At 68.6% G+C, this 115343-nt stretch carries 100 protein-coding genes and 1 pseudogene (2 of these 101 cut by a window edge); 43 read left to right on the top strand and 58 right to left on the bottom strand.

Annotated features, from left to right (window positions below):
• The 10 genes from AC0685_RS19855 to AC0685_RS19810 all read right to left on the bottom strand — a co-directional run.
• On the bottom strand, positions 1-559 hold the 5' end (the start) of the coding sequence (locus tag AC0685_RS19855; protein WP_478226866.1) for an EboA domain-containing protein. It extends 854 nt beyond the left edge of the window; only the first 559 of its 1413 coding nucleotides appear in the window; it begins with the start codon at positions 557-559; its stop codon lies off the left edge, out of view.
• The gene (locus tag AC0685_RS19850) at positions 556-1404 is read right to left on the bottom strand and encodes an SCO3242 family prenyltransferase (RefSeq protein WP_478226865.1); all 849 of its coding nucleotides are present in this window, start codon (positions 1402-1404) and stop codon (positions 556-558) included. The genes AC0685_RS19855 and AC0685_RS19850 overlap by 4 nt, the downstream gene beginning before the upstream one ends.
• Positions 1401-2558: an inositol-3-phosphate synthase gene (locus AC0685_RS19845; RefSeq protein ID WP_478226864.1), complete on the bottom strand. Its 1158-nt coding sequence runs from the start codon at positions 2556-2558 to the stop codon at positions 1401-1403. Before AC0685_RS19845 ends, AC0685_RS19850 begins: the two co-directional genes overlap by 4 nt.
• A gap of 109 nt (positions 2559-2667) precedes the next feature.
• The gene (locus AC0685_RS19840) at positions 2668-3837 is read right to left on the bottom strand and encodes a Gfo/Idh/MocA family protein (RefSeq protein WP_478226863.1); all 1170 of its coding nucleotides are present in this window, start codon (positions 3835-3837) and stop codon (positions 2668-2670) included.
• Between the two features lie 42 nt (positions 3838-3879).
• Positions 3880-4899 (bottom strand): substrate-binding domain-containing protein, encoded by a 1020-nt coding sequence (locus tag AC0685_RS19835; RefSeq protein ID WP_478226913.1) that lies wholly within the window; start codon positions 4897-4899, stop codon positions 3880-3882.
• A gap of 122 nt (positions 4900-5021) precedes the next feature.
• On the bottom strand, positions 5022-6035 hold the full coding sequence (locus AC0685_RS19830; RefSeq protein ID WP_478226862.1) for an ABC transporter permease: 1014 nt from the start codon (positions 6033-6035) through the stop codon (positions 5022-5024).
• On the bottom strand, positions 6032-7534 hold the full coding sequence (locus AC0685_RS19825) for a sugar ABC transporter ATP-binding protein (protein WP_478226861.1): 1503 nt from the start codon (positions 7532-7534) through the stop codon (positions 6032-6034). The genes AC0685_RS19830 and AC0685_RS19825 overlap by 4 nt, the downstream gene beginning before the upstream one ends.
• Entirely contained in the window at positions 7531-8754 is a 1224-nt protein-coding gene (locus AC0685_RS19820) for an ROK family protein (protein WP_478226860.1), read from the bottom strand. The genes AC0685_RS19825 and AC0685_RS19820 overlap by 4 nt, the downstream gene beginning before the upstream one ends.
• Positions 8755-9046: 292 nt before the next feature.
• A complete protein-coding gene (locus AC0685_RS19815; RefSeq protein WP_340685814.1) occupies positions 9047-10249 on the bottom strand; it encodes an ROK family transcriptional regulator in 1203 nt (400 codons plus the stop codon).
• A gap of 92 nt (positions 10250-10341) precedes the next feature.
• Positions 10342-11706 carry a DHA2 family efflux MFS transporter permease subunit gene (locus AC0685_RS19810; protein WP_478226859.1) on the bottom strand — a complete coding sequence of 455 codons (1365 nt, stop codon included), beginning with the start codon at positions 11704-11706 and terminating at the stop codon, positions 10342-10344.
• Between the two features lie 92 nt (positions 11707-11798).
• Here AC0685_RS19810 and AC0685_RS19805 point away from each other — a divergent pair, with 92 nt between their 5' ends.
• The gene (locus tag AC0685_RS19805; protein WP_340685812.1) at positions 11799-12365 is read left to right on the top strand and encodes a TetR/AcrR family transcriptional regulator C-terminal domain-containing protein; all 567 of its coding nucleotides are present in this window, start codon (positions 11799-11801) and stop codon (positions 12363-12365) included.
• 30 nt (positions 12366-12395) lie between these two features.
• On the opposite strand, the gene AC0685_RS19800 is transcribed toward AC0685_RS19805, so the two are convergent.
• Both AC0685_RS19800 and AC0685_RS19795 read right to left on the bottom strand, forming a co-directional pair.
• Complete coding sequence (locus tag AC0685_RS19800; RefSeq protein ID WP_478226858.1) at positions 12396-13058, bottom strand: response regulator; 663 nt, start codon at positions 13056-13058, stop codon at positions 12396-12398.
• The gene (locus AC0685_RS19795; protein ID WP_478226857.1) at positions 13055-14602 is read right to left on the bottom strand and encodes a sensor histidine kinase; all 1548 of its coding nucleotides are present in this window, start codon (positions 14600-14602) and stop codon (positions 13055-13057) included. Before AC0685_RS19795 ends, AC0685_RS19800 begins: the two co-directional genes overlap by 4 nt.
• A gap of 132 nt (positions 14603-14734) precedes the next feature.
• Between AC0685_RS19795 and AC0685_RS19790 the strand changes: the two genes are divergently transcribed.
• From AC0685_RS19790 to AC0685_RS19770, 5 genes are all read left to right on the top strand, one after another.
• On the top strand, positions 14735-15703 hold the full coding sequence (locus tag AC0685_RS19790; protein WP_478226912.1) for a Bug family tripartite tricarboxylate transporter substrate binding protein: 969 nt from the start codon (positions 14735-14737) through the stop codon (positions 15701-15703).
• A complete protein-coding gene (locus AC0685_RS19785; protein WP_378440887.1) occupies positions 15700-16197 on the top strand; it encodes a tripartite tricarboxylate transporter TctB family protein in 498 nt (165 codons plus the stop codon). Before AC0685_RS19790 ends, AC0685_RS19785 begins: the two co-directional genes overlap by 4 nt.
• A complete protein-coding gene (locus AC0685_RS19780) occupies positions 16197-17714 on the top strand; it encodes a tripartite tricarboxylate transporter permease (protein WP_478226856.1) in 1518 nt (505 codons plus the stop codon). Before AC0685_RS19785 ends, AC0685_RS19780 begins: the two co-directional genes overlap by 1 nt.
• Positions 17715-17834: 120 nt before the next feature.
• Positions 17835-18389, top strand: a complete 555-nt coding sequence (locus tag AC0685_RS19775) for a hypothetical protein (protein ID WP_478226855.1) — start codon at positions 17835-17837, stop codon at positions 18387-18389.
• A gap of 167 nt (positions 18390-18556) precedes the next feature.
• Positions 18557-20002, top strand: a complete 1446-nt coding sequence (locus AC0685_RS19770; RefSeq protein WP_478226854.1) for a DUF1996 domain-containing protein — start codon at positions 18557-18559, stop codon at positions 20000-20002.
• Between the two features lie 213 nt (positions 20003-20215).
• On the opposite strand, the gene AC0685_RS19765 is transcribed toward AC0685_RS19770, so the two are convergent.
• The 6 genes from AC0685_RS19765 to AC0685_RS19740 form a co-directional block, all read right to left on the bottom strand.
• Complete coding sequence (locus tag AC0685_RS19765; RefSeq protein WP_340684177.1) at positions 20216-20905, bottom strand: hypothetical protein; 690 nt, start codon at positions 20903-20905, stop codon at positions 20216-20218.
• Positions 20906-21026: 121 nt separating this feature from the next.
• Entirely contained in the window at positions 21027-21728 is a 702-nt protein-coding gene (locus AC0685_RS19760; protein WP_125680634.1) for a Crp/Fnr family transcriptional regulator, read from the bottom strand.
• A 29-nt stretch (positions 21729-21757) separates the two neighbouring features.
• Positions 21758-22123: a hypothetical protein gene (locus AC0685_RS19755; protein WP_478226853.1), complete on the bottom strand. Its 366-nt coding sequence runs from the start codon at positions 22121-22123 to the stop codon at positions 21758-21760.
• 50 nt (positions 22124-22173) lie between these two features.
• Positions 22174-22686 carry a hypothetical protein gene (locus AC0685_RS19750; protein ID WP_478226852.1) on the bottom strand — a complete coding sequence of 171 codons (513 nt, stop codon included), beginning with the start codon at positions 22684-22686 and terminating at the stop codon, positions 22174-22176.
• A gap of 1 nt (position 22687) precedes the next feature.
• The gene (locus AC0685_RS19745) at positions 22688-24442 is read right to left on the bottom strand and encodes a substrate-binding and vWA domain-containing protein (protein WP_478226851.1); all 1755 of its coding nucleotides are present in this window, start codon (positions 24440-24442) and stop codon (positions 22688-22690) included.
• A gap of 36 nt (positions 24443-24478) precedes the next feature.
• Positions 24479-27100: a P-loop NTPase fold protein gene (locus AC0685_RS19740; RefSeq protein WP_478226850.1), complete on the bottom strand. Its 2622-nt coding sequence runs from the start codon at positions 27098-27100 to the stop codon at positions 24479-24481.
• Between the two features lie 137 nt (positions 27101-27237).
• Here AC0685_RS19740 and AC0685_RS19735 point away from each other — a divergent pair, with 137 nt between their 5' ends.
• Complete coding sequence (locus AC0685_RS19735; RefSeq protein ID WP_478226849.1) at positions 27238-27789, top strand: snapalysin family zinc-dependent metalloprotease; 552 nt, start codon at positions 27238-27240, stop codon at positions 27787-27789.
• Between the two features lie 40 nt (positions 27790-27829).
• On the opposite strand, the gene AC0685_RS19730 is transcribed toward AC0685_RS19735, so the two are convergent.
• Entirely contained in the window at positions 27830-28009 is a 180-nt protein-coding gene (locus tag AC0685_RS19730) for a ferredoxin (RefSeq protein WP_340684182.1), read from the bottom strand.
• Positions 28010-28014: 5 nt separating this feature from the next.
• Positions 28015-29217, bottom strand: a complete 1203-nt coding sequence (locus AC0685_RS19725) for a cytochrome P450 (protein ID WP_478226848.1) — start codon at positions 29215-29217, stop codon at positions 28015-28017.
• 183 nt (positions 29218-29400) lie between these two features.
• On the opposite strand from AC0685_RS19725, the gene AC0685_RS19720 reads away from it, so the two are divergent.
• Complete coding sequence (locus AC0685_RS19720; protein ID WP_478226911.1) at positions 29401-30321, top strand: helix-turn-helix domain-containing protein; 921 nt, start codon at positions 29401-29403, stop codon at positions 30319-30321.
• 365 nt (positions 30322-30686) lie between these two features.
• On the opposite strand, the gene AC0685_RS19715 is transcribed toward AC0685_RS19720, so the two are convergent.
• From AC0685_RS19715 to AC0685_RS19700, 4 genes are all read right to left on the bottom strand, one after another.
• A complete protein-coding gene (locus AC0685_RS19715) occupies positions 30687-31919 on the bottom strand; it encodes an HNH endonuclease signature motif containing protein (RefSeq protein WP_478226910.1) in 1233 nt (410 codons plus the stop codon).
• A 377-nt stretch (positions 31920-32296) separates the two neighbouring features.
• Complete coding sequence (locus AC0685_RS19710) at positions 32297-37180, bottom strand: DNA repair ATPase (RefSeq protein WP_478226847.1); 4884 nt, start codon at positions 37178-37180, stop codon at positions 32297-32299.
• Positions 37177-39186 (bottom strand): flotillin family protein, encoded by a 2010-nt coding sequence (locus AC0685_RS19705; protein ID WP_478226846.1) that lies wholly within the window; start codon positions 39184-39186, stop codon positions 37177-37179. The genes AC0685_RS19710 and AC0685_RS19705 overlap by 4 nt, the downstream gene beginning before the upstream one ends.
• A 17-nt stretch (positions 39187-39203) precedes the next feature.
• Positions 39204-39788: a hypothetical protein gene (locus AC0685_RS19700; protein ID WP_478226845.1), complete on the bottom strand. Its 585-nt coding sequence runs from the start codon at positions 39786-39788 to the stop codon at positions 39204-39206.
• A 359-nt stretch (positions 39789-40147) separates the two neighbouring features.
• Here AC0685_RS19700 and AC0685_RS19695 point away from each other — a divergent pair, with 359 nt between their 5' ends.
• The 8 genes from AC0685_RS19695 (at position 40148) to AC0685_RS19660 (ending at position 49390) form a co-directional block, all read left to right on the top strand.
• On the top strand, positions 40148-40585 hold the full coding sequence (locus tag AC0685_RS19695; RefSeq protein ID WP_478226844.1) for a hypothetical protein: 438 nt from the start codon (positions 40148-40150) through the stop codon (positions 40583-40585).
• A 23-nt stretch (positions 40586-40608) separates the two neighbouring features.
• A complete protein-coding gene (locus AC0685_RS19690) occupies positions 40609-42708 on the top strand; it encodes a heterodisulfide reductase-related iron-sulfur binding cluster (RefSeq protein WP_478226843.1) in 2100 nt (699 codons plus the stop codon).
• A gap of 224 nt (positions 42709-42932) precedes the next feature.
• Positions 42933-43862, top strand: a complete 930-nt coding sequence (locus tag AC0685_RS19685; RefSeq protein WP_478226842.1) for a metal ABC transporter substrate-binding protein — start codon at positions 42933-42935, stop codon at positions 43860-43862.
• Complete coding sequence (locus AC0685_RS19680; protein WP_125796300.1) at positions 43859-44602, top strand: metal ABC transporter ATP-binding protein; 744 nt, start codon at positions 43859-43861, stop codon at positions 44600-44602. The genes AC0685_RS19685 and AC0685_RS19680 overlap by 4 nt, the downstream gene beginning before the upstream one ends.
• Positions 44599-45468, top strand: coding sequence for a metal ABC transporter permease (locus AC0685_RS19675; RefSeq protein WP_478226841.1), 870 nt, complete (start codon positions 44599-44601; stop codon positions 45466-45468). The genes AC0685_RS19680 and AC0685_RS19675 overlap by 4 nt, the downstream gene beginning before the upstream one ends.
• A gap of 72 nt (positions 45469-45540) precedes the next feature.
• Positions 45541-46356, top strand: coding sequence for an ABC transporter ATP-binding protein (locus tag AC0685_RS19670; protein ID WP_034317853.1), 816 nt, complete (start codon positions 45541-45543; stop codon positions 46354-46356).
• Between the two features lie 17 nt (positions 46357-46373).
• Positions 46374-47351, top strand: a complete 978-nt coding sequence (locus AC0685_RS19665; RefSeq protein WP_478226840.1) for an ABC transporter substrate-binding protein — start codon at positions 46374-46376, stop codon at positions 47349-47351.
• Positions 47351-49390, top strand: coding sequence for an iron ABC transporter permease (locus tag AC0685_RS19660; RefSeq protein WP_478226839.1), 2040 nt, complete (start codon positions 47351-47353; stop codon positions 49388-49390). The genes AC0685_RS19665 and AC0685_RS19660 overlap by 1 nt, the downstream gene beginning before the upstream one ends.
• 57 nt (positions 49391-49447) lie before the next feature.
• Here AC0685_RS19660 and htpG read toward each other — a convergent pair whose 3' ends face one another.
• The 4 genes from htpG to AC0685_RS19640 are packed head-to-tail and all read right to left on the bottom strand — an operon-like array spanning position 49448 to position 54816.
• Positions 49448-51313, bottom strand: coding sequence for a molecular chaperone HtpG (gene htpG / locus AC0685_RS19655; protein WP_478226838.1), 1866 nt, complete (start codon positions 51311-51313; stop codon positions 49448-49450).
• A 29-nt stretch (positions 51314-51342) separates the two neighbouring features.
• A complete protein-coding gene (locus AC0685_RS19650; protein WP_478226837.1) occupies positions 51343-52929 on the bottom strand; it encodes an alkaline phosphatase D family protein in 1587 nt (528 codons plus the stop codon).
• 49 nt (positions 52930-52978) lie between these two features.
• Entirely contained in the window at positions 52979-53596 is a 618-nt protein-coding gene (locus AC0685_RS19645; protein ID WP_478226836.1) for a hypothetical protein, read from the bottom strand.
• Positions 53593-54816, bottom strand: coding sequence for a YncE family protein (locus tag AC0685_RS19640; protein ID WP_478226835.1), 1224 nt, complete (start codon positions 54814-54816; stop codon positions 53593-53595). The genes AC0685_RS19645 and AC0685_RS19640 overlap by 4 nt, the downstream gene beginning before the upstream one ends.
• Before the next feature lie 144 nt (positions 54817-54960).
• Between AC0685_RS19640 and AC0685_RS19635 the strand changes: the two genes are divergently transcribed.
• Both AC0685_RS19635 and AC0685_RS19630 read left to right on the top strand, forming a co-directional pair.
• Positions 54961-56100 carry an RsbRD N-terminal domain-containing protein gene (locus tag AC0685_RS19635; protein WP_478226834.1) on the top strand — a complete coding sequence of 380 codons (1140 nt, stop codon included), beginning with the start codon at positions 54961-54963 and terminating at the stop codon, positions 56098-56100.
• Between the two features lie 62 nt (positions 56101-56162).
• The gene (locus AC0685_RS19630) at positions 56163-57824 is read left to right on the top strand and encodes an LTA synthase family protein (protein ID WP_478226833.1); all 1662 of its coding nucleotides are present in this window, start codon (positions 56163-56165) and stop codon (positions 57822-57824) included.
• A gap of 18 nt (positions 57825-57842) precedes the next feature.
• Here AC0685_RS19630 and AC0685_RS19625 read toward each other — a convergent pair whose 3' ends face one another.
• Complete coding sequence (locus AC0685_RS19625) at positions 57843-58802, bottom strand: helix-turn-helix transcriptional regulator (protein ID WP_478226832.1); 960 nt, start codon at positions 58800-58802, stop codon at positions 57843-57845.
• A 61-nt stretch (positions 58803-58863) separates the two neighbouring features.
• On the opposite strand from AC0685_RS19625, the gene AC0685_RS19620 reads away from it, so the two are divergent.
• The gene (locus tag AC0685_RS19620; RefSeq protein WP_478226831.1) at positions 58864-60021 is read left to right on the top strand and encodes an epoxide hydrolase family protein; all 1158 of its coding nucleotides are present in this window, start codon (positions 58864-58866) and stop codon (positions 60019-60021) included.
• 49 nt (positions 60022-60070) lie between these two features.
• On the opposite strand, the gene AC0685_RS19615 is transcribed toward AC0685_RS19620, so the two are convergent.
• Complete coding sequence (locus tag AC0685_RS19615) at positions 60071-60613, bottom strand: ArsR/SmtB family transcription factor (protein ID WP_478226830.1); 543 nt, start codon at positions 60611-60613, stop codon at positions 60071-60073.
• Between the two features lie 77 nt (positions 60614-60690).
• On the opposite strand from AC0685_RS19615, the gene AC0685_RS19610 reads away from it, so the two are divergent.
• Positions 60691-61872, top strand: a complete 1182-nt coding sequence (locus AC0685_RS19610) for an MFS transporter (protein WP_478226829.1) — start codon at positions 60691-60693, stop codon at positions 61870-61872.
• Between the two features lie 36 nt (positions 61873-61908).
• Here the strand turns inward: AC0685_RS19610 and AC0685_RS19605 are convergent, their stop codons facing one another.
• Positions 61909-62268, bottom strand: coding sequence for an arsenate reductase family protein (locus tag AC0685_RS19605; protein ID WP_478226828.1), 360 nt, complete (start codon positions 62266-62268; stop codon positions 61909-61911).
• Between the two features lie 90 nt (positions 62269-62358).
• Here AC0685_RS19605 and AC0685_RS19600 point away from each other — a divergent pair, with 90 nt between their 5' ends.
• On the top strand, positions 62359-62928 hold the full coding sequence (locus tag AC0685_RS19600; protein ID WP_478226827.1) for a YdeI/OmpD-associated family protein: 570 nt from the start codon (positions 62359-62361) through the stop codon (positions 62926-62928).
• Between the two features lies 1 nt (position 62929).
• Here the strand turns inward: AC0685_RS19600 and AC0685_RS19595 are convergent, their stop codons facing one another.
• Together AC0685_RS19595 and AC0685_RS19590 are read right to left on the bottom strand one after the other, a co-directional pair.
• Positions 62930-64135 carry a PP2C family protein-serine/threonine phosphatase gene (locus tag AC0685_RS19595; RefSeq protein WP_478226826.1) on the bottom strand — a complete coding sequence of 402 codons (1206 nt, stop codon included), beginning with the start codon at positions 64133-64135 and terminating at the stop codon, positions 62930-62932.
• A 9-nt stretch (positions 64136-64144) separates the two neighbouring features.
• A complete protein-coding gene (locus AC0685_RS19590; RefSeq protein WP_478226825.1) occupies positions 64145-64840 on the bottom strand; it encodes a TetR/AcrR family transcriptional regulator in 696 nt (231 codons plus the stop codon).
• Positions 64841-64898: 58 nt separating this feature from the next.
• Between AC0685_RS19590 and AC0685_RS19585 the strand changes: the two genes are divergently transcribed.
• The 9 genes from AC0685_RS19585 (at position 64899) to AC0685_RS19545 (ending at position 76420) form a co-directional block, all read left to right on the top strand.
• Entirely contained in the window at positions 64899-65696 is a 798-nt protein-coding gene (locus tag AC0685_RS19585; protein ID WP_478226824.1) for a thioesterase family protein, read from the top strand.
• A 78-nt stretch (positions 65697-65774) separates the two neighbouring features.
• Positions 65775-67814, top strand: a complete 2040-nt coding sequence (locus AC0685_RS19580) for a hypothetical protein (protein ID WP_478226823.1) — start codon at positions 65775-65777, stop codon at positions 67812-67814.
• Positions 67815-67949: 135 nt separating this feature from the next.
• Positions 67950-68372 carry a DoxX family protein gene (locus tag AC0685_RS19575; protein ID WP_478226822.1) on the top strand — a complete coding sequence of 141 codons (423 nt, stop codon included), beginning with the start codon at positions 67950-67952 and terminating at the stop codon, positions 68370-68372.
• Positions 68373-68755: 383 nt separating this feature from the next.
• Complete coding sequence (locus tag AC0685_RS19570; RefSeq protein ID WP_478226821.1) at positions 68756-70048, top strand: extracellular solute-binding protein; 1293 nt, start codon at positions 68756-68758, stop codon at positions 70046-70048.
• Positions 70045-71031 (top strand): carbohydrate ABC transporter permease, encoded by a 987-nt coding sequence (locus tag AC0685_RS19565; RefSeq protein ID WP_126733995.1) that lies wholly within the window; start codon positions 70045-70047, stop codon positions 71029-71031. Before AC0685_RS19570 ends, AC0685_RS19565 begins: the two co-directional genes overlap by 4 nt.
• Positions 71028-71858 (top strand): carbohydrate ABC transporter permease, encoded by an 831-nt coding sequence (locus AC0685_RS19560; protein ID WP_478226820.1) that lies wholly within the window; start codon positions 71028-71030, stop codon positions 71856-71858. The genes AC0685_RS19565 and AC0685_RS19560 overlap by 4 nt, the downstream gene beginning before the upstream one ends.
• A 3-nt stretch (positions 71859-71861) precedes the next feature.
• Positions 71862-73304, top strand: a complete 1443-nt coding sequence (locus AC0685_RS19555; protein ID WP_478226819.1) for a glycoside hydrolase family 3 protein — start codon at positions 71862-71864, stop codon at positions 73302-73304.
• Between the two features lie 215 nt (positions 73305-73519).
• Positions 73520-75439 (top strand): GTP-binding protein, encoded by a 1920-nt coding sequence (locus AC0685_RS19550; protein WP_478226818.1) that lies wholly within the window; start codon positions 73520-73522, stop codon positions 75437-75439.
• Between the two features lie 15 nt (positions 75440-75454).
• Positions 75455-76420 (top strand): LLM class flavin-dependent oxidoreductase, encoded by a 966-nt coding sequence (locus AC0685_RS19545; RefSeq protein ID WP_478226817.1) that lies wholly within the window; start codon positions 75455-75457, stop codon positions 76418-76420.
• Between the two features lie 357 nt (positions 76421-76777).
• On the opposite strand, the gene AC0685_RS19540 is transcribed toward AC0685_RS19545, so the two are convergent.
• From AC0685_RS19540 to AC0685_RS19525, 4 genes are all read right to left on the bottom strand, one after another.
• Positions 76778-77662 carry an NAD(P)-dependent oxidoreductase gene (locus AC0685_RS19540; RefSeq protein WP_478226816.1) on the bottom strand — a complete coding sequence of 295 codons (885 nt, stop codon included), beginning with the start codon at positions 77660-77662 and terminating at the stop codon, positions 76778-76780.
• A 198-nt stretch (positions 77663-77860) separates the two neighbouring features.
• On the bottom strand, positions 77861-78598 hold the full coding sequence (locus tag AC0685_RS19535; RefSeq protein ID WP_478226815.1) for a GNAT family N-acetyltransferase: 738 nt from the start codon (positions 78596-78598) through the stop codon (positions 77861-77863).
• A 78-nt stretch (positions 78599-78676) separates the two neighbouring features.
• Positions 78677-79747: a glycosyltransferase family 4 protein gene (locus AC0685_RS19530; protein WP_478226814.1), complete on the bottom strand. Its 1071-nt coding sequence runs from the start codon at positions 79745-79747 to the stop codon at positions 78677-78679.
• A gap of 79 nt (positions 79748-79826) precedes the next feature.
• Entirely contained in the window at positions 79827-80615 is a 789-nt protein-coding gene (locus AC0685_RS19525; RefSeq protein ID WP_478226813.1) for an inositol monophosphatase family protein, read from the bottom strand.
• Between the two features lie 18 nt (positions 80616-80633).
• Between AC0685_RS19525 and AC0685_RS19520 the strand changes: the two genes are divergently transcribed.
• The gene (locus tag AC0685_RS19520) at positions 80634-81329 is read left to right on the top strand and encodes a creatininase family protein (protein ID WP_478226812.1); all 696 of its coding nucleotides are present in this window, start codon (positions 80634-80636) and stop codon (positions 81327-81329) included.
• Here the strand turns inward: AC0685_RS19520 and ribA are convergent.
• Genes ribA through AC0685_RS19495 form a run of 5 tightly spaced genes read right to left on the bottom strand, consistent with a single transcriptional unit; the run spans position 81285 to position 86154 of the window.
• Positions 81285-82877: a GTP cyclohydrolase II gene (gene ribA / locus AC0685_RS19515; RefSeq protein WP_478226811.1), complete on the bottom strand. Its 1593-nt coding sequence runs from the start codon at positions 82875-82877 to the stop codon at positions 81285-81287. The two genes, AC0685_RS19520 and ribA, sit on opposite strands and share 45 nt — an antisense overlap.
• Positions 82874-83692 carry an SAM-dependent methyltransferase gene (locus AC0685_RS19510; protein WP_478226810.1) on the bottom strand — a complete coding sequence of 273 codons (819 nt, stop codon included), beginning with the start codon at positions 83690-83692 and terminating at the stop codon, positions 82874-82876. The genes ribA and AC0685_RS19510 overlap by 4 nt, the downstream gene beginning before the upstream one ends.
• Positions 83689-84756, bottom strand: a complete 1068-nt coding sequence (locus tag AC0685_RS19505) for a glycosyltransferase family 4 protein (protein ID WP_478226809.1) — start codon at positions 84754-84756, stop codon at positions 83689-83691. The genes AC0685_RS19510 and AC0685_RS19505 overlap by 4 nt, the downstream gene beginning before the upstream one ends.
• Positions 84753-85151 carry a 6-pyruvoyl trahydropterin synthase family protein gene (locus AC0685_RS19500; RefSeq protein WP_125680543.1) on the bottom strand — a complete coding sequence of 133 codons (399 nt, stop codon included), beginning with the start codon at positions 85149-85151 and terminating at the stop codon, positions 84753-84755. The genes AC0685_RS19505 and AC0685_RS19500 overlap by 4 nt, the downstream gene beginning before the upstream one ends.
• Positions 85152-85173: 22 nt before the next feature.
• On the bottom strand, positions 85174-86154 hold the full coding sequence (locus AC0685_RS19495) for a zinc-dependent alcohol dehydrogenase (RefSeq protein ID WP_478226808.1): 981 nt from the start codon (positions 86152-86154) through the stop codon (positions 85174-85176).
• A 61-nt stretch (positions 86155-86215) separates the two neighbouring features.
• Here AC0685_RS19495 and AC0685_RS19490 point away from each other — a divergent pair, with 61 nt between their 5' ends.
• Positions 86216-86911 (top strand): CDP-alcohol phosphatidyltransferase family protein, encoded by a 696-nt coding sequence (locus AC0685_RS19490; protein WP_478226807.1) that lies wholly within the window; start codon positions 86216-86218, stop codon positions 86909-86911.
• Here AC0685_RS19490 and AC0685_RS19485 read toward each other — a convergent pair whose 3' ends face one another.
• From AC0685_RS19485 to AC0685_RS19470, 4 genes are all read right to left on the bottom strand, one after another.
• Positions 86912-87274 carry a tautomerase family protein gene (locus AC0685_RS19485; protein ID WP_478226806.1) on the bottom strand — a complete coding sequence of 121 codons (363 nt, stop codon included), beginning with the start codon at positions 87272-87274 and terminating at the stop codon, positions 86912-86914.
• Position 87275: 1 nt separating this feature from the next.
• Positions 87276-87839 (bottom strand): TetR/AcrR family transcriptional regulator, encoded by a 564-nt coding sequence (locus AC0685_RS19480; protein WP_478226805.1) that lies wholly within the window; start codon positions 87837-87839, stop codon positions 87276-87278.
• 344 nt (positions 87840-88183) lie between these two features.
• Complete coding sequence (locus AC0685_RS19475; protein WP_478226804.1) at positions 88184-88765, bottom strand: Rv1733c family protein; 582 nt, start codon at positions 88763-88765, stop codon at positions 88184-88186.
• A gap of 119 nt (positions 88766-88884) precedes the next feature.
• Positions 88885-91461 carry a sensor domain-containing protein gene (locus AC0685_RS19470; RefSeq protein ID WP_478226803.1) on the bottom strand — a complete coding sequence of 859 codons (2577 nt, stop codon included), beginning with the start codon at positions 91459-91461 and terminating at the stop codon, positions 88885-88887.
• 134 nt (positions 91462-91595) lie between these two features.
• On the opposite strand from AC0685_RS19470, the gene AC0685_RS19465 reads away from it, so the two are divergent.
• The 3 genes and pseudogenes from AC0685_RS19465 to AC0685_RS19455 all read left to right on the top strand — a co-directional run bounded on the left by AC0685_RS19465 (position 91596) and on the right by AC0685_RS19455 (position 94203).
• Positions 91596-92747, top strand: a complete 1152-nt coding sequence (locus AC0685_RS19465) for a beta-ketoacyl synthase N-terminal-like domain-containing protein (RefSeq protein ID WP_478226802.1) — start codon at positions 91596-91598, stop codon at positions 92745-92747.
• 109 nt (positions 92748-92856) lie between these two features.
• On the top strand, positions 92857-93522 hold the full coding sequence (locus AC0685_RS19460) for a DUF998 domain-containing protein (protein WP_478226801.1): 666 nt from the start codon (positions 92857-92859) through the stop codon (positions 93520-93522).
• A gap of 55 nt (positions 93523-93577) precedes the next feature.
• Positions 93578-94203, top strand: a pseudogene (locus AC0685_RS19455) (AAA family ATPase).
• A 148-nt stretch (positions 94204-94351) separates the two neighbouring features.
• Here AC0685_RS19455 and AC0685_RS19450 read toward each other — a convergent pair.
• From AC0685_RS19450 to AC0685_RS19430, 5 genes are all read right to left on the bottom strand, one after another.
• On the bottom strand, positions 94352-95506 hold the full coding sequence (locus AC0685_RS19450) for a 4-hydroxybenzoate 3-monooxygenase (RefSeq protein WP_478226800.1): 1155 nt from the start codon (positions 95504-95506) through the stop codon (positions 94352-94354).
• A 72-nt stretch (positions 95507-95578) separates the two neighbouring features.
• Complete coding sequence (locus AC0685_RS19445; RefSeq protein WP_340684234.1) at positions 95579-96526, bottom strand: DNA polymerase domain-containing protein; 948 nt, start codon at positions 96524-96526, stop codon at positions 95579-95581.
• 71 nt (positions 96527-96597) lie between these two features.
• The gene (locus AC0685_RS19440; protein ID WP_340684235.1) at positions 96598-97113 is read right to left on the bottom strand and encodes a lytic polysaccharide monooxygenase auxiliary activity family 9 protein; all 516 of its coding nucleotides are present in this window, start codon (positions 97111-97113) and stop codon (positions 96598-96600) included.
• A gap of 211 nt (positions 97114-97324) precedes the next feature.
• Positions 97325-99937, bottom strand: a complete 2613-nt coding sequence (locus AC0685_RS19435; RefSeq protein WP_478226799.1) for a CHAT domain-containing protein — start codon at positions 99935-99937, stop codon at positions 97325-97327.
• Between the two features lie 91 nt (positions 99938-100028).
• Positions 100029-100202: a hypothetical protein gene (locus tag AC0685_RS19430; protein WP_478226798.1), complete on the bottom strand. Its 174-nt coding sequence runs from the start codon at positions 100200-100202 to the stop codon at positions 100029-100031.
• A 367-nt stretch (positions 100203-100569) separates the two neighbouring features.
• On the opposite strand from AC0685_RS19430, the gene AC0685_RS19425 reads away from it, so the two are divergent.
• Complete coding sequence (locus AC0685_RS19425) at positions 100570-101202, top strand: hypothetical protein (RefSeq protein ID WP_478226797.1); 633 nt, start codon at positions 100570-100572, stop codon at positions 101200-101202.
• 10 nt (positions 101203-101212) lie between these two features.
• Positions 101213-101533: a hypothetical protein gene (locus AC0685_RS19420; protein WP_478226796.1), complete on the top strand. Its 321-nt coding sequence runs from the start codon at positions 101213-101215 to the stop codon at positions 101531-101533.
• A gap of 59 nt (positions 101534-101592) precedes the next feature.
• Here the strand turns inward: AC0685_RS19420 and AC0685_RS19415 are convergent, their stop codons facing one another.
• Positions 101593-102051, bottom strand: coding sequence for a hypothetical protein (locus AC0685_RS19415; protein ID WP_478226795.1), 459 nt, complete (start codon positions 102049-102051; stop codon positions 101593-101595).
• Between the two features lie 155 nt (positions 102052-102206).
• Here AC0685_RS19415 and AC0685_RS19410 point away from each other — a divergent pair, with 155 nt between their 5' ends.
• On the top strand, positions 102207-103103 hold the full coding sequence (locus tag AC0685_RS19410) for an ABC transporter ATP-binding protein (RefSeq protein WP_478226794.1): 897 nt from the start codon (positions 102207-102209) through the stop codon (positions 103101-103103).
• The gene (locus AC0685_RS19405) at positions 103093-103917 is read left to right on the top strand and encodes an ABC transporter permease (protein WP_478226793.1); all 825 of its coding nucleotides are present in this window, start codon (positions 103093-103095) and stop codon (positions 103915-103917) included. The genes AC0685_RS19410 and AC0685_RS19405 overlap by 11 nt, the downstream gene beginning before the upstream one ends.
• Before the next feature lie 56 nt (positions 103918-103973).
• Here the strand turns inward: AC0685_RS19405 and AC0685_RS19400 are convergent, their stop codons facing one another.
• From AC0685_RS19400 to AC0685_RS19390, 3 genes are all read right to left on the bottom strand, one after another.
• Positions 103974-104834: an oxidoreductase gene (locus tag AC0685_RS19400; RefSeq protein WP_478226792.1), complete on the bottom strand. Its 861-nt coding sequence runs from the start codon at positions 104832-104834 to the stop codon at positions 103974-103976.
• A gap of 86 nt (positions 104835-104920) precedes the next feature.
• Positions 104921-105595, bottom strand: coding sequence for a TetR/AcrR family transcriptional regulator (locus tag AC0685_RS19395; protein WP_478226791.1), 675 nt, complete (start codon positions 105593-105595; stop codon positions 104921-104923).
• 29 nt (positions 105596-105624) lie between these two features.
• Positions 105625-106038 (bottom strand): PGPGW domain-containing protein, encoded by a 414-nt coding sequence (locus tag AC0685_RS19390; protein ID WP_340684245.1) that lies wholly within the window; start codon positions 106036-106038, stop codon positions 105625-105627.
• 139 nt (positions 106039-106177) lie between these two features.
• On the opposite strand from AC0685_RS19390, the gene AC0685_RS19385 reads away from it, so the two are divergent.
• Positions 106178-106519: a YciI family protein gene (locus AC0685_RS19385; RefSeq protein WP_478226790.1), complete on the top strand. Its 342-nt coding sequence runs from the start codon at positions 106178-106180 to the stop codon at positions 106517-106519.
• 132 nt (positions 106520-106651) lie between these two features.
• Here the strand turns inward: AC0685_RS19385 and AC0685_RS19380 are convergent, their stop codons facing one another.
• Both AC0685_RS19380 and AC0685_RS19375 read right to left on the bottom strand, forming a co-directional pair.
• Positions 106652-107236: an FMN reductase gene (locus tag AC0685_RS19380; RefSeq protein ID WP_478226789.1), complete on the bottom strand. Its 585-nt coding sequence runs from the start codon at positions 107234-107236 to the stop codon at positions 106652-106654.
• A complete protein-coding gene (locus tag AC0685_RS19375) occupies positions 107233-108309 on the bottom strand; it encodes an LLM class flavin-dependent oxidoreductase (RefSeq protein ID WP_340684248.1) in 1077 nt (358 codons plus the stop codon). The genes AC0685_RS19380 and AC0685_RS19375 overlap by 4 nt, the downstream gene beginning before the upstream one ends.
• A gap of 135 nt (positions 108310-108444) precedes the next feature.
• On the opposite strand from AC0685_RS19375, the gene AC0685_RS19370 reads away from it, so the two are divergent.
• Positions 108445-109869: a glycoside hydrolase family 76 protein gene (locus AC0685_RS19370; protein ID WP_478226788.1), complete on the top strand. Its 1425-nt coding sequence runs from the start codon at positions 108445-108447 to the stop codon at positions 109867-109869.
• Here the strand turns inward: AC0685_RS19370 and AC0685_RS19365 are convergent.
• Positions 109853-110473 (bottom strand): hypothetical protein, encoded by a 621-nt coding sequence (locus tag AC0685_RS19365; RefSeq protein ID WP_478226787.1) that lies wholly within the window; start codon positions 110471-110473, stop codon positions 109853-109855. The two genes, AC0685_RS19370 and AC0685_RS19365, sit on opposite strands and share 17 nt — an antisense overlap.
• Positions 110474-110788: 315 nt before the next feature.
• Between AC0685_RS19365 and AC0685_RS19360 the strand changes: the two genes are divergently transcribed.
• Both AC0685_RS19360 and AC0685_RS19355 read left to right on the top strand, forming a co-directional pair.
• Positions 110789-112840 carry a DNA gyrase/topoisomerase IV subunit B gene (locus AC0685_RS19360; protein WP_478226786.1) on the top strand — a complete coding sequence of 684 codons (2052 nt, stop codon included), beginning with the start codon at positions 110789-110791 and terminating at the stop codon, positions 112838-112840.
• 29 nt (positions 112841-112869) lie between these two features.
• Positions 112870-115343, top strand: partial view of a DNA gyrase/topoisomerase IV subunit A gene (locus AC0685_RS19355; protein ID WP_478226785.1) — the 5' portion only. It continues 13 nt past the right edge of the window; only the first 2474 of its 2487 coding nucleotides appear in the window; its start codon is at positions 112870-112872; its stop codon lies beyond the right edge, outside the window.

Below are 115343 nucleotides of genomic sequence, written 5' to 3'. Positions count from 1 at the left end.
GCCCGACGTCGAGCGTGACGCCGAACAGCTCCGGCTCGCCGAGCTCCTTGCGCAGGTCCAGGACCTGGCCCAGATGCTGCACGAGATGCCCGGGCTCGGGTTCCATCGCCAGCCGCACGTTCAGCCGCGCGGCGTGCTCCAGGACCGCCGCGACTCCCTCGCGCAATCGAGACCAGGCGATCTCCGTGTCCACAGTGGACACGCCGGACCAGAACGAAACGCAGTCGGCACCGAGATCCCCGGCGATCCGCAAAGCCCGTTCCAGGAAGTCGATCCGAAGCGCGGGCTCGTCCGAAAGCAGCGTCGGCGAGTGCTTGCGCCACGGGTCGAGCAGATAGCGCGCGCCGGTTTCGACGACGACGCGGTTCAGGCCGAGCGCCGAAAGCCGGGACGCCACATGGTCGACCTGCCGCGCCAGATTGTCGGCGAACGGGTCGAGGTGGTCGTGGTCCAGGGTCAGCGCCACCCCGGTGTAGCCGAGGTCGGCGATGATCGCGAGCGCGTCGTCGAGGCGGTGGTTGGAGAAGCCGTTGGTGCCGTATCCCAGAGAAAACGTCATGTGGGACTCACCTTCCGCGACAGCTTGCGGGCGATCGGCAGCGCGGCCGCGACCAGCACGGCCCCCAGTACCGAGCCCTTGGCCGTGACCGCCGCCTGCAGCGGGACCATGCCGTGGATGCCGGACTTCGTCGCCGAGCGCACGGACTTCGCCGACGGGTCGCGGACGGCGTCCGCCTGAGCCCTGCCGACCAGGCCCGCGTAGCCGGAACCGGCCGCCATCGAGGCCGCGCGATGCCAGCCGCCCCGCGCCGATCCGGTCAATGCCAACGTTGTCGCCGCGCAGCTGGTGGCCAGTGCGGCGCGGGCCGTGCCTGGTTTCGCGCCGTGCACTTCCCCGGTGGACAACGCCGTGACGCCGAGTGTGTGCACACCCACCGCCGCCGCGGCGGTGGCCGCCTTCTTCGGAGAGTCGCCCGCGCCCAGCAGGACGTCGAGCGTGCGGCAGGCCGCCATCGCCACCGGCCCGGCCGGGGTCGGCTTGAGCACGGTGTCGTAAGCCCATACCGACGCCGCGAGCGGGACCGCGACACGCATCGCCCGGCGGCCGCCACCGAGCGCTGCCAGGCCAAGTCCGGCAGCGGTCAGCGCGGTCCCGGTGGTGAGCGCCGCGCCGGCACTCACCCGCCCGGACGGGATCGGCCGCTCGGGACGCTCCACGGCGTCGAGCTTCCGGTCCGCCCAGTCGTTGAGGGCCATCCCGGCCCAGTAGAAGGCGACCGAAGACAGCGGCAGCAGCAGCCGTCGCCCGGTCATCTTGAGCCCCGCCGCGGCGGATCCGGCGACCGTGTCGCCGAGCACCGTCAGCGCGGCGGGCGCCCGCACGAGTTCCACGTAAGCCTTCACAGGGTTCCCGCCCAGGTGATCAGGCGGGCGGTCTGCTCGGCGAACCGGTGTTCGTCGCTGCCCAGCGGATCCTTGAAGAAGAACCCGAGTTCGGTCAGCGCGCCGCTCTGGCCGCCGGCGTGCGCCGCGGTCACCAGCCTCGCGAGGTCGAGGATCAGCGGCGCCGCGAGCGCGGAGTCGTAACCGGTCCAGGTGAACTGCAGGCTCATGCGCGCGCCGAGGAAACCCTCGAACGACACGTGGTCCCACGCGGTCTTGATCTCGCCGAGGTCGGGCACGTTGTCGATGTGCAGCGGCGCGGTGACGTCCTCGCCGAGGAGCGCCGCGAGCCCGCGGGCCTTGGATTCCAGCTTGCTGTTCGCCGTCACCGGGTCGGCCAGGGTCTCGCCGTCGCCGCCGCCCAGCAGGTTGGTGCCCGCCCAGGAGCGGACCTTCAACGCCCGCGCGCTGAACATCGGCGCGAGGACCGTGCGCAGCAGCGTCTCACCGGTCTTGCCGTCACAACCCGCGTACGGCAGGCCTTCCCGCTCGGCCAGCTCCCGCAGCGCGGGCAGGGTGATCCCGGCGGACGGCGTGAACTCGACGTACGGGCTTCCCGCCTTCAGCGCCGCGTAAGCCGACAGGGAACTCGACGGGAGCACTGCCCGCGCCGGGTCGGCGAGCGCCACTTCCAGCGCGGCGAGGTCGTCGTGTTCGGGCAGGTGGGGACACGGGGCCTCGGTGGAGGACACGTTGACCACGACGACCCGCGCGAGGTCGTGCCGGTCGGCGAAAGCTCGGATGTCCGCCGTGAGCCGGGCGGCCGCGTCGGCCTGGGCACCAGTGTGGGACGCCGGGTGGTAGCCGTCGCGGATCTCGGCGTCCACCTCGGCCAGCCCGGACCGGACCGCGGCGAACACCGCGTGCCCGAACACACCGGCGTGCGCCAGCTGCTCGGCCCGCTTCTCCAGCGGCGTATGCGCGATGTCGTGCCCGCCGAGGACCAGATCGTCCCAGCCCGGCAACGGAACCCCGGCGAACGCGGGCAGCTCGGTGACGCAGCCGCCACCGCCCGTCACCCCCGCGCGCAGCGCGAGGAGCCCCACCGCGGCCGTGGTGGCCACCGACCCCCTCGCCCCGATCAACCAGATGCCCGTACGCTCGTGAGCAGGCATTTCCTCCACCTTTCCCAGCCCGAGAACACCAACCTCCGATGGTCGGATGTTTCGGATCGAACCAAGTCGCAGTGATAGCCGTCATGCGACTTTCGGCTGGATCTACTCCTCAGTTACTCCCCTTCGTGGTGACGCCGGGCACAGTGGTCCATCGCGCCTCGTCGGACGCGCTGCGCTCGACCGCGGCCAAGACCTGCTGAACCCTCAACCCGTCCTCGAAGGACGGTGCGGGATCCGTGCCGCCGCCGATCGCGGTGAGCAGATCGGCGACCTCGTTGGTGAAGGTGTGCTCGTAGCCGAGGAGATGCCCCGGCGGCCACCACACCCCGACGTACGGGTGCTCGGGTTCGGTGACCAGGATCCGGCGGAACCCCGCCTCCGTGGCGGGCTGGCCGCCGTCGAAGAAGGACAGTTCGTTCATCGACTCGAAGTCGAACGCGAGGCTCGCCTTCGACCCGTTGATCTCCAGCCGCATCGCGTTCTTGCGGCCCAGCGCGAACCGGGTCGCCTCGAAACTCGCCACCGCGCCGCCGGTGAACCGGCCGAGGAACAGCGCGGTGTCGTCGACCGTGACCTGTCCGGTGCCGCCGTCGCCGTCCGGCCGCTCCTTGACGAAGGTGTTGGTCAGCGCGGAAACCCCGGTGATCGTCTCGCCGGTGACGAACTGGGCGGCGTCGACGATGTGCGCGCCGAGGTCGCCCAGCGCGCCGGAACCCGCCTTGTCCTTGTGCAGCCGCCAAGTCATCGGCGCCCGCGCGTCGGACAGCCAATCCTGCAGGTAGACCGACCGCACGTGGCGGATCTCGCCGAGCGCCCCGCTCGCGACCAGCTTCCTGGCGTGCGCGAGCGCGGGCACCCGGCGGTAGTTGAACGCCACCATCGACCGGATGCCGCCGGCCCGCGCCTTCGCCGCCGCCTCGGCCATCGCTTCGGCCTCGGCGAGGGTGTTGGCCAGCGGCTTCTCGCACAGCACGTGCTTGCCCGCTTCGAGCGCGGCGATCGCGATCTCGGCGTGGCTGTCGCCCGGCGTGCAGATGTCGACCAGGTCGACGTCGTCACGGGCGATCAGCGCGCGCCAGTCCGTCTCGACGTCTTCCCAGCCGAACCGTTCCGCCGCGGCCTTCGTCCGCACCTCGTCACGGCCGCCGAGCACGGCGAGTCTCGGGATCAGCGGTGGGCTGAAGAACCGGTGCACACTGCGCCACGCGTGCGAATGCACCGCACCCATGAACGCGTGGCCGACCATGCCGATCCCGATCGTTTCCTTTGCCGTGCTCATGCCCCTCCTATGTCTCCGCTTGCGTGTGTCGGGTACGCGGGTTTACGAGTCGAAGCCGACGTCCATGTACTTGTCGACGTTCTCCTTGGTGACCACCGCGGAGTACGTGGTGATCTCGGCGGGGATCTCGTGCTCGGCGAAGTCGCCGGCCCCCTTGCCCTGACCGAGAAGCCGCGCGAGCGAGATCGCCGAAGACGCCATCGACGGGCTGTAGAGCACGGTCGCCTTCAGCGGCTCGGCGTCGGACTTGATCAGGTTCATCGCGTTCTTCGAGCCCGCGCCGCCGACCATCAGGAAGTTCTTGCGGTTGGCATTGTTGATCGCCGCGATGACGCCGACACCCTGGTCGTCGTCGTGGTTCCATAGAGCGTCCAATTTGGACGCCGACTGGAGCAGGTTCGAGGTCTGCTGCTCGCCGGACTCCGGCGTGAACTGTGCCGAGACCCGCGGTCCCACCTGGAAACCCTGACGCGCCAAGGCGTCCTTGAAACCCTTGCTGCGCTCCTGGGTCAGCGGCAGCGAGTCGATACCCGCGACCTCGCCGATCACCGGGCTGGCGATGTTCTTCGCCTTCATCTGCTGGGCGATGTAGTTCCCGGCGTTGACGCCCATGCGGTAGTTGTCGCCGCCGATCCAGGTGCGGTACGCGAGCGGGGTGTCGAAGACGCGGTCCAGGTTGATCACCTGGATACCGGCGTCCATCGCCTGCTGGCCGACCGCGGTCAGCGCCTTGCCGTCGAACGGCAGGATCACCAGCACGTTGACCTTGGCGTTGATCAAGGTCTCCACCTGGGAGATCTGCTGGTTGACGTCGTTGGTGCCCTCGGTCGCGTTGAGCGTGACCTCACTGAACTTCTGCGCCTGCGCGCGGGCGTTCTTCGTGATGGCCGCCATCCAGCCGTGGTCCGCGGCAGGCGCCGAGAACCCGATGGTGACCGGGGTGCCGGGCTGCGAGTTCGCCCCGGCGTTGGCCACGTTGGCCGCGTTGTTCTGCGCCGGCGCCTCGTTCGAGGTGCACGCGGTCAGCAGCGCACCCGCTCCGACGGCCGCGCCTCCCAGCAGGAAGCGGCGGCGGGGGGGGGGTTGTTCGGGAAGGAACCCCCCCCCCCAGGGGGGGGGGGGGGGGGGGGGGGGGTGGGGGGGGGTTTTTGGGTTCCCACCCAAAACCCCCCCCCACGACCCCGCTAAGTACTCGTCTTTGTCTTTTTCACGGAGCGGAACTGCAGTAGCGCGGCCAGGACGATGATCACGCCCTTGGCGATGTTCTGGATGTCGGTGTCCAGGTTGTTGAGCGTGAAGATGTTGGACAGCACGGTGAAGATCAGCACGCCGATCAGGGTGCCGATGAGCGAGCCGCGGCCACCGGTGAGCAGCGTGCCGCCGATGACGACCGCCGCGATGGCGTCGAGTTCGTAGAGCATGCCGTTGGTCGAGGCGCCCGCGGTGGTGCGGGCGACGACCATCAGCGCCGCGATACCGCAGCACAGCCCGGCGACGCCGTAGACGAGCGCGGTGTGCCGCTTGACGTTGATACCCGCCAGCCGCGAAGCCTCGGCGTTGCCGCCGACGGCGAAGGTGCGGCGGCCGAACGTGGTGCGGTTCAGCACCACCCAGCCGATCGCGAACACCAGCGCGAACATCCAGATCAGCACCGGGACGCCGAGCAGGTCACCGCGGAAGAAGTCGAGGAAACCCGCCTCCGACACCACCTGCGTGCGGCGGCCACTGATGCGTTCCGCGAGCCCGCGGGCCGAGACGTACATCGCCAGTGTCGCGATGAACGGCACGATCTTCCCGTAGGAGACCAGGATCCCGTTGATCAGCCCGCAGCCGAGGCCGACCAGGAGTCCACAAAGGATCATCACCCACGGGCCGTAGGACTGGGTGGCCAGGGTGGTCAGCCAGACACTGGAGAGCGCCACGATCGACCCGACCGAGAGGTCGATGCCGCCGGCGATGATCACGAACGTCATCCCGACGCTGACCACCCCGATGGCCGCGGCGAGCCGCAGGATCGTCGAGATGTTGCCGTCGGTGAAGAACTGGTCGGGCCTCGTGATCTGGCCGACTATGCACAGGATGACCAGTACCCCGGCCAGCCCGAGCAGCCGGGTGTCGAGCGAGAAGTTCCGCTTTTCTTTGGGTGGTACAGGTTCCACGGCGGGTTCCGTACGCACCGATTCGGCTTGGTCGGTCACGCCGCACTCCCCTCGAGAATCACGTCGAGCACATCCGCCTCTGTCAGCTCCGCAGACGGCTTTTCAGCCAGGACACGTCCTTCACGCAGCACCAGCACCCGGTCGGACAAGCCGAGTACTTCGGGGATCTCGCTGCTGACCAGCACGATCGCGACGCCGGTCGCGGCCAGTTCCTCGATCAGCCGGTACAGCTCCGCCCGCGCGCCGACGTCGACCCCGCGCGTCGGCTCGTCCAGCAGCAGGACCCGGCAGCCGCGGACCAGCCAGCGGGCGAGCACCGCCTTCTGCTGGTTGCCGCCGGACAGCGTGCGGATGATGCGGTGCGGATCGGCGGGCCGCAGATCGAGGCGCCGCAGGCTTTCCCCGGCGTCGTCAAGCTCCCTGCCCCGCTCGGTGAAACCGAACGTCGCGTATTTGCCCAGGCTCGCCAGGGTCACGTTGTGCACGACGGGCAAGTCCAGCAGCAGCCCCTGGCTCTTGCGTTCCTCCGGTGCCAGCCCGATCCCGGCCTTGACCGCCGCGGACACGCTGCCCGGCCGGACCGGCTCGCCGTCGACCGACACCGAACCCGCGTCCTGTTTGCGCGCGCCGAAGATCGTCTCCAGCAGTTCGCTGCGTCCCGAGCCGACGAGGCCCGCGATCCCGACGACCTCACCGGCGTGCACGGTGAAGGTCACGTTCTCGAATTCGCCGACGGTGGTCAGGTTCTCCACCTTGAGGACCTCGTTGTCCGGGTCCACGTGTTCCTGGTGGCGCGGGCCGAACACGGTTTCGACCTTGCGGCCCGCCATCAGCGCGACGAGGTCGGAGGTCGGCGTCTCCTTGGCGTCGAGGCCGGTGGAGACGGTCTTGCCGTCCTTGAGCACAGTGACGCGGTGCCCGATCCGGCGCAGTTCTTCGAGCCGGTGGGAGATGTAGATGATCGCGACACCCTCGGCGGTCAGCTCGCCGACGATACGGAACAGGTTGTCGACCTCTTCGCCGGCCAGCGCCGCGGTGGGCTCGTCCATCACCAGCAGCTTCGCGTCGTACGCGAGCGCCCGCGCCATCGAGACCAGCTGCTGACCCGCGGCGGACAACTTGCCGACCTCGGTCGACGGCGCGATCTCGGGGTGCCCGAGCCGCGCCATCAGTCTCGCGGCCTTGTTCCGGGACTCGCTGATCCGCGTGAACCCGAACGACGCGCGCTCGCGGCCGAGGAAGATGTTGTCCGCCACGGAAAGCCCGGGTACCAGGTCGAGTTCCTGGTACATGGTCGCGATGCCGATCTTCAGCGCGGCGACCGGCGAGGGCAGCGTGACCGGCTCGCCCTGCCAGAAGATCTCGCCGCCGTCGGGGCGATGCGCACCGGCGAGCGTTTTGATCAGCGTGGACTTGCCCGCGCCGTTCTGGCCGAGGAGACAGTGCACCTCACCGGGTTCGACGTCGAAGTCGACCCCGTCGAGCGCACGGACCCCGGGGAAGGTCTTCACGATCCCCCGGACGGATAGCAGCGTCATGCCGGAGCCTCCTCGGTCACGAAGGGAACTAGCGTCGGGTCGGCGAAAAGCCGTTCGGTGGCGAGATGCGCGGCGCCGCGCAGCGGGGCGGTGGTGCCCAGCGGCGACGGCTCGACGCGACAGGTGGGCTCATGCCCTAGCGGACGCGCGGACAGTTCGCGGCGCACCGGCTCGACCAGCCATTCGCCCAGTTCGGCGAAGTAGCCGCCGAGCACGACGACGTCCGGGTCGAGCACGTCGACCACAGTGGACACCGCGATGCCGAGCGCGACCCCGAGTTCCGAAACCGCGGCGACCGCGCGCTGGTCACCGCGCTGCACGCGGTGCTTGAGCAGCCCGACCCGGCCGTCGACACCCAGCGCGGGATCGTGCAGCGGGTCGCCGGGCGACGCCGCGCCGCGCAGGACGGCGTTGAGGCCGGCCTTGGTCTCCAGGCAGCCGACCCGGCCGCACTGGCACTGCTCGCCGGACGGGTCGACGGTGATATGCCCGACCTCGCCCGCGAAACCCCTGGCACCACGCAGGATCATGCCGCCGGACACGAGTCCGCCGCCGACGCCCGTGCCGCCGCTGAGGTAGAAGAGCTCCCGCACACCTTGGCCGACTCCGGCGACGGCCTCGCCGATCGCGCCGAGGTTGGCCTCGTTGTCGACCGCGATGGCGTCGGCGGGAAGACCGAGCCGGGCGGCGAGGAGATCGGCGATCTCGGCGTCGCGCCAGCGCAGGGTCGGCGCGAACCGCAGCACGGCGGCGGCCGAATCGACCAGCCCCGGCACCGAGACGGTGACCCCGACCGGCTGATCGTCGAGCAGCATGTTCCGGGCGAGGAAGGCGAGTTCGTCCATGCTCCGGTGCAGCCCGAGCGCGGCGACGTCGGCGGTCTCGATGCGTTCGGCGACGACGCGGCCGTCGAGGTTCGTGACGACGGCGGCGAAACGATCGGCCTCGACGCTGAGCGCGAGCCCGCAGGCGCTGGCGCCGTTCAGCTCGACGAGCTGGCTGGGCCTGCCGTTGCCGCCGCCCTGGAGTCCGGCGGAGCGGACGAGACCGCGTTCGGACAGCTCGGTGATCAACCCGGAGACGGCCGCCTTGGTGAGCCCGCAGCGCGCCGCGAGCTGGGTACGCGAAAGCGGCCCCGCACGCAACGCCCGCAGAAGCACGGCGAGGTTCGAGGTACGTGGGCTGACCGGGTCGAGCTGCCCGGATTCAGTCGCGGCCACACTGCCCTCACTTACGAATCGGCCGTAACAAACTTTGTTACTTAGCCAGCGAAAGTAGGGTGGTCCGTGTCACTCGTCAAGGTGACAACAGGACAGAAATGCCCGCCTTCACCCGAATAGCCGTCCAGAACCGCGCAGACTTTCGCATAGTTTGAGCGAAAGTCTGTACGATCTTGACGTTACTATTCGGAATCAGGTGAGTGCTCAACGTGCCGTGAGGCATGGGTCAGGTGGGTCGTGAGTGGCGATTCGGGTTCTAACCCGAATCGCCACTCACGACCACCGCAAGCGGTCAGCTGCTCAGCGTGAAGGCCCGATCAGTAGCGGACCAAGCGGCCCCGATGACGCCCGCGGTGTCCCCCAGCTCGGACAGCACGATCGGCAGGTTCCCGGTCGCGAGCGGCAGCGACCGCCGGTAGACCGAGCTGCGGATCTCGGCGAGCAGCTGATGCCCGAGCTGCGCCACGCCGCCGCCGATCACGACCATGCCCGGGTTCACGAAACTCACCAGCGAGGCGACCACCTGCCCGAGCCGCCGCCCGCCGTCACGGATCAGGTTGACCGCGCCGAAATCGCCCGATGCCGCCGCGCGGCCGACGTCCGCGGCGGTGATCGCTCCTCGGTCCGCGACGACGTCGGCGAGGTACGCCGACCGGCCGCTGCGTGCCAGCGTCAGCCCGTCGCGGGCCAGCGCGGCGCCGCCGAAGTACGCCTCGAGACAGCCCGTCTCACCGCAGGCGCAGGTCGGCCCGTAGTCGTCGAGGCGAATGTGCCCGATGTCGCCCGCGGTGCCGGCGACGCCGCGGTAGACCTTGCCGCCGAGCACGATCCCGCAGCCGATCCCGGTACCGATCTTGACGAACACCAGATCGTCGATGGAGCGCGCGACGCCGGCGTGCCGTTCCCCGAGCGCCATCGAGTTCACGTCGTTGTCGACGGTGACCGGGCAGCGCAGCAGCCCGCCGAGATGGTCGCGCACGGAGAACCGGTCCCAGCCGGGCATTATCGGCGGCGCGACCGCCATGCCCTCGGCGAAACTCACCGGCCCCGGGAGGCCGATCCCGGCGGCGATCAGCTTGCCCGGCGCCTCTTCGCGGATCTTCTCCGCCAGCGCGACGACGCGTTTGAGCACGGCGTGCGGACCCTGCCGGACGTCGCAGTCCTCGACGGTGTGCACCAGCACCTCGCACGAAGCGTCGGTGAGCGCGACCCCGACCGACGTCGCGCCGACGTCGACCGACAGCACCCGCAGGTCTCCCGCGAGCCGCACCAGCGTGGACCGCCTGCCGCCGCGGCTCGCAGAGGGACCCGCGGTCTCGACGAGGCCGACCTCGGCCAGCCGCGCGACCTCGGCCCCCACCCGGGCACGCGGCAGCTCCAGCCGCTCCCCCAGTTCGACCCGGGACATCGGTCCCTCATCCCGCAACAGGGTGAGCAGCTGGGTCTGGTGCCGGGTTTCGACCATCGGATGCTCCGAGGTGGATGCCGTGCTCATTCACCTGAGCCTACGGCGTTGTCCACCGGCTGTCCCGAATGCCACTCGGAACCATCGGGACGCATCGGGCGGGAACAAACCCACTGGCACAGTCAGTCCACTGTGGACGATTCGGCGCGAACGAGCAGCCACGCCGGGATCAGCACGATCGCGGTGATCCCGGCGATCCACCAGTGCGTGCCCGCGACGGCCGCCGCGGCCCCCGGAGCGGCGGCGAACCGCGCGGAGACGACCGAGGTCAGGATCGACGTCCCGAAGGATCCGCCGATCCGTTGCAGCATGGCGAAGAGCGGCATCGCGTGGGAGATTCGCGCCTCGGGCACCGACACCAGCCCGGCGGCGAGCGCCGGGGTCGTGGTGAGTCCGATCCCGCAACCGCGGACGACCTGCACGGCCGAGAGCCACCAGTAGCTGTCGGTTCCGGTGAGCAGCGCCAGCGGCACCGTCCCGGCGATCGTGACGATCAGCCCGGCGAAGATCACCCGGGCCCCGCCGATCCGGTCGGTCAGCCTGACCGCGAGCGGGAGGGCCAGCACCGTGCCGAGTGCCAGGGGCGCGGTCAGGAAGCCGGTGGCGACGAGGCTTTCGTGCCGGACGTCAAGGTAGTACAGCGGCAGGACGATCATCGCGCCGAACAACGCGATCCCCATCCCGAAGATCACGGCGGCGGCCGAGGAGAACGTCCGGTCGCGGAACAGCCGCAGATCGAGCAACGGCGCGGGCGACCTCAGCGCGCTGACCGCGAAGGCGGCGAGCAGGGTCGCGCCGGCGGCCGCCGCGATCGGGGCGGCTTCGGCGAAGCCGTACACGAGCAACGGCAGCCCGGTCACGGTGAGCGCCAACCCATGCCGGTCCAGCGGCCGGGTGTCGACGAAGCCCTCCTTCGGCAACCGTTTCCGGCCCAGCAGCAGGCAGAGCAGCGAGAGCGGCACGTTCACCAGGAACAACCACGGCACGCCGAACCGCTCGGTGAGCACGCTGCCCGCCAGGGTGCCGAGCACGGGCGCGAGGTAGATCGGGATGCTCAGCACGGCCATCATCCGGCCGAGCCGCTTCGGCCCCACCGTCGTCGCGAACAGGATCTGTCCCGCCGGGACCAGCAGCCCGCCCGCGGCGCCTTGCAGGACACGGAAAGCGATCAGCGCCTCGATCGTCGGGGCCGTCGCGCAGAGCACGGAAAGCACCGCGAACAGACCGACGCACACCAGCCACAGCCGCGTCGTCCCGAAGCGGCGGCTCGCCCAGCCGCTCACCGGCACCATCGCGGCGAGCGCGAGCAGATAGCCGGTGGCGATCCACTGGGCGGTACCGAGCGGTGCCTGGAATCGGGCCGCGATCGTGCCGAGCGCGACGTTGACGACGGTCGAGATGAACATCGACAGGAACCCGCCGAGGGTCAGGATCGAGGCCATCCCCCACAACGCCGGGGCTATGCGCTCCTCGGGACTTCCGATCATCCTACCTGCCCATCTTATCACCGTTAAGATCTTAACGGTGATAAGATATTGCCGAGTTGTCAAGTCCGATACGGACCGGCGAAGGTGTGCGCATGGTCGTGAGACGGGATGGCTACGTTCGAGCCGCGCTCGAACTCCTCGACGAGGTCGGGCTGGACGGATTGAGCCTGCGCAAGCTCGGGGAGAAACTCGGCGTGCGGGGTCCCGCGCTCTACACGCACTTCAAGAGCAAGCAGGCGTTGCTCGATCAGATGGCCGAGACCATGCTGAACGACCGGCTCGCCCCGCTGGACGATCCCTCGGCGATGGACGATTGGGCCGAGTGGCTGGCGCGGCGCGCCCGCACCATCCGCCGCACCCTGCTGTCCTACCGGGACGGCGCCCGCCTGCACGCGGGCTCCCGCCCGACCGACCGGTCGGCGATGACGCCGCTGATCAAACCGTTGCTGCGGGCCGGTTTCACCGAAGAAGACGCGACGCACGCGATCCTCGCCATCAGCCGGTACACGCTCGGCTGCGCGATCGACGAACAACAGCACATCGACGGCGACCACGACGAGGATCCGGCCGCCTCGTTCGAGTACGGTCTCGCACGCCTGATCGCCGGGCTCCGCGCCGACGTCGATGCCGCGAATCCGCCGGACCAGGATGTCGCCTAGCCGCATTTAGAGGACTGAACGCGGAAGGGGTCAGGACCAGAGGTAACGGCGTTCGGGGCGTCCGGTCCCGCCGTACTTGAGGGTCACTTCGGCCTTTCCGGTCGCCACGAAATGCTCCAGGTACCGGCGCGCGCTCACCCGCGCCACGCCGGTCGCCTCGGCGCATTCGCTCGCGGACATCCCGCCGGCCGCGCCCCGCAGCGCGGTTTCCACCAACCGCGCGGTCTGGACGGTGAGTCCCTTGGGCAGCACGGGTTTCGCGCTCGGCCGCGCGCCGAAGACCTGATCGACGTCGGCCTGCCCGGCCTCGGCCAGCCGGTCCAGCCGCTGGTGCAACGACGCGAAATGGGTGAGCTGATCGCGCAGTGACGCGTACTCGAACGGCTTGATCAGATAGTGCAGGACGCCGCCCCGCATCGCCTGCCGCACGGTTTCCACGTCGGTCGCGGCGGTGATGAGGATGACGTCGACGTCCTCGGTCGCGCGCAGTTCCCGCAGCACCGAAAGCCCGTCGAGATCGGGAAGATAGACGTCGAGCAGCACCAGATCCGGTTTCAGTTCCCGCGCCAGGCGGAGCGCGTCTGCACCGGTGTGCGCGACCCCGACCACGGCGAACCCCTCTGTGCGCGCGACGTATCCACTGTGGACTTTCGCGACCATGAAATCGTCGTCGACGACGAGCACCTTGATCATCGCGGCAACCTCGCCGTGAACACCGCGCCGCCGGAGTTGTGCACCTCGACGGAACCGCCCCGCCGCACGCACGCCTGCCGGATCAGCGCTAGCCCGAGCCCGCGCTGGCCGTGCGCGGCGGCCTTCGTGGTGAACCCGTGCTCGAACACCTCTTCCGCGATCTCCGGGGCGACTCCCGGTCCGGAATCACGGACCTCCACCCGCACTTCGTCCTCCTCCTGCCACACCCCGACCTCGATCCAGCCCTGCTCCCCGCCCTGCTTGTTCAAACTCAGCGCGTCCAGCGCGTTGTCGACGAGATTTCCCAGCACTGTCACCAGATCCGTGGAAAGGGCGTCCTCGACGCGGTCCAGTTCGCTGTCCGGGGCCATGCGCAGCCCGACCCCGCGTTCCGCGGCGAGTGACGCCTTCGCGATCAGCAACGCCGCCACCGCCGGATCGCCGACCCGTGAGCCGACCTCCGCGCGCCACTCCCCCTGCGCCGAACTGATCCGGCTGACGTAGCCGCGAACCTCTTCGTATTCCCCGAGTTCCAGCAGCCCGGAGATGGTATGCAGCCGGTTGCTGAACTCGTGCGCCTGCGCCCGCAACGTGTCGGTCGCGTGCCTGCTGGCGTCGAGTTCGTCCCGCAGCGTCATCAGATCGGTGCGGTCCCGCAGCGTGACCACGGCTCCTCGCACGTCGATCGGCATCCGGTTCAGCGTCAGCACCTTCCCTTGCCGCAACACGATCTGGTCGGCGCCGGTCGCGCGGCCGGTGAGCAGGTCGCGGATCCGCTCGTTGAGGTCGAGGTCCTCGACCGACCTGCCGACGGCGTCCTCCGGCAGCGCCAGCAGTTCGCGGGCCTGATCGTTCACCAGGGTGATCCGGTGCTGCGGGTCCAGGCCGACGACGCCCTCCTTGATGCCGTGCAGGAGCGCCTCCCGGTTCTCGACCAGCGCGGTGATCTCGTGCGGCTCCAGGCCGAGCGTCTGGTTCTTCACGCGCCGCGCGAGCAGCAGCGAACCGCTCACCCCGATCACCAGTGCGACCCCCAGCACCCGCAGCGCGTTGTCCGGCGAGTCGAGCACGCCGGCGAAGAACCCGGGCGATTTCGAACCCGCCGCGACCATGCGGATCACCTTGCCGCCCTTTTCGTCGAGCACCGGTACGTGCGCCACGATCGAACCGTCGAGTTCACCGACCCAGGACCGTCCAGAGAGGACAGTGCTCTCGCCGATGTCGAGCAGCGTCCGCACCTGACCCGGATCAGGTGACGCGAGCACGGAGCGGTCGGCGCTCGCGATGACCACGAAATCCACCCCGGAGAGGCTTCGCGCGGTCTCCGCGGGCGCGTTCAATTCGAACGGACCGTTCTCGAGGTCGCCCACGACACCCTGCGCGGCGACACTCTCCGCGACCGAAAGCGCCCGGCGTCCCTCGGTCGTGCGGAAGTTGTTCCCCGCCTGGACGACGGCCAGCACGCCCACCGCGCACAGTAGGCAGGTGACGACTACGAGTTGCCACACGAGGAGCTGGCGGGCCAAGGAACCCCGAGCACCCATCGCCACCTCCGCGTGACCACAAAGAACAAAAGAAACCTTAGGCGTCTAAGCGAGACATCTCTGTTTACACGAGTGCAACATGTCCAACCACGCGGCAGAGAGGCGGGGATCACAGTGAAGCCCAGTAGCTGGTTGGCCATCGCGGCGGCGCTCGTCGCCGTTTTGCTGGTGCCACCGTTGCTCACCCCGGGCGGCGAGGCCGACGAGGGCTCGCAGATCCGGTCGTTGCGGGTGCTCGTGCCCAACGCGCCCGGCGGCGGTTACGACATCACGGCGCGGACCGCGACCAAGGCGATGGAAGACGCCGACCTGCTCGGCAACGCGGAGGTCTTCAACCTCCCCGGTGCCGGCGGCACGGTCGGCCTCGGCCGCACGGTGGCCGAACGCGGCAACGGCAAACTCGTCATGTCGATGGGCCTGGGCGTCGTCGGCAGCGTGTTCACGAACAAGTCGCCGTCTTCGCTGCTCGACACCACGCCGGTGGCGAAGCTGATCGAAGAGTCGGACATCGTCGTGGTCGGCAAGGACTCGCCGTACCAGAACATCGGTCAGCTGATCGAGGCTTGGAAGAAGGACCCCGGCGCGGTACAGGTCGGCGGCGGCTCGTCGCCCGGCGGGCCGGACCACCTGGCGCCGATGCTGATGGCGAAGGCCGTCGGGCTCGCGCCCAAGACGGTCAACTACGTCCAGTTCGACGGCGGCGGCGAACTGCTCGCGTCGGTCCTCGGCGGCAAGGTCGCGTTCGGCGTCTCGGGGGTCGGCGAGTACCGCGACCAGATCGCGGCGGGCACGCTCCGGGTCCTGGCGGTGACCAGCGGGAACCGGATCCCCGGAATCGACGCGCCGACGCTTGCCGAGTCCGGTGTGGACGTCAAGTTCACCAACTGGCGCGGCATCGTCGCGCCGCCCGGCATCACCGAATCGGACCGCGCGAAGCTGGTGAGCCTGTTCGAGCGGTTGCAGAAGACGCCGCAATGGCAGGAAGCCTTGCAGCGCAACGGATGGACCGGCGCGTTCGCGCCAGGTGAGCAGTTCGGTTCGTTTCTCGAAGAGGAGAACACTCGAGTGGCAACGGTGCTGAAAGAGCTAGGTCTGGCATGACGACCACGTGGCTGAAGGAGCGCTCCGAACTCGGGGTGAGCGTCGGGCTCGTGGTGCTCGGTGTCCTGGTGCTCACCGACGCGCTGAGCATTCCCACCGACTTCGCCCAGCGCGGCCCGGTGGGACCGAAGGCGGTGCCGATCCTGGTCGGCTCGCTGCTGCTGCTCGTCGCCGTGCTGCTGGCGCGCGACGTGCTGCGCGGCGGCAAGGGCGAGGCCGAGGGCGGCGAGGACATCGACCTGACCGCGCCCGCCGATCTGCGCACGGTGCTGCTGCTGTGCGGCGCCTTCCTCGCCAACGCGGCGCTGATCGGCCTGGTCGGTTTCCCGATCTCGGGCGCGATCCTGTTCTGGGGCGCGGCGTACGCGCTCGGCAGCCGCAACCTGGTGCGTGACCCGCTGATCGCGGCGGGCATGTCCGTCGTGACCTTCCTGGTCTTCAACAACCTGCTCGGAGTCCCGCTCCCCGGTGGCCCGTTGATGGAGGTGTTCTGATGTTCCAGCAACTCATCGACGGCTTCGGCACCGCGCTGACCCCGACCCATATCGCGATGGCGGCGATCGGGGTACTGCTGGGCACCGCGATCGGTGTCCTGCCGGGTATCGGCCCGGCCATGGCGGTGGCGCTGCTGCTCCCGGTGACCTACGGGCTGGAGCCCACCGGCGCGTTCATCATGTTCGCCGGCATCTACTACGGCGGGATGTTCGGCGGTTCGACGACGTCGATCCTGCTGAACACGCCGGGTGAGAGCGCCGCGGTGGTCGCGGCCATCGACGGCAACCCGATGGCTCGCAAGGGACGCGGCGCGCAAGCGCTTGCGGCGGCCGCGATCGGGCATTTCGTCGGCGGTATCCTCGGCACGATCGCGCTGGTCGTGCTGGCCCCGGTGATCGCGAAACACGCCGTCGACATCGGCGCGCCGGATCTGTTCGCGATCATGGTGCTGGCGTTCATCGCGGTCACCTCGGTGCTGGGCAGTTCCCGGATCCGCGGCGTGGCGTCGCTGCTGATCGGGCTCACCATCGGGCTGGTCGGCCTGGACGAGATGACCGGACAGCAGCGGCTGACCTTCGGCTCACTGCATCTCGCCGACGGGATCGACGTCGTGATCGTGGCGGTCGCGCTGTTCGCGGTCGGCGAGTCGCTCTGGGTCGCCGCGCACCTGCGGCGCAACGCGTTCAAACCGATCCCGGTCGGCAGGCCCTGGCTTTCGCGTGCCGATCTGAAGCGGACGTGGAAGCCGTGGCTGCGCGGTCCGGTCATCGGGTTCCCGTTCGGCGCGGTGCCCGCCGGTGGCGCCGAGATCCCGACTTTCCTCTCCTACGTCACGGAAAAGCGGCTCTCGAAGCACAAGGACGAGTTCGGCAAGGGCGCCATCGAAGGGGTCGCGGGCCCGGAAGCGACGGCGTCTGCTTCCGCCGCCGGGACGCTGGTCTCGATGCTGACGCTCGGCCTGCCGACCACCGCGGTCGCGGCCGTGATGCTGGCGGCGTTCCAGCAGTACGGCATCCAGCCGGGACCGCTGCTGTTCGAGCGGGAGTCTTCGCTGGTGTGGGGCCTGATCGCCTCGCTGTTCGTCGGACTGACGCTGCTGCTGGTGCTGAACCTGCCACTGGCGCCGCTGTGGGCGAAGCTCCTGCGGATCCCGCGGCCGTACCTCTACGCGGGCATCCTGTTCTTCGCCAGTGTCGGCGCGTACGCGGTCAACGCGGACATCTTCGACCTGCTGGTGATGTTCGTGATCGGCCTGATCGGGTTCGCGATGCGCCGCTACGGGTTGCCGGTGCTGCCGGCGATCATCGGCGTCATCCTCGGCCCGGCCGCCGAACAGCAGATGCGGCGCGCGCTGCAGCTCAGTGACGGCGAGCTGACCGGACTGGTCAACACCCCGTTCGCGATCGTGGTCTACGTGATCATCCTGGTGATCCTGTTCTTCCCGTTGATCAAGCGTTTCCTGCCTGCCCGTCCCACCGCCACCGAGGCGGAGCCCAAGGACAAGGTGGACGCCTGACCAGTGGGAAACCGGCCCGGCCTCGACTGCCCCGAGGCCGGGCCTTCTCCCTCTCCGGAAGGAGGACACTTGTCCGCGCGAGTGATCTTTCCGGCGCCACACGGCGACAGGATCGGTTTCATGAAGATCCTGCACCGTCCCCCGGCCGTCAGCGACACCGAGCGGCCGGTTCCCCGCTGGGCGATGCGCCTGGCCTACGCACTCCCCTGGCTCCTGCTGCCTTCGTGTCTGTGGCGGCTGCCCTTCGCGGTGCATTTCGAAATGGGGCAGATCCACGATCGCGAGATGCCGGACTACTGGGTGAGCATTCCGTACGTCCTCACGCTCAGCGTGCTTTCCGAAGTGATCGCGATCCTGGCCATCGGGCTGGTCCGAGGCTGGGGCGAGGTGGTGCCCCGATGGATCCCGGTCCTCGGCGGCAAATCCGTCCGGCCAATGGCGGCGGTCGTTCCCGCCGTGGCCGGAGGCTTGATCCTCACCGCGCTCTTCAGCTCGATCCCCCTCGGTGACGGCCGACGGCTCACCGTGTTCGGCGTCGCCGAAAACGCCGCCTACGTCCACGAAGGCTGGGAAACGCTGGCCTCGATCTGCATCGCCCCGCTCGCCTTGTGGGGGCCGATCACCATCGTTCTGGGACTCGCCTACCACCGCCGTCGCAAGATAACGAAAGCATAACGGCGAGGTCGCGTTTTGAACCGGGCACCCGTCGGGGCCGTTTCAGCCAACGCGGAGTCAGTGACGCCGGTGCTGCCGGCGCCGCATCCCCCGGGCTCCGCGCAACGACACCGAACGAGGTGAACAAGTTCATGCCCCGTAACCAAAGAACCGCCGGCCGCCATCGCATGGCACGCCGTACCAAGGTCGCCACGGGCGCCATCGCCCTCGCCCTCGCCGTCAGCGGGATCGTCGTGATCAACACGACCGGAACCCCCGACGCCGCCAGGGCCGACGGCGCGGACAAGTCTTTCTTCATCGACATCACGAAGGTCCCCCGCGGCAACAACGTCAACCTCGACCTCGCGAAACGAGGCGCACGAGGGACGTTCACCGTGGACTGCGGCCGCAACGAGAACGGCCACTTCAACGGCGACAACTTCATCGCGCAGCCCGGTGTCCGCAATGGAGCCGAGCATCTGCACGACTACGTCGGAAACCTGTCGACCAACGCGGATTCGAACAACAAGAGCCTGCTGCGCGCGGGCACCACGTGCAAGAACGGGGACAAGTCGGCCTATTTCTGGCCGGTCATCCGGATCAACACCGAAGAAGAGGAAGAGAACGAGGCGGCGAACGAGGAGAAACTCGCCGCCGACCGCGCGAGCGCGGCCAAGGACGAGGCGGCCGCCCAAGTGGACTGCCCCGACGTCGCCAGCGAGCTCAGTGAACTCAGTGAGGTCCCCGACCAGGCCATGCCCGCGGTGGACGAGAACCTCGACAAGCTCGACCAGGAGTCCGAGAACGCGGACAACCAGCTGGCGCAAGGAAAACAAGCGGGCCAGGTGCTCGACGAACTGAAGAACAAGCGGAAGCCGTCGATCGAGAAGATCGCCGACACCCTGCGGCAAGCAGGCAAACCGGTCGCGAAGAACGAAGACCAGCTGGCCGGCTGCGCGGTGAAGCAGAATGGCGAGGGCGGCCTCGACAACGGTGGCGACAACAGCAACGTCAACGCCGCGGGCGACGCCGAAAAGAAGAAGTCCGACGGCAAGGCCGCCGACCTGCCCGGTGCGAACGACAACAACGAGATCGGCGACAACAAAGGCGAGATCCAGCGCGCCGAGAAGGTGGACCTGACCTTCACCAGCGGCGGCGCCCGCCGGGTCGTCGCGATGCCGAAATTCCTGCGTGTGCTCTACGGCGACGCCAAGCAGAGCACCAACGGCCCGGCCAACGCGCGGCCCAGCTGGACCTGCACCGGCTTCGAAGACCGGCTCACCGAGCTGTACCCGATCTGCCCCCGGGGCAGTAAGGTCACGCGTATCCACTCGTTCCCGAACTGCTGGGACGGGAAGAACACCGACAGCGCCAACCACCGCACGCATATCGTGTTCTCCGACCGCAACGGGAAATGCCCGCGCGGCTTCAAGAACGTGCCGCAGCTGCGGATCACGCTCGTGTACGACATCCCGCCGGAGATCCAGGCCGCCGGGCAGTACGCGGTCGACGCGTTCGCGCAGGAGAAGCACGATCCTCGCTCCGATCACGACGACTTCGCGAACGTCATGTCGCAGCGGCTGATGAACCAGCTGGTGAAGTGCGTCAACAGCGGCAAGAGGTGCCGACAGTAGCGAGCCGCGTGTGGTCCCGTCTCGTGAGTGGTAAGGACGGTTCTAACCGTCCTTACCACTCACGAGGTCTCCGCGAGAGGGCGCGGCGGGGATGACCCGCGCCCTCACCCCCGCGCCGGGGGTCCGGTTCCCGGCCCGGCGTAGGGGTACCGGGCCGGGAACCGGCGAGCGATACGGTTTTCCCTCCCTGGAAACCGGACCGCCCGGTCTGGGTCAGGCCGTCGTGGACAACCGGCTCACCCGGTCGAACACGAGCGGCACCGCGACAGCGGGGTTCAGTTCGGCGAGGACCGCTTCCGCGTCCAAGCCCGGCAGATGGATCCACGCGCTGTCCGCGAAATCCGGTGTCGTGACGCTGATCCTGGCGCAGCGGGCCGGCGGGACCAGAGCGACCCCGAACGGCTCGACCACGTTGCGCCACACGGATTGCGAGACGATCATCCCGGCGCCGAACTTGTCGCCCGTCGGATCCGAACGGCACCAGTAGCCCACGGCGTCGTTGAAGGTGGAGGCGCACAGCAACCGGGTCAGCGTGATGTACGTGCGGTGGTAGCGGTGGTTGTCCGCCATCGGTCCCATGTGGACCGCCACGCGCGCCCGCATCGGGACCCGGGCGTAGCGGTTGCGGGTCCGGAGGAGATGGTCCAGGTGGAACACGACCTCGCAGAGCTGGCCGACGGCGTGGTCCGGATACGCGACCATCAGCCCGTCCCCGGTCTCCCGGAAGTGGCGCGCTTCCCCCGGCGCGAGCCCGACCGCGGTGAACGAGCGGGAAACCAGCGTTTCCATCTCGGTCTTCATCGGGTCCAACAGGTCGTCGCTGGCCTTGGACGAACCGACGATGTCGACGGACAGGACGGCGTGGGTGTGCGCGTTGTAATGGCCTGAGGTCAGCACCTGCATCTCTGCGACCCCTCCCCTGATCGGTGAAAACTGGCGACAGGGAGCAGTGTTCCCACTCCTCACCGGAAGTTCTGTTCGGAACCGAACAAAACGTGACCCCGCGTCGATCAACGCCAGTGAGCTAAGTCACACCTTTTTCCGTGACCACCCGCAATGCCTCGCGATCGATGACGGTGATCGCCCGGCGCGAACTGGCCACCACTCCCGCCTTCCGGAGTTTGTCCAGCGCCTGCGCGACCATGGTCCGGCCCATCGGGATGAACTGCGCGAGTTCGTCCTGGCTCAACGGGATCCCGATCCGCCAGCCGGCGGGTGTCCGGATGCCACAGACGTCGACGAGATAGTCCAACCTGGTCGCGACCCTGGCCACCGCCTGCGGTTTCCAGGACTGGGTCCGCTGCCGCTGGGCGAGCACGAACCTACGGGCGACGCTGACGAGCACCTCCCGCATCGCCGCCGGATGCTCCAGCAGGAACCGGTTGAACTCGCTCGCCGCGATACGCCGGACGTGCACTTCTTCGATGGCGACGACGTCGGCCATCCGAATGCCGCCCGCGATCACCGCGATCTCGCCGTGCAGATCTCCGGGGACCCCGACGTCGAGGATGACCGTCGCGCCCATCCGGTCGGCGCTGGTCACCTTCACGTAGCCGTGCCGCAGCAGCATGACGAAGTCGCCGGGTTCGCCCGCCCGCATGAGCGCCTGCCGTCCCTCGTAGGTCTGCGGGGTGCCCATTTCCAGCAACCGGGCGCGGACGGGTTCGTCCAGTCGCTCCAGGAACGGACGTTCTCTTTCTTCGGCGGCCTCCTGGCCCAAACCCACGAAACACCCTCCCAGGCAGTCGTGAACACCTATCGCGGAGAGTAACCGAATCGGCCACCCGATCCGGCGGCGGAACCGTCGTGGGTGGTGAAGATGCCCAGCCGGATCAGCTCCGATCTGATCCACTCGGCCAACCGGTGCAACGGTCCGTCTTCGGCCTCGACGAAATAGCTGTCCACGATCTGGTGTCGTCTGTCGGCGTGTTTCGCCGCATAGAGCAGCGCTGACCGTACCTCCGACACCTTCAGCGGAGCGACCTTGACTCCCGGAGCGGGCCGCACGGTGCTCTTGGCGGCCATCACCGCCAGCACGGCCTCCTCCAGGCTGAACCGGTGCTCCACCGGTACGACCACATGTTCCACGCCCTCGACAACCCGGCGCCCGATCAACGGCATGCTGTCAGATCAGCATGACGCACGGCCGTAGTCTGTTCGGCACCGAACACTCAACCCGGTTCGACCGCCCGGAGAGCCTCTTCGAGCGTTTCCCGGTACAGCCCCATCCGTTCGACGAGCATCACCGGATCAGGGTTCTCGTCCCCCGCGTGTCGTTCCAGCCGGTCGGTGGTCTGCTTCACCGTCACCCGCAGTTCGACGACTTCGGGAGTGTTCCGGTTCTTGTGTTCTTCGAGCCGGGCCACCGCCCGGCGGAAGGCTCCGGAAAGCTCCGTCTCGCCCGGCCGCACCGTTTCGATGGCGGTCAGCGCCCGGCCGAGCAGGCTGAAGTGGTCGTAGGGAGTGGGTTGCGGCGCACGCTTCTTCTCCCGCGCCGGCTTCCGCCGCCTGCCGTTCAGCACGAAGAACGCGGTCTCGGCCGGGACCAGCACTGCCAGCGCGGCGGCCGCGCCGAAGAGCCAGGCCTGCGGATGCGGATAGGTCACCGCGCGGCCGATCATCCCGGCGATCAGGCCCAGCACCACCGCGACGACGTGGAACGGCCGGTTGTCGTACTCGGCCATGTCAGAAGTTGCTGAAGACGTTGACGAACATCTTGTCGATGCCGTGCGGGTCGACGGCCTGGTAGCTGCGGGCCTTGGACTTCTGCGCGATCTCGTCGAGGACCCGGCTGTCGGCCTGCGCGCCGTAGGCCATGGTGAAGATGCGGACGGAGTTGTCCAGTCGCTCGGCGTCGACGTTCTGCAGCACCTGCTCCTTCGTCCCGGCCTCGGTGTTCTCGCCGTCGGTCAGGAAGACGACGGCGTTGATCAGGTTCGGGTCGAACTCCCGCCGCATCTTGTCGTTCGCGGCCATCACGGTCTGGTACAGCGCCGTATCGCCTTTCGGGGTCAGGTTTTCGACCAGGTCGAGCATCGGGCCGCGGACGTTCTTCACCTTGCCGATCGGCATCTTTTCCTCATACCCGTCGGAGAACGTCCACAGCCCGACCTCGTCTTCGGGATGCAGGTACTCGAGCTGTTTCCGGATCGCGGGTTTCAGCAGGGCGATCCGGCTCTCGGAGTACGGCTTGTCCTTGCGGTTCTTGTCGAACGGTTCGTTCATCGAGCCGGACAGGTCCAGCACCAGCAGGATCCGGCCGCGCCGCTGCGTGTACTCCCAGCCGTCGAGCATCTTCTGGATCTGCTCGCCGGTCGGGACGCCGATCTTCGGGGGTTCCTGGGTCTCCTGCGTGCCCACGACCTTGGCCAGCTCCGGGTTCCCGCTACCGCCGGGGTCCCGGAACCCGAGATCACGGAACCGTTTCTGCTGCTCGGTCTCCAGGAGAAAGTCGTAGAAGTCCTTGGCCGCCGCCTGCTGCTCCGGTGACGCGTTCGCGGTGGTCAGGAAGGGATGGTCGATCAGCATCGTCCCTTCCCTGGGGTGGACGGCGACCAGCGGGCGCAGCGGCGCGACGGGGTTTCCCTTCAGCTGCGCCGGATCCCCGGTCGGCACGCCGCGGTTGTAGAGGTAGACCATCTGCTCCTGCATCGCCATCGCGCTGATGTAGGGCGTCGGCTTCTTGCGGTCCTCTTCGTACAGCGTCTTCAGGAAGGCCACCGAATCGTCGCTGTAGTAGGCGACCGACGCCTCGATCCCGCGGACGAACTGCACGGTCTCCGCGGTCCCGATCTTGCCGTAGTCGCCGCCCGTCGCCGCGAAGTAGGTCGCGATGGTCGCGGCGAGCCCGGACGTCGACCGCCGCGGGTTGTCCTTGCCGAGCGTGAAGTTGCCCCACTGGGCGTACGCCGCACCCTTCGAGGCCCAGCCGCCGTTGCGGTTCATTTCCAGTACGTCACCCCAGCCGGGCGTTCTTTCCGGCCAGCCGAGGGCCTTGGCCATCGGTTCCGGCATCGCGATCACCATCGGGCTGGTCGCGAGGGAGGTCTTCGGCCCGGTCCTGATCCGCTCGCCCTTTCCGCGCTGGCGCAGCAGATCGAGCCAGAGCGACGAACTGGGCAGCCAGACCTGGGGTTCGGGCTGGCGTTCGTCGATGTCGTTCCAGCCGTCGGCGATGAGGTCGAGCGTGGCACCCGAGGTCTTCTTGTACGCCTCGACCTTCGCGCACCGGCCGCCGTCGAACGTCCGGCCGGTGTTGTTGTACCGCTCGGCCAGTTCGGCGATCAGGTCGCCCTTCTCCGTGGAGGAACTGGTGACCAGCCGGACGCAGTCGGCCCTGGTGGCGTTCGAGGGCGCGGTGACCGTGGTGGCGAGCAGGACGAGCACGAGCGTCCCGACGAGCGCGCCGAAGACGAGCGAAAGCCAGCCTGTTCTCCGCATGCGCCGCCCCCTAGCCGTCGTAGCGGGCAAGTGTAGCTACAACGTGGTTCCCGGTTCCGTCTCCTCGGTCACGAGATCGTAGGTTTCGAAACTGAAGCGGGCGAGAGTGCCCACCCAATTCCGATAGACCTTTAGATCATCGAAGGATTCGGCGTCTAGCCGCCATTCAGGTGGAAAGGCCTCTCGTAACGATTCTCCGGCCGCGAGGGCGACGAACGTCGCGCGCGCGGCGTCCGGATCGGCGACCAGCAGGGTCAGCAGGACGAGCACCGCGCGGTAGGGGCCGCCGACGAACCGCGCCAGTTCCGCGTCCGGGATGCCGATGCGCACGAGCCGGTAGAGGTTGACCAGCTTCCGGATCTCGCGCGGCGTGTTCAGCCTTTTCCGCAGCACGTGGACGAAAGTGCGTTCGACCTCGGTGAGCCGCAGCCGGTCCGGCCGCATGTTGTAGAACGTCGGCGGGGCCGTTTCCTGGACGACGACCTCCCTCGTTTCGCCGGGTTCGGGGGTGCTCCCGTCCTTCGGCCGTTCTTCGGGCTCGGACGGCTCCGGTTCCCGTTCCTCGATCGGCATCAGCGCGTCGATCAGCTCGTCCGCCGCGCTTCCCATGGGGCGCAAGGCGAACACGATCTGGAAGATCTTGTCGAGGTACTCCGCCCGTCGCGCCTCCCCCGTGCCGAACAGTTCTTCGTGGTGCAGGTCGAGGCAGCGCCGCAGCCACCGCGGGTCGACCGCGACCACCACGACGAACGCGGGCAGCGCCAGCAGTAGATGCACCGCGGCCAGTACTTCGATCACCTTCGACGGCGGGCAGCGGTCGAGATCGTCGATGTAGAGCACGATCCGTTCCAGCGGCGGCTTGCCCGTGCCGCCCGCCCGCAGCCATTCCTCCCTGGCGTCCACCAGATCGGCGCTCAGGTTCGCGAGGTCTTCGCGGACCCGGGCGAAAACCCCTTGGTAGTCCCCGTATCTCCCGGTCTTCGCCTCTTCGATCAGATCGCCGAGCCTGCTCGCCGCGTCGAGCCGCCGGAGCCGTTCCTCGGTCTCCCGGACCTCGATCTCGAACCGTTCCGTGCGTTTGTCCACGTCGTGCCGCAGCTTGTCCAAAGTGGACTTCACCGGCGCGAGGGCCGCCCTGGCGGTGGTGAGCGCCGGGGTCAGCACGGCACCGAGCGCGACGACGGCGCCCGCCGCGGCGAGGATAGCGTTGTGCCACAACGCCCAGCCGGTGATCGCCGCGGCGACACCGAGCACGCCCAGCACCGCGTATCCCGCGACGGCGAGCCTTCGCCGACGGCGTTCGGCCCGGTCCACCCCGGACACCAGCAGCCGCCAGCGCCAGGTGTGCGGGGAATCCGCCTTGACCGCCTTCAGTCCCGCGAGCCGATTGCGCAGCTCCTCGCGTTCGGCGCGGACCTCGCCGGAGTCCGCGTGCGTCTCGGGCGCGCCGAGGTTGCGGAACAGGTGGTCCACGAGCCCGACCCACAGATGGTCGTCGTGGTACTGCCAGGCGTTGAACCGGATCTGCCGGATCTCACCGGTGAACACGCTGTTGGCGGCGGCGCCGCGGGACCGGCGCGCCAGTTCGGCCACCCGGTCGGTCACCTGCCGGACGAAACTCGACTTGCCGGAGCCCCACGGGCCCAGCAGCGCGACGCACAGCGGCGGGCTGGTCTCACGGTCGGCGATGACCGCGGCGAGGGTGCGCACGTCGTCGTGGAAACCGATCAGGTCGACCGGACTTTCGACGTCGGGCGTGATCCGCGGCCGCGCCCGGCCCGGTTTGGGCTCGACGAAGCCGGTGCCGTCGATCTGGTTGCCGAAGCGGTCCCACACCCGGATCGTGCGGTCGTCCCCGACGGTGACGATCTTCTCGTTGCCCGCGGTGCAGACGATCGCCCGGACGTTCCCCTGATGTCCCTTGAGGAGCGTGTAGTCGCGCGGGTCGTCGATCTCGCGGACGCGGACCTCGCCGTCGGAGCCGCCGGATAGCACCAACCTGCCGTCCGCGCCGAAGGCCAGCGCCCGCACCACGCCGGTATGCCCGGGGAAGACGAGGGCCGGATCGCCCTTGCGCCCCCACAACCGGACCATCTCCCCTTCGGCGGACAGCACCTGCTGGCCGTCCGCCGAGATCGCGACCACGTGGACCGCGCCCGCGCCGCCGAACCGGTAGTGGGAAACGATTTCCCCGTCCCACAACCGCACGCCACCGGCGTCGTCCCCGGCGACGACCACCCGGCCGTCCGGGGTCACCGCGACCGACTCCACCTCCGGGCCGCCGGTGCGCAGAGCCCGTACCGTCGTGCCGTCCAGCCTCCGGACCTCGACAGTGCTTCCCGCGCCGGACACGGCGAAGTCCTTCGCCACCGCGACCGCCACGGTCCGCCTGGTGGTCTGGACCTCCGGGGGATGCGCGCCGGTACCGGTGATCCGCCAGCGCCGCACCGTCGCCCCATCGCAACCGACCACGTACTGCCCCGAAATACCCACCGCCAGCACCGGCCGATCGTGGCCGCTCAGCGCGAAACGCTGCTCTCCGGTCTCCAGGTCCCAGACCCGCACGGTCCGGTCCGCACCGCCGGTGACCAGGCGGTTTCCCTTCACCGCGACCGCGAGGATCGGTTCTTCGTGTCCAGTGAAACGCGCCGTCGTCATAACGGCACAGTCTTCCGGTCGCGTCAAGATCATGGTTAACGACAGGCGACTATCGGCGGGTACCCCGACCGCCTCGAAAGGTTCAGTGTCGACACTGCTCCGAAATTCCAGCACGCCTTAAACGCGAGGAGTTCAACGTGCTTCGACGTACCTTCGCCGCGGTGCTCACCGGCGCCGCGCTCTCCATCTCGGTGCTCTCGGCCCCCTCCGCCGGTGCCGCCGAGATCATGGCGACCACCCTGACCTACGACGACAGCCAGGCCGCGGAGTTCAAGGAAGCGGTGGCCGCCGGCGTCAACGTCTGGAACACCAACGTCACCAACGTCCGTATCGTGAAGGCGACGCCGGGGCAGCGGGTCAACATCCGGGTCATCGCCGACAACGGCTGGCCGCGCGCCACGCTCGGCCCGGTCCGCCCCGGCGGCACGGTCACCGTGTGGATGGGCAGGCAGGCCGTCCAGCAGGGCTATCACACGCCCCGGATCGCTTCCCACGAACTCGGGCACAGCCTCGGCCTGCCCGATGTGAAGCCCGGCCCGTGCTCGTCGCTGATGTCCGGCTCGACCGGTGGCGTCAGCTGCACCAACGTGAACCCCAACACCCAGGAGAAGGCCAGGGTCCAGCAGCTCTACGCCGGCACCGCGGTGCAGAGCGCCGACGCGGGCAAGGTCCTCGCGGAAATCGGCTGATCCCGCGCCAGGGGGTGCCCGCCCGGCACCCCCTGGCCGGTCATTCGCTCGCCGTGATCGCCGCCGCCGGACACAACTGCACGGCGTCGCCGATCTCCGCCGGGTCCCGGTCCAGCAACCGGACACGGCCGTCTTCATCGTCCTGTGCGAACACATCGGGCGCGGTCAGCACGCACATTCCGGCGCCCACACAGCGTTCCCGGTCCACTTCGAGTTTCATCGCGATCAGTCCCACGCCACCGGGAGCGCGTACACCCCGTAGATGTCGGAATCCGTCCGCATCGGGATCTCTTCGGCCGGAACGGCCAGTCGCAGCTTCGGGAACCTGGCGAGCAGCCCGGTGAAGGCGACCTTCATCTGGACCCGCGCGAGCTGCTGACCGAGGCACTGGTGGACCCCGTGCCCGAAGGAGGCGTGCCCGGCGGCGTTCCGGCGGACGTCGAGCCGGTCGGGATCCGGGAATTTCAGCGGATCACGGTTGGCCGCCATGCCCGACAGTGCGACCGCCTCCCCCGCTTTGACGAGCTGGCCGCCGATCTCGACGTCTTCGAGCGCGGTGCGCGCACCGGTGTGCGCGATCGTCAAGTAGCGCAGCAGTTCCTCGATCGCGCCGTCGATACGCTCCGGTTCTTCGCGCAAGACCGCGAGCTGGTCCGGATGTTGCAGCAAGGCGAAAGTGCCCAGCGCGAGCATATTGGCCGTGGTGTCCAAACCGGCTCCCAGCAAGAGGAACGCGATACTGGTGAGCTCCTCGTCGGTGAGTTCCGTGGTCGTCAGTTCGCCGAGGATGTCGTCGGTCGGCTCGGCCCGTTTCGCCAAGATGAGTTTGTAGAGGTACTCCCCCAGCGCGTTGATGGCGGCTTCCTGCTCCTCGGCCGGAGCGTCCGGCAGGTTCAGCGGCAGGACGTTGCGGCGGAAGAACTCGTGGTCTTCGTAGGGGACGCCGAGCAGCTCGCAGATCATCAGCGCCGGAATGGGCTGCGCGAAGGCCGTCACCAGGTCTGCTGACGTACCTTGCCGTTCCATCGCGTCGAGATACTCGGTGGTCACCTGCTCCACTCGTTCGGAGAGCAGCCGCATTCGGCGGACGGTGAACTTGCCGGTGAGCAGCTTGCGGTACCGCGCGTGCTCCGCACCGTCCATCCTGATGAACATCCCCGGGGCCGCCGGTGGCATCTCCACCATCGCGGCCGCGCCCGGCAGCGGCGAGTGCATCAGCTCCTGCCGGGCGCTGAACCGCGGATCCGCGAGGACGGCCCGGGCGATCGCGTGCCCCGTCGCGAGCCAGCCTTCGTGGCCGTCGGGGAACGTCAGCCGGACGAGCGGGTGCTCGTCGCGCAGCGTGCCGAGCTCGGCGGGCGGGTCGAACGGGCAGCCCTTCGGTCGTTCGAGGGGTATCTCGGTGAGATGAGGGATCGAGGTGGTCATTGCTGTTCCTCCCAGTTTTTACCGATACCCAAAGGCTACGTTGCATTTACGTTTGACTCAAAGCTACGGACTGGCATTTCCGCTGTTGCTGCTGGTAGATTTCGGGAAATCGTTGCAACGGTCGTGGCGGTGAATGCAACGTCTCGTTGCAATGATCTGCGCGTGAACGCACAGGAGGTGCCCATGCCGGGCGGCAGGCTGACCCAGGAGGACCGCCGGCTGATCGCGACCTGGCTCAAGGACGGTCTCGGTTACGCCGAGATCGCCCGGCGGCTCGGGCGGCCGACGTCGACGATCAGCCGCGAGGTCGCGCGCAACAGCGGCCGTTCCGGCTACCGCGCCGACGAAGCGAACCGCGTGACCGGCGAACGCGCGCGGCGCCGCAAACCGCAACCGCGCGCCGTCCCCGTCCTCGAGAACGGCTACGGACGGGACCCGGAAGCCGTACGCGCCTTCGAAACCGACTTCGCCGAGATGATCGTGGCGACCGGACTACCCCGGATGACCGCGCGCGTCCTCGCTTGCCTGGCCGTCAGCGACGACGGCGTGCTCACCGCCGCCGAACTCGCCCGGCGGCTCCAGGTCAGCCCGGCCTCGATCTCGAACGCCGTCGCCTACCTCGAAGCGCAGGCGATGCTCAAGCGGGAACGGGACGGCCGCCGTGAGCAGTACGTCATCGACGAGGAAATGCCGCAGCGAGTCTGGGCCGAAAGCGTCCGCTCGAACCAGGAATGGGTCAAGGTCTCCCGCCAGGGCGCCGAAGTCCTCGGCGTCGCGACACCCGCGGGCGCCCGCTTGGACGACCTCTCCCGGTTCCACGCCCGCATCGACGAAGTCATGCACGACGACCGCGTCGCCGTATTCGCCGGTGACGCGCTGACCGTACTCACCGCACTCCTCCACGCCGGGCGCGCACTCTCCCTTCCTGCCCTCGCGTCCGCACTGGACTGGTCCACCGAGCGGGCCGCGGCCGCCTTGCGGGTGGCGGAAGAGCACCCGCACATCGCCGGCCCGGTTCGGGTGGATTCTCGCGCTGGGGAGTATCGGGCGGTCCCGTTGGCGGAACGGCTCACGACTGCGCAGTTGGCTGCTTTGAGGTCTTGAGTGGTCCCGGGTGGCTCGGGTAGGCGATGGCTGCGCCCGGTTTGAGCGGAGTCTTGCGGACTCACCGCCTGTTGCCGCTTTTTGGCGACGCTGGCCTAATGGCGAGTTTTGGCAGCGGCTTTTGAAGGGGCCGAAGCAGAGCCCTTGCGCACGCGGTGCCCGTCGCCGCTTTCCGGCAACGCGGTCTAATGGCGCGACTTGCCAGCACCGCTCAAAGGACCAAGCGACACCCTCCTCGCACGCCGCCCGTCGCCACTTTCCGGCGACGCGGTTCCAACAGCAAGACTTGCCTGTGAGCGTCCTTGAAGGTGAAAGTCGAGCCCTCCGCACAAAAGCCGCCTATCGCCGATTCCCGGCAATGAGACTCAGAACGGTGGTGGCTCGTCGGCGAGCGGAGTCCTTGGGCGGGGTACGTGAAGCGGCGGGGGTGAGCTGTCGTAGCTCTGTCCGGTGGGGGTGGTAATGGTGAGGGTGCCGTCGGTGGCGAGGTGGTAGGTCCAGCCGGGTTCGTCTTTGAGGCGGTGGTCACGTCGGCAGAGATCGATCAGTTCGTCGACATTGGTATGGCCGCCGTGCTGCCAGGGCACGGAATGATCGATGTCGCATGCTTGCGCGGGACGGTGGCAGCCAGGTCTTCGGCACTCGCGGTCCCGGACCCGGACGAACTCGTCCAAACCGGCGGTGGGTCGATACCGGCCCCGCCCGAGATCGAGTACCTGGCCGGAGAGCGGGTCCGTGATTATGCGGCGCAGCACGGTGTTCGGGCCGGTGGCGATGTGCCGGGCCAGTCCGGCGGGGACTGTGCCGTGTCCGGCCATCTCCGCCGGGTCGTCGTTGAGGCCCAGGTAGGTGAACAGATCCATGTACAGGAACACTTCGGTGCGTTCACTGGTGCCGCCTTGGCCGCCGAGCAGGAGGTCGAGCGCGACGTCGGCCCGTAGCTGCTCCAGGGTGCGGGTCTCTTCCCCGGTCTTGAGCGCCCGTGCTTCCCGATCGATGCGCCGGTAGGCGGCGGTGACTTTCTCGACCGGTCCGTCTTCGACCTCGATCGACGCCACTCCCGTTTCGCCTTGCCGCAAGGTCAGGCGACGGCCTTCGCGATGCCGTTCGGCCCGCGCTTCGGCGCCCTCGCGGTCGACGGTGTTCGCCGCGTGGTTCGCTGCTTTCCGGATCTGATCAGGGTTCCTGCCCGGTAACCGCTCCTCCAGGAGCGAATCGACGGTACGGGCGTCCTCGTCCGACAGCCACGCGGTGGCCGCGGCGACCTTCATCGCGCCGAAGCCACTCACTTCTCCTTGGTCCATCAGGGACAGAGTGCGGGGCAGGCGGGCGGTCAACGCGTCGGCAGCGGCGACCATCGCACCGGCATGATTGTCCACAAGAGACAGCGCGAAGGCGACTTCCTGCGTGACGCTCCGCGCCCCGTCGCGATGCCGGTTCAGCTGCGCCAGCGCCCGGAACCGGACCGCTTCCAGCCGCGCGATCCCTGCCGACGCCGCTTGCGCGACAGCGACGGAATCCTTGTCGTCCAACGAAGTGACCGAAGCATTCACAGCTTTCAGCACCTCGGGTTCAGCGAGTTTTTCCAGTAGCGCCACAGGCGCGGAATGTGTGTCCACCCCACGACCATACGACCGGCCACCGACAGTTTCCGGCTTCACGACGAGGGGCGGGATCGCCGATTTTCGACAACGAGCACTCGGCGGAGGCCCGGCAGCCATAGCAGCCGTGCGGTATCCCCGACCTACGACAACGAGGCATCCGCGCAGCGTCGCCGACTTCCGGCAACAAGGTCTCAGCCGAGACCTGCCGATAGGCACCACCGGGCGTCCGTCGCCGATTTCCGGCACTGAGGTAGCCACCGGATCACGTAGCCGATTTCCGGCGACAAAGGCAGGCCGCCGACAGAACCTGCCACCCGAACGCCCAGCAAGAACCCGCCGAGAAGCAACCGAGCCCGCCCACCGGGAAAGCCCTACATCACATCCCGCACGACCATCCGCTCCGAAGCCCGTTCGATAGCCGCCTCGACCGCCCCCACCCGATCCGCCAGCAAGCCCATCGCGCCGACCGCGCGGCTCATCGGGTCCTCGTCGTCCCCGCCCAGCGCCTGCGCACGCAGGTAAGCCGCCTTCACGTCCGCCCAGCGCTTCGCCTCCGAGGAGCTCAGCCGTCCGCGCAGTTCCGCCAGTTTCAGCAGATTCGCTTCGGCGCCCGAGGTGAGTGTCTGCGCTTCGCCGGCGTAGTGGTCGTCGATCAGCGCTTCCAGTTCGGCGTCGTTCATCGCGGGCACGATCCGGCCGGCGAGTTTGTTCATGTTCCGGTACGAGCCTTGCAGCTGGAACGGCGGTTCGACGCGGGACGAGTCCGCTTGCGCGGCCGAGGCGATGTACGCCTGGTTGTTCGTCAGGACGATCCGCTGGACCTTGATCAGTTTCCGCAGTACGGCGAGGATCTGCTCGAGCTCGGTCGCCGAGTACGCGTGCTTCAGCTGATCCGCCCGCACCGAGCCGTCGCCACGGGCCAGCCGGACGAGAACGTCCACATCGGACCGTTCGCGCGAGACCAGCGGGGCCAGGACGGTGTTCGCGGTGAGCGAGTTCTCGATGTAGCTCAGCGCGAACAGCTCTTCCTTGCCCGACAGCACATCGCCGAGGTTCCACACGTCCGCGCGGTTGGCGAGCATGTCCGGGATCCGGAACCGCTTGCCCTGCTCGGTGTACGGGTTGCCCGCCATGCAGACCGCGAACCGCTTGCCCCGCAGGTCATAGGTCCGCGTCCGGCCTTCCCACACGCCTTCCATCCGCCGTTGCGCGTCGCACAGCGAGATGAACTTCTGCAGCAGTTCCGGCGACGTGTGCTGGATGTCGTCCAGATACAACAACACGTTGTTGCCCTGCTCCAGCGCGAACGAGATCTTCTCGACCTCTTGCCGCGCCGTCGCGTTGGGCGCGTCCGCCGGATCCACCGACGTGACCTCGTGCCCGAGGGCCGGCCCGTTCACCTTGACGAACACCAGCCCGAGGCGGCTCGCGACGTACTCCATGAGGGTCGTCTTGCCGTAACCGGGCGGCGAGATGAGCAGCAGCAGACCGGACTGGTCGGTCCGCCGCGCGTCGCCGGTCGCGCCGAGCTGCTTGGCGAGGTTGTCGCCGATCAACGGCAGATAGACCTCGTCGAGCAACCTGTTGCGCACGAAGGCGCTCATCACCTTCGGCTTGTATTCGCTCAGCCGCAGCCTGTCGCGTTCGGCCGCCACCAGATCGTTGCGCAGCCGCTGGTACGCCCGGAAACCCGGCACCCGCTCGCGCCGGAAGCGCAGCGTCCTGGCCAGCGTCTCGTCGAGCCGCAGGGTCAGTGACCGGTTGACGATTCGCGGATGCGAGCCGAGCAGACCGTCCACAGTGGCCGAAAGCTCCGCCGAGGAGTCGTAACGGGGCAGGTCGGCCAGTTCGATCGCGACGGCCTCCGCCAGTTCGTCGTCAGGCAGACCTGCGGAATCCACAAAGGACCGAAGCCAGGCCTCGGCGAGCTGGTGACGGTCCGCGAGGTCTTCGAGGGCGCGCAGGTCTTCGGCGAAGGTCCGGCGGTCGAGCCGGAACTTGTCGAGCAGGGTCCGCGCGCCACCGCTGGTGACGAAACCCGGCGACGCGTCGGCCAGCTCCTCGAACAGGTACTCGCCGGCGAGTTCGATGTCCAGCGCCAGGCCGGACGACGTGGCGAACGCGCCCATCGCCTCGGTGAGTTCCCGCGCCAGCGCGTCGATCGCCGTGGTGTGACCGAAAGCCTCCCGCACCCGCGCGAGCGACGCGGCACGCGTCGTCCACGCGGCCTTCGCCGCCTCATCGGCGCCGAAGGCCCAGAACAGCTGGGCGGCGGCCCTGGCGGTGGGCGGGTAACGCAGCAGCCCGGCCCCGGATCGCAGGCGCAACAACACCGACAGGATCGCGGCGGCGTCGTGGTCGTGCACACCACGCGCGTAACCCTCGTCGTAGCGGTCCCCCGCCACCCGCCGGACGACGTCCAGCAGATCGGCTTCCTGCAGATCCGGCTGTCCGGCCAGGATCGACGTCGCCAGGTACTCGGCGCGGTAGACCTCGGCCGACTCCGAGACCAGTAGCTGGTCCCAATACTGCCGCGTCTCCTCGAACGCGGAATCCCGCACCGGCGAGCGATAGTCGGTGCCGGTGATCGCGAACTTCATCCCGCCGTCGTGCGGCACCAGAGTGAGGTCGATGTCCTGCGTGTTGACCGCGAAGGTGTTGCGGCCGAGGCGGATCGTCTCGCCGCCCTCGCCGTAAAGGTCGAGCCGGTCGCGCAGTGCGCGGCCCGCCTCCTGCCGGGCGGCCTTGACCCGGCCTTCCAGCTCTTCGGCGCGCACCTGGTCGCCGAGGTCCCGCAGTTCGGCGACGACGCTGCGCAGCTTCGCGACCATCGGGTCGGAAGCGAAGTAGGTGTTGATCTCGTCGACCGAACCGAGCGTGCCGACCCGCCTGGTGACGCTCGAGAGAATCCGCTCGGCCGAGTCGACCAGCCTGTCCGCCCGACGCGCCCGCTCGTCGAGCAGCGCCTGCTTGCGTGAGGAGAACGCCTCGTAGACGTCGGTGCGCTTCTCGCCGAGCGACGCGAGGAAGTCGTCGAACTCGCCGAACCGCGACTCGAGGTTTTCCAGCTGCAACAGCAATCTACCGAGCTGCTCGTCGCAACGGTCGGGAGTGTCCGCGACCGCGAGCCCGCCGGTGATCGCCTGCGCGAGCAGCGCGAACTCGGCGGCGAACTCCGCCCGGCCCTCGGTCTCCAGCAGTTCCTTGCGACGTGCTTCGAGGGTGGCCCGTGCCCGGTTGACCGCGCCGATGACCTCGCCGACGCGTTCGAGGATCTTCGTCCGCACCACGGCGTCCGCGATGTCCAACCCCCCGACGACGTCGGTGAGCACTTCGAGCCCGCCGGACTGCTCGTCCAGCTGTTCGGCGACCGGGACGGCCTCGGCGACCGTGGAGATCGCGCCCGCGGCCTCGATCAGCCCGTCGACCTCGGCGTGATAGCTCGTGAACGCGTCTTCGCCCTGCAGGAACCGGACGGCGCGCTGAGCGGCCTCGCCGAAATTTCCGTCGAGATCGGCGATCAACTCGTCGACGCGGCCGGTGTCGGCATAGCGCAGTTCCCGGACGGTGACGAGATGGCCTCGCGCGCGGTGCATTTCGGCGAGCCTGCGCACCCAAGCGTCGGCCGCGTTCAGTGCCTCGCCGCGGACCTTCCGCACGAGCGAGGCGGTTTCCGCGGCGGCTTCCTCGACGGCGTCGGCCGCCTGCGAGGTGAGCGCGGTGACCGTCTCGAACTCGTCGAGCACCTGCTCCGCGGTGACCCGGACCTCCGACAGCGGCGACCGCAGATCGCCGAGTTCGGCCTCGCCGAGCCAGTGGTAGTGGTCGAAGACCCGCGCGCACGCGGCGATCAGAGCCTCGAACACCGCCGCCGACGGCGCCATCTCGCCGACCATCCGGCCGATCGAGAGACAGTCGGAGATCCCGCGGACCAGATCGGCGTTGCCGACCCGCTCCAGCGGCCCGGTCCCGGCGGGCTGCGACGCGGCGTAGGTGTCGGACTGGAACGGCGTCCGCCACACCTGCATCGGGTGCACACGGCTCGGCTCGTCCGACAGCGCGCGGAACAGCACCATCGTGCCGTCGTCGAACAGCGAGTACCCGTGGCACGGGATCGGGTTCGAGACCTCTTTGCGGATCACGTTGTACGGCAGGAGAAGCGAGCGTCCGTCGGTCCGCGCGTGGAAGACGTAGAGCACGTCCTCGCCGTTGGGCGAGCGGATCACCCGCTCGAATTCGAGCCCGTCCACGGTGGTGTCGAACGTCTTGCTGACACCCGTGTCGAGGTAGTAGCCGCCGGGGAAGATGATCCCGTGGTCCTCGGGCAGCCGCTGGCACGCCTGTCCGATCCCGTCGAGGCGCACGACGTCGCGCGTGCGGGTGTTGAACACCAGGTATCGGTGCACGGTCTCCTTGTACGGCAGCACCCGCAGCAGGATCAGCGGGCCGATCCTGGCGTAGGAGACCTCGGCGTCGGCGAGGCTCTGCAGCGGCTCGTCGACCGCCTCGGCGTAGACGCCCTCACCGGTTTCGGTGTTGTTCTCGACCTTGATCGTCAGGTTGCCGCCGACGGTCTCGACGAACACCTCGTCCTCGATCGAGATATGCGGATGCCGGCCGAGAACATGCTGTTCGCGGCTCGTCTCGATCCATTCGAAGTCGTGCGACGGCGGGAAGACGTGGTCCCGTTCGCCCCGGCTGTCCACATAGGACACCGTGCCGTCGGCGGCGATCCCCCAGCGCAGCACGCGGATGTCCTCGGTCCGCGGACCGATCTGGAACACCGCGAGCAGTTTGCCCTCGACCCGCCGCAGCTGCAGCAGCTTCGCCTGCCGGTAGTACCGGTACAGCTCGGCGAAGTCGCGGACGAACTGCTCGTCGCGCAGCAGCTCCGGCAGCTCTTCGGCGGGCACGTCATCGAAGCGGAACGCCTCTTCGTCGTGGCTGAAGCCGTGCAGCGAGAAGACGTCATCGACCGTCGTCTCGGGCTTGAGGCCGATGAAGACGTTGTAGCCGAAAAGCATCCGCCCGCCGACCGACACGACGTCCCGCGGCACGCAGTTGTTCGCGGTGCGAATCCGCTCCGTGCCGATCAGCGCGAGCTGCGCGCTGCCGAAGACCCCGAGCCGCGCCTTGTTGAGCTCGTCCGCGCGTTTCGCCAGTTCGGCGGCCTGTGCGGCGAGCCGGGCGCGGAGCACCTCGTAGGTGCCCGCGTCCAGCTGCTCCATTCCCGCCGCCGGTTCGGTCGTCGTCACTGCTTCGCGGGGGCGAGGGCGGCCACAGAGGTGTCGGCGAGGCCGAGCCGCTGCGCCATGGCCAGCAGCTCCTGCACCTTGCCGCTGTCCGGGCCGCCCGCCTGCAGCTGCTTGGCTAGGAAGGCCGACAGCGTCAGATTCTTCACGTCCTCCGTGCTCACCGAGCCGACCAGTTTCGTCAGGTCGTCGGTGAAGCTGCCCGAACCGTCGAGCCACGACTTCCCGAGGGTCTGGACGACGTCCGAATGCTCGACGAAACCGTCCACGCTCTTGCCGAGCCCGATCGAGCCGATCACCTTCTCGAAGAACATCGTCTCGCCTCCGACGATGTCGATGTCGGCCTTCTCCAGCCCGATGCCCAGCACCGTGGCCTGCGCCTCGGCGACCTCACGCTGCACGTTGAGCGCGGCGAGCCGGATCTCCTTCTCGGCCTCCAGGCGCAGACGGTACTCCTCGTGCTGGCGGCTGGCGGAGTCGAGCGCGGCCATCGCGGCGGCCTTCTCGGTGAGACCTTCGGCCTCGCCCTTGAGCTTGTCGCGCATCGCGTCGGCGAGCACGATCGCCTTCTCGCGTTCGACGATGGCCTCGGCGCGGCCGACCTTCTCCAGCGCGTCGGCGTCGCGTTCCTTGACCTGCGCCGCGGCCAGGCCGACGGCGGCCTCCTCGGCCTGGATGCCTTCGGCCAGGCGGATCTTCGCCCTGGTCTCCAGCTCGGCGGCCTGCTGGCGCGCCTCGGCCAGCGTCAGCTCCTCGCGGGCCTTGTGCTTCGACGCGGCCTCGGCGGCTTCCGCGGCCTTGATGTCCTTGACGAGGTTCTCCTGCGCCTCCCCCTCGGCCCGGATGATGGTGGCCTCACGCTGGCGTTGCGCCTCTTCGACGACGCGGAGCTTCTTGATGTTCTCTTCCTGCTCCGCGACGGTCTTCTCGACCGCGATCCGCTCGCGGATCACCTCGGCGATGGACCGCTTCTCGGTCTCGACTTCCTTGTCCTTGGCGATCCGGGACAGCTCGGTCTCACGTTCGCGGCCGATGACCTCGAGCAGCCGGTCCTTCTCGATGCGCTCGCTCTCGATGGCGATGACCCGCTCACGGTTCTTGCCGGCGACCTCGATCTCACGCTGCTGGTTCTGGTGCTGGATGCCGAGCTGCTCGTCCGTGCGGAGCTGCGCGGCCTGAGACTTGAGCCGCTCCTCCGCCTGCACCTTCGCGATCTCGGCCTCTTCGCGCGCCCGCATGGTCTCGACCTCGCGGCGCTGCTTGATCTCGGCGTCGGCCTGCCGCCGCTCCAGTTCGAGGATCGCCTCCTTGGCGTCCACGTTCTGGCGGGTGATCTCCTTTTCCTCGCTGCGGCGGAACTCGTTCGTGCGCACGTGCTCGATCGCGGTCAGCTCGGTGATCTTGCGGATACCCTGCGCGTCGAGGATGTTCGCGGAGTCGAGCTGCGCCATCGGCGTCTGCTCGAGGTAGTCGATGGCCGCGTCCTCCAGGCTGTACCCGTTGAGGTCGGTGCCGATGACGCGGATGATCTGGTCGCGGAATTCGTGGCGCTTGGTGTAGAGGTCCACGAAGTCCAGCTGCTTGCCGACGGTCTTCAGGGCCTCGGAGAACTTGGCGTTGAACAGCTCCTGCAGGGTCGCCTCGTCGCTCGCGCGTTCGGTGCCGATGGCCTGCGCGACCTTGATCACGTCCTCGACGGTCTTGTTGACCCGCACGAAGAACGAGATCCGGATGTCGGCGCGGATGTTGTCCCGGCAGATCAGGCCCTCGCGGCCGGTCCGGGTGATCTCCATCGCCTTCACCGAGGTGTCCATGATCTCGGCCTTGTGCAGCACCGGCAGGACGATCGCGCCGGTGAACGTCACGTCGACGCGGCGGACCTTCGAGATGATCAGTGCCTTCCCCTGCGGCACCTTCTTGAACAACCTGGTGATCGTGAAGAGCAAGACCAGGAGGATGACAACTACCACGGCGATCAGCACGCCGGCCCCCACACTGATGGCACCCATAGTGTTCCTTTTCTGCTTCAGATGTCCAAGGACTCGACCCAGAAGAACTCGCCTTCGGAGTCGTAGTCATAGAGAACTACGCGGCTGCCCGCCGTCAGGTTGCCTTGGCCTGCCTGCCGAACGTCCACAATGGCCGTGGACCCGTCGGCGGCGGCGACTTCGGCCTGGCCGAAGTCATGGGTGACCGACGAGGTGCGGATGACCGCGGCCCTGCCGACGAAGTCCCTCCTGCTCGGCTCCTTCGCGGGGCCGAAGACACGACGTAGCGGCACCACGATCACCCTCGTCCCGAGTGTGCCGAGCACGAGCGCGACGACGAGCACGCCGACCCCGAGCCCGATCCTCGATGGTGTCGAAAGCTCCAGGTCATCGAGAAGAACCGTCCCTGCCAGGCTGGCGAACCAGGTGAATGCGATCAGTAAGGAGAGCGAAAGGGACAGTGGGACCCCGCCGAAGCCCACCAGGAGCCCGTCGCCGCCGTCGAACTCGTCGAGCTCGACGGCGCCCAGCAGGGCAAGCAGCCAGTAGCCGATCACCACGATCAGCAGGAAGCTGAAGAGCACGGCCGGAAACCCCAGAGCCGCGGTGACGAACCCGCCCATCGCCGTCGTTCCCTCCCCCGTTACCCCGGGTCAGGACTATAACCAGCGCGTGAGCGCGGGCGGGCCGTTTTCGGCTACGACTGGGTCACGGTGCCCGGAAGCGTGCGGGAGGTCGCCGCATTTCGTCCTCTGAATGCGACAAAGGCGCCGGAACCGAGTCGACCGGGGTGGTCGTGAGTGGCGATTCGGGTTAGAACCCGAAACGCCACTCACGACCCCCTGTACCGACGCCTTACCGCCGGCGTTACGCCGACCGGCCGCTCCGAAGCCATCCGGTTGGACCTGTCGCAGCACCGGAGCGAGCCCTACTCTCCAGTATTGAGAGTGACACAGGACACACCACGGTCTTGGGAGGCTCCATGGGGTGGCACGTTCGCGAAACGATCGACGAGGATCGACGCGAACGGCGAATCCGCCATGTCACCCGATGTCTGAGCTGCACGCTCACCTGCGTCCATTGTGGACTTCCCGCGCGATTCTCCGTTCCCCCAGGACATCCCGGCCTCGGCGTCGTCGAGCACCTACCGGGTGTGACCACCCCGGGCCTCCCAGATCTGGCTCTGCTGCACCGATTCTGCCGGGACACTCTCGCCGCGGAACCGGGGATCGCGCTCAGGCGTGCCTATCTCGGCCTGGCGACCGAACTCTTCGAAACGGGGCGGCGGATCCGCCGTCACCACAGGCTCGGCGTGCATCCGCCACGGCCGGGACATCTCGAGGCCTACCGAAAACGGTGGCGAGTGGCCAAAATGCGGTACGCCTGCAAGGCGTGCCGGTACTACACCGGCTCTCACTGAGCCGATTCTCCCCCGGAGGACTCGTGCTCGTTCGTCTCATCCTCGGTCTGCTCATCACCGTCGCCGGTCTCGCTTTCGCCGCCCGCCGCGCCGCCTGGCTCTACAAACTGATCCGCTCCGGCCAGCCGGACGAAAAACGCTCGGACGTCATGGTCGTCCGCGCGAAAACGCATCTGGCCGAAGTCTTCGGGCAGCGCAAACTGCTCAAGTGGTCGGTCCCCGGGCTCGCGCATCTCTTCACGTTCTGGGGTTTCGTGATCCTCGGATCGGTCTACGTCGAGGCGTACGGCGCCCTGTTCGACCACGACTTCCACATCCCGCTCATCGGGCACTGGGCGGTTCTGGGTTTCCTCCAGGACTTCATCGCGGTCGCGGTGCTCGTCTCGCTCGCGGTCTTCGCGGTCATCCGGATCCGCCAAGCACCCGAACGGAAAGACCGCGCGTCGCGGTTCTTCGGCTCGCACACCGGCGGCGCCTGGCTGATCCTGTTCATGATCTTCAACGTGATCTGGACGATGTTCCTCTTCCGGGGCGCGTCGGCCGCGGTCGGCGTCTTCCCGTACGAGTCGGGCGCCTGGGTTTCCCTTGGCGTGGGCGAACTCCTGGAGCCGCTGGGTCCGTCGGTCACCGAGCCGCTGGAGACCGTCGGGTTGCTGCTGCACATCGGCGTGATGCTGGCGTTCCTGTCGATCGTGCTCTACTCCAAGCACCTCCACATCTTCCTGGCGCCGGTCAACGTCACGGCGAAGCGGCTCCCGGACGCGCTCGGCCCGCTGCTGCCGATGGAATCCGGCGGCAAGCCGATCGACTTCGAGGATCCGGGCGAGGACGACACATTCGGCCGCGGCAAGATCGAGGACTTCACCTGGAAGGGCATGCTCGACTTCGCCACCTGCACCGAATGCGGGCGCTGCCAGTCGCAGTGCCCGGCGTGGAACACCGGGAAACCCTTGTCCCCCAAGCTGTTGATCATGGATCTGCGCGACCACCTCTTCGAGAAGGCGCCGTACATCCTGGACGGAAAGGAGGCGCCTGAAGGGCGTCCCCTCGTCGGTCCCCAGGACGACGGCGGCGTGATCGATCCGGACGTCCTCTGGTCCTGCACCACGTGCGGCGCCTGCGTCGAACAGTGCCCGGTCGACATCGAGCACGTCGACCACGTCGTGGACATGCGCCGCTACCAGGTGATGATCGAGTCGGCCTTCCCGAGCGAACTCGGCGTGCTGTTCAAGAACCTCGAAACCAAGGGAAACCCCTGGGGCCAGAACAACTCCGACCGCCTCGCGTGGACGAAGGACCTCGGCTTCGAGGTGCCGATCTTCGACGGCGAACTCGCCGACGACGTCGAGTACGTCTACTGGGTCGGCTGCGCGGGCGCTTTCGACGACAACGCCCGCAAGACCGTCCGCGCCACCGCCGAGCTGCTGCATCTAGCCGGGGTGAAGTACACGATCCTCGGCACCGACGAGTCGTGCACCGGCGACCCGGCGCGCCGCTCCGGCAACGAGTTCCTCTTCCAGATGCTCGCGCAGCAGACCGTCGAGACGCTGAACGCGGTGTTCGAGGGCCGTGAACCGGGCACCCGCAAGATCGTCACCACCTGCCCGCACTGTCTCAACACCCTCGGCCGCGAGTACCCGCAACTGGACGGGCACTACGAGGTCCTGCACCACACGCAACTGCTGAACCGCCTCGTCCGCGCGGGCAAGCTGACGCCGGTCAAGCCGGTCGACGCCGGCCCGGTGACCTACCACGACCCGTGTTACCTCGGCCGCCACAACAAGGTCTACGAACCGCCGCGCGAACTCGTCGGCGCGACCGGCGCGACGCTCAGCGAGATGCCCCGCCACGCCGACCGCTCGCTCTGCTGCGGCGCCGGCGGCGCGCGGATGTGGATGGAGGAGCAGATCGGCAAACGCATCAACCTCGAACGCGTCGACGAAGCCCTCGGCACGGACGCGGAGACCATCGTCACCGGCTGCCCGTTCTGTCGCGTGATGCTGAACGACGGCCTCGTGCAGCGGCAGAGCGAACAGCGTGGCGAGAACGTCACCGTGCGCGACGTCTCCCAGCTCCTGCTGGAGACCGTGCGGGAGCGGGACCGGACCACCACGGAGATTTAAGGCACCGGGTGGCGGAGCTGAGATGTATGCCGGGAACGGACACAACGCGTGAACCCGCCCGGCCGAAGGCCCCGCTATCGCGGTGGCAGGGCACCCTTCCTCCTCGGCCTGACCGGTCCGGCCAGGCCGCGTCCTGCCGACGTCGATCGCGGACGCGGGTTCACCCAGAGATTTAAGGCACACGAGAGTTGGAAGTTCGGCACACCGAACTCTAAACTCGCGGTATGGCGAATCTGCGCAAGACCGTGTGCGCGCTGGCGGCGTCGACGGCACTCGTCCTGTCCGCGTGCGGCGGCACGGGCGACGCGACGATCGGCGGCGGGGACGACAAGCGGCCCGTCGTACTGACCACGTTCACGGTCCTGGCGGATATCGCCTCGAACGTCGCGGGCGACAAGCTCCGGGTCGAGTCGATCACCAAACCCGGCGCCGAAATCCACGGCTACGAACCCACCCCGGACGACATCAAGAAGGCCGCGAAGGCCGACCTGATCCTCGACAACGGGTTGAACCTGGAGGCGTGGTTCGCCCGGTTCGTCAAGGAGAGCGACGCGCCGCACAAGGTGGTCAGCGAGGGTGTCCAGCCCATCGCCATCGGCGAAGACGCCTATCAGGGAAAACCGAACCCGCACGCGTGGATGTCCCCGACGAATGTGGGTATCTACGTGGACAACATGGTGAAGGCGTTCAGCGAGCTCTCCTCCGGCGACGCCGCCGCGTTCAAGGCCAACGGCGACGCCTACAAGGCGAAACTGAAGGAGGTGCGGGACGAGATGACGGGTGCGCTGAGCGGTCTGCCGCGGAACGAACGAGCGCTGGTCACCTGCGAAGGCGCCTTCTCGTATCTCGCGCGCGACACCGGCCTCACCGAGCGGTACATCTGGGCGGTCAACGCCGAACAGCAGGCCACGCCGCAGCAGATCACCCGCGCCATCGAATTCGTCAAGCAGAACAAGGTCCCCGCGGTGTTCTGCGAGTCGACCGTCTCCGACGCCCCGATGCAACAGGTCGTCTCCGCGACCGGTGCCGCGTTCGGCGGCGTCCTCTACGTGGATTCCCTGTCCGGTCCGGAAGGCCCGGTGCCGACCTACCTCGACCTCATCCGCCACGACTCGAAGACGATCGTCGCCGCCCTCACCGGAGCGAAGCCGTGACAGCCGCGATCCGCGTCGAAGGCGTCACCGTGCACTACGGCGACGTCCTCGCGCTCGACGGTGTCGACGTCACTCTCGAACACGGGCACGTCTGCGGACTGGTCGGGATGAACGGCTCCGGCAAGTCGACGCTGTTCAAGACCATCATGGGCATGGTCCGGCCGGACACCGGCACGGTGTCGATCGACGGCGGCACCCCCGCCCGCGCCCGCAAGACCGGCGTGATCGGGTACGTGCCGCAGAGCGAGGACGTCGACTGGTCGTTCCCGCTGTCGGTGCGGGACGTCGTGATGACCGGCCGCTACGGGCGGCTCGGCTTCACGCGGCGGCCGCGCCGCGCCGACCACGAAGCCGTCGACCACGCGCTGGAGCGGGTCGAACTGACCGAACTCGCCGGACGCCAGATCGGCCAATTGTCCGGCGGGCAGCGCAAACGCGCCTTCGTCGCGCGCGGCATCGCGCAAGGCGCCCGTGTCCTTCTGCTGGACGAGCCGTTCGCCGGCGTGGACAAGCGGTCCGAAGCCACGATCACCCGCCTGCTCAAGGAACTCGCGGCCGACGGCGCCGCGGTCCTGATCTCCACGCACGACCTCCACGCGCTGCCCGGCCTGGCCGACGAGGCGATCCTGCTGATGCGCAAGGTGCTCGCGCACGGCTCCCCCGGCGAGGTCCTCCGGCCGGAGAACCTCGCGCTGGCCTTCGGACTCGATGTCCTGCAACGGGAAGAAGAACCCGCGTGAGTCTCTACGACCTGTTCCTCGAACCGCTGAGCTACGACTTCATGGTGCGGGCGCTGGCGTCCACGGTCATCGCGTCGGCGGTCTGCGCGGTGCTCTCCTGCTGGCTGGTGCTGATCGGCTGGTCGCTGATGGGCGACGCCGTCTCGCACGCGGTGCTGCCCGGCGTCGTGCTCGCGTACGTCCTCGGCGCGCCCTTCGCGCTGGGCGCCGTCGTCTTCGGATTCCTCGCCGTGGCGCTGATCGGCGTCGTCCGCGACACCAGCCGCGTCAAGGAGGACGCCGCGATCGGCATCGTGTTCACCACACTGTTCGCGCTCGGGCTCGTGCTGATCTCGGTGACGCCGAGCCAGACCGATCTGAACCACATCATCTTCGGCAACCTGCTCGGCGTCGACACCTCGGACCTGATCCAGATCGGCGTCCTCGGCGCGATCACGCTCACCCTGCTGGTGCTCAAACGCCGCGATTTCACCTTGTACGCCTTCGATCCCACGCACGCGCACGCCATCGGGCTGAACCCGCGGGTGCTCGGCGCCGCACTGCTCGGCCTGCTCGCGCTGACCGCGGTGGTGGCATTGCAGGTGGTCGGCGTGATCCTCGTGGTGGCGATGCTGATCATCCCCGGCGCGACCGCGTACCTGCTGACCGACCGGTTCGGCCGGATGCTCGTGATCGCGCCTTCGTTCTCGGTGCTCGCGGCGGTGACCGGGCTGTACCTGAGCTATCACCTCGACACCGCGTCCGGTGGGATGATCGTGCTGGTCCAGGGCGCGGGGTTCACGCTGGTGTACCTGTTCGGGCCGCGGCACGGGATCGTCGGGAAGCGGCTGGCCAAGCGGCGACGGGAAGCCGCCCGGGTGGCGTAACCGGACAATCACCCCGCGCTCTGTGTCTCTCGTGACATGGGTTGACGCCTTCCCTTAGGTTAGGCTCCCCTCATGTCTACGGAAGACGCGCTGCTCACCGGCCATGACCTGGTGCTCGCGCACCAAGAGCGGGCCGTGGTGGACGGCGTGTCCTTGTCGCTGCGCGCCGGCGTGGTGACCGCGCTGGTCGGTCCTAACGGCTCCGGCAAGTCGACGCTCCTGCGTTCGCTGGCGCGGCTGCACAAACCCCGCGAGGGCGGCGTCCGCCTCGGGGAACGCGCCGTCTGGGGCGGGAACGCGTTGTCCGGCAAGGAGTTCGCCCGGCGGGTCACGTTGCTGACCCAGCACCGGCCCACGCCGAGCGGCGTTTCGGTGCGCGACGTCGTCTCCTACGGCCGGTACCCGTACCGCTCGGGCTGGCGCGGGGTCGACGTCGACGGCGCCGCCGCGATCCGCCGCGCGATGGAGCTGACCGGGGTGACGCCGATGGCCGAACGCGGCGTCGACGAGCTCTCCGGCGGCGAACTCCAGCGTGTCTGGCTCGCTTCCTGTCTCGCCCAGCAGACCTCCGTGCTGCTGCTCGACGAGCCCACCAACCATCTCGACCTGCGCTATCAGGTCGAGATCCTCGACGTCGTCCGCGATCTGGCCAACGAAGGCGTCGCGGTCGGCGTGGTGCTGCACGACCTCGACCACGCGGCGATCATCGCCGACGAGGTCGTGCTGCTGAGCGAGGGAACCATCGTGGCCACGGGTGACATCGGGCAGGTGCTCACCACCGAGCACCTCTCCCAGGCCTACGGCGTCACCGTCCACGTCGCGAACGACCCGGTGACGGGCGCGATCCACTGCAGGCCACTCGGGCGGCATTCGCCCAGGCCTGCCTGAGAAATCCAGGAAGAACCATGCGTTTGCTGACCCCTGCCGCCCTCGTCGCGGCGGCAGCCCTGCTGCTGTCCGCCTGCGGCACCACCGAGAACACCGCGGCCGCGCCGAGCGACACCGCCGCCGCGAGCGGACCGGTCACGGTGACCGACGCGCGCGGAAAGGCCGTCAACCTCAAGGCCCCGGCCAAGCGCGTCGTCGCGCTCGAGTGGGGCGAGGCCGAGATGGTCGCGTCGCTCGGGGTCATGCCGGTCGGCGCCGCGGACGTCGCGGGCTACAACGTCTGGGACAAGGCCGCCCCGCTGACCGCCGAGGTCAAGGACGTCGGCAAACGCAACGAGCCCAGTGTCGACGCCATCGTCGGGCTGAACCCCGACGTCGTCATCATCGCCGACGAGCGCGACTCGACGCTGGTGCCGCAGATCGAGAAGTACGTGCCGGTCGTGGTCACCAAGTCCAGCGACGCGAGCCGCAACTTCGACCGCCTGCGCGAGGACTTCAAGCTGATCGCGAAGACGGTCGGCAAGGAGTCCGAAGCGGACAAGCAACTGTCCGAAATGGACGCCAAACTCGCCGAGGGCAAGAAGGCCGTCGAGGCCAAGGGCGCCGCGGGCACCCCATTCCTGATGGCCGACGGCTACCTGGAAGGCAGCACCGTCAGCATCCGCCCGTTCGGCAAGGGCTCGCTGGTCTCCGACACCGCCGAGGCCGTCGGCCTGAAGAACGCCTGGACCGGCAAGGTCGACCCGCAGTGGGGTCTCGGCCAGACCGACGTCGAGGGCCTGACCGCGATCACCGACCCGAAGACCGTGCTGTTCTACAGCGCGTCGGAGGAAGACGTCTTCACCACCGGGCTCGCGCAGAACGCCGTCTACCAGCGGCTGCCGTTCGCGATCTCGAAGAAGATCCACAAGCTGGAGGCCGGCACGTGGACCTTCGGCGGGCCGAAGTCGGTCATCATGACCGCCGACCAGATCGTGAAGGCCATCACCGCCTGATGATCAAGGAACTGCGCGCGCCGCAAGCCGTGCGCACCGCGGTGGTGTCGGCGGCGCTGGTGGTGCTCATCGTCGTCCTCGCCGGCGTCCACCTGACCCAGGGCACCTCGACGTCCGGTCCGCTGGACGTGGTGAAGGCGATCTTCGGCCAGGGCGACGCGCAGACCCTCGCGGTACTGGAGGGTTCGCGCGTCCCCCGGCTGCTCGCCGCGTTGCTGCTCGGGGTCGCGCTCGGCGTCGCGGGCGCGGGAATGCAGTCCGTGGCACGGAACCCGCTCGCCTCGCCCGACACGCTCGCGGTCAACGCGGGCGCGCATTTCGCCGTGGTGGCCATTTCCGCGTTCGGGCTTTCGCTGCCGCTCGTGCCGGTGGGCGGGGCGGCGTTCGCGGGCGGGCTCGCCGCGGCCGTCATCGTGCTGGGCCTGGCGGGAGGCGGTTCGGCGAGTCCGCGGCTGGTGCTCGTCGGCTCGGCGGTGTTGCTGGCGCTCCAGTCGGTGACCATCCTGCTGCTGCTCCTGTTCGAGCAGGAGACGTCCGGGCTGTTCGCCTGGGGCAGTGGTTCGCTTACCGTTTCCGATCTGCGGGCGACCGCCCAGATGACACCGATCGTGGTGATCGCCGTGGCGGCGCTCATCGCGATGGGCCGCAAACTCGACGTCCTCGCCCTCGGCGACGACAACGCGACCGTGCTCGGCCTGCGGGTGCGCCGGACCCGGATCGGCGCGGTCGTGCTGACCGTCGCGCTGACCGCGGCGGCGGTGACCGTGGCCGGACCGGTCGGGTTCGTCGGGCTGAGCGCGCCGGTGATCACGCGGCTGCTGCTGCCGATCGCCAAACACCGCGCGCTGCTGCCGGTGTCCGGGCTGGTCGGTGTGGTGACGGTGCTCGGCGCCGACGTCGTCCTGCGGGCGATCATGGGTTCGGCCGCCGCCGTGCGGGTGCCGACCGGTGTGGTGACCACGATCGTCGGCGCCGTCGTGATGGTGTGGCTGGCGCGGCGGGGGCGGGGCAGCGGCTCACGCCGTCCCGCTCCGGCAGGACGGGTCGGGGTCGCCGGATCGACCCGGCGGCTCGTGGCCATTTCCGTCGTGCTGGTGGCGCTGCTCGCCGCCGTCCCGGTGGCAGGCCTGATGCTGGGCGACCGGATGGTGCTGCTCGGCGACCTCGCGAACTGGGTCACCGGCAACACCGGGACCGCGCTGACTTTCGTGCTGGACCAACGACTTCCGCGGGTGCTGGCCGCGCTGCTCGCCGGTGCCGCGCTGGCGGTCTCGGGCTGCGGGATCCAGTCGGTCAGCCGCAACCCACTCGCCGAACCCGGTCTGCTCGGCATCACCGCGGGCGCCGGGCTCGGCGCGATCACGTTGATCACCATCGTCCCCGCGGTCGGTGCCTGGTCGATCGCCGGTGCCGCCGGCGTCGGCGCGACCGTGGTGTTCTTGCTGGTCTACGGATTGGCTTGGCGGTCGGGGCTGGATTCGGACCGGCTGGTGATCATCGGCATCGCGGTCTGGTCGGCCGGGATGGCGCTGATCACGCTGCTGATCGTGGTCTCCGACCCGTGGAACTCGGCCAAGGCGCTGACCTGGCTTTCGGGGTCGACCTACGGCCGCACGCTGGAACAGGTCGCACCCGTGGCACTGGCGCTCCTCGCGCTGACGCCGTTGCTGTGGATCAAGCACCGGGAACTCGACCTGCACGCCCTCGACGAGGACACCCCGCGCGTGCTCGGGATGCGCATCGAACGGTCGCGGCTGGTCATGCTGGCCGCCTCCGGGATCCTGGCGGCCACCGCCGTGTCCGCGATCGGCGTGGTCGCGTTCGTCGGGCTGGTCGCGCCGCATCTGGCGCGTTCGCTCGTCGGCGGACGGCACGGCCGGGTGATCCCGGTGGCCGCGGCGCTCGGGGCGCTGCTGGTGAGCGTCGCGGACACCCTCGGGCGGACGGTCATCGCGCCGGCCCAGATCCCGGCGGGCCTGGTCATCGCGATGGTCGGGACACCGTATTTCGTGCTGGTGCTCTGGAAGACCCGGCCGTAGAAGTCCGTGAAGGCCTCCTTCCCTACCCTCAAGGTAGGGAAGGAGGCCTTCACGGAACTACAGGGCCTTCTGCAGGTGGGTGGCCAGCAGCTTCGTGAAGCGGGCGGGGTCGCCCAGTTCACCGCCTTCGGCGAGCAAAGCCATGCCGTACAACAGTTCCGCGGTCTCGGCGAGTCCGTCGTTCTCGCCCTGCGAGGCGAAGGCGTCCCGCAGCCCGGACACCAGCGGGTGGCCCGGGTTGAGTTCCAGGATCCGCTTGATCTGCGGCAGTTCCTGGCCCATCGCGCGGTACATCTTCTCCAGCGTCGGGGTGACGTCGTTCGTGTCGCCGACGATGCAGGCGGGCGACGTCGTCAGCCGCGACGAGAGCCGCACCTCCTTGACCTGGTCGGAAAGGGTCTTCGTGAGCCAGGTCAGCAGCCCGGAGAACTCTTCCTTCTGCTCGTCGGTGGTGTCGGAGTCGAGTTCGACCTCGCCCTTCGCGACCGACTGGAACTGCTTCTCCTCGTAGCCGGGGACGGCGTCGACCCACATCTCGTCGATCGGATCGGTGAGCACGAGCACCTCGTACCCCTTGGCCTGAAAGGCTTCCAGATGCGGGGAGTTCTCGATGCTCTGCCGCGACTCGCCGGTCAGGTAGTAGATGTGCTCCTGGCCGTCCTTCATCCGCTCGACGTACTCACGCAACGACGTGAGCTTCTCCGGATCGTTCGTCGAGGCGAACGAGCAGATGTCGAGGATCGCGGTGCGGTTCTCGTGGTCGTCCAGCAGGCCTTCCTTGACGGCGCGGCCGAACTCCTTCCAGAACGTCTCGTACTTGTAGGGGTTCTCGTCGGCCATCAGGGTCTTGACCGTCGAAAGGACCTTCTTGACCAGCCGTCGGCGGATCAACTGGATCTGCCGGTCCTGCTGCAGGATCTCGCGCGAGACGTTGAGCGAGAGGTCCTGAGCGTCGACGACGCCCTTCACGAAGCGCAGGTACTCCGGCATCAGCGCTTCGCAGTCGTCCATGATGAAGACGCGCTTCACATACAGCTGGACGCCGCGTTTGCGCTCCCGCATGAACAGGTCGAGCGGCGCGTGGCCCGGCAGGAACAGCAGCGCCTGGTACTCGAAGGTGCCCTCGGCCTGGAGCCGGATCGTCTCCAGCGGGTTGTTCCAGTCGTGCGCGACGTGCTTGTAGAACTCGTTGTACTCGTCTTCGGTGACGTCGCTGGAGGGGCGGGCCCACAGCGCCTTCATCGAGTTGACCGTGACGACCTCGTCGCCCTCGGTCATGCGGATCGGCCAGGTGATGAAGTCCGAGTACTTCTTGACGATCTGCTTGATCTTCGTGGCCGAGGTGTAGTCGAAGAGCTGGTCTTCGGCGTCCTCGGGCTTGAGGTGCAGGACGACCGACGTGCCCTGCGGCAGGTCCGGCACCGTCTCGATGGTGTACGTGCCCTCACCCTCGGACTCCCAGCGGACGCCCTCGTCCGATCCGGCGCGGCGGGTCAGCAGCGTGACCTTGTCGGCCACCATGAAGCTGGCGTAGAAGCCGATGCCGAATTGGCCGATCAGATCCTGCGAAGCCGCGGAATCCTTGGTCTCTTTCAGTTTCTTCAGGAATTCGGCGGTGCCGGATTTCGCGATCGTGCCGATCAGCGCCACGACGTCGTCCCGGCTCATCCCGATTCCGTTGTCCCGCACGGTCAGGGTGCGGTTTTCGGGGTCGGTCGCGATCTCGATGTGGAGATCGTCGGTGTCCGCCTGGAGGTCCTTGTCACGGAACGCTTCGAGGCGGAGTTTGTCCAGTGCGTCGGAGGCGTTGGACACCAGTTCCCGCAGGAAGGTGTCCTTGTTCGAGTAGATCGAGTGGATCATCAGCTGGAGCAGCTGACGTGCCTCCGACTGGAACTCGAGTGTTTCGGCAGAGGTTGTCACGCGCCGATATTACCCAGCGTGGAACAGGCTCAGGCCAGCCTCCGCCTGGCCACTTCGACCAGCCGGTCGCCGATGGCCCGTTCGATCGTCGTGACGCACGCCCGGCCCTCGGTCTCGACCGTGGCGATGACGTTGCCGAAATGCGGGCCGGACACCTTGGACCAGGTCAGCGGGTCGGGTGCGACGCCGCCCCGGCGGGCCCAGCGCCGCGCGATCGACGCCACCGGCGACGACCACGTGGCGGCGAAGGCCAGCCGGAGCGGGCGCGGCATGGCGTTGTGGATCGGGGAGCAGGTGAGCTGGAAGACGGTCGAGGTCACCGGCTCGGGATAGCGCGCCTCGGCGATGTAGGCGTGATGGACGTCGCCGGAGAGCACCGCGATGGTGGCGGGCGGTTCGTCCCGGCGTCCCTCACGCGCGATCATGGCGGCGAGCCGGTCGAACGACGCCCGGAAAGACGCCCAGTGCTCGAGGTCGGCGGCCTGGCGGATCCGCTCCGCGAGCCATCCGCGCCACCCGGGACGGTCGCAGGCACGCTCGTTCAGAGCCTGCAGATGGGAGACGACCGGAGGCAGCAGCCACGGCAGCGAGGAGCCGATCAGCAGGTGGTCGCACGGCGCGGCGGCGTTGTTCTCGATCCAGTCGAATTCGTCGTCGTCGACCATGCACCGGGCACCGCCCGTCAGGATCCGCCCCGCCCGGCTGTCGATGACCAGCAGCCGTACTCCACCGAAGTCGCGGCGATAGCTCCAGCGCGCGCCTTTGGTGCCGTCGCGGTCGTCGTCTGCCTCGTCGGCGAACGCGGTGAGCAGGCCGGCGTTGTCCCCTCCCGAGGTGAGGGCCTTCTGGAAGGTCGCGTCCTCGGCGAGTTCGGCGGGGCCGAGGTTCCCGAGATGCTGGTAGACCCAGTACGACATGATCGCCCCGCGCAGGCGCTCCTGCCACCACGGCTGGGCGCGCATCCGCTCCCGCCAAGGGTGCGAGGTGTTCCAGTCGTCGCGGACGTCGTGGTCGTCGAAGATCATCGACGTCGGCACGGTGGACAGCAGCCACCGGATCGACGGCTCACCCCAGGCTTCGAGGTAGAGGTGGGTGTACTCCTCGAAATCCTTCACCTCGGTCCCGGGCGGCTTCGAGATGTCACGACGCCGGGAGAGCCATTCCTGCGTCTCGTCGGTGGTCTCGTCGGCGTAGACCTGATCGCCCAGCATCAGCAACGCCTGCGGCCACTCGGATTCCTCGCCCACCGCCATCCGGCGGGCATACGCGACCAGTGCGTCCGGGCCGAAGGAGGCAGCGTCGTGCGGTTTGCGGCACGAGCCGAACACGAGCCGGACCCGCGACTCTTCCTCGGGCAAGGTCCTGATCCGGCTCGGCGGGAACCCGGAATCAGGCAGAGGCCAGGCCTTTTCGCCGTCGACGCGCACTTCGTATTCGGTGCTGGTGCCGGGTTCGAGACCGGTCAGCACGAGCAGGGCATAGTGGTGGCCCTTGATCTCGAACGTCCTCGCGGTCGTGCCGAGTACTTCGACCTCACTGGCCGTGCCGGTCTCGACCCACACCGTCGCCGACGTCTCGTCGACATGCCGCAGCAACGGCCCCAGGCGCAGACTCATTCCCGAAACGGTGCCACAACGAAGCCAAGATCGTGCGCTGAGCGGAGCCTCAGCCGAGCCGCGAGAAGATTTCGCGGATCTCGGCCAGCGACTTCTCCCGTTCGGCGTCGTCCTCGTACCAGCCGTCGGCGGCCCGGTCCTCGACGATCGCCTCGGGGGTGAATTCCTCGCCGAACCGGTAGTCACCGAGGCAGTAGGTGAACCCCGACTCGCTCAGCGGGTCCAGCCCCTCCCGGCGGCAGTGGGCGAGGAAACCTTCGGCCTGGGCCCACCTCGTTCCGTCGAACCAGAACACGCCACCGGCGTAGAGGATCGTCGCCCCCGTCTCCGCATCGACGATGTTCAGGGATTCGTAGTTCTCCGGCCGGTTCCGCACCAGCGCGACGAGGTCTTCGGGGACACCGCCGTAGAGCGCCTCCTGCACCGAGTAGGTGCCTTCGGCGTACAGGTTCAACGCCGATTCGTGGTCGAAGGTCAGCAGCAGCGCGCGCCCGTCCGGAGTGAAATACCAGACGGCCGACTGGCCGCCGCCGTCGTTCCAGGCGTAGCGCACCGCGCCGTCCACCTCGATCGGCTCGATCTCGGTGACCGCGTCGATCACCGCGGCACGCCGCCGCACCTCGTCGAGGGATGTCGCACCGAGGGCCGCCCAGATCTCTTCGCTCACCCGCGCAGACTACCGGTGCGCACGTGGCCGATCCGAATGCGCTGCGGGTGGTCGCCGACTGGCACGGACTTGACCTTCGCGCCGGTCGCGAAGTCGATCGCGGTCACCTGATCCGAGCCGCTTTCCGAGATGACGCAATGCTTTCCGTCGCCGCTCACGGTCGCCCAGTAGGGCTTCGCGGCGGTCACGAGCTGTCCTTCTCGCAGGCTCGCACGGTCCACAATGGTCGCGTAGTCGTCCATCGTCCCGGCGACGCAGAGCTTGTCGCCCGCGGGACTCATCGAGAGCCCGTGGTGGCGCGAATCGTTGACCCAGGTCGTGCGGTCCTCACTGGTGTTCGGGTTCTTCGGCAGCGTCTTCGACCGCGTGATCCGGTCGGTGGCGACGTCGTATTCGAGGAGCCCGTTGAAGAACGACACCTGGAAGTACAGCTTCGACTCGTCGGGGGTGAACGCCACCGGCCGGACCGCGTCGGAGAGGTCCTTGCGCCCGAAGGCGTCCAGGCGTTCGCGCATGTCGATCACCTTGACCTGCTGAAAGGTGTTGGCGTCGACCACGGTGAGCTTCCGGTCGCCCTTGGTGAAGTCCTGCCACGGCGCGTCGAGCGCGGTGTTCACCTCGCCGATCGAGCTGTTCCAGAGGTAGCGGCCGCCGTCGGTGTAGGTGTTCTCGTGCGGTTTGTCGCCGGTCTTGAACGAACCGAGCTGCCGCCCGGTCTCGATGTCGAGCACGTGAACGGTGTTCGACGTCGAAGCGGAGACCGCGATGCTGCGGCCGTCCGGCGACACCGCCATGTGGTCGGACCGGAAACCCGACACCGGGAACCGCCAGTTGACCCTGCCGGTGGCGAGGTCGATCGACACGACGTCGGCGAAGCTCGGGCGGGACGCGACGACCGCGCGGCCGTCCGGGGTCGTGTAGAGGTCGTCGACGAGCTGGTCGTGTCCCTCGCCGACGCCGTTGCGGATGCCGAGGAAGAACGCGAGTTTGATCGGGTTCAGGTAGATCTCGGTGAGCCGTTCGTCCTTGTCCGGCACCATGTTCACGCGCGCGATCTTGGCGTAGTCCCCGGAGGGCGCGATGACGTCCGCGGTCCCCTCCCAGTTGTTGCCCACGAACAGGACCTGTCGCAGTTCGTCCGCCGCGGCGGCGGGCGCCGAGCCCACTGCCGCGGCGAGGCAGGTCACGAGGACGGTGTTCAGCAACCGGCGTTTCCGCATCGGGCGCACCTTTCGGCGAGGGCCTGTTACCTTTCGGTAGCTCACAGGAAACCAACCGGCCGGACACCCTCGGTAGGGGACGGTCGCCAAGGACCGCCGGCTTCGTTGTGCACCGGGCACAATCCGCGCGGGAAGGCGGTGGCGATGGCGCACCGGTCGCTCCACGACGTGCTGCGGGAGATGGCGGCCGACGCCGGCGTCGTCGACGAAGTGGTCCGGGCCGCCCGCACGGAGTCGCCCGAAGTGGCACGATTGCCGGTGGACGAGAACCGGCGGCATGTCGCGATCGTGCTCGCCGCCGGGCTCGCCTCGTTCGACCGGCCGGGCGGAGCCGGGGAGCAGGACTACGCCGCGGCCGCCGTGCTCGGCGCGGACAGGGCCGCGCAGGGCGTGCCGCTCGCCGCGCTGCTGCGCGGGGTGCAGGCGGGCCGCAGCCGCGCGGTGGAGATCGCCGTCGAACGCGGCAAGGCGGCCGGGGTGCCGGACGACGTCATGCTGGCGGCGCTGGTCGATTTCGACCGGAACACCCGCGCGCTCGAACGCCAGGTCATCGCCGGATATCACGAAGCCGAACTCGAACTCTCCCGCACGGTGCACGACAGCCGCGCCCGGTTGCTGCGGCGGCTGCTGGGCGGCGACACGACGGCGCCTTCGGCCGAGGAGGTCGCGAACGCCGGGCTGAACCCGGGCGGGCGCCACCACTGCCTGCTCTCCGACGTCGGCGATCCGTACCAGGCACGCGTCGTCGAGCGACGGCTCGGCGCGACGGGTGGCGTCTTCGGCCTGGTCGAAGGGCGGCTGGCCGGGCTGGCGCCGCGGCTCCCCACCCCGTCGGCGCTCGGGGACGACGTGCTCATGGTGGCCTCCCCCGCCGTCCCGCTCGCCGAGGTCCGCGGCACGTACGCCCTGTGCGTGATGGCCCTGCCGACAGCCGCGCGATCCCGCGGCCTGCACGCGGTGGCGGATCTGGCCGTGGAGACCGCGCTCGCCGCCCAGCCGGGGCTCGCCGCGCTGCTCGAAGGCACCCTGCTGAACGCGCTGACGCCAGGCGACCCCTTCCATGAGCAACTCGTCTCGACCGCGCTGGCCTACCTCGACCACGGGCGGCGGCTCGACCAGACGGCCGCCGCGCTGCACGTCCACGCGAACACCGTCCGATATCGGCTTTCCCGGCTGGGCGAGATCACCGGAACGTCGCTCGACCCGCCGGAGGAAGACGGCGGAGCGCATGTGAGGCACACCGTCAGCTGGTGGTGGGCGCTGCGCACGTGGCGATCGGGCTGAACCGCCGGAGCCCCTCGTCCGTGTAACCCGATGAAGGCAGTCCACCCCGGAAGGAACCCGCCTTGTCGGTTTTCCCGCGTCCCGCACTGGCCGGCCTGCCCGGCGACCGGACGACAGCCCGCGAGATCGCGTCCAGCGCGGCGACGACCGCGTCCACGGTGCTCGTGCTGTTCGCCCTGCTCGCGCCGGACGACCTCGACGGGCTGACGCCGGAGGCGTTCGTGCGGCTGCCGGTGGAGGCGCTGCTTGGGGTGGCGGTCGTACTCATGCTGCGCGACGGCGCGCGACGCGTCGTCGCGGTGTCGGCCGGCGCGCTCCTCGGGTTCCTGACCGTGCTCAAGGCCATCGACATCGGTTTCGGGCTCGCGCTGAACCGGCGGTTCAACCCGGTGTTCGACTGGGGTGTGCTCGGCAACGGTGTCGACCTGCTCGGCACGTCGATCGGCCGGGCGGGCGCGCTCGCGTCGTTCGCCGGGCTGACGCTGCTGGCCGTGGTCGTGATCGTGCTGATGGCGCTCGCCGTCCTGCGGTTGAGCCGGGTGGTGGCCGGACGGCGCACCGCGTCGACCCGGGTGACGGCCGTGCTCAGCGTGCTCTGGATGGTCTGCGCGGTCACCGGCGCGCAACTCGCTCCGGGACAGCCGTTCGCGTCACGCAGCGCGGTCGCCTTCGCCTACGACGACCTCCGCCAGGTGCGAGCCGGTATCCGGGACAGAGAGGCCTTCGCCGAGGAGATCGCCGCCGACGCTTTCCGTGACACTCCGGCTTCCGGGCTCCTGAACGCGTTGCGGGGCAAGGACGTGCTGTTCACCTTCGTCGAGAGCTACGGGCGAGTGGCCGTCCAGGACTCGGACATCGCGCCGAAGGTCGACGCGGTTCTCGACGCCGGGACGGCGCGGCTGAAGAACGCCGGATACGGCTCGCGCAGCGCGTTCCTGACCTCGCCGACGACGAGCGCGGGGAGCTGGCTGGCGCACTCGACGTTCCAATCCGGGGTCTGGGTCGACAGCCAGCACCGTTACGACGACTTCGTGAAGACCGACCGGTTCACCCTCGGCGGCGCGTTCAAACGGGCGGGCTGGGAGACGGTCGGCGTCGTCCCGGCGCATACCGAGGACTGGCCCGAAGGCAAGGTCTACGGCTACGACCGCTACTACGACTCACGCGGCATCGGCTATCGCGGCCCGCCGTTCTCCTACGCCACGATGCCGGACCAGTTCACGCTTTCGGCTTTCCAGCGCGCCGAACGCGCGAAGGTGGACCGTCCGCCGCTGATGGCGGAGATCGACCTCGTCACCAGTCACTGGCCGTGGACGCCGCTCCCCCGTATGGTCGACTGGGCCGCCGTCGGGGACGGGTCGATCTACAAACCCATGCCCTCGCAAGGGAAAACGCCCGAAGAGGTGTTCACCGACCCCGCCAAGGTGCGCGGCGCGTACGGCGACTCGATCGCCTATTCGCTGAACTCGCTCATCTCGTACGTGGAGACGTACGGGGACGACGATCTCGTGCTCGTGTTCCTGGGCGATCACCAGCCGAACCCGATCGTCGCCGGCCCGGGCGCGGATCACGACGTCCCGATCACGGTCGTCACGCGGGACAAGGCGGTACTCGGCAAGATCGCCGGCTGGAACTGGCAGGACGGCCTGAACCCGGACCGGAACGCGCCGGTGTGGAAGATGGACGCGTTCCGGGACCGGTTCCTGACCACCTTCGCTCGCTGAAACCCCGCATTCAGAGGACTAAATGCGGGTGGCGTCGCGATACCGGTCGGCCAACTCGCGCAAGTAGTCGACTAATTGCGGGGGTTCGGTGACGCGGAAAGGACAGTTGAGCAGTCCTAAGTGGACAGCCATTGTCTCGATGCTGTCCGCGCCGGTGCGCAGGACGCACGTGTTCGCGTCGACGGCCTCCACGGTCCCGACGGCCGGGTTGATCCGCGCGGTCACCTCCTCCGCGGACGCGTGCACGGTGACCTCGGCCCGGTAGCGCCATGCGGCGGACGAGACGCCGCGCCGCACCCGGTCCGTGACGTCCTCGGGCAGTTCGCGCGCGGTGAACCGCGGACCGGTGGGGACGCGCGGCGTCAGCCTGTCGACGCGGAACGTGCGCCAGTCGCCGCGGTCGAGGTCCCAGGCGACGAGGTACCAGCGGCGCCCCCAGTTCACCAGGCGATACGGCTCGACCTTGCGGACGCTTTCCGAACCGTCGTGGGTCAGGTAACCGAACCGCAGCACCTCACGATCGCGGCAGCACGCCGTCAGCACGGTGAGCGTCTCGGCGGCGACACGCGGGCCGGGCTCGTCCCTCGGCACCGGGACCGTGTACGCCTGCAAGGCGTTCACCCGGCGGCGCAACCGGGACGGGAGTACCCGCTCCAGCTTGGCGAGCGCGCGCAACGACGTCTCCTCGACACCCGCGATGGTGCCGCCCGCCGCGGTGCGCAGGCCGATCGCGACGGCGACGGCCTCCTCGTCGTCCAGCAGCAACGGTGGCAGATCAGCGCCCGCGCCCAGGCGGTATCCGCCGACCGAACCGCGGGTCGCGTCCACCGGATAGCCGAGCGCGCGCAGCCGCTCGACGTCGTTGCGGATCGTCCGGGGGCTGACCTTGAGGCGTTCCGCCAGTTCAGTACCGGTCCAGTCACGGGGAGTCTGCAGGAGGGAGAGCAAACGGAGTAGTCGTGCCGAAGTTTCCAACATTTTTTCAGGATGCTCCTCCTTTAGGAACGGAACGTTCCTAATGAAACCCTACCTTGGTCTCATGAACGAAAACACCGAGATCAAGCCCTTCCGCGTCGAGATCCCGCAGGCCGAGCTGGACGACCTGGCCGACCGCCTGGCCCGCGTCCGCTGGGCGAACGAACTGCCCGCCGACCAGGTGACCGACGGGGTGCAGCGCGGACCGGTCACGCCGGGCTGGGAGTACGGCGTGCCCCTGGAATACGTGCAGCGGCTCGTGTCGTACTGGCGCGAGGGCTACGACTGGCGCAAGTGGGAGGCGAAGCTCAACGAGTACCCGCAGTTCACCACGGAGATCGACGGGCAGAACATCCACTTCCTGCACGTCCGCTCGCCGGAGCCGGACGCGAAGCCGCTGATCCTCACCCACGGCTGGCCGAACTCGGTCTTCGAATACCTCGACCTGATCGACCAGCTGACCGACCCGCGTTCCCACGGGGGCGATGCGGCCGAAGCGTTCCATGTGGTCATCCCGTCGCTGCCCGGGTTCGGCTTCTCCGGCCCGACACGCGAGAAGGGCTGGAACCGGTACCGCACCGCTCAGGCTTGGGCCGAGCTGATGCGCCGCCTGGGTTACGAGCGCTACGGCACGCACGGGAACGACGCCGGTTCGTTCGTCGCCCCCGAGGTCGGCCGCGTCGACAAGGACCACGTGATCGGCGTGCACGTCACGCAGCTGTTCTCCTTCCCCAGCGGCGACCCGGCGGAGTTCGAGGGCATGACCGAGAAGGAACTGGAGTACATGCAGTTCCTCCAGACCTTCAACGACGACATGTCCGGCTACGCCAAACTCCAGGAGAGCGCGCCGCAGAACCTCGCGCACGCGCTGGCCGACTCGCCGACCGGGCAGCTGGCATGGAGCGCGCAGCTGCTCTCGGCCACGAGTGACGACCACGTGCTCACCAACGCCACGCTGTACTGGCTCACCAACACCGCTGCCTCGGCGGCGCGGTTCTATTACGAGGACAAGCACAGCGAGCACCCGGCCGAGCCGACGACCGCGCCGACCGGGCTGGCGAGTTTCGCCTACGACTTCCGGCCGCTGCGGCGCTTCGCCGAGCGGGACCACGCGAACATCGTTTCGTGGCAGGAATTCGACCGCGGCAGCCACTGGGCGACGCAGGACGCGCCGGATCTGCTGCTGGGCGACATTCGGCAGTTCTTCCGCAAGCTGGCGTGACCCTCGTGAGTGGCGAGGACGGTTCTAACCGTCCTCACCACTCACGAGGTCACTCGGCCATGCGGTGCAGCAGGAAGATCCCGTTCAGCAGCGGCCTGTCGAGCCGCTGCCGGTCGGTCGCCACATACTCGTCGAGGATGTCGAGGATGCGGTTGTCGAGTTCGGTGGCCTCTTCCGGCGAGAGGTGCAGCGCGAACCGCTCGACCACCCGCACCGAACCCGGCCCGGCCTCGCGGAGTTCGTCCTGGAAGGCCTCGATCGGCCCGAACCGGGTGTCTTCGTCCTCGCCGTTCAACGGCCCGTCCAGCCACCAGGACTTGCCGGCGCTGCGGTAGGGCTTCTCCAGCGCGCCGCTCGCCCCGGTGCGCACCGGGGCCTGCTCCAGCAGACCGGCCTCGGTGAGCTGCCGCACGTGGTAGAGCACGGTTCCGGGATCCTTGTCCAGCCTGACGGCGAGTTCCTTGTTGGTCAGTTCCCGCTCGCCGCAGAGCCGGAGGATGCGCAGCCGCAAGGGATGACCGAGCGCCTTGGCCTCACGCGCCGTCGCCTCGCGCCGCCGGTCCGCGACCCTCGCGGCGACCTGATCGTCCATGACACCGCAGCGTAGCCGACCGATGGAGAAGAGAAACATCGATGGAGTTTTCTCAATCGATGTGCGATCCTCCATCGGTGACCTCGCTCGGGACCCCCTACTGGCGGCTGTGGAGTTCGTCGGGGCTGTCGAACCTGGCCGACGGGATCGTCAAGATCGCGCTCGGACTGGTGGCCGTCCAGTTCACCCGGTCGCCGGCGCTCATCGCGGGGCTGGCGACCGTGTCGTCCTTGCCGTGGCTGGTGTTCGCCCTGCACGCCGGCGTGCTCGCCGACCGCGTCGACCGCCGCCGCGCGATGCTCGCCGCCAACGTGGTCCGCGCGAGCCTGCTCGCCGCGCTCGCGGCGGCGATCGCGCTGGGACACGGGTCGATCTGGCTGCTTTACGTCGTCGCGCTGGGTCTCGGGCTCGCCGAGACGGTCCACGACACGGCCGCGCAGGCGATCCTCCCCCAGGTCGTCGGCCGCGAACGGCTGACGCGGGCCAACAGCCGCCTCTACGCCGCCGAACTCACGGCGAACGAGTTCGCCGGCCCGCCGCTGGGCGGTTTCCTTGTCGCCGCAGGGGCTTTCGCCGCGTTCGCCGCACCATCGGCGCTCTGGATCGTCGCGATCGTCGCACTCTTCGTCGTCCCGGGCTCGTTCCGCGCCGAACGGACGCGGGACACGAGCGTGCACGAAGATCTCGTCGAAGGTCTGCGTTTCCTTTGGGAAAACCGGATTCTCCGGATCCTGGCGATCATGGTCGGCGGGTTCAACCTCGCCACGAGCGCGGTGATCACGCTCTTCGTGCTCCACGCGGTGGGACCGTCGTCGGCGATGGGACTGTCCGAACAGGCCTACGGTTTCCTGCTGGCCACCATCGCCCTCGGCAGTTTCACGGGGTCGTTCGCGGCCGAGCGGATCGAACTCGCGCTCGGCCGTTCCCGCGCCTTGGTACTCAGCCTGCTCACCGGCGCCGCGTTCGCGGGAATCCCGGCGGTGACCGCGAATCCGTACGTGATCGGCGCGGTCTTCTTCCTCGGCGGGGCCGGGGTCATGGTGTGGAACGTCGTCGTCGTTTCACTGCGGCAGCGGATCATCCCGGACCATCTGCTCGGGCGGGCCACCAGCGGCCACCGGCTCGTCGCGTGGGGCACCAAACCACTGGGCGCCGCGGCGGCCGGGCTGTTCGCGGAGACCTTCGGGCTGCGACCGGTGTTCGCGGGCGCGGCCGCCGTGATCCTGACGCTGGTGCTGCTCACCCCTCGTGAGTGGTGAGGACGGTTCTAACCGTCCTCACCACTCACGAGGCGGTCAGCCTGGCAGCACCGACTGCACGGCCTCCGGGGTCCGAGCGACGACGGTCGTGCCGTCGTCGGCGGTGATGATCGGCCGCTGGATCAGCTTCGGATGGGTGACCAGCGCCTCGATCCATCGATCGCGGTCGACGGGTGTGCGCCCCCACGTCTTCAGCTCGAGTTCCTTCGCGATCGGCTCGGCGGTGCGGGTGATGTCCCACGGCTCGAGGCCGAGCCGCTTGAGGACGGCCTTCAGTTCTTTCGCCGTCGGCGGCTCTTCGAGGTACTTCCGCACGGTGTACTCGGCTCCCGCCTCGTCCAGCATCGACACCGCGGACCGGCATTTGGAACACGCCGGGTTCACCCAGATCTCCATCCGGGGCCACCTCCCTTCGAAAAGCGCCCACTCGGTGAGCACTTTGCTTCCGATGATGGTCACAGACGTTACGACGGAAGGAACCCGGCCATGGACGAGACCACCTTCACCGCCGCCTCTCCCGCCGAGTGGCGCGCTTGGCTGGCCGAGCACGCCGGGACCGCGAAGGAGGTCTGGCTGGTCATCCGGCACAAGGACAGCGGCGTTCCCAGCGTCCGCATCGAAGAGGCGATGGAGCAGGCCCTGTGTTTCGGCTGGATCGACGGGCTGCACCGCAAGAACGACGCCACGAGCTCCCGGCTGCGGTTCACTCCGCGCAACCCCAGGAGTTCGTGGAGCCGGGTCAACCGCGAGCGGGCCACTCGCCTGATCGCCGAGGGACTGATGACCGAACGCGGGCAGGCGATGATCGATCTCGCCAAGGAGAAGGGCCGCTGGCAGGTCGTGCCGGACGGCGACGGCGTCCCCGAGGACCTGCGCGCCCGGCTCGACGCCGACGAGGCCGCCCGCACCCATTTCGAGAAGTTCCCGCCATCGTCGAAAAGGCTGATCCTGGAATGGATCCTGACGGCGAAGAAGCCGGAGACCCGGGAGCGGCGGATCGCCAGGACTGTCGAGCTCGCGGCCGTGAACCTCCGCGCCAACCACCCGGTCCGGTGACTCAGTTCCGTTCGCGGCGGGCCACGAGGAGGGCGATGTCGTCCTGCGCCGGCGTGGCGCCGACGAGCGCGGCCATCACCCGCGCGCACACCACCGAAGGCGGATCGGTGGTGACCACGCCGGCGAGCCGTTGCAAACCGACGTCGATCAGCTGGTCCCGGCGCTCCACGAGACCGTCGGTGTAGAAGGCGAGCACGCCGCCGGGCGGCAGTTCGATCTCGGTTCTTCGTCGCCGCGGTCCGGTGACACCGATGGGCGGGTCGACCGGGGCCTCGACGAACACCGAAGGGCTGTCGGGCGCGGCGAGCACCGGAGGCAGGTGCCCGGCCAGCGAGATCACCGACCGGTCCCGCGAAGCCGACACCGACCCGTAAACGACGGTGGCCAGCGCTCCCGGCTCGAAATGCTGGACCTTCCGGTCCAGTTTGGACAGCACTTCCGCCGGGTCGTCCGATTCGAGCGCGTAGGCGCGAAGGGCGCTCCGCAGCCGTCCCATGATCACCGCGGCGTTGAGGCCGTGCCCGGCGACATCACCCATCACGATGCCGAGACCGCCGTCCGGCAACGGGAACAGGTCGTACCAGTCACCGCCGACGCCGGGCTCGGTCCCCGGCACGTACCGGGCGGCGAACTTCATCCCGGGGACGGCGGGCAGCCGCGCGGGCACCAGGCTCCGCTGGAGCGCCGCCGCGGCCGCGCGATCGCTGGCGGCGACGTCGATCTGCACCTCCAGCGCGAGCCGCGCGGCCACCAGCCGCAGCAGCTCGACGTCGGTCTCGGAGAACTCCCGCGCCGTCACCGACCCGACGTGCAGGACGCCGACCAGCTCGTCTTCGGCCAGCATCGGCACCCCGAGCAGCCTGCGCAGCCCCCGTTCCCACAGGAGCGCGTTCACCACCGTGGTCTCGTCCACGCGATCGATGATGACCGGCCGCCGCTGCTCGGCCACCCGTCCCGCGAAACCGGCTCCCACCGGGATCCGGACGTCCTGGTAGACCTCCTCCTCGATCCCGGAGGCGGCGATGGCCTGCAGCTGCTGCACTGTGGGGTCGAGCCGGAGCACCGTGGCCGTGTCCACCCCGAGGACTTCGCGCACGCGCGCCAGGATCGTGGCCATCACCTTGTCCTGACCGAGTTTCCCCAAGGACGTGTCGGTGATGGCCTCGAGCACCTTGAGCCGCTCGTCGGCGGTCGGGGTCTCGGACATGCGCAGAGCCTATCCAGTCCGCCCGGCCCGCACCGCCCAGCCCGCCGCCAGTCCGTCGAGGTCCTCCGTCAGTACGGCACTCGACGGAATGGCGTCCCGCGGGACGCGGCAGGCGAGTGCCGTGCCGAGACCGGCCATCCGGATGACGGTGTCGATCAGCGCCTCGGGTTCCTCCGGCCAGCCGAACCCCGGCTGGGCGATCAGCAGGCTCACGCAGCCGTGCATCGCCGACCAGAGGCCCATCGCGAGCACTTCCGGTTCGCCGCGCAGGATGCCGGCCCGCACACAAGTGGTCGTCGCGTCGGCGAGATACCGGAAACAGGCGACCGCACCGGGAGACGAGCCGGCGGAGGGACGCATCAGGAGCACCCGGTACTGCACCGGATGGTCGAGCGCGAACCGCGCGTACACCCGCGCGCACCGGCTCAGCGCGCGCATCGGATCGGCGACCTCAACGGCGTGTTCGCGCATCCGGTGCGCGAGTTCGTCCCACACCCGCAGGCAGACCGCCTCCAGCAAGGCGTCGCGGCTCGGGAAATGCGCGTAGACCGACGGTGTGGAGACGCCGGTCCGGCGCGCCACGGCGCGCAGCGTCAGCGCCTCGTCGGTCCCCGCCTCGCCGAGCAGGGCTTCGGCGGCGCACAGGATCTCGCCCCGCAGCTTCTCCCCTTCACCCGGCCGCGCCTTCGTCCGCTTCGCGCCCATGCCGTGATGCTGCCAGCATTGACTTGACACCGTCAACTTGACGATGTCAGCTTGAGCCATGGCGCCTTTCCAGACCGCGACCGCCCTCGTCCGCCGGGGCGAGCACCCGGTGTTCGACACCGAACTCGATCCACAGTGGACGATCGGAACGAAGCTGCACGGCGGCTATCTGCTCGCCGTACTCGCCAGGGCCGCCGCCGAGATCTCCTCCCATCCGCATCTGACCGCGATCAGCGGCTCGTTCTCCGTGGCCCCGGAGCCCGGCCCGGCGGTCGTCGAGGTCGAGGTGCTGCGCGAAGGCCGCGGCCTCACCCAGTTGCGCACGCGGCTGAGCCAGCACGGCGAGCCCTGCACCGAAGCCCTGATCACGCAGGGCGTGCTGACCGACGGTGACGCATGGTGGTCCGGAGTGGACCCGGTCGAGATCCCGCCGGAGCAGAATTGCCTGCCCATACCGGCCGACGGCGGGGGCGGCTTCCGGATCGGCTTGATGGACGTCGTAGAGCAGCGGATCGACCCGGCCTCGGCGGGGTTCGCGGTGGGACAGCCGTCCCGGAAAGGCGTCATCTCGTCCTGGCTGCGGCTCGCCGACGGCACCGACTGGGATCCGGTGAGCCTGCTCGTGGCACTCGACCCGGTGCCGCCGATCTCCTACGACCTCGGCATCGCGGGCTGGGCGCCGACCGTCCAGTTCACCGCGTACCTGCGCGGGATCCCGGCGCCGGGCCCGGTGCGGGTGCGGATGCGCGCGGGCGAGATCGGCGGCGACCGGATGGACGAGGTCGCCGAACTCTGGGACGAGAAGAACAGGTTGATCGGGCAAGCGACGCAAATCGCCGCCGTACGCGTCCCCTGAACCACCCGAAAGCAGGACCATGACGCGGCGCCGGGAGTTAAGATCCGGCGTCGACGTCATTGTTCTGGGGGCAGGACCATGGAAGCGGAACCGCGCCGCGCGGACGGCTCCGGCGGAGCCGAGATCACCCGGCTCTGCCGGACCTTGGTGCCACTGGCTGCCGCCGGCAAGTACGCCGAGGCCGCGTCGACCTACCGATGGGTGACGAGGGCGTCCGCCGGGGATCCGCTCCGCTACGGCGATCACGCGCTGCGACTGGAGTTCTGCGCCCTCACCGGCAACGAGCACACCGGTGTCGATCTTCTGTCGCTTTTGGACGGTGTGGGCGACCACGCGGACGCCGTGGACAGGCTGGAGTTCTTCGCCTCGGCCGCGCTGCTCACCCGCCGGTTGACGGAAACCGGATACGGCGAGATCCCGTTCGTTCTCAACGGACCGTACGACGGTGTTCCCCTGAACAGGCTCCACCGGCGAATGCGGGCGGCGGCGTTCGTCGAAGCCGAAGAACTCGACGAACGCGATCACACCGGCTACTTCACCGCGTACGCCGAACGGAAGATGGCCGCGAACCCGGTCGCGGAATTCGTGCCGCTCCTGCCTGCCGCGCTCCCCCGTGCCCCGATCGTGCCCCCGCCGGGATTGTCCGCGGAGGAACTCGTCATCCGCGCGGAGATCCACAATCACCGATGCGAGCCGGAGGAGGCACGAGCCTGTCTCGCGGCGATCGAAACCGTCCCGGACGAAATCGCCCCTCGGCTGACCGAACTGCGCGCGATCTTCTTCCAGGGCGACGACACCGAGGAACGGCTACGCGACGCCGCGGCCGGATTCCGGGGTCAGAACGACGAAATCCGTTTCCTGCTCAACCAATGCTGGCTCGGCCTCTGGCTCGTCTTCGACGATCAGGCCGAGACCGGGGTCGCGCTGACGACGGTGGCCGCGGCGCGGTTGCGCGCCGGGACGGACGATCGCGCCGCCTGCTGGGGCGAATACTGGCTGGCGCACGTGCTTTCCGGACAGGGCCGGGCCTCCGAGGCGTACGAGGCCTTGCGACGGGGAGCGGGGCGGGCTCGCGAAGCGGGCGATCCCTTGCTCCACGGCACCCTTCTGTGCCTGGAAGCGTCGCTGCGCAACGGCGACGGCGAGGATCCGGTGACCACACTGGACCTCGCGCGGGCGGCGACGGACGCCTTCATCGTCGGAAACGTCGGAGAGAAGGCCGTCGAGGCCGTCGAACAGGTCCGGATCGCGTATGAACGCACAGGTGCGCTCGACGAACTGGACATCTTCGTCGAGCACCTGCTGTCGACGCTGCCCGTGGGCGGCCCGGAACGGTTGCGCGGACATCTCCGCCACCTCCGGGCGCTCTCGCTGATCGGCACCGGCCGGTTCTCCGAAGCCGTCGACGACGCCTACGCGTCCCTCGGTGTCGCCGCGTCGAAAGGCAAGGACACCGCGGAACATTGGTACGTCCTCGTCACCGCGCTGCACGGCGCCGGCCGCTACGACGACGTGCTCGACGTCGCGCCCCGCACCATCGCCCTGCTCACCGCGTCACCGGACTGGGCGCACCGCTGCCGGTGGATGTTCGCCGACAGCTACCGCGCCCTCGGCGAATCCTCACGCGCCTTCGACGAATACGCCGTCCTCGCCGAAATACTCCAGGACTCGGGCGACACCGGGCATTCCTACATCTCGGTGAGCATGGCCGCCGCCGAGCAACTCGACCTGCTCGGCTACGGCGCGAACGCCGCCGACTTCTACGCGCGGGCCGCCGACGCGGCCTCGGCGATCGGCGGCGGTTACGTGGCCGCCACCTGCCGCAACGCCGCCACGCTCTCCCGGCTGCGGTCCGGCGACCTCGACGCGGCGCTGACCGCGCTCGACGCCGCGGAAACCGCCGTGCACGCCGTGGAAACCGAAACCGCGCCCGTCAGGGAGCATCTCGCCGCCCAGCTCGACCACGTCGCCGCCCACGTGCTCAGCGCCGCGGGCCGGGTGCGGGAAGCCGCCCGCCGCGCGCTCCGTGCCGCCGAAACGTTCCACCGGATAGGCGAAGCCGAGTCCGCCCGGGACGTGGACCTGTTGCTCGAACAGATACTCCTCGGTGAGCAGTGACGTGCGACCTGACCCGCGTTCGGCTCACCGGGGTCGTGAGTGGCGATTCGGGTTAGAGCCCGAATCGCCACTCACGACCACCTGTACCCACTCGGCACTTGCCCAGCCGCGCTCACCAGGAGAAAGATGCCTGGCATGTCCGACGGAGCCAGCGGTACCCGAAGCCTGTCGATCGGCTCGATCGTGGTGTGGGTCGTGCGCGTCGCGCTCGCCGCCGAGTTCCTCTACAGCGGCTACCTGCTGTTCGCGGGCGGCCACACCGAACAGACCTTCGCCGAGATCGGGCTCGGGCAGTGGCTCCGGTACGTGACCGGCGTGCTCGAGGTCGGCGGCGCGATCGGGCTGCTCATCCCCCGTTTCGGCGGCCCGTCGGCGCTCCTGCTGGCCGGGGTCATGGTCGGCGCGAGCATCACGGAGCTGTTCATCCTCCCCAACGGCGGCCCGGTTCTGCCGCTCATCCTGTTGATCGCCTGCGCGACGCTGGCGTGGTTCCTCCAGGATCAGACGCGGGCGCTGCTCGGCATCAAGCCGCCCGCCGACGACGAGGACCTGCGCTAGCCCGCGAAAGGCGTTGCACTGTGGCTTTCGCAACGCGTCGGCGGCCCCGGCCTCGACCGTGATCACCGTGCCGCGCCCGGGTTAGGCGAACGCGCGCCATCTTTGCACCGAACGGCGCAAAGGACTCCCGCCGAATGCCCCGATCACCGGAACAGGCAAAGAAAAACCGCATGTCAGCGCGCCTCGCGAGGCACTGACGACAGTGCCGAAATCCGATCATCAGCGTGATCATGCGCTCACTCAAGGTGAAAGATTGCGGCTCGTTTACAACGAACCGGCCACCTGCTTGACAGCCGGAGTGGTACGTACCACGCTGCCCGCATTGGTCTACACCATTTTGTGGGAGCCCGGCATGGTGGCCGGGCATCGAAAGGACGGCACGAGTGAAGCGCTGGCTCAAGATGGCTGCGGGCGCCGCCGCCATCACCCTCGCGACGGCGGGCTGCGCCGGTTCCGGCAGTGGCGACAGCACGGATTCGAGCGCTCCGGCCTCGAACGGCACGCTCACGGTCTGGCTCATGACGGGGACCGCCCCGGAAGCCCTGACGAACTCGCTCCACAAGGAATTCGAAGACGCGCACCCCGGCGTCAAGGTCAAGTACGAGATCCAGCAGTGGAACGGCATCCAGCAGAAGCTGACCACCGCGCTGGCCAGTGACAACCCGCCGGACGTGATCGAGCTGGGCAACACCCAGACCCCCGCGTTCGCGAACCAGGGCGTGCTCGCCGACCTCACGTCGAGCGTGAACGACTTCAACGGCGCGCAGTGGCTGCAGGGCCTCAAGGCTTCGGGCGAGTTCGACGGCAAGACCTACGGCGTCCCGTTCTACGCGGCCAACCGTGAGGTCATCTACCGCAAGGACATGTTCGAGCAGGCCGGTATCACCGCGACGCCGAAGTCGCGGACGGAATGGCTCGACGCGATCACCAAGCTCAAGACCAAGTTCGGCAGCGACCCCGAGTTCCAAGCCCTCTACCACCCCGGCCAGAACTGGTACGAGCTGCTGTCCTACATCTGGGACGAGGGCGGCGACATCGCGCAGGCCAACGGGAAGTCCTTCAAGTCGACCCTGGATACCCCGCAGGCGAAGGCCGGGCTCGAGTTCTACAAGCAGCTCACCGAGGCTTCCGGCACCAAGGCGCCGAAGGACGCCGACGAAGCGACGCCGCAGCAGGAAGGTATCTACGGCGCGGGCAAGGTCGCGATGATGATCGCCGTGTCGGGTGGTATCGAGACCGCCGCCAAGACCGACCCGTCGATCAAGGGGAAGTCGGGCGCCTTCCCGATCCCCGGCAAGACCGCCGGCAAGCCTGCCCCGGTTTTCCTCGGTGGCTCCAACCTGGTCATCCCGGCCAACAGCAAGAACGCGGCCGCGGCCAAGGACTACGTCAAGCTGATCAGCACCCCGAAGTACCAGACCGAGTTCGCCAAGGCCGGCTACGTCCCCGGTACCTCGACCGACGTCTCCGCCCTCGCCGGCAGCGAGTTCGGCAAGGTCATGGCCGAGGCGGCCAAGAACGGCCGCGCCGTGCCGACCAGCCCCAAGTGGGGTGACGTCGAGTCCGGCCAGAACCCGATCAAGGACATGATGACCGCTTACCTGACCGGAACGAAATCGCTCGACCAGGCGGCCGCCGACGCCAACGCCGCGCTCGACAAGCTCATCGGCGGATGACCACGACAAAAGATGTGACGACGCCGGCGGGGTCTTCCCCGCCGGCTTCGCCGCGCATCAAGCCGCCGAAGTCGAATCGGCGCCTCCGTCTCGGCGAACGGACGGCACCGTATCTGCTGATCCTTCCCGCGCTGGTCGCGATCCTGGTCCTGCTTGGCTGGCCGACGTTGCAGCTGATCGGGATCAGTTTCCGCAAGCTCGACCTCCGTGAGCTGGTCTCCGGAGAAATGGTCTGGATCGGGTTCGAAAACTTCTCCGAGATCCTGTCCGACCCCGAATTCTGGGAGATCACCGTCCGCACGCTGGTGTTCACCGCCGCGGTCGTGCTCACCACCCTGCTGCTCGCGCTCTTCATGGCGCTGCTGATGCGGCATCTCAACCCGGTCGTCCGGGTGATCCTGCAGGTCGCGCTGATCCTCGCGTGGGCGACCCCGGTGCTCGCGACGACCACGGTCTTCCAGTGGATCTTCGATCAGCAGTACGGGATCCTGAACAAGACGCTCGCGAAACTCGGCTTCGACGGGTTCATCGGGCATTCCTGGTTCTCCACCGGGCCGAGCACCCTGACCGTCATCGGCCTGCTGGTCGTCTGGCAGGCCGTGCCGTTCGTGGCGTTCACCCTGTACGCCGGGCTTCTCGGCGTCCCGAAGGAGCAGTACGAGGCCGCGGGCATCGACGGCGCGAACGCCTGGCAGGCGTTCTGGGCGGTCAGCTGGCCCGCCATCCGGCCGATCCTCACCATGGTGACGTTCCTGTCGGTTCTGTGGGACTTCAAGCTGTTCGCCCAGGTGTGGGCGATCCGCCAGGGCGGGCCGGACGGCGCCAGCACGACACTGCCGGTCTACATGTACCTCAAGGGCCTCGCGGGCAACCACTTCGGCCTGGCGGCGACCGCCGCCCTGCTGATGATGCTCGTGCTGATCCTGCTCACCGCCCGGTACGTCCAGCTGCTGGTGCGCACGAAGGAGGCCGACCTGTCATGAAGAAGTCCCTGATCCAGCGGATCGGCCTCGGCACGTTCGGGGTGATCGTGGCCCTCCTGTTCGTCTTCCCGACGTACTGGATGGTCACGTCCTCGCTGAAGACGCCGGGCCAGGTCCTGTCACCGGACTACGACCTGGTCCCGCTCTCGGTGACGTTCGAAAACTTCGTCACGGCGCTGACGAAGCCCGGTTTCACCACCTACCTCACCAACAGCCTGATCGTCACGATCGGCGCCGTGCTGTGCTCGCTCGTCGCGGGCGTACTGGCCGCGGTCACTTTGTCCCGCATGCGATTCCGCGGGCGCAAGGGTTTCCTGATGCTGGTGCTGGTCGCGCAGCTCGCGCCGTTCGAGGCGCTGCTGATCCCGATGTACCTGCTGATGCGCGACGCCGGGCTGCTCAACCAGCTGCCTTCGCTGCTGCTGGTGTACTTCGCGGCGACGCTGCCCTTCACGTGCTGGATGCTCTACGGCTTCGTCAACGGCATCCCGTACGACCTCGAAGAGGCCGCGATGATCGACGGATGCAGCCGGGCGGGCGCCTTCCGCCGGGTGACGCTGCCGTTGCTCGCGCCGGGACTGGTGACCACCTCGGTGTTCAGTTTCATCACCGCGTGGAACGAGTTCCTGTTCGCGTTCGTGTTCATGCGCGACCAGAACAAGCAGACGCTGCCGGTGTGGCTGTCCTCGTTCCGCACGGCGTTCTCCGTGGACTGGGGCGGCATCATGGCGGCGTCGGTCATCTACGCCGTGCCCGCACTGGTGTTCTTCATCATCGTTCAGCGCAAGCTCGTGTCCAACCTGACCGCAGGCGCAGTGAAGGGATAGTCCTTGTCTTCACCGGAAAAGCTCGCCGCATCCGTTCTCGTCCCTGGCTTCGACGGCACGACCGCGCCGGATTGGCTGCGGCGCAAGGTGGCCGACGGTCTCGGCGGCGCGATCCTGTTCGGCCGCAACGTGGTCGACGACGAGCAGGTGGCCGCGCTGAGCGCGCAGCTGCGGGCGGAACGGCCCGACGTGCTCGTCGGCATCGACGAGGAGGGCGGTGACGTCACCCGGCTCGACGTCGCCACCGGCTCGTTCGTCCCGGGACCGCTCGCACTCGGCGCCGCGGACGACGTCGAGCTGACGACCTCGGTCGCGGCGGCGCTCGGCGAACGGCTGGCCGCGTGCGGGGTCACGATCAACTTCGCCCCGTGCGCGGATCTGACGCTCGCGGCGGAGGATCCCTCGATCGGGGTCCGCGCGTTCGGTTCGGATCCGGTGAAGGCGTCGCCGCATGTCGCGGCGTACATCACCGGCCTGCAGAAGTACGGCGTGGCCGCGTCGGCCAAGCACTTCCCCGGGCACGGTGCCGCGACCGACGATTCGCACCATGCGCTCCCGGTCTTGCCCAGGACCGAGGCGGAACTGCACGAACTCGAACTCGTCCCGTTCAAGGCGGCGATCGCGGCGGGGGTGCGCGCGGTGATGACCGGGCACCTCGTCGTGCCCGCGTGGGGTGATCTGCCCGCGACGCTCAACCCGAAGGCGCTCACCGACGTCCTGCGCGGCGAACTCGGCTTCACCGGCGCGGTGGTCACCGACGCGCTCGACATGGGTGCCGTCGCCGGCGAACTCGGCAAGACCGAGGGGGTCGGCCGGGCGTCGGTGCGGGCGCTGATCGCCGGTGCCGACGCGCTCTGCCTCGGCGGTGTGTCGTTCGAAGAGGACGAGCTGAACCGGATCGCGGCGGTCATCGCGGCCGCCGTCGAGTCCGGTGAACTGCCGCTGGAGCGGCTGGCCGAGGCGTCGGAGCGGGTCGCGGCGCTCGGCACTCCCCCGGTGTCGACGCCGATCTCGCCGGTGGATCATCGGCTCGGCCTGGAGGCGGCGCGCAAGGCGTTGCGGATCCAGGGGTCACCGAAGCTGGCCGGGCCACCGCTGGTGATCGACATCGAGACCGAGCCGATCGTCGCGGCGGGCCCGATGCCGTGGGGGCTCGGCTCGCATCTGACCGAACTCGTCCCCGGCACGCGGACACTCAAGGTCGGCGCGGACGGGATCGCGACCGCGATCGAGGCCGTCCACGGCGCCCGTGACCTCGTGATCGTGACGCGCGAGGCGCACCGGCACCCCGAGGTGCGCGAATTCCTCGACTGGCTGCGTGAGTCCACTGTGGACTACATCCGGGTCGAGACCGGCGTGCCGGGGCCGGGGACCGACGGCCCGCGGATCGACACGTTCAGCGGCTCCTACGTCAGCCTCCGGGCCGCGGCCGAGTACTTGGCCTGACCCCTCTCTCGCATTTCGTCCTCTGGATGCGGTACATGCACACGCAAGTACCGCGTTCAGAGGACGAAATGCGTTCGAGGGTAATTCGGTTGCGGTACCGGATCAGGGGTGTTGTAGTCCTGGGGATCGGTTCCCGGCCTAGGAGATGATCGTCTTGCGAGTGTCCACGTCCTTCCATCAGGTAATTCCCGCCTACCTCGAGGACAAGACCACTCGTGAAGACCCTCAATCTGGGGATTCTGGCGCATGTTGACGCCGGGAAGACGAGCCTGACCGAGCGGCTGTTGCACACCGCCGGGATCATCGGCGAGCTGGGCAGCGTCGACGACGGCAGCACGCAGACCGACACACTGGCGCTCGAACGCGCCCGCGGCATCACCATCAAGGCGGCCGTGGTCTCGTTCGCCCTCGGCGACGTCACCGTCAACCTGATCGACACCCCCGGCCACCCCGATTTCATCGCCGAGGTCGAACGCGCGCTCGGCGTGCTCGACGGCGCCGTCCTGGTGCTTTCGGCGGTCGAAGGCGTCCAGGCGCAGACCCGTGTCCTGATGCGGACGCTGCGACGGCTGGGCATCCCGGTGCTGCTGTTCGTGAACAAACTGGACCGCCGAGGAGCCGATCCCGGCAGGGTGTTCCAGGAAATCACCACGAAACTCACGCCGTCGGCGATCGCGATGGACCCGATGGAACCCGATCGGGTGATCGACCTCCTGGCGACCCTCGACGAGGACTTCCTCACCGAGTACCTCACCGCCCCGGACGCGTTCACGCCGTCGCGGCTCCGCGCCGAACTGACTGCGAAAGTCGCCGAAGGTCTCGCTCATCCGGTCTACTTCGGGTCCGCGATCACCGGCGCCGGGATCGACGCGCTCCGCGACGGTATCGAGAACCTGTTGCCCGCCGAGGAAAGCGACGTCGACGGGCCGCTGTCCGGCACGGTGTTCAAAGTCGAGCGCGCGCCGGGCGGCGAGAAGATCGCCTACGTGCGGCTGTTCTCCGGCAGCGTCGCCGTGCGCGACAAGGTCCCGCTCGGGGACGGCGAAGGCAAGGTCACCGCGATCAGCGTCTTCGACAACGGCTCGGCCGTGCCGTCGGGCTCGGTCGACGCCGGGCGGATCGCGAAGCTCTCGGGGCTCGATGTCCGGATCGGAGACATGCTCGGGGCCCGGGCGCGAGTGCGGGAAGCGCTGTTCTCGCCACCCACACTGGAAACCGTCGTCTCGCCGGTGCGCCCGTCCGATCGCGGGCCGCTGCACCAGGCGCTCACCCGGCTGACCGAGCAGGACCCCCTGATCGGCCTGCGGCACGACGAGGTACGCCAGGAGACTTCCGTTTCGCTGTACGGAGAAGTGCAGAAAGAGGTCATACAGGCGACGCTCGCGGACGAGTACGGCCTCGACGTCACGTTCAGTGAGACGACCACGATCTGCGTCGAGCACGTCTCCGGCACCGGGTCGGCCGCCGAACTCATCGGCAAGGCGCCGAATCCCTTTCTGGCGACGGTCGGGCTCCGTGTCGGACCGGGGTCACCAGGAAGCGGGATCTCGTTCCAGCTTGAGGTCGAACTCGGCTCCATGCCGTATTCCTTCGTCAAAGCCGTGGAGGAAACGGTGAAGAAGACACTGCGCGAAGGCCTCCACGGCTGGGAGGTGCTCGATTGCGTGGTGACGATGACGCATTCGGGTTATTACGCCCGGCAAAGCCATGCGCACGGCACCTTCGACAAGAGCATGTCCAGCACCGCGGGCGATTTCCGCGACCTGACGCCGTTGGTGCTGATGGCGGCGCTGCGCGAGGCCGGGACGACCGTGCACGAACCGATGCACCGGTTCTTCCTCCAGACCCCGGCCGACACTCTCGGCCCGGTCACCGCCCTGCTGGCGCAGGCTCGTGCCGTCCCGCGTACGACGGTCACGAAAGCCGGGACAGCGGAGCTGGAAGGCGAGATCCCGGCGGCGAAAACCCATGAGGTGCATCAGTTCCTGCCTTCGGCGGCCCGGGGCGAAGGCACGATGGAGACCGCCTTCCACGGCTACCGGCCTGTCCGGGGTGCCGCGCCGTCACGGTCGAGGACCGATCACAACCCGTTGAACCGCAAGGAATACCTGCTACGCGTGCTGCGGCGCGTCTGAGGATCGGAGAACGTCATGGTTTCACGGCTCGGGGTCAGGATCCCGCGCGAGCTGCCCGCCGCCCGGCTGACCGGCCTCGCCCGGCGCGCGGAACAGGAGGGCCTGGACGAGGTCTGGATCGTCGAGGACTGCTTCTACGCGGGCGGGATCGCGACGGCGTCGGCGGTGCTGGCGGCGACCGAGAAGATCACCCTCGGCATCGGCATCATGCCCGCCGTGGCGAGGAACCCGGCCATCGCGGCCATGGAGATCGCGGCGCTGGCGGAGCTGTACCCGGGACGGCTGATCGTCGGGTTCGGGCACGGGGTGCCGAGCTGGATGCGCCAGATCGACGCGTGGCCGAAGTCGGCGCTGGCGGCGTTCGAGGAGACGCTGACGGTCATCCGGCGGCTGCTGGCGGGCGAGCGCGTTTCCTTCGAGGGCAAGCACGTCCGGCTCGACGAGGTCGAGCTGGAGTTCCCGCCCGCGCTGCCGCCGAAGCTCGTCGCCGGCGTCCGCGGGCCGAAGTCGCTCGCGGCGGCGGGCCGGGTCGCGGACGGGACGCTGCTCGCCGAACCGGCGACCCCGGAATACGTCCGCGCGACACGCGATCTCATCGGCGTCGAAGGCCATACGATCGCCACCTACAACTGGCTGGCCCTCGACGCCGATCCCGAACGGGCCCGCGAGCGCGCACGGGCCGACGTCGCTTCCGCGATCGGGCCGAACTCGGGCCCGGCGCTGGAACCGCTGGACTTCGGCGCCGAACTGCTGGCCGAGGTCGCCGCCGCGAAGGACGACCGGGCGGAGCTGGCGCGGCGGCTGCGGCCCGAGTGGATCGACCGGCTGAGCATCAGCGGGCCGCTCGACCGCTGTGTCGAGCAGATCCGCGCGCTGTACGCGGCCGGGACCGAATCCGTCATCCTGCTCCCCTTGCTCGGCGAGCCGGAGGAGGAGTCCTTCGCCGCGGCGGGCCGGATCGCGTCGGCTCTGCGCGGCTGACCTCACCGCGTTTCGTCCTCTGAACGCGGACGGGGCCGGACCAGCGGCGCCTGGTGAAGGGGACTTTCCCCACAGCCAATGCGGCGAAACGCCGGCCGGTGTCGCTCTGTACGGTTTTTACCGAGGTCGTGAGTGATAAGGACGGTTAGAACCGTCTTTATCACTCACGACACCTTCGCAAAACGCCCGAATCAGGCACCGCTCCCCGAGAGTGTCCCCTGTGGACAGTCAAGATGTGTCAGGCCACTGTGACGAGCCCCTCCACCAGCCACTTGACCAGCGGATAGACGACTTCGCCGGGTCCCTACCCTCAGAGCAGGGAAGGAGGCCTTCACGGCCGTACGATTGCACACGCAACTACCGCGTTTCGTCCTCTGAATGCGGCCGGGCGTCGAGCGCCCTGATCACGGCGACCATGTCCTCCGCGCCGTAACCGAGCCGCGCGGTTTCGGCGTAGAGGGCGCGGGACGCCTCGATCAGCGGCAACTCGAGTCCCGTCTCCCTCGCCGCGGCCGCGATCAGCTCGACATTGGCCAGGACGTTCGCGATCGAGGCCTGCGGCGCGAAATCCTCCTCGACGAGTTTGGGCGCCTTGACCCGCAGGATCGGACTGGCCAGCTGCCCCGCGCCGAGGACGTCGGCGAGCAGACGGAGATCGAGTTCGTGGGCCCAGGCGAAGCGCACGGTCTCGGCCAGGCTCGTCACGACCGCGGTCAAATGCACGTTGACCGCCAGTTTCATCAGGAGCCCGTTGGGCACCGGCCCGCAGCGCACCGTTTCCCGGCACATCGGCGCGAACAGCTCCCGGACCTCCTCGATCGTGCCGGGGTCCCCCGCGAGCATGGCGACCAGCTCACCCGCCTCCGCCGGGATCCGCGAGCCGGAGACCGGCGCTTCCACGTACTTCGCCCCGGCCGCGAGGAGCTCGGCCTCGAGTTCGCGGGAGTGGCCCGGCGCCGTCGTTCCCATGTGGACGATCGTGCGGCCGGCCACCCGGCCGCCGAACGCGGGCCCGCCGCGGTCGAGCACGGCGTCGACGGCGTCCGCGTCCTTGAGCATCAGGATCACGACGTCACACCGCGCGAAGAGCTCTGCCACGTCCTCGACCGCCTCGGCCACCCGGCCCGCTTTGCCCGGGGTGCGATTCCACACGAGCAACGGGATTCCGGCGCGCGCCAGGTTCAGTGCCATCGGCTCGCCCATACTGCCCAGCCCGGCGAAACCGACTCGCGAGATACCCATGAGCCCACTTTGCGGCACGGCCTTGTCCCGGCGCGGCCGCTGAGACGATCCTGCCGGAAGTCGCGAGGAACATGGCGTCGTGACACCGTCGCCGCACAGTCGTGAACGAGCCACCCACCGCGCCCAGGCACCCCACGGACAGGTCGCGAAAGCCTCTTTCGCAACGTCCTCGCGGCCCGCCCCGCCCGGCACCGCGGCTCAGAACGGGTGCTCCATCCACACGTTCGCCTCCACGTAGACCCCGCAGTCCCGCTCGACGTTCGCGTGCACCGGCGCGATCCCGCCCGGGATCACGTTGTCGCCGTCGGCGAGTTTGACCCCGCTCCACTCGTGCCAGTCCGCGATCGAGCCCGAGATCGTCACCGCGAACGGGCACACCTTGATCATCCGCGCGCCGAGCCGTTCGTGGGTGCGCAGCCAGCGATCGGCGAACAGCCCGTCCTCGCGCCGCCGGACGGCGTACTCCTCCATGGGCACATCGGGTTCGTCCTCCTTGCCGATCGGGCGTACGGAGACGATCAGCCGCTTCAGCCCCGTCTCGGCCGCGCGCGCCTTCAGTGCCTTCAGCATCGGCGTGGACAGGCCCGTCCCGCGCATCCGTGGCGCCACGACGACTTCGAGGGCGCATAGGGTGTCCGGCGCGCGGCCGTCCATGAGATCCTGCGCGGCCCACTGGATCGCCTCGTCCCAGCCGTGCGCCGGTAGTTCGCGGCGGTCCGCGGCCGGATAGGTCAGCGGGACCGACAGCGCCCGCGCGATCGGTTCGCCGTCGTCGTCCAGCGCGATCAGGAAGTACCGGGACCAGTGGCGCAGGAACCGCTCCGGGGTGATCATCTTGCCGCTGAACCCGGCGTAGATGAACTCACCGCCGACATCGCCAAGATTCAGCGCGGGATCGAGGAGATCGGGACGGGACGCAAGATCGACGATTCGCATGCCGCCCAGTCAACCGAGCCGGTGATCGGCCCGATAGCTGCTTCCGGGCGATGATCAAACCGGCTGACGCGGCGCGGCCTACAACCGGGAAAGGACGTCGGTGAGCCTGCCCGCGGCGACGTCCCACTCCTCGAGGACGCTGCTCCGCTCGAGCGCCGACGTTCGCAGGGAATGGCGGAGTTCGGCGTCGAGCGACCAGCGCAGCAAGGCCGCCGCGAGCGCCGAAGGGTTGTTCGGCGGCACCAGCAGGCCGGGGACGCCGCCGCCGGGCGCCGTGCCGAGCGCGTCGCGCGCGCCGGTGGTTTCGGTGGCCACCACAGGGATTCCGCGCGCGAGCGCCTCGGCGACGACCAGCCCGGACGTGCCGCCGCGAGCGGGCAGGACGAGCAGATCCGCGCCGTCGTAGACCAGGTCGAGGTCGTCCGGCGGCTGGATGAGGCTGATCCGGGAACCGAGCCCGAGCCGTTCGACCGTCCAGCGCAGTTCGTCGACGTAGGCGGGATCGTGATGGGTCGCGCCGGCGAACACGCATTTGAACGCCAGTTCGTCGATCGTCGAAAGCGCGCGGATGAGCACGTCCTGGCCGTGCCGCGCGGTCATGGGCGCGAGACACAGCAGCCGGGAGACGCCGTCGGCCCCGGCGGCGAGCGGGGCCGCGTCCGTGCCGGGTGTCGCGACGTAGACCCGCGTCGGGTCGAGGTCATGCCGGTCGATCAGCTGGCGCGCGAGCCACGGCCCGGTGGCGACGATCATCCCCGTCAGCCGCAGGGTCTCCCGTTCGCTCGCGTCGAGTTCGGCGGCCTGCGCCGGATCGAGCGCGGGATCGTCGGCGAGCGGCCGGTGGACCAGGACGGCCAGCCGCAGCCGCCGCGCGTGCGGGACCACGATCTCCGGCACCCCGCAGGCGACCGTGCCGTCGATCAGGACGACGGTGTCGTCGGGCAGCGCGGCGAGCGAACGGGCCAGCCTCGACCGGGACAGCGGCCCCGGCATCGGCCATTCGCCGGCGATCGGCAGTTCCAGCAGCGGGAGGCCGGTGGCCGGGAGGTTCTGGCACATCCGGCGGTCGTATTCACCGCTGATGTCCTCGGTGTCCCCCGGCAGGACGAAGACGACCGGTTCGGTCACGCGGTCATTCGAGGTGAACACGGTTACCTCCAGATGCGGGCGCCTTATCTGGAGACACGGATACGGAGCCCGGCCGGTTCACCTCCGGAGGAAGAAAGTTTCACCCGTGCACTCGGGCGATCGCGGCGACGATCTCGTCACGCAGCCCGGCACCGACCGCGATGGTGGCCGCCGAACGCACCGTGTGGTCGCCGCCGTCGGTGTCGACGACCACTCCCCCGGCCTCCCGTACCAGCAGGACACCTGCCATCGTGTCCCACGGCTGGTTGGAGAGGATGACGCTCGCGTCGAGTTTGCCGTCCGCGACCCAGGCCAGGTCGATCGCCGCGGAGCCGAGGAAGCGGACCCGCTGCACGCGGCCGCCGAGTTCGGCGAGCAGCGCCATCCGGACGCGGTTCTTGGCCTCCGCCCCCTCGCCGACCGCGAAGTCGCCGATACTCACGATCGCGTCGGACAGCTCCGTCGCTTTCGACGCCTCAAGACGCTCTTCGTCCGCGTACGCGCCTTGTCCCTCGACAGCGGTGTAGGTGACGTCGAGGAACGGCAGGGAGATCGCCGCGACCGTGCTCTTGAGACCGTCGACGAGCCCGAGCGAAACGCCGCACAGCGGGATGCCGCGCGCGAAGTTCGCCGTGCCGTCGACCGGGTCGAGCGCCCACCAGAGGTCCTTGTCGCCCTGATGCCCGCGTTCCTCGCCGAGGATGCCGATCTCCGGCGTCTCGCGGGCGAGGAATTCGCGGACGGCGTCCTCGACGGCGAGGTCGACGTCGGTCACCATATCGCGATCACCTTTGGCGGCAACGGAGAACGACGTCATCGAGCGGATGATCCCGGTCGCCTTGGCGACGGCCTCGCGGGCCACGGACAACAATGCGGCGTGGTCGGTCATATGGGTACCGTAGCCGGAATGGACCTGTTCCCGACGACCACGACGGCCGACGAGCGCATCCGCGGCGCCGAGGTCGCGGTGCTGCCCGTCGGCAGTTTCGAACAGCACGGAGCGCACCTCCCGCTCGCCACCGACGCCCTGATCGCGACGACGATCGCCGGCGCCCTCGCCGCGGCGTACCCGGTGCTGCGGCTCCCGCCGATCACGATCGGTTGCTCACACGAACACGCGGACTGGACGGGCACGGTCAGTATTTCGGCCGCGACCCTGTACGCCGTGGTGAACGACGTCGCGGCCTCCCTGCGCCGTTCCGGTGTACCGAAACTGGTGCTGGTGAACGCGCACGGCGGCAACTACGTCCTGTCCAACGTGGTCCAGGAGTCGACGTCGCCGATGGCGCTCTTCCCCGGCGTCGAGGGCTGGCAGGCTGCGCACGACGCGGCCGGGCTGGAGACGTCGCTGGACAGCGACATGCACGCCGGGGAGCTGGAGACCTCCCTTCTGCTGCACGCGCACCCATCGCTGGTCCGGCCCGGTTTCACCGAGGCGGATCACCTCGCCGACGACAGGCGGCACCTGCTGACGGTGGGCCTGCGCCCGTATTCGGATTCCGGGGTGGTCGGGCGGCCTTCGCTGGCGACGGCGGAGAAGGGACGGCTGGTGCTGGAGTCACTGGTGGAGAACTTCGGGGACACTCTGGCCGCGCTCGGCTGACTCGATCATGTCCAGATGCGGCAGGAAGTGGTGCATCCGCTCCTGTTTCGTCCGCAGGTAACGCAGGTTCTCGTCGTTCGGCGTGACCAGCAGCGGCACCCGCTCGCTGATCCGCACCCCGTGCTGTTTCAGCTGGTCGACCTTCTCCGGGTTGTTGGACAGCAGCCGCACCGACCGCACCCCGAGGTCGTTCAGGATCTCCGCCGCGGCACGGTAGTCGCGCGCGTCCACCGGCAGCCCCAGCGCGATGTTCGCCTCGACGGTGTCGAGACCTTCGTCCTGCAGCCGCATCGCCTTCAGCTTCGCGAGCAGGCCGATTCCGCGTCCTTCGTGGCCTTGGGCGTACACGAGGATTCCGGCCCCCTCGTCGACGATCGCTTGCAGCGCGGCGGCCAGCTGGTCGCCGCATTCGCAGTGCATCGAGCTGAAGACGTCTCCGGTGAGACATTCCGAATGGACCCGCGCCAGCGTGCCGAAGGTCGCGACGTCGCCGTGCACCAGCGCCATCTGTTCGGTGCCGTCTGCGTCCAGGTACCCATACGCGCGGAAGACGCCGTATCGGGTGGGCAGTCTGGTCTCCACGACCCTCTCGACGGTCATCGGGTTTCTCCTGTCTGTTCGGTGACTCCTGACGGAACGCACGAGCAGGACGCCCGCACCGGGAAGGCTGGAGAAGAGCGCGAGCACGCCGTAGACGACGGCCACGGTGACGCCCTGCGCCGAACCGAGCCCCGCCGCGCCGAACAGCAGCGCGCAAACCCCTTCGCGCGGGCCCCAGCCGCCGATGTTCAGCGGCAGGCCCATCGCGAGCAGGGCGAGGATCATCAACGGCAGCAGGTCGCCGACCGGCGCGGTGATCCCGGCCACGCGCGCGGCGACGACGAACAGCGCGAGATGCCCGGCCAGGGTGGCGGCCGAAAGCAGGCTCACGCCGGGCCAGGTCTCCTTGGTCAGCAGACCGAGCCGGACGTCGGCGAGGGTGACGGCGAACCCGCGGCGCCATTTCGATCCACTGTGGATCCACCGCTTTCCGGCCGTCATCCCGGTGACGATCAGCGCGAGGGCGAGGGCGACGACCACGATCCCGGCGCCCGTGACTACTCCGCCGATGGGCGAAGGCACCATGGAAGGCGCGCTCAGCACGACGGCGACCGAAGCTCCGATGACCGCGATCTGCCCGGCGGTGCGCTCCAGCACCACCGCGCGGACGCCGCGCGGGACGTCACCGGCTTCGCGGCCGTGGTGCACGGCCCGGTTGACGTCACCGAGGACGCCCGCGGGCAGGACACCGTTGAGGAACAACGCGCGGTAGTACTCGCCGACCGCGCTCGGCAGCGACAACCGCAGACTGAGCCGCCGCGCGACCAGGCACCAGCGCCAGGCACTGAAAACCGTGGTGGCGAAACCGATCCCGAGCGCGGCGGCGATCCCGACGGCGTCGACCTCGCGCAGCCCGGCCAGGAACGCACCCGTGCCCAGTTGCCAGACGAGCGTCCCGAGGATGCCGAGCGCGCCGAGCATCCGAAGCCACGGCCAGCACCGGTTCACGCAGGCACCACCAGGAGGTCTTCGTGCTGGATCACCGCGTCCAGCTCGCCCGCCGCGCACTGCGCGAGCCGCCACCGCAGGTAGGCGTCCCCGTCCGGCGCCAGCTCCTGCCGCTGCTCGCAGGCGGCGCCGACCCAGCCGGTGAGCCATTCCGCGGTCAGCGCGGCCTGGTCGGCCCCGAGCCGCCACGGGCTGGGAGCGCGCCGCACGGTGGCGCCAAGCCGTTCGAAGACGCCGAACGCGACGTCCACCGCGTCCGGTCCGAGCAGCCACCGGCCGTCGGTCACCCGGCGTTGGTGCGCGTTGAAGGCGTCGGAGATCTCGATGTCGAACTTGTCCTTGGGCGACAGCACCACCCGGCCCGAAACGCTCAACGTGAACAGGACCGCGCAGCCCGCTTCGACGCAGGCCTCCGCCAGCCGGGACATCTCATCGGCGGTGAGCAGGTCGAGCAGCGCCGACGCCGCCACGAGCGAGGTCCCGGCGAGGTCCTCCGCACGTAACTCGGTGATGTCACGCTGTTCGGTGACGACAGTGACCTCGCTTCCGTCCAAAGCGTGTTCCGGACGGCTGGTACGCGACAGCGCGTGGGTGAGCAGGTCGGCGTCGCGGTCGTGCAGGATCCAGCGCTGGCGGCCGGGCAGCCGCACCGCCAGCCAGCGGCCGAGCGAACCGGTGCCACAACCCAGATCCCGGATGACGACCTCGTCCCGCCCGCGCAGGAACGCGCGCACCGGTTCGATCAGCTCGGTCGCGCGGGCGGCGGCGTCGGCGTCCTCACGCAACTGGAGCCAGCTGGGGGCGTACTTGGTCATGCCGCCGTCCTTTCGCTCAGCAGAACGGCGGCGACACCGCGGGCCGTCTCGTCCCACTCCGTCAGCGTCTCGCGGCGAAGGCGGGCGGAGGCGCGAAGACGATCACGCAGTTCAGGTTCGGTGAGCCAGCGGCGAAGGGCCGTGGCCAGCGCGTTGACGTCCTCACCGGGGACGAGCATGCCGGGCACGCTGCCGTCGGATGCCTGGCCGAGGGTGCCCGGCAGCGCGTCGACGGCGGTCGTCAGCACGGGAACGCCGTGTGCGAGCGCTTCGGTGACGACCATCCCGTAGGTCTCCGCGCGCGACGGCAGCACGAGAAGGTCTGCGGCCGCATACGTCGCTTCGAGTGCTTCGCCGGATCGCGGGCCGGCGAGGGTGAACCGATCGCCGAGTGTGTGTCGCCGCAGGCGTTCGACGTAGCGGGTCTCGCGGGGAATGGCACCGACGCATTCACAGGTCCACGGTAGATCTTTGAGCGACTTCAACGCTTCCGCGAGCGTGCCCTGCCCCTTGCGCGGGGTCACGTTGGCGACGCAGACCAGCCGCGTCCCGTCAAGACTCCCGGAAGCGACTTCGGCCTTGTCCACCCCGGGCGGCACCACGTGCACGCGATGCGGGGCGAGGTCGTGGTGCTCGATCAGCCGTCGCGCGGCCCAAGCGCTGGTCACGACCACGGCCTCGACCGCGGTGAGCGTCTCCCGCTCCAGCCGGTCCAGCTCGGCGGCGAGCGAAGGCGACAGTCCCGTCTCGTCGGCCAGCGGGAGATGCACCAGCACCGCGATCGACAGCCGCCGCGCGGACGGCCCGATCACCTCCGGCACCCCGCAAGCGACCAGCCCGTCGAGCAGGACGGCCGAACCGTCGGGCAGTGCGGCGAGTTTGCGCGCCAGCACCGTGCGCGCCTCGGTGCCGGGCCGCGGCCAGTTCCCGCGCACGGCGATCTCGTGGACCTCCACCCCCATCGCGGCGAGGCCGTCGCACAGCCGCCGGTCGTAGACGTTGCCGCCGCTGGGCGCGCCCACGTCGTCGATGTCGTTGGGCAGGACGACGTGGAGGCCGGTCACAGCGCACGCTCGTAACTCGCCCAGGCGACGTGGGATTCGTGCAGCGAGACGGTGAGCCCCTCGAGTCCGCGTGCCCCCTCGCCGAGCGCTCCGGTGTGGACGCGGTCGGCGAGCCTGTCCGCGATGACCTTGGCGAGGAACTCGGTCGAGGTGTTGATCCCGGCGAACTCGGGCACGTCGTCGAGGTTGCGGTAGTTCAGGTCGGCGAGCACCGCTTTGAGCTCTTCGGTCGCCTTGCCGATGTCGACGACGATGTTGTCGGCGTCCAGTTCGGACCGGCGGAACGTCGCGTCCACCAGGAAGGTCGCCCCGTGCAGCCGCTGCGCGGGGCCGAAGACCTCGCCTCGGAAGCTGTGGGCGACCATGACGTGGTCGCGGACGGTGATACTGAACAACGGACCTCCTCCGGTCGTGCCCTTAACGCGTGTCCTCCATCTGATAGGTCACACGGAGGCAGAGCGTTCCTGGTTCATTCGCGGCCAGACGCGGCAAGACGTCCGGTAGTTCATGGAACAGACAGTGCCCGCTGACCAGCACTTCGAATCCTGGATCGGCCAGAAGGCGCAAGGCGAGCGCCAAGCGGTCGGCGTAGCCCCGGTTCAGGCGGCGGGACGGCGAGACCATGCCGACCTGGCTGGAGCGGATCGCCAGCCGCCGTGAATGGAAGTTCTCGCCGAGCGGGACACTGACGCGGCGGTCGCCGTACCAGCTCAGCTCGATGACCTCGCCCTCCGGCGCGAGCAGCTCCAGTGATCGCGCGAGCCCCGCCTCGCTCGCGCTGGCGTGCACGACGAGGTCGCAGTCATCCAGCGCGTCCTCCGGTGTCGAGAAGTCGACACCGAGCGCCTTCGCGACCTTCGCGCGTTCCGGGTCGACGTCGATCAGCTGGACCCTCGTCGCCGGGAAACCGGCCAGCAGTTTCGCGACACTGCTTCCCACCATCCCGGCGCCGACCACGGCGATCCGGTCGCCGAGTTTCGGCGACGCGTCCCAGACGGCGTTGACCGCGGTCTCGATCGTCCCCGCGAGGATCGCGCGCTCCGGCGGGACCCCGCGCGGCACCGGGGTCACGGCCGACGCCGGGACGACGTAGCGCGTCTGGTGCGGGTAGAGGCAGAAAACGACCTGCCCGACCAGGTCTTCCGGACCACGTTCGACCACGCCGACATTGAGGTATCCGTACTTCACGGGCCCCGGGAATTCGCCCTCCTGGAACGGCGCGCGCATGGCCGCACGTTGACTCGGCGGGACCTCGCCGCGGAAGACGAGCGTCTCGGTGCCCCGGCTCACGCCCGAGTACAGGGTGCGGACGAGTACTTCCCCGTCGCCGACCGGAGGGAGCGAGACCGGCCTGATCTCACCGTCGCCGGAACCACTGAACCAGAAGGCGCGTTCCATCGTGTCCTCTCATGTCGGACCCTGGAAGCCGGGGTCACCGCCACCATAACGAGGAGGCCTCGTGATCAACCCCGGAGTTTTCCTGGGGGTCCTCGTCCAGCTGGCGCTGCTGGGGACGCTGGACGCCGTCGCCGGGCTGGGCCCGCTGGGCTGGCTCGCCGGCGCGGCCTACGGCCTCGCCGTGGGCGGATTCCTGACCTACGGCCTGAACCGGAGCACCGCGCGCTCCCTAGGCCCCGCCGACGCCGTCACGCTCGGCCGGTCCGGGTTGGTCGGCTGCGTGACCGCACTCGTCGTCGACACCGCGGGCCGGGAGATCGTCGCGATGGTCGTCCTCGCGTCGGTCGCGCTCGTCCTGGACGCCGTCGACGGCCAGGTCGCGCGCCGCACCGGGACGGCGTCCCCGCTCGGCGCGCGGTTCGACATGGAGGTCGACGCCTATCTGATCCTGATCCTGAGCGTGGTCGTCGCGCAATCGGTCGGCCCGTGGGTGCTCACGATCGGCGCGATGCGCTACGTGTTCGTCGCCGCGAGCAGGCTTTGGCCGTGGCTGAACGCGCCGCTTCCGCCGAGCATGGCGCGTAAGACGGTCGCGGCGGTTCAGGGCATTGCGCTGGTCGTGGTGGCCTCGGCGATCCTGCCGCTCTGGGTGGGCTTCGTGATCACCCTGGGCGCGCTGGCGCTGCTGACGTGGTCGTTCGGGCGCGACACGTGGTGGCTGCTGGAGCAGCACGCCTTCACCGCCGCGCCGGCCTGATCACGCGTACTGTGCTTCGCCGTTCCCGATCGACCAGTTGACCGGATCGGTCTCGGTGATCATCACGAGCACGTTCCGCGGCTCGGTCCCCGAATACTCCTCGGCGAGCTCCGCGATCCGCCGGTACAGCGACTTCTTCTGCTCGTCGGTGCGCCCCTGCCGCATGGTGATCGCGATGAACACGACCCCCTCGTCGCGGTGGATCCCCAGGTAGTCGTCGTATTTCAGGGTGCTCTGGCCGTTCAGGACCTGGAAGCGGTCGTCGGCCGGGATGCCGAGCGTCTCGACCATCGCGTCGTGGACGGCGTTGCCGAGGGCTTCGAGCTTGTCGGTCCCGATGGCGTCGATGCGGACGAAGGGCATGTCAGTTCTCCTTGGTGGCGAGCAGGCCGAGGGCGCCGTCGACGGCTTTCGCGAACACTTCCGGGGAGCCGGCGGCGCGGGCGAGGATGTAGCCGCCCTGCAGCACCGCGACCAGCGCGGTCGCCGTGGCGAGCGGATCGAGTCCGGCGTCGAGTTCACCGGCCGTGCGGCCCTCGTCGAGCAACTCGGCGAGGCGACCGGTGAGCCAGCCGAAGAACTCTTCGACCGGCTTGCGCAGATCCGCGTCGGCCATCACGTCGGGATCCTGGGCGAGCCTGCCGACCGGGCAACCCTTGAGCACGGCGCGTTCGCGGCGCAGGTAGACGGTGACACGCTCGACGACCGAGCCGGGCGCGGAGAACTCGGCCTCCGCCCTGGCACGCAGATCGTCGGCGCTGCGGACGATCGCGGCGAGCGCGAGTTCGGACTTGCCCTGGAAGTGGTGGTACATGCTGCCCTGGCCGGCGCCGGAGCGTTCCTGGATCGCCTTCGGGCTGGTGCCGACGTAGCCGCGCTCCCACAGGAGCTCACGAGTGCTCTCGATGAGCCTTTCCCTCTTGTCCACGAGCAGACCGTACATACTAGTAGGTACAGTGAGCAAGCCGGAGGCGGGAGAGCAAGGGACCTTTGCTACCACTTTCGCACTTATCCGCAGGTCAGCACCCACATTCCGCAGTCAGCAGACTAACTGCGCCCCACGAGAGACCCGCCGGTCCGTGAAGGCCTCCTTCCCTACCCTCAAAGTAGGGAAGGAGGCCTTCACGGACCGCCAGATCACCACATGCACCCCAGTGACCCCAAGCCTCACACCCAAAGCGCGCGAAGGCCCCTTCCCTCGGCTGAGCCGAGGAAACTCGACCTTTACACCCAAGTCCAAGCCGCAACCAGTCGACTGAACGCGCCACACCCTCAGGACCGCGAGTCCTGCCCGAACCGTTCCCACTCCCGGTCCCAGGCCGCCCACCGCGCCCGGTTCAGCAGGTGCCGAGCGACCAGATACCCCGCGGCAAGCAGCGCCACCACGGCCAGCCACACCCCCACCCCGACGCCGATCCCCGTACTGGTCGCGTCCATCGGCAGCACCGGCGGCTCGACCACGGCGCCGGCCTCGTCGAGCCACACCGTCACCGCGTCCCCCGCCGAAGCGCCGAGGTCGGCGGCGACCGGCGCCTCCTGGAAGCCCCCATCCGGCAACGCCCACCGCGCCGCCACCGAAGCCGTCTCCGCGGAAGGCGTCCCGTCGACGCCGATACGCGCCGGCGGCGCGTCCTCGAGCAGGAAAGCGGTCGCCGAGTGACGCGAAGCCGTCTCAAGAGCCGAGCGCGCCGTCATGGTCGCGTAGGTCTCCGAACCGGCCGCCGCGGCCAGCGGTACACCGAGCAGCGCCGCCACGAGGCCGCCGACGAGGATCGCCGCCTCGATCCGGTCGGGGATCCGCGCCAGCGGGTTCCGGCCGAGATGGATCCGGCGCCACAGGAACACGAGCCACACGACGGCCTCCTTCACCGGTCCCCACCGACAAGACTGCGCCGGAAAGAACCGGAGCACCAGGAGGCTTTGGTCCCGTCAGCGGCTCTCACCCAGGACCACGTACGCGGCGGCCGCCCGGTTCATCGCACGACGTGTTCGTACGCGCGCTTCAGGTCCTCGACCCGGCCCGGCGGCGCGACCAGCGGCCCTTTCGCCCAATCGCAGCCGAGTTCGTGCAAGACCTGCAGCTGTCGCGCGGTTTCGACCCCTTCGGCGACCACCACGAGGTCGACGGCGTGCGCCATCGCCATGATCCCGGCGACGATCGGCTCGGCGTCGCTCGACCTGCCGAGATCGGCCACGAACGACCGGTCGATCTCGATCACGTTCAGATCGAGCCGGCACAGCTGGGCGAGCGAGGAATACCCGGCGCCGAACCGTTCCGCGGTCACCCGCACCCCGGTCTTCCGCAGCGCGTCGACCGCGTCGGCCGCGTCCTTCAGCGCCGTCTCGTCGACGTCGAGGCTCAGGTCCCGCGGCCCCAGCCCCGCTGCTTCCAGGGTTGTCTGGACCACTTGCAGCAAGGTGGGATCGCCCAGTTGGCGGACCGAAAGACTCACATTCACATTACAGTGCACACCATGATCGGCACGCCATCGAGAGATCTCGCGGGCGGCCTTGGCGAGGACCTCCGCCCCGATGACCGTCAAAAGATCGCCGTCGTCGGCGATCTCGGCCAATTCCGCCGGATCGATCGGTCCACGCTCCGGGTGAGCCCAACAGGACTTCGCCTTCACCGCGACCATGTCACCGGTCCGCAAATCGACGACGGGCTGATAAACGGTCTCGACCAGGCCTTCGGCGACGGCGTTGCGCAGATCCTGTTCCAGCGCGAAACGGTCTTGGACTCGTTTCCGCATGATCGGCGCATAGAACGCATATCGCCCCGGCCCGAATGTCTTGGCCTGATACATCGCCAAATCGGCGTCTTCCAGCAATTCGTCGGCACTGCGCCGATCACCAGGTTTGGCGATCACTATTCCAATACTCGTATTTATATGCAGTTCGCGGCCGTGCACGGTGAGCGATTCGGCGAGCCGCCGCTGGAGGTGGTCGGCCAGTGCCCGCACCTCGGCGGCTTCGGTATAACCGGTGGTGATGACCAGGAACTCGTCCCCGCCGAGCCGTCCGACCAGGTCCGAAGGTCCGGCGGCGGCGCGCAGCCGGTCGCCGATGATGCGCAGCACCTGGTCGCCGACGGTATGACCGAGCGAATCGTTGATGATCTTGAACTTGTCGAGGTCGATGAACATCACGGTGGTCGTATGCGCCGGATCGGCGTTCGTGCGGCGCAGGTGGTTCAGCGCGAGCGTGCGGTTCGCGAGCCTGGTCAGCGGATCATGGGTGGCCTCGTAGGCCAGCCGTTCGCTGATCGCCCGCCGCTCGGTGATGTCGGCGAAGGACGTCAGCACGGAGGGCACGCTCTGCCCCGGCGCCATCAGCGGACCGGAGGTCAGCGAAAGCCATCGGTGCGCGCCGTCCCGCCGCCGCACCTGCACGACCCGCCCGGTGTCGACCTTCCCGGAACGCCGCACCCGCGCGGACGGCAGATCATCGACGGGTACCGGGATGCCGTGCTCGTCGTACAGCCGCAACGTCCGGCTCTCCAGGCCGACCAGGGAACCCGGCGGCACCCCGGCGATGCGGTGCGCCGCGGAGTTCGCCAGTTCGATCCGGCCGCCGGGGCCGACCAGCAGCACTCCCTCGTCGAGGGTCTCGACGACGGTGGCGAATTCGGCCTCGGCCCGGCGCTGCGCGGTCTCGTCGGCGCACAGCAGCACGTAACCGTCGAACATCTCGGCCGCGGAGACCCGCACCGCCAGCGCCGTGCCGTCGGCGCTGTAATGCGTGGCCTGCACGACACCGCCCGACGCGACGACCTGCCGCGGGCTCATCGGCGCGCCGACGACCTCGGCCACCGGAACCCCGATGACCTGGTCGAGATCATGGCCGTAGACGGCCTCGGCCGCCGGATTCCAGCTCGTCACCAGCCCGTCGGGGGAGGTCGCGATGATCGCATCGCTCGCGTGGCCGACCAGCGCGGCCTGAAACCGCAGACCGGCCTCGGCCGCCTTCTGCGTGGTCAGGTCGCGCATGATCACCTGGTACGCGGGCTTGCCCTCCCATGTCGTGAGCACCGCCTGCGATTCGACGGTGACACGCCTGCCCTGCAGGGTCCGCAGGGTCATCTCCGTCGGCTCGCTGAACGAGCCGGGCGAGACCAGCGAGCCGATCCGCGCCAGCAGCGCGTCCTGCGAGCCGACGTCGACCAGATCGGTGATGTGCATCCCGATGATCTCGGTCGACACCTTCGCGCCCACGAACCGCATCGTGGCCGAGTTCACGAAGACGACTTTGCCCCGCTGATGGACACAGATCCCGTAAGGGCTCGCCTCCACCATCGTGAGATATTGCGTTCCCAATGCGCCGCCATCGGAATTTTGCTCCAAAAGGCGGTACCCCTGACCGAGAAAGGCGAGCGCGGGTTCGCCACGCTGATCCCTCTCGGCGGACAACTCGGTCAGCAGACGGACGAGCGACGCGTGCCGGTCGGGTTTCCCCACCGTGCGGGTCGCGGTGCCGTTCGCTGGCGAGGAATCCTGATCCGAGGGCCGGTGGGTGTCGGGAGTCCCACCGTCGAGATCGTCAGGATCCATCTGATCCAAACCCCCTACTCGACTGATGTAGCTTCCGATTAGATCACTAAATCGACGTAGCCGTCCTCCCCGGACAGCTGATCGGCGCGGCTATTCCACCCCAGCGTTGACTGAATGTAGTTGAAGGGAAACACGTGCGGAGCAAAACAGACATCTGCGGCATCGGCGCCGTAACCGCCTACGGCTGGGGGCGCGAATCGCTGTGGGAAGGCCTGGCGAGCGGCGTCCCCTGTGCCCAATTCGCCGACGGCTTCGGGGAAACCCCGGATCAGCCGGGTTGGGTCGCCCACGTCCCCCAGGGCGGACGGGACAGGGACGGCAGCCTGCACGCGCGCGCCCTGCTCGCCGCGGCGCGGGAAGCGATCGAAGACGCCGGGGCGCGAGGCTGGACGCCAGGGCGCCGGGTCGGCGTCATCTCCGGCGGCGTCCGCGAGGACCTGCGCACCTGGGACCGGCTCACCGAGATGGGCGAGCAGCTCATGTACCGGCGTGAATTCATCGGCATGATGCCCTCGACCCCGATCACCACCCTCATGGCGGAGTTCGGTTTCCACGGCCCTTCCATGGCCACGTCCGCGATGTGCGCGACCGGCAGCGCCGCGGTGCTCACCGCGAAGATGTGGCTGGACGCCGGCATGGCCGACGACGTGGTCGTGGTCACCACGGATCTGTCCGCGACCAGGCCGATGGTGCGCAACTTCGTGCACTGCGGGGTGGCGATCACCGACGTGCCCCCGCTCGAGGCGTGCCGTCCTTTCCAAGAGGGCACAAGGGGTTTCACCTTCTCCGAGGCCGCGGTCGCGGTGGTGCTGACCCAGCGGAAGACCGAGTCGTACGCGACGCTGCGAGGCGGCGCCATGACCCACGAGGCGCACAACGCGATGGCTCTCGACCCCGATCCGACGAACGCGGTCGCGGCGGTGACCGGGGCGCTGGAGAACGCGAACGCCGCGCCGTCCGACGTCCGTTACCTGAACGCGCACGGGACGGGCACGAAACTCTGCCACCGCACGGAATCCCAGATCCTCGAAGCGGTCTTCCCCAAGGAGACCGAGATCTACTCGATCAAACCGCTGACCGGGCACAGCCAGTCGGGCAGCGCGTTGACCGAGATCGCGGCGATCTGCCTCGCGGCGGAGCGGGACCTGGTCCCGGCGCCGAAACCGGTGGCGGCAGGGCATTCGCAGCTGATGGACGGGCCGTCCCGCCCGGAAAGCGGTCTCACCGTCAAGACGTCGATCGGGATGGGCGGTTACGTCGCGGCTGTCGTACTGGAGACCGCCTAGCGAGCAATTCGATAACACACGGTCTCAACGTTGTCACGAACCGTCATTTCCGGTGCTCGGATGGTCAATACTTCCCAGTAGCGACAACGCACCGAGCACGGAGGCGACCATGAGCCCGCGAACGGCGACCGACAACCTCGTCCACAACTACCTGTTCTTGCGGCGTGCCATAGGTTTCCTCGGGATCGGGCTGCCCTTCGTGCTGGTCTTCGGAACAATGGTCGTCGACGGCGGCGGCCTGCTCAACTCGATCAGCGGGTACTACTACTCGGGAATGCGGGACGTCTGGGTCGGTGTCATGTGCGCCATCGGCGTCTTCCTGTTGTCCTATCGGGGTTACGGCCGGGTCGACGACATCGCCGGCAACATCGCGGCCGTGGCCGCCGTCGGGGTGGCGCTCTTCCCCACGACACCGGCGAACGGCGACCGTACGGACGAGATCGTCGGTTTGCTGCACCTCGGCTTCGCCGCGGTCTTCTTCCTCACCTTGGCGTTCTTCTGCATCGTGCTGTTCACCAAGTCGGACAAGGAGATCCCGGGTGCCCGCAAACCCGCACGGAACCAGCTGTACGTCGCGTCCGGCGTGATCATGCTGGTGTGCCTGGCGTTGATCGTGCTGAGCGGGCTGGTCTTCGACGACCTGACGAAGGATCTCTACCCGGCGCTGTGGCTGGAGTCGGTCGCGATCCTCGCGTTCGGTGTCGCGTGGCTCACCAAGGGCGGGACGCTGCTGCCGGACAAGCCGGTGGCAGCGGGGACCCGGGTGACCGCCTGACCTGCGCCGGTGAAGGTAAAGGAACCTTTGCCATCGGCCGGGTCGTTGAGGCCTTATGACCGATCGCATCGCACTCCGCCTCGGCCGCCGCGACCTGCTGGTGGTCGCGGGGATTCCCGGGGCCGGCAAGACCACCCTGCTGTCCCGGGCGGCGACCGGCGCCCTACCGGTGCTCGACTCCGATCAGGTCCGCGCGCGGCTGCGCGAACGGCTGCCGCCCGCGCTGCCGTACCGGTTCTACCGGCCGGTGGTCCACCTGTGGCATCGCGCGCGGGTCGTCCGGTTCGCACTGGCCGACGGGGGACCGCTCATCGTGCACGAGCCCTCGACCCGCGCGACGACCCGCGGGCTGCTGGCCCTGCTCGGCCTGGTGAGCCGCCGCCCGGTCCGGTTGCTGTGGCTCGACGTCACCCCGGAGGACGCCCGCGCGGGCCAAGTCGCGCGCGGGCGCGTCATCCGGCGGCACTCGTTCGCCCGCCACGTCAAGAGGGCCGAGAAGGTGCGCCGTGCCCTACGCGACGGCTGGGTGCCGTCAGGCTGGCACGGCGCGCGGATGGTGACCCGCGAGGTCACCGGGGCGCTGCGCTTCGTCACCGAGGAGGAGCCGGGGAGAGACCACTCGGCGACATCCGGCTCCTTCGCGTCGAGCGGCCCGCGGCACCCGCCGTCCGCGCCGGCTAGCGGTTCCGGCTCGGGGTTCGTCCGCGGGCACGGGACGGTTCGGGTGCGGGTTCATCGGCGTCCAGCGGATGCGTACCGGCATCGTCGTTCGTCCTTTCCACTCCGCGAAGCCCTCTGCACCGGGATACGGACGCGACGAGCGATCGGTTCAGATCCCCACGTAGTTCTCGGCGAAGAAGTCTTGGTGCGCGCGGGAAACCCGCAGGCTTTCCAGCCGCGCGTCCCGCAAAGCTCGCTGGAAGACGGCCTCGTCGTCGTATCCGGCTGGGCCGTGCAGAAGGTTGATCATCCAGAGGGAGAACTCCTGCGCGCGCCAGATCCGCGGCAGGCAATCGGCGGAATAGCGCTCGAGTGCCGCCATGTCGCTCTCGGTGTGGGCCTTGATCAACGCGTGCGCGAGGATCTCGGCCTCCATCAAGGCCAGATTCGCGCCCTTGGCCGCGGCGGGGCTGATCAGGCTCGCCGCGTCCCCCGCGAGGAACAGGTTCCCCCGCTGGATCGTGTCCATCACCCGCGACGCCATGTCCACGATCCGGCGCTCGATGATGGCGCCGCGTTTGAGCTCGCCGTAGCGGTCGGCCCGCATCCGCAGGTGCAGTTCGTCCCAGATCCGGTCGTCTCCCCAGTTCTCCGGATCCTCGCCACGCGATACTTCGAGGTAATAGCGCGTCACCGTCGACGTCCTGGCCATATGCCCGGCGAATCCGCGTTCGTGGATCGCGTAGCCGATCGCGGACATACTCGGCGGCGCCTCGGCGAGGATCGCGAGCCACGAGATGTCGTGGTCACGCCGGAAGACCCGGGCGGGCACGGATCTCAGCGAGATCCCGCGCCTGCCGTCGCAACCGGCGATGTACTTGGCACGCAAGAGAAGATCGTCGGCGATCACCGTCGCGTCCATCCCCGACACCGAGGCGACCTCGGTGTCGAACCTGATCTCCCCGCCGCGGGCGAGGAACTCCGCGATCAGATCGGTGACCAGGAACTGCTGCGGATAGACGGTGTGCACCTCGCCGTTCCCGAGTTCGCCGTACTTGAGCTCGAATTCGGCCTGATCATGACGAAAGGCGCAGGTGTCGTGACTCAGGCCTTTCTCGAGCAGCCCCTCGGCGAGCCCGTTCTCGGTGAGCACACGGACGCTGTTCGCGGCGAGAAACCCCGCCCTGGCCCGGTTTTCGACATGGTCACGGCTACGGCGCTCGAGGATCATGCAGTCGATTCCGGCGGCGCGTAACAGGTTTCCCAGCACGAGCCCCGCCGGACCGGCCCCCACGATCACCACGTCGGCATCGATCTTTCCCACGAAAGCCCCCAGTACCTTCGCCCGCCCCCAGTGCGGTCCAAGGTACACAAAACGCCGTGGCGTCGTGGGCGTTCAGTCCTCCTGGGCGCGCGCCCTCGCCCTGCGTTTCCCTTCGTGCATCGCCACGACGCGGGCGATCGGGATCGTGTGCCCTTGCTCGACGAGGTCGGCGGGCAGTGTCTGCGGCTCCGGCATCGCCTCGGCCCACGGATCTTCGTCCCCCAGGAGACCCGGCGCCGTGTGGACGGTGAAATCGGCGGGGACCACGTTTTCGAGCTCGTCCCAGGCCACCGGGAACGACACCGTCAGCCCCGGCCGCAACCGGGGGCTGTACGCCGCCGCGACCGTGTTCCCGCCCGCCCGGGTCGAATCGAGGAACACCTTCCCTTCGCGGTCTTCCACGATGTACGCGGTCGTCGCGACCGCCGGGTCGACCTGCTCCGCGCGGGCGGCGAGGGCGCGGGTCGCGGCCGCGACGTCTTCGAACCCTTGTCCCGGCGTCAGCGGGACGAAGATGTGCACACCCTTGGAACCACTGGTCTTCACCGCTCCGGCGAGCCCGGAGTCGGCGAGGGCCTGCCGCACCAGCATCGCGGCCTTCACGACGTGGGCGAAATCGTCTCCGGCGGGCGGGTCGAGGTCCAGCACCAGATGGGTCGGACCCGCGTCGGCGTCCACGGTCATCAGGGTCGGGTGGTATTCGACGGCGCGCTGGTTCGCGAACCACAGCAGCGTCCGGCGGTCGTCGCAGAGCGCGTACGACACCTGCCGTTTCGACCTCTCGGCCCACATTCCGTGCCGTTTGACCCAGCCGGGCGTGTATTTGGGCAGGTTCTTCTGCATGAACGGGTCCTGGCCGCGAAGGATGCGGATGACCGAAAGCGGCCTGTTCTCCAGAACCGGGAGAATGCGGCCCGCGACGGCGTCCAGATAATCCACCAGGTCGCGTTTGGTCGCACCCTCGAACAACGGCTGGTCGAGGTTGGTCAGCTTGACGCCGTCACGCTCCTCATCGCTCATGAGGTGAGCGTGGCACAAAAAATCTCGTGAGTGGTAGTGACGGCGTCACTACCACTCACGAGAGTCGGCACCTAGCCGATGTTGGCGTCGATGCAGGCGTAGAAGGCGTTCGCCGTGTCGTAGACGTTCCAGCGGGCGAGGATCTTGTGCCGCCCGCTCTGCTGCAGGTTCACGCTGTGGGTGACCGTGGCACCCGGCTGCGCGCCACCGTCGTTGAAGCTGGCGACCTTGGCGCCGTCGACGAAGTACTCCCAAGTGCTGGTGCGGTGGCGAGCCGTCAGCGTCCACCGGAACGTGGTGGTACGGCCGAGGGAATGCACCTTCCAGCCCTTGCTGTCGTCGTTGAGGTCCGCGAAACGGCCGACACCGCCGTTACAGCTCATGAGACCCTTGGGGCCCTCGACACTTTGCGGCTCCCATTTGATGGAGCCACAGGAAACGGTGTTCTGCGCGCACTGCGCCTGCCTGCTCGCAGGCGAGGAAACGTAACCGTGCGCGTTGGCGGTGCCCGCCGGGATCGCGACCAGAGCCGCCGGCACCATCGCCGCACCTGCCGCCAGGGTCAAAAGCCGTCGTTTGAAGCTCATGCCTACCCCTTTCCCATCTCTACACCCACCGCGGACTCGAGATTCCTGGGTCACAGCGAGCGAAATACCAATGAAGGTCGGGACACATCCGCCGAAGCGCCGAACAGGCGAATGTGGTCTAGACCATAATTGGTTCAGACGACTCGGTCAAGAGTAACCAACCGGGCACTTGGAGTCGTGAAGATCGAACAGGGGGTGTCAAGCCGGACCTTCAGCCCGCACCCAAACAGACGAACGGTCGCCGGAACGGATCAACGGCGATGGTGTCCGCCAAGGCCGTCGCCGGTCCGGCCCCTTCGGCGAGTCCGCGGTGGTAATCGTCCATCGCGGCCGCCGCGGCCTCGTCACCGACTCGGCTCAACGGCGCGATCACCGTCCGCGAACCACTCGCGAGCAACGCGCTGGCGAAACCGAGAACCTCGTCGCCGGGCCGGATCCGGTTCAGCGCCAGTTCGCAGGCCGCGAAGACGACTTGCGCCGGAGGCTGCGCGAGCCCGGCCATCTCGTGCGCGAAGAGCGCGCCGTCGGCCAGTTCCAGCCGGGAGAACAAGGCGTTCTCGGGTTCGTGCGCGCCGTGCGCGGCGATGTGCGCGAGCTTCGCGCCGTCCAGCGCACGCAAGACGGAGGACACGGTCGCGTCGGCCCCGGCCAGCGTATGCGCGGACCGGTAGTGCGTGGCGAGTTTGTCCAGCTCACCCCTGGTCCCGACGAGGCCGGGCCCGCGGACGAGGACGACCTTCCGCGCGCGGGGCATCGCCGAGCGCCCCGCGCCCAGCCACGCCGTCGCCGAGGGAGCCACGACGATCGGCCGTGACCGCAGCGCCGGCAGCACGCCCCAAGGAACGGCGAACAACGGGCCGGTCGGCACGACGACCAGACCGCGGTCCCCGAGCAGCGCTTCGAGCGGCCGGATCAGCTGGCTGTCCAGCCGTTCGGCCTGTTTGCGCGCCGAAGCGAGCACCGACCGGACCAGCGGCGCCGGCAACCGATCCGGCGCGAGGGCGTCGAGATCGACGTTCAGCATCCGCGCGGACTCCGCCGCCCGCTCGGCCGAACCGAGCCGCACCAGTTCGCACCGTCCGCCGACGACCACCATCGCCACCAGGTCGTCCCCCGACGACGCGAAACTCACCAGCGCGCGTTCGCCCAGCTCGCCGGCCACCTCGGCGAGCCGCGCGACCGGCCGCGGCCTGCCCCAGCGGCCCGTATGCCACCCGAGCCGATGCGCCTCGCGCAACCGCTCGGCGTGTTTGGAACGCAACGCCGCCGTCGGATGCCCGTCGTGCTGTGCCTGGTGGATCGCCTGATCGAGCCCCCGGACCTCACCGACCCGCTCGGCGAGCTCCGGATCGGCCGCGACAACAGGTTCGTACCGGTAACTTTGCGCGCGGGTCCGCTCCGTCCAGCCGAACAACCGGGCCGCGTCGGCGCGCTCCAGCACGATCTTGACGGCCAGATCCGCCAGCTCCCTGCCGTGCAGCGCCGTCCCGGACACCAGCTCGATGCCGCCCATCCGATCACGGACGCGGTCGAGTTCGGTGAGCCCGGCCCGGATCTCGGCCAGCGCCCTGCTCTTGTCGCCCTCGGCCACCGCGAGTTCCGCACGGCAAAGCCTGCGCAACATCCGATAATCGACGGAGGTCAGCCGCCCCGGCCGCGGAATCCGTTCGAGCAACTCGGCCGCACGCTTGCGTTTTCCCTTGCGCAGCTCGACCCGGACGGCCAGCATCCGTGCCAGCGCCGCCTGATCGGCGAGCCGCGGCATCGGCATCGCGTTCGCCGCGCGCAGCGCGCGAGATGTCAAGGACGGCGGGATCACGTTGGTGCGCAAGGCTTCCTGCACGTCGGCGCGGAGGCCGACGATGGTCGCGTTGGCGACGCAGGTCTGGCAGCCCCACCGCAGCATCCTGCGGCGTGCGGACGCGGCATACGAACGGGCGAGTTCGAGATCATCGCTCATCAGCGCCGCCGACGCGCGATACAGCTCCACGTCGGCGAGATCGCGGCTGATACTTCGTTGCGTGCGCATCGCCGGCAGTACCTCGTCGAGGTGTCCTCCGGCTTCTTCGGCGAGCCCCGCCGTCAACAGCGCCTGAGCTTGCGCGAGCCGCAGGAGCGGATGCACTTCGATATCCAGTGATCGGTAGATCCGTTCGCTTTCCTCGAACATCTTCAGCGCGGCCGGGACGTCGCCGACGCGCAGCTCGAGCGACCCGAGCGGTCGCCTGGCATCCGCCGCCTGTGAGCGCATCCGATGCCGCTCGGCCAATTCCATGGCCTGCGTAAGGTCGGCCCTGGCCCGGCGGACGTCGCCCAGCCGCGTGTAGGCCAGGCCGCGGGTGACCAGCGTTCCGAGATAAGGATCGAGCAACGGAACCGGATCCGCCGCGGCATCGAGAACCTTCTGCCGAAACCTGAGAGAGGAATCGAAATAGGCGATGCTGTCCTCGTTCCGGCCTGCCGCCATCAGGAGCAAGGCGAAGTTGTGGTCAAGCCTGCCGGAAAGATCCGCTCGCAACAGCGGATCAGAGACGGCGGGGAGCAGCAGCCGGATGTCATCGAGGTCGGCGAGCCCGGCGGAGACCGCCCCGCTGGTCTCGGTGCCGATCGTGGCAATGGTCGAGGCGAGCCTGATGCGAACGGTCAGCCATTCGTCACGGTTCTTCGCCGATACGGGGTGGATGGACTCGAGCACGCTCATCCCCCGGCGGAGCAGCTGAAGTGCTTCACGCTGCTGCGCCGAGCAGCCCGCCTCCACACCCGCCAGGTGCAGTTCACGGGCCTTGCGAATGCCCTCGAGTTCGTCAAGCGTCGTTACAGCCACTGGACTATGACAGCACACTCCGTAGCCGAAGGAAGCCCGCCGCCGGGCAAAGTCCGGCGAGCGGGCGACGTCCTTCAGGCGTCGAAGCTGCTCACGGGGTAGGCGGGGGCGTCTGAGCGCAGCCGCCCGAGCATTCCAGCAGCTTGTCGCGGTAGTGCTCACAGTCCGGACTGTGCTCGTGTTGCGGCAGGCCGGGCTTGGGCTGAGCCGGGTCGACCGGCTCCTCCTCGCCGATGGGGTCCTTGACGTCCGTAGGCGTCGACATTTGACGATCTCCTCCCCTGATGATCTTTCTTTGTCGTACCAGGCAGCCTCGATTACGACGGCCCCCTCTGTTCGCAGGCCCTCTTCCTGCGAACGGGGCAATAGTGCCACAACGGAGCAATGATCGGGAGCGATTACCTACACTGAGTCATCGTCGGCACCCAAAAGGGGGACGCCTGGTTAGCAAGCCTCACGATCTCCGCCGAATGGCCGCGCCACCCCACGCGAAGACGGGAATCGAGATCATTCCACTGCGCCATCCGGCCTAATATCCAAAACTTCTTGCGACACAAGGGTTTCCGGCCGGGATGCCGGGGAACTCACGACCTGTCGGGGGTTGACCGGCGAAATATCCGGAGGAGATAACGATGCCCACGTGGTTGGTCATCATCATCGTCATCGCCGCGATCCTGGTGGTGGGCGCGGCCGCTTGGTTCATCGTCGCGGAGCAGCGCAGGCGGCGATTGCGAGAGACATTCGGTCCCGAATACGACCGGGCGGTCGAGGAACACGAAAACCCGAGGGAAGCCGAACGTGAGCTTTCGTCGCGGGTGAAACGACATTCGGATCTCGACATCCGGCCGCTGCCGGAGACCACAAAGGACCGGTACGCCCAGGAATGGGCGCTGATCCAGGAACAGTTCGTCGACCGTCCGTCCGGCGCCGTCGTCGAGGCGGACCGGGTGCTGGTCTCCTTGATGGCCGAGCGCGGCTACCCGACCGAGGGATACGACCAGCAGCTCGCGGATCTGTCCGTCCGGCACGCGAACGCGTTGCGGCACTACCGCGACGGACACGACACGCTGATGCGCCATCGGGAATCTGAAATGTCCACAGAGGACATGCGCGAAGCGATGAAGCACTACCGCGAAGTGTTCGAAGATCTGTTGACCGATGCCGGCGAAGGAGCGGAAGCCCATGGAAAGCAGGCCCCCGGAAACCGAGGGAACGGAACGCGTCGTGGGGACGACGGATCGGCCCGGCGAGGAACCGACCGCTGACGGACAGGCCTTGAGCACCGAGGACTTGGTGGCCGCCGATTCCGAGCGCACCGAAGAAGACGAAGCGCAGGCATTGTTCGCCCACGCCGATGTCGACAGGTTCCGCGAAAGCTGGCAAGGCATCCAATCGGCCTTTGTGGACGATCCGCGGCGGGCGGTCAAGGAGGCCGACGAACTCGTCGCGGTCGTGATCCAGAACCTGGCCACGACGTTCGCGGACCACAAGAAGGAACTGGAATCCGCGTGGAGCCAGGGCGAACCGGCGACCGAAGACCTCCGGATCGCGCTGCGCCGCTACCGGTCGTTCTTCAACCAGTTGCTGAGCGCGTAGGCGAAAGCCTCGTGAGTGGTAAGGACGGTTAGAACCGTCCTTACCACTCACGAGGCGGATCAGGCACCGGTGGTCGATCCGGGCCGCACGATCATCAGCACCGTCACCACGGCCCAGAGCAGATTGAACATCCCCGTGTACATCGCCACCCGCCCGGCCGTGACCGGTTCCGACGGCGGCTCCGCACCCAGCGCGGCGAGGATCGCGTTCTGCCCCGGCAGGACCAGCAACGCCAGCACACCGGCGGCGGCCGCGGTGAGCACGATCGACACGATCACCCACAAGTCACCGAAGACCCGCATGCTGCCCGCCGTCGCCAGTCCGAAGAACGGCACCGCGATACCGAAGATCGCGTAGACGCGGCAGATCCGGTTGAGCGCGCGAAGCACGGACAGTCCGGAACCCGGCTCGGCGAAGGCCTTGCGCGCCGCGGCGGGGAACATGCTCGCCGCGACGGTGACCGGACCGACCGCGATGACGGCGGCGAGCACATGGAGAATCAAAAGGACTTTCGACACGCCACCCAGCCTATGATCGTCACCCGGGCCTCCGGTACCGGTGTTTTCGACAGATGTCGCAGGATTCCGGCCATCGGGCTACGTCCGGCGACGTACGCGGAGTGCCGCCTGTGAACGGATGTGGCGACGGCCTCACCCGGACACCATTCGTCACCATGAACCTTCCCGTGGACACAGACGAACTCACGAAACGGTACGGCGAGCAACTCGCCGTCGACCGGATGAAGCTGACCGTGCTGCCCGGCGAGATCTACGGCTTCCTCGGCCCGAACGGCGCGGGCAAGACGACGACTTTGCGGATGCTGCTGGGGCTCGTCCGGCCGACTTCCGGCAGCGTCCGGCTGTTCGGCAGGCCGCCCGGCGATCTCGACGGCGTCGGCGCGCTGATCGAATCACCGGGGTTCTACCCGTATCTGTCCGGTTCGGACAATCTCAAGGTGCTGGCCCGGTACAGCGGAACGGATCCCCTCCGCGTCGGCGAGGTGCTCGCGATGGTCGGCCTCGCCGATCGCGGCAAGGACCGGTACTCGACCTACTCCCTCGGCATGAAGCAGCGGCTCGGTGTCGCCGCGGCGCTGCTGAAGGATCCGCGGTTGCTGATCCTCGACGAGCCGACCAACGGGCTCGACCCGGCCGGCATGGCCGACATGCGGGTGCTGATCCGCAGGCTCGGCGCGGAGGGCTGCACCGTGCTGCTGTCGAGCCACCTGCTGGGCGAGGTCCAGCAGATCTGCGACCGGGTCGGCGTCGTCTCGCACGGGCGGCTGGTCGCGGAGAACACGGTGGCCGAGCTGCGCGGCGGCACGGTCCTGCACATCGAGGCCGATGACATCGTGCGCGCCGCGGACCTGGTGCGGCACTGGATCGGTGCGGAGAACGTGCGCGCGAGCGGGACCGGTCTCGACCTGACGGTCGCCCCGGAACGCGCGTCGTGGCTGAACCGCGAACTCGTCACGGAAGGGATCCCGGTCCGCGAACTGCACGTCCGAGAACGGGATCTGGAACAGGTCTTCTTCGAGCTCACCGGAGAGGTGGCGGATCATGTGGGGTAGCTGTACCGCCGAGCTGGCGAAACTCGTCCGGCGTCCGGCGAACTGGTTCATGCTGGGGATCGCGGTCGCGCTCGGCCTGACCTTCACCTACCTGCTGCCGCTCGCGGGCGCGGCGGGTTCGTCGAGCGGGGCGCCCGGGACGGATCGCGGGCTGGTCGCGACTCTTCCGGCGAATCTGGTCGGCAACTCGATCGGCGGGCTGCCGGTGTTCCTCGGGGCGATCCTGCTCGTGCTCGGCGTGCTGGCAGTCGGCACCGAGTACGGCTGGAGCACGTGGAAGACCGTGCTGACACAAGGACCTTCGCGACTGACCGTCTACAGTGGAAAGTTGTTCGCGCTGGCCGTCGCGTCACTGACCGTCGTGCTGACGAGCTTCGCGACCGGCGCGGTCACGAGCGCGCTCATCGCGTCTTCGGAGGGCGAGCCGATGAACTGGCCGTCGTTCGGCTCGCTGCTGACGGGGATCGGTGCCGGCTGGCTGATCGCGATGACCTGGGCGGCACTCGGCGCGGCTCTCGCCATCGCGATGCGCGGGGTGGCGCTGCCGATCGGGCTCGGCCTGGTGTGGCTGCTGGTGGTCCAGAATCTGCTGTTCGGGGTCGCGGCCCCGCTGGTGGACTGGGTCGGCACGCTCCAGCTGGCGCTGCCGGGAGCCAACGCCGGTTCGCTGGCCGCGTCGCTGGGAGCTTCGGGCGCGACGCCGGGGATCGGGGAACTCGTCGATGTCTCCCAGGCGACGCTGATCGTGGCAGGCTATCTGGTGGTCTTCGCCGGTCTGGGTGGCTGGCTGCTGCGGCGCCGGGATGTCCTCTGAAGGTCCGTGAAGGCCTCCTTCCCTACCTTGAGCGTAGGGAAGGAGGCCTTCACGGATCACTGGGCCAGGGCGTCGAGATCCGCGACGACGTCCGCGGGCAGCTCGAGTTTCGCGGCGGCGATGTTCTCGTGCAGGTGCAGCAGCGACGACGTGCCCGGGATCAGCAGGATGTTCGGCGACCGCTGGAGCAGCCACGCGAGCGCGACCTGCATCGGCGTCGCGTCGACCCGGCGGGCGCAGTCGTCGAGGACACCGGACTGGAGCGGCGTGAACCCGCCGAGCGGGAAGTACGGCACGAACGGGATGTTGATGGCCGCGAGGGCGTCGAGGAGCCCGTCGTTGGCGCGGTTCGCGACGTTGTACTCGTTCTGCACGCAGACGACTGGCGCGATGGCACGCGCTTCCTTGACCTGTTCCGCCGAGACGTGGCTCAGTCCGAGGTGCCGGATGAGACCCTGCTGCTGAAGTTCGGCGAGAACCTCGAACGGCTCCGTGATCGAGACCGGGATCGGGAAGACGCCGTGCTCCCCCGCGAGCCGCAGGTTGACGACGTCGAGCACGTCGACGCCGAGGTTGCGCAGGTTGTCGTGGACCGCGGAGGTCAGCTCCTCGCGCGAGAGCGCCGAAGGCCAGCCCTTGTCCGGAGTCCGCTTCGCGCCGACCTTCGTGACGATGTGCAGGCTGTCCGGGTACGGGTGCAGCGCCTCGCGGATCAGTTCGTTGACCGTGTGCGGACCGTAGAAGTCGCTGGTATCGATGTGGGTCACCCCCAGCTCGACAGCCTCGCGGAGGACGGCGATCGCGGTTTCGCGGTCGCTCGGCGGCCCCCAGATGCCGGGGCCGGACAGCCGCATGGCGCCGTAGCCCATCCGGCTCACGGTGAGATCGCCGAGGGTGAGGGTGCCGCCTGGGCTCATGATCGCTCCTTGTGCAAGTGGGTTCGGCTCACCTTATGCAGGCCCGCCCGTCCTGGCGCGTGCGGGAAGGGAGCAAGGGACCTTTGCTACCACTCGGGGCTCTGACCTGCACGAACGAGCAGACCCACCAGCTGGTTCGCCAGCCCTTCGGTCAGCCCGTCGACGAACATCGCGTGGCCGGCGGGCTCTCCGCGTTCGGCCAGGACCGTCGCCACGGCCTCCCCTGGGTTCGCGTAGGGCCACAGCCCCGCGACGAGGATGAAGACGGCCTTCGCGAAGTGCCCGGCGGCTTCGGCGTCCAGCGGGGCATGGGCGCGGACGAGGCCGGCGAGCCGCTCGGTCCGTTCACCCGCCCGGGTCTTGAACGTCCGGGCGGTCTCCACGGAGATGTTGCGTTCGAGCACGGCGGCCATCGTGCTGATCAGCTCGCACAGCAGGCGCTGCCGCGAGATCGACGTCGCGATGACGGCCGCGACACGCTCGTACCCCGGCTTCGCGCCGTCAGGGACGCTTAGCTCGCCTTCGAGTTCGTCGAGCCACGCGACCCAGACCGAGTCGAGGACTTCCAGGAAGACCGCCTCGCGGCTGTCGAAGTAGCGCAGCACGTTCGATTTCGCCAAGCCCACCCGGTCGCTCAGTTCTCGCAGGCTGATCCGGGAGACGGGCCGCTCGGACAGGAGGTCGCGCGCCGCACCGAGGATAGCCGCGCGCCGGGCCTCGACCTGTTCCGGCCGCCGTGCGCGCTGGAAGTCGGGGGCCACGCGCCGCACGGTACCAGACCACCCGGCTGTTATTCGGCGTTCGCGGCCCTCCTGGCCTGCACCCGCTTGTAACTCCAGATCAGCAACGCGAACAGGATGAGCCCGGACAGGATCAGGCTCGACCCGGTGCTCCAGCCCCCGAGCGGCAGCCCCGGCACGAGCCCCCACACGATCCCCGCGGCCAGCAGGCCCAGCCCGGCCAGGACCGAACCCGCGATGCGCAGCGGCGACGAAACACTGTCCTCGGCCGCCTTCATCGCCCTGTCGCGGATCGGATCGACGTACTTCTCCACCACGGGGAACTCCGAGGCCAGCACGAGCAGACCCGCGAGCACGAGCAGCAGGCCCGGCCCGGGCAGCACGAGGAGCGCGATGCCGACCAGCAGGAGAACGCCGCCCGCGATCAGGATCAAGACCTGCTTCACGGGTTTTCCGATGCCCACCGTCTTCTCCTCGCCGTCGTCCCTTTCGTCGATTGTGCCGGTCGCGCCGCGAACGCGCTGGTCCGAATCGTCCGCGACCTGTCTGTATCGGACGAGCCCGTTCGTCGGGGATGGTGAACAGGCTCAGACAGGAGGACCGATGCGCTACATGTTGCTGATCTGCGGAAGCCCGTACCCCGGCGCGGACGACAGTGAAGACCCACTGGACGAAAAGACGCAGGCGTGGGTCGACGAGATGACCGCTCGCGGGGTCCGGCTGTCTGGCAGCAGGCTCCGGTCGGCGGCCACCTCGACCACCGTGCGCCACCGCGACGGCGAACTGCTCGTCTCGGACGGACCGTTCGCGGAGACGAAGGAACAGATCCTCGGCTATGACCTGATCGAGTGCGCCGATCTCGACGAGGCGATCGAGATCGTGTCGAAGCATCCGGTCGCGAAGTTCGCGACCATCGAGATCCGGCCGCTCTGGCCGACCCCCTGAACGCGCCTGTAAGTGGCGTGTCGATGAAGGATTTGGGACGTCGAGTGTCCCAAATCCTTCATGGACACCCCACCTGCCCGCGATTCTCACGTTCACGGACCTCGCCACAAGGTGGTAGCAAAGGTCCCTTGCTCACTCCCCCGCGCGCAGCAGCTGCTCGAACGGCACGAACCCGCTGTCCGGAGCCGCGGCCGTCCCCTCCGACGACAGCCGCGCGGCGAACTCCCGCCCCGCCCGCGAAGCCCGCGTGTCGAGGTCACCCGGAGACGCCCAGTCCGACGAAGCCGCGTACACCGCCGTCGCGACAGGCTCGGCGCGAAGGTAGGCGAAGAGCGGACGCAGCGCGAAGTCGAGCACCAGCGAGTGCCGTTCGGTTCCGCCGGTGGCCCCGATCAGCACCGGTTTCCCGTCGAGCGCCTTCTGGTCCAGCACATCGAAGAACGACTTGAACAGCCCGCTGTACGACGCGGTGAACACGGGCGTCACGGCGATCAAACCGTCTGCGGCGGTCACCTTGTCGATGGCCGCGCGCAGGGCCGGGGAAGGGAATCCGGTCAGCATGTTCTTCGTGACGTCGACGGCCAGGTCGCAGAGTTCGATCACCTCGATCTTCACGTCCGGCAGCACCGCCCGAGTCGACGAAGCGAGCTTGTCCGCGAGCAGCCGCGTCGAGGACGGCTGGCTCAAACCCGCGGTCACGACAGCGATCGTCGTCATACCGTCACCTCCGAACGAAGCGAAGCGTGAGTAGGAGCCTCGGGCACGTGCGCCGGACGAAGCGAGTCGAGTTCCTTGCGCAGCACCGGAATCACGTGCTCGCCCAGCAGGTCGAGCTGTTCCAGCACGGTCTTCAGCGGCAGTCCGGCGTGGTCCATCAGGAACAGCTGACGCTGGTAGTCGCCGAAGTGCTCGCGGAAGGTCAGCGTCTTGTCGATCACCTCTTGCGGGCTCCCGACGGTCAGCGGCGTCTGCTCGGTGAACTCCTCCAGCGACGGGCCGTGCCCGTACACCGGCGCGTTGTCGAAGTACGGCCGGAACTCCCGCACCGCGTCCTGCGACTTCGGCCGCAGGAACACCTGGCCGCCGAGTCCGACGATGGCCTGGTCCGCCTTGCCGTGCCCGTAGTGCTCGTACCGCTCGCGGTAGAGGTTGATCAGCGCCTGGAAGTGCTCCTTCGGCCAGAAGATGTGGTTCGCGAAGAACCCGTCGCCGTAGTAAGCGGCCTGTTCCGCGATCTCCGGGCTGCGGATCGAACCGTGCCACACGAACGGCGGGACACCGTCGAGCGGCCGCGGGGTCGAGGTGAACTCCTGCAGCGGCGTCCGGAACTTGCCGGACCAGCTGACCACGTCCTCGCGCCACAACCGGTGCAGCAGATGGTAGTTCTCAATGGCCAGCGGAATGCCCTGGCGGATGTCCTGTCCGAACCACGGGTACACCGGGCCGGTGTTGCCGCGCCCCATCATCAGGTCGACGCGGCCGTCGGCGAGATGCTGCAGCATCGCGAAGTCCTCGGCGATCTTCACCGGGTCGTTCGTGGTGATCAGCGTGGTCGAGGTGGAGAGGATGATCTTCGACGTCTGCGCGGCGATGTAGCCGAGCATCGTCGTAGGCGAAGAAGGCACGAAGGGCGGGTTGTGGTGCTCGCCGGTCGCGAAGACGTCGAGGCCGACTTCTTCGGCCTTGAGCGCGATCCGCACCATCGCCTTGATCCGCTCGTACTCGCTGGGCGCCTCCCCGGTGGTCGGGTCGGTCGTCACATCGCCCACCGTGAAGATTCCGAACTGCATGACCTGCTCCCTGGGCCGGGGTTACGTTGCTTGAGCGTTCAACCTCACGCGCGCAAGAAGTATTCCAGACCATCGGCGCGAGCTGAAAGGGTGACTTGATCGGCCGGGAAAGTGACCGCCCCCACACTCGAAACCATGTGGCTCACCTCCCTGCTTGTGACAACGTTGACATTCACCCTCACGCCGGCCACCACCACTCCCGAACCCACTGTCGCGGCGGCGATCTGCGCCAAGTACTGCGACAGCCGCGACCCCGCGCTGGCCGCCGGCGAAAGAAGACCCGGCACGGCGACCGTCTGGGGCCGCGGCATCACGCTGCATCTCTCCGACGGCGACGACATGGGCTGGGGCAGCATCGCCAACGGCGACCCCGGCGACGAGGTCTGGCTCGACCGTTCCTTCGACGGCGGCCGCACCTGGGCGGGCGGCAGCCGGATCGGCGACACGAAGATCCCGTCAGGTCAACGCGGCTGGCGGACCCTGATGTTCAACGTCGACGACCCCGCCACCCACCGTTTCGGCGCCCTGCGCGCCTGCGGGAAGGCGAGCAACCGACCGGAAATCGCCTGCACGCCGTGGTTCCGCACCACGGTCGCCGCGAACGACCGCACCGAAGCCGCCGCCACCGCCCTCATGCAGTTCTACGACAACGGCACCGGGCTCTGGCAGACCACGGGCTGGTGGAACTCGGCGAACGCGCTCACCGCGATCCTCGACTACAGCATCAGAAGCGGCTCGCAGAACTACCGCTACGCCATCGCCAACACCTTCGACCGCAACCGTGGCGACAACTTCACGAACGAATACATCGACGACACCGGCTGGTGGGCGCTCGCCTGGATCCGCGCCTACGACCTGACCAAGGACCGCCGCTACCTCGACACCGCCGTCATCGCGGCGGACTACATGTACTCCTACCGCGACGGGACCTGCGGCGGCGGACTCTGGTGGTCGACGGCGAAGACGTACAAGAACGCCGTCACCAACGAGCTGTACGTCAAGGTGGCCGCGTCACTGCACAACCGGCTCCCCGGCGACACGCTCCAGCTCGCGCGGGCACGCGAGGTCTGGGACTGGTTCCGCGCGAGCGGCATGATCAACGGGAGCGGTCTGGTCAACGACGGCCTGAACTCCTCCTGCGCCAACAACGGGCAGGCCGTCTGGAGTTACAACCAGGGCATCGTCCTCGGCGCGCTCGTCGAACTGAACCGCGCGACCGGTGACGCCGCCCTGCTCACCACGGCCCGGCGACTCGCGGACGCCTCCACCACGACGGCGCTGCTTCACTCGAACGGGATCCTGCGAGACCCGTGCGAGTCCGGTGACTGCGGCGCTGACGGACCCTCGTTCAAGGGCGCGTACGCCAGAGGGCTCGGCGAGCTGGACCGGGCGCTGGCCGGCAGGCCGTACCGTGCTTACCTGACGCGACAGGCGAACTCGACCATCGCGAACAACCGCACCTCGCTCGATCAGCACGGCCTGCGCTGGGCCGGGCCGGTCGACAAGATCGACGCCGCCCGTCAGCACAGCGCGCTGGAGGTCCTCACGGCAGCTCTTTGAGCACCGGATCCGGGACGTGCAGCCAGGCGCGGACCTCGGTCTCCTTCTCGTGCACGAGCACCTGCCGGTAGCTCATCGTGTCGAGACCGGGGCCGCCCTGGTCCTGGTGGAACCGGTCGGAGACGAGCACCACCACGGGCGACTCGTCCGGCGCTTCGGCGAGCGCGATCTCGCCGGCGTGGATCGCCACCCGCACGCGGATCCGCAGGCCGGGCTCGGTGACGACGTTGTACCTGGCGAGTTCCGCGGTCAGCCGGGAAACCAGCGGATACACCAGGCGGAACTTCGGGAAATGCGGCGGGACCACGACGATCATGCCGTCGCCGGTGTCGCGTTTCAGGCAGGCGTCCCAGGCGATCCCGCTGGCCTCGAAGGCGTCGGCGAGCAGGCCGAAGAGCATCCGCCGGACCTGGACGAAGATCTCGCTGCTGCGCCCGACCTGGCCGAATCCGGCGATGTCGATCGAGAACAGCCCGCAGTGCATGCCGGACTCGACCCACGCCGTCGGCGGCGGGTGAAGGATCTTCTTCCGCAACAGCGCGAGGTGGACACAGGCCACGGTGACCAAGAGGATCGTGCCGAAGAGCCAGGCGAACGAGAGCATCGCCTCCGACTCGCCTTCCGCCGCAGGCGGATCGCGGCGTGCGCGACCGGTAACAGCGCGAGCATGCCGAACGACCCGACGGCCACCTTCTTCCCCCCGTCACCCTGTGACACCGGGAACGATAACGCCTCATCCAAGCCCGGAGGAAGCCACTTTCCCAGCCGGGACCCGGCCATCGGGACGGCGTGATCCGCCACACCCGGGGCTCGGGAAGACGAAGCTGTCGGAGGGGACGGATATCCTCCAGTACGGTGTCGCGTTGAACACCACCTCCACGAGCTAGTTCGCGAGCCATGACTCCAGGAGAAGTACCCAGTGACTGCTGAGACCCTGTACGGGGCCGACGACCTGACGCATCTCGAGGGTCTGGAAGCGGTCCGCAAGCGCCCCGGCATGTACATCGGCTCCACCGACAGCCGCGGCATCAACCACCTGTTCTCCGAGGTCGTGGACAACTCGACCGACGAGGGCGTGGCGGGTCACGCCACGAAGATCGTGGTCACCCTGCACGCCGACGGCAGCGTCCAGGTCGACGACGACGGCCGCGGCATCCCCACCGGCACGCACGCCAAATCCGGTTTGTCGGGCGTCGAGCTGGTGCTGACGAGGCTGCACGCGGGCGGCAAGTTCGGCGGCTCCGGCTACAAGACCTCCGGTGGCCTCCACGGTGTCGGCGCCTCGGCGGTGAACGCGCTGTCGCACCGCTTCGACGTCACGGTGAAACAGAGCGGCAAGGTCCACCAGATGTCGTTCGCGCACGGCGTCCCCGGCGTGTTCGACGGGCCCGGCCCGAAGGCGAAGTTCACCCGCAAGTCCGGGCTGAACATCACCGGCAAGATGAAGCGCGGCGAACGTTCCGGCACGTCGATCCGGTACTGGTACGACTCGCGTTACTTCGAGAGTGGCGCCGCGCTCGACGTCGAGGGTGTCCGCGCGAAGATGCGCAACACCGCGTTCCTCGTCCCCGGCGTCACGTATGTGCTGCGCACCGCCGTCGACGACTCGATCAGCGAAGAGACCTTCCACTACCCCAACGGCCTCGCCGACATGGTCGACTTCCTCGCCCCGTCCGACGAAAAACCCGTCTGCGGCACGCTGATCATCAACGGCGAGGGCACGTACAAGGAGAACGCGGCCGACGCCAGCGGTGTCATGCAGTCCAATGTGGTGCGTCACGCGGAGATCGAGGTCGCGCTGCGCTGGGGCACCGGCTACGAGCGCACGGTGGAGTGCTTCACCAACACCATCCGCAATGTGCACGGCGGCACGCACCGCCGTGGTTTCGACCGCGCGGTACTGAAAGCCTTGCAGGACGCCATTTCCAAAACCCGCGGGCTGCTCAAGCCCAAGGAGGACATGCCGACCGTCGAAGACGTGCTCGAAGGGATGACGGCGGTCGTCCACGTCCGGCTGCCCGAGCCGCAGTTCACCTCGCAGACCAAGGACGAGCTGTCCACCGCCGGCATCACCCGCGTCATCCAGGGCATCGTCGACAAGCACATCCGGTCCTGGACCGAGGAGCGCAAGACCAAGTCCGAGGCGAAGATCGTGCTGCAGAAGGTGGTCGACGCGGCACGCGTCCGGCTCACCCAGAAGCAGCAGAAGGACGCCGCCCGGCGCAAGACCGCGCTCGAAGGCGCGGCCATGCCGCCGAAGCTGGTCGACTGCCGCACCACCGGCGTCTCCCGCAGCGAGCTGTTCCTCGTCGAGGGTGACAGCGCCCTCGGTTCGGCGCGGATGGCGCGCGTCTCCGAGTATCAGGCGCTGCTTCCCCTGCGCGGCAAGATCCTCAACGTCCAGAAGGCGTCGCTCGGCGACACCTTGAAAAACGCCGAGATCGCCTCGATCGTGCAGGTGCTCGGCGCGGGCAGCGGGCGCACGTTCGACCTGTCGACCATGCGCTACGGCCGGGTGATCCTGATGGCCGACGCGGACGTCGACGGTTCGCATATCCGGACGCTGCTGATCACGCTGTTCGCCAAGTACATGCGGCCGGTCATCGAGGACGGCAGGCTTTACGCCGCGATGCCGCCGCTGCACAAACTGGTCACCAAGGGCCGCAACCCGGAGTCCCACTTCACCTTCACCCAGAAGGAGATGGAGACCAAGTACGCGGCGCTGGAGCGGGCCGGCAAGCAGATCGTCACTCCGGTGCAGCGGTTCAAGGGTCTCGGCGAGATGGACGCCGAGGAACTGTGGGAGACCACGATGAACCCGGCCACCCGCGCGGTCCGCCGCATCACCATCGACGACGCCGAAGCCGCGGAAGACGCGCTCGAATTGTTGATGGGCGAGAAGGTCGAACCGCGCCGCAACTGGCTCGTCGCCTCCTCCGACCGGGTCGACCGCGAAGCCATCGACGCCTGATTTCGCTGCTATTCAAGGAGCTTTGAGCAATGGCACGCCGTAAGGGCCCCACCACCAAGGTCGACCCCACCGCGTTCGACCGCCCCGGCGCGAACGTCTTCGACAACTCGCTGAAGACGGAGATCGAGGATTCGTACCTGGAGTACGCCTACTCGGTCATCCACTCGCGAGCGCTCCCGGACGCGCGGGACGGGCTGAAGCCGGTGCACCGCCGGATCATGTACTCGATGAACGAGAACGGTTACCGGCCGACACACGCGTACGTGAAGTCGGCTCGCGTGATCGGTGACGTGATGGGCCGGTACCACCCGCACGGCGACAGCGCGATCTACGACGCCATGGTCCGGCTCGCACAGGACTTCTCGCTCAACGTCCCGCTGGTCGACGGGCACGGCAACTTCGGCTCCCCCGACGACGGCCCGGCCGCCTCGCGGTACACCGAAGCGCGGCTCTCCCCGGAGGCCATGCTGCTGGTCGGCGAACTCGGCGAGGACACCGTCGACTTCCGGCCGAACTACGACGGCTCGCTCGAAGAGCCGTCCGTGCTGCCCGCGGCGTTCCCGAACCTGCTGGTCAACGGCACGTCCGGGATCGCGGTCGGGATGGCGACCAACATGATCCCGCACAACCTGACCGAGGTCATCGGCGCGGCGCGATGGCTGATCAACCACCCGAACGCCACCCTCGACAAGCTCATGGAGTTCGTCCCGGGCCCCGACCTGCCGACCGGCGGTTCGCTGCTGGGCCTCGACGAAGTGCGCCGCGCGTACGAGACCGGCCGAGGCGTCGTGCGGATGCGCGCCAGCGCCGAGACCGGGCCGCTGGAGGGCAGCCGCGGCCGCCAGGCGATCACCGTCACCGAGCTGCCGTACGGCGTCGGCCCGGAGAAGGTGATCGAGAAGATCACCGACGAGGTCAACAAGTCCAAGCGGCTCACCGGCATCGCCGACGTCAAGGACCTCACCGACCGCGAGAACGGCACGCGGCTGGTCATCGAATGCAAGGTCGGCGTGAACCCGCAGGCGTTGCTCGCGGACCTGTACCGGCTCACGCCGCTGGAGCAGTCGTTCGGTATCAACAACCTCGTGCTGGTGGACGGGCAGCCGCAGACGCTGGGGCTCAAGGCGCTGCTGGAGGTCTTCCTCAGCCACCGCTACGAGGTCGTCACCCGCCGCACGCGGTACCGGCGCCGCAAGCGCGAAGAGCGGCTGCACCTGGTCGACGGTCTGCTGATCGCCCTGCTCAACATCGACAAGGTGATCAAGCTGATCCGCGAGAGCGAGAACGCCGCGGCCGCGAAGGACGGCCTGATGAAGCGGTTCAAGCTCTCGGAGATCCAGGCGACCTACATCCTGGACACCCCGCTGCGGCGGCTCACGAAGTACGACCGGATCGAGCTCGAAGCCGAGCAGGACAAACTGCGCGCGGAGATCGCCGAGCTGTCGAAGATCCTCGACGACGAGTCGGTGCTGAAGAAGGTCGTCTCGGCCGAGCTGGCCAAGATCGCCAAGGACCACCCCGCCGAACGCCGCACCGCGCTGATCGACGGCGACCTCAAGGAGGTCCTCGCCGCGTCGAAGCCGTCGGGGCCGCTGGAGGTCGCCGACGATCCGTGCCAGGTGATCCTGTCGGCCACCGGACTGGTCGCGCGGACGGCCGCGGAATCGGAGGAGGCGTCGGAAGTGCGGCGCCGCAACGGCCGCGTCAAACACGACTCGGTGTCCGCGGTGGTCCATTCGACCGCACGCGGTCAGGTACTGCTGGTGACCAACCGCGGCCGCGCGTTCAAGACCGACGTGCTGCCGCTGCCGGTGCTGCCCGAGCAGGCGGGCACCGTCTCCCTGCGCGGCGGGATGGCCGCGAAGGAACTGGTGCCGCTGGAGAAGGGCGAGCGCGTCATCGGGCTGGCCCCGCTCGGCGAGCAGGCGGCCGGCTCCCCAGGGCTCGCGCTCGGCACGAAGCACGGTGTCGTGAAGGTGTGCGCGCCGGAGTGGCCGGTCCGCTCTGACGAGTTCGACGTGATCAGCCTGAAGGACGGCGACGAGGTCGTCGGCGCCAGCTGGCTCACCGACGGCAACGAGACGCTGGCGTTCCTGTCGTCCGAAGCGTCACTGCTCCGCTACCCGGCTTCGCTGGTGCGGCCGCAGGGTCTCAAGGGCGGCGGCATGGCCGGGATCACCGTGCGCGGTGAAGCGGGAGTGGTCTTCTTCGGCGCGATCCGCACCGACGACGCCGAACACGGCGAGCCGATGGTCGTCACCGCGACCGGCGCGAGCGTGAAGGTGACCCCGTTCAGCGAGTACCCGGCCAAGGGCCGGGCGACCGGCGGTGTCCGGGCGCAGCGGTTCCTCAAGGGCGAGACGCGGCTGGTCGTCGGCTGGATCGGCCCGCGTCCCGCCGGCGCCTCGCGCACCGGTGACCCGGTGGAGTTGCCGGAGGTCGACGTCCGGCGCGATGGCTCCGGCCACGCACACCCTGGCCCCGAGGTCGTCGGCCACCTGAT

This window comes from Amycolatopsis sp. NPDC043889, assembly GCF_056435645.1.
Note: the sequence above shows the minus strand (reverse complement) of the source record. Positions and strands in the feature narration are given on the sequence as shown.

What these genes read in the sequence shown, in the direction of transcription:
- AC0685_RS19560 (WP_478226820.1), top strand. Translation starts at nt 71,028, where the DNA reads ATGAAGAAGTCCCTGATCCAGCGGATCGGCCTCGGCACGTTCGGGGTG.
- AC0685_RS19460 (WP_478226801.1), top strand. Translation starts at nt 92,857, where the DNA reads ATGAGCCCGCGAACGGCGACCGACAACCTCGTCCACAACTACCTGTTC.
- AC0685_RS19660 (WP_478226839.1), top strand. Translation starts at nt 47,351, where the DNA reads ATGATCAAGGAACTGCGCGCGCCGCAAGCCGTGCGCACCGCGGTGGTG.
- AC0685_RS19590 (WP_478226825.1), bottom strand. Translation starts at nt 64,840, where the DNA reads ATGGGCGCGAAGCGGACGAAGGCGCGGCCGGGTGAAGGGGAGAAGCTG.
- AC0685_RS19700 (WP_478226845.1), bottom strand. Translation starts at nt 39,788, where the DNA reads ATGGGCGGGTTCGTCACCGCGGCTCTGGGGTTTCCGGCCGTGCTCTTC.
- AC0685_RS19705 (WP_478226846.1), bottom strand. Translation starts at nt 39,186, where the DNA reads ATGGGTGCCATCAGTGTGGGGGCCGGCGTGCTGATCGCCGTGGTAGTT.
- AC0685_RS19840 (WP_478226863.1), bottom strand. Translation starts at nt 3,837, where the DNA reads ATGAGCACGGCAAAGGAAACGATCGGGATCGGCATGGTCGGCCACGCG.
- AC0685_RS19540 (WP_478226816.1), bottom strand. Translation starts at nt 77,662, where the DNA reads ATGGGTATCTCGCGAGTCGGTTTCGCCGGGCTGGGCAGTATGGGCGAG.
- AC0685_RS19740 (WP_478226850.1), bottom strand. Translation starts at nt 27,100, where the DNA reads ATGACGACGGCGCGTTTCACTGGACACGAAGAACCGATCCTCGCGGTC.
- AC0685_RS19445 (WP_340684234.1), bottom strand. Translation starts at nt 96,526, where the DNA reads ATGAGCGATGAGGAGCGTGACGGCGTCAAGCTGACCAACCTCGACCAG.
- AC0685_RS19440 (WP_340684235.1), bottom strand. Translation starts at nt 97,113, where the DNA reads ATGAGCTTCAAACGACGGCTTTTGACCCTGGCGGCAGGTGCGGCGATG.
- AC0685_RS19405 (WP_478226793.1), top strand. Translation starts at nt 103,093, where the DNA reads ATGTGGGGTAGCTGTACCGCCGAGCTGGCGAAACTCGTCCGGCGTCCG.
- AC0685_RS19410 (WP_478226794.1), top strand. Translation starts at nt 102,207, where the DNA reads ATGAACCTTCCCGTGGACACAGACGAACTCACGAAACGGTACGGCGAG.
- AC0685_RS19400 (WP_478226792.1), bottom strand. Translation starts at nt 104,834, where the DNA reads ATGAGCCCAGGCGGCACCCTCACCCTCGGCGATCTCACCGTGAGCCGG.
- AC0685_RS19575 (WP_478226822.1), top strand. Translation starts at nt 67,950, where the DNA reads ATGTCCGACGGAGCCAGCGGTACCCGAAGCCTGTCGATCGGCTCGATC.
- AC0685_RS19485 (WP_478226806.1), bottom strand. Translation starts at nt 87,274, where the DNA reads ATGCCCTTCGTCCGCATCGACGCCATCGGGACCGACAAGCTCGAAGCC.
- AC0685_RS19605 (WP_478226828.1), bottom strand. Translation starts at nt 62,268, where the DNA reads ATGGAGATCTGGGTGAACCCGGCGTGTTCCAAATGCCGGTCCGCGGTG.
- AC0685_RS19385 (WP_478226790.1), top strand. Translation starts at nt 106,178, where the DNA reads ATGCGCTACATGTTGCTGATCTGCGGAAGCCCGTACCCCGGCGCGGAC.
- AC0685_RS19650 (WP_478226837.1), bottom strand. Translation starts at nt 52,929, where the DNA reads ATGAGTCTGCGCCTGGGGCCGTTGCTGCGGCATGTCGACGAGACGTCG.
- AC0685_RS19425 (WP_478226797.1), top strand. Translation starts at nt 100,570, where the DNA reads ATGCCCACGTGGTTGGTCATCATCATCGTCATCGCCGCGATCCTGGTG.
- AC0685_RS19635 (WP_478226834.1), top strand. Translation starts at nt 54,961, where the DNA reads ATGGCGCACCGGTCGCTCCACGACGTGCTGCGGGAGATGGCGGCCGAC.
- AC0685_RS19745 (WP_478226851.1), bottom strand. Translation starts at nt 24,442, where the DNA reads ATGCGGAGAACAGGCTGGCTTTCGCTCGTCTTCGGCGCGCTCGTCGGG.
- AC0685_RS19825 (WP_478226861.1), bottom strand. Translation starts at nt 7,534, where the DNA reads ATGACGCTGCTATCCGTCCGGGGGATCGTGAAGACCTTCCCCGGGGTC.
- AC0685_RS19800 (WP_478226858.1), bottom strand. Translation starts at nt 13,058, where the DNA reads ATGATCAAGGTGCTCGTCGTCGACGACGATTTCATGGTCGCGAAAGTC.
- AC0685_RS19670 (WP_034317853.1), top strand. Translation starts at nt 45,541, where the DNA reads ATGTCTACGGAAGACGCGCTGCTCACCGGCCATGACCTGGTGCTCGCG.
- AC0685_RS19380 (WP_478226789.1), bottom strand. Translation starts at nt 107,236, where the DNA reads ATGACGACGATCGCTGTCGTGACCGCGGGTTTGAGCCAGCCGTCCTCG.
- AC0685_RS19755 (WP_478226853.1), bottom strand. Translation starts at nt 22,123, where the DNA reads ATGCCGTTGATCGGGCGCCGGGTTGTCGAGGGCGTGGAACATGTGGTC.
- AC0685_RS19580 (WP_478226823.1), top strand. Translation starts at nt 65,775, where the DNA reads ATGGAAGCGGAACCGCGCCGCGCGGACGGCTCCGGCGGAGCCGAGATC.
- AC0685_RS19805 (WP_340685812.1), top strand. Translation starts at nt 11,799, where the DNA reads ATGGTCGTGAGACGGGATGGCTACGTTCGAGCCGCGCTCGAACTCCTC.
- AC0685_RS19765 (WP_340684177.1), bottom strand. Translation starts at nt 20,905, where the DNA reads ATGCAGGTGCTGACCTCAGGCCATTACAACGCGCACACCCACGCCGTC.
- AC0685_RS19750 (WP_478226852.1), bottom strand. Translation starts at nt 22,686, where the DNA reads ATGGCCGAGTACGACAACCGGCCGTTCCACGTCGTCGCGGTGGTGCTG.
- AC0685_RS19640 (WP_478226835.1), bottom strand. Translation starts at nt 54,816, where the DNA reads ATGCGGAAACGCCGGTTGCTGAACACCGTCCTCGTGACCTGCCTCGCC.
- AC0685_RS19815 (WP_340685814.1), bottom strand. Translation starts at nt 10,249, where the DNA reads ATGAGCACGGCATCCACCTCGGAGCATCCGATGGTCGAAACCCGGCAC.
- AC0685_RS19775 (WP_478226855.1), top strand. Translation starts at nt 17,835, where the DNA reads ATGAAGATCCTGCACCGTCCCCCGGCCGTCAGCGACACCGAGCGGCCG.
- AC0685_RS19780 (WP_478226856.1), top strand. Translation starts at nt 16,197, where the DNA reads ATGTTCCAGCAACTCATCGACGGCTTCGGCACCGCGCTGACCCCGACC.
- AC0685_RS19535 (WP_478226815.1), bottom strand. Translation starts at nt 78,598, where the DNA reads ATGCGAATCGTCGATCTTGCGTCCCGTCCCGATCTCCTCGATCCCGCG.
- AC0685_RS19565 (WP_126733995.1), top strand. Translation starts at nt 70,045, where the DNA reads ATGACCACGACAAAAGATGTGACGACGCCGGCGGGGTCTTCCCCGCCG.
- AC0685_RS19585 (WP_478226824.1), top strand. Translation starts at nt 64,899, where the DNA reads ATGGCGCCTTTCCAGACCGCGACCGCCCTCGTCCGCCGGGGCGAGCAC.
- AC0685_RS19495 (WP_478226808.1), bottom strand. Translation starts at nt 86,154, where the DNA reads ATGGAACGCGCCTTCTGGTTCAGTGGTTCCGGCGACGGTGAGATCAGG.
- AC0685_RS19470 (WP_478226803.1), bottom strand. Translation starts at nt 91,461, where the DNA reads ATGGATCCTGACGATCTCGACGGTGGGACTCCCGACACCCACCGGCCC.
- AC0685_RS19810 (WP_478226859.1), bottom strand. Translation starts at nt 11,706, where the DNA reads ATGATCGGAAGTCCCGAGGAGCGCATAGCCCCGGCGTTGTGGGGGATG.
- AC0685_RS19665 (WP_478226840.1), top strand. Translation starts at nt 46,374, where the DNA reads ATGCGTTTGCTGACCCCTGCCGCCCTCGTCGCGGCGGCAGCCCTGCTG.
- AC0685_RS19620 (WP_478226831.1), top strand. Translation starts at nt 58,864, where the DNA reads ATGAACGAAAACACCGAGATCAAGCCCTTCCGCGTCGAGATCCCGCAG.
- AC0685_RS19720 (WP_478226911.1), top strand. Translation starts at nt 29,401, where the DNA reads ATGCCGGGCGGCAGGCTGACCCAGGAGGACCGCCGGCTGATCGCGACC.
- AC0685_RS19725 (WP_478226848.1), bottom strand. Translation starts at nt 29,217, where the DNA reads ATGACCACCTCGATCCCTCATCTCACCGAGATACCCCTCGAACGACCG.
- AC0685_RS19430 (WP_478226798.1), bottom strand. Translation starts at nt 100,202, where the DNA reads ATGTCGACGCCTACGGACGTCAAGGACCCCATCGGCGAGGAGGAGCCG.
- AC0685_RS19625 (WP_478226832.1), bottom strand. Translation starts at nt 58,802, where the DNA reads ATGTTGGAAACTTCGGCACGACTACTCCGTTTGCTCTCCCTCCTGCAG.
- AC0685_RS19545 (WP_478226817.1), top strand. Translation starts at nt 75,455, where the DNA reads ATGGTTTCACGGCTCGGGGTCAGGATCCCGCGCGAGCTGCCCGCCGCC.
- AC0685_RS19600 (WP_478226827.1), top strand. Translation starts at nt 62,359, where the DNA reads ATGGACGAGACCACCTTCACCGCCGCCTCTCCCGCCGAGTGGCGCGCT.
- AC0685_RS19695 (WP_478226844.1), top strand. Translation starts at nt 40,148, where the DNA reads ATGGGGTGGCACGTTCGCGAAACGATCGACGAGGATCGACGCGAACGG.
- AC0685_RS19510 (WP_478226810.1), bottom strand. Translation starts at nt 83,692, where the DNA reads ATGACCAAGTACGCCCCCAGCTGGCTCCAGTTGCGTGAGGACGCCGAC.
- AC0685_RS19520 (WP_478226812.1), top strand. Translation starts at nt 80,634, where the DNA reads ATGGACCTGTTCCCGACGACCACGACGGCCGACGAGCGCATCCGCGGC.
- AC0685_RS19785 (WP_378440887.1), top strand. Translation starts at nt 15,700, where the DNA reads ATGACGACCACGTGGCTGAAGGAGCGCTCCGAACTCGGGGTGAGCGTC.
- AC0685_RS19365 (WP_478226787.1), bottom strand. Translation starts at nt 110,473, where the DNA reads ATGCTCTCGTTCGCCTGGCTCTTCGGCACGATCCTCTTGGTCACCGTG.
- AC0685_RS19845 (WP_478226864.1), bottom strand. Translation starts at nt 2,558, where the DNA reads ATGCCTGCTCACGAGCGTACGGGCATCTGGTTGATCGGGGCGAGGGGG.
- AC0685_RS19525 (WP_478226813.1), bottom strand. Translation starts at nt 80,615, where the DNA reads ATGACCGACCACGCCGCATTGTTGTCCGTGGCCCGCGAGGCCGTCGCC.
- AC0685_RS19615 (WP_478226830.1), bottom strand. Translation starts at nt 60,613, where the DNA reads ATGGACGATCAGGTCGCCGCGAGGGTCGCGGACCGGCGGCGCGAGGCG.
- AC0685_RS19375 (WP_340684248.1), bottom strand. Translation starts at nt 108,309, where the DNA reads ATGCAGTTCGGAATCTTCACGGTGGGCGATGTGACGACCGACCCGACC.
- AC0685_RS19370 (WP_478226788.1), top strand. Translation starts at nt 108,445, where the DNA reads ATGTGGCTCACCTCCCTGCTTGTGACAACGTTGACATTCACCCTCACG.
- AC0685_RS19795 (WP_478226857.1), bottom strand. Translation starts at nt 14,602, where the DNA reads ATGGGTGCTCGGGGTTCCTTGGCCCGCCAGCTCCTCGTGTGGCAACTC.
- AC0685_RS19730 (WP_340684182.1), bottom strand. Translation starts at nt 28,009, where the DNA reads ATGAAACTCGAAGTGGACCGGGAACGCTGTGTGGGCGCCGGAATGTGC.
- AC0685_RS19770 (WP_478226854.1), top strand. Translation starts at nt 18,557, where the DNA reads ATGGCACGCCGTACCAAGGTCGCCACGGGCGCCATCGCCCTCGCCCTC.
- AC0685_RS19595 (WP_478226826.1), bottom strand. Translation starts at nt 64,135, where the DNA reads ATGTCCGAGACCCCGACCGCCGACGAGCGGCTCAAGGTGCTCGAGGCC.
- AC0685_RS19685 (WP_478226842.1), top strand. Translation starts at nt 42,933, where the DNA reads ATGGCGAATCTGCGCAAGACCGTGTGCGCGCTGGCGGCGTCGACGGCA.